The 83969-nt window shown below is 60.6% G+C and carries 81 protein-coding genes and 1 tRNA gene; 46 read left to right on the forward strand and 36 right to left on the reverse strand.

The features are described from left to right. The coding region (gene sucC / locus ACN0SW_RS14855) for an ADP-forming succinate--CoA ligase subunit beta (RefSeq protein ID WP_417728711.1) at positions 1-869 on the reverse strand (869 nt) is incomplete at its 3' end. A gap of 34 nt (positions 870-903) precedes the next feature. Further along, positions 904-1443, reverse strand: a complete 540-nt coding sequence (locus tag ACN0SW_RS14860) for a hydrolase (protein ID WP_417728712.1) — start codon at positions 1441-1443, stop codon at positions 904-906. 474 nt (positions 1444-1917) lie between these two features. On the opposite strand from ACN0SW_RS14860, the gene ACN0SW_RS14865 reads away from it, so the two are divergent. From ACN0SW_RS14865 to ACN0SW_RS14905, 9 genes are all read left to right on the forward strand, one after another. Beyond that, on the forward strand, positions 1918-2622 hold the full coding sequence (locus ACN0SW_RS14865; RefSeq protein ID WP_417728713.1) for a GntR family transcriptional regulator: 705 nt from the start codon (positions 1918-1920) through the stop codon (positions 2620-2622). A gap of 62 nt (positions 2623-2684) precedes the next feature. Next, complete coding sequence (gene oxc / locus ACN0SW_RS14870) at positions 2685-4457, forward strand: oxalyl-CoA decarboxylase (protein WP_417728714.1); 1773 nt, start codon at positions 2685-2687, stop codon at positions 4455-4457. A gap of 60 nt (positions 4458-4517) precedes the next feature. Then, positions 4518-5789 carry a formyl-CoA transferase gene (gene frc / locus ACN0SW_RS14875; protein WP_417728715.1) on the forward strand — a complete coding sequence of 424 codons (1272 nt, stop codon included), beginning with the start codon at positions 4518-4520 and terminating at the stop codon, positions 5787-5789. Between the two features lie 57 nt (positions 5790-5846). Further along, a complete protein-coding gene (locus ACN0SW_RS14880; RefSeq protein ID WP_417728716.1) occupies positions 5847-6764 on the forward strand; it encodes a methionyl-tRNA formyltransferase in 918 nt (305 codons plus the stop codon). A 29-nt stretch (positions 6765-6793) separates the two neighbouring features. Continuing rightward, a complete protein-coding gene (locus ACN0SW_RS14885) occupies positions 6794-8461 on the forward strand; it encodes a formate--tetrahydrofolate ligase (protein WP_417728717.1) in 1668 nt (555 codons plus the stop codon). Positions 8462-8463: 2 nt separating this feature from the next. Next, positions 8464-9327: a universal stress protein gene (locus ACN0SW_RS14890; protein ID WP_417728718.1), complete on the forward strand. Its 864-nt coding sequence runs from the start codon at positions 8464-8466 to the stop codon at positions 9325-9327. A 163-nt stretch (positions 9328-9490) separates the two neighbouring features. Then, entirely contained in the window at positions 9491-10447 is a 957-nt protein-coding gene (locus ACN0SW_RS14895) for a Bug family tripartite tricarboxylate transporter substrate binding protein (RefSeq protein WP_417728719.1), read from the forward strand. 36 nt (positions 10448-10483) lie between these two features. Continuing rightward, positions 10484-10987: a tripartite tricarboxylate transporter TctB family protein gene (locus ACN0SW_RS14900; RefSeq protein WP_417728720.1), complete on the forward strand. Its 504-nt coding sequence runs from the start codon at positions 10484-10486 to the stop codon at positions 10985-10987. A gap of 39 nt (positions 10988-11026) precedes the next feature. Beyond that, positions 11027-12538 (forward strand): tripartite tricarboxylate transporter permease, encoded by a 1512-nt coding sequence (locus ACN0SW_RS14905; protein WP_417728721.1) that lies wholly within the window; start codon positions 11027-11029, stop codon positions 12536-12538. Between the two features lie 50 nt (positions 12539-12588). Here the strand turns inward: ACN0SW_RS14905 and ACN0SW_RS14910 are convergent, their stop codons facing one another. Beyond that, positions 12589-13995 carry a helix-turn-helix domain-containing protein gene (locus ACN0SW_RS14910; protein WP_417728722.1) on the reverse strand — a complete coding sequence of 469 codons (1407 nt, stop codon included), beginning with the start codon at positions 13993-13995 and terminating at the stop codon, positions 12589-12591. Between the two features lie 143 nt (positions 13996-14138). On the opposite strand from ACN0SW_RS14910, the gene ACN0SW_RS14915 reads away from it, so the two are divergent. Continuing rightward, positions 14139-15191 carry a ketopantoate reductase family protein gene (locus ACN0SW_RS14915; protein ID WP_417728723.1) on the forward strand — a complete coding sequence of 351 codons (1053 nt, stop codon included), beginning with the start codon at positions 14139-14141 and terminating at the stop codon, positions 15189-15191. 28 nt (positions 15192-15219) lie between these two features. Here ACN0SW_RS14915 and ACN0SW_RS14920 read toward each other — a convergent pair whose 3' ends face one another. The 3 genes from ACN0SW_RS14920 to ACN0SW_RS14930 are packed head-to-tail and all read right to left on the reverse strand — an operon-like array spanning position 15220 to position 17453. Further along, positions 15220-16182, reverse strand: coding sequence for an acetyl-CoA carboxylase carboxyltransferase subunit alpha (locus ACN0SW_RS14920; RefSeq protein WP_417728724.1), 963 nt, complete (start codon positions 16180-16182; stop codon positions 15220-15222). Between the two features lie 60 nt (positions 16183-16242). Beyond that, a complete protein-coding gene (locus tag ACN0SW_RS14925; RefSeq protein WP_417728725.1) occupies positions 16243-16845 on the reverse strand; it encodes a hypothetical protein in 603 nt (200 codons plus the stop codon). A gap of 11 nt (positions 16846-16856) precedes the next feature. After that, positions 16857-17453 carry a LysE family translocator gene (locus ACN0SW_RS14930; RefSeq protein ID WP_417728726.1) on the reverse strand — a complete coding sequence of 199 codons (597 nt, stop codon included), beginning with the start codon at positions 17451-17453 and terminating at the stop codon, positions 16857-16859. 81 nt (positions 17454-17534) lie between these two features. On the opposite strand from ACN0SW_RS14930, the gene ACN0SW_RS14935 reads away from it, so the two are divergent. Next, complete coding sequence (locus ACN0SW_RS14935; protein ID WP_417728727.1) at positions 17535-17978, forward strand: Lrp/AsnC family transcriptional regulator; 444 nt, start codon at positions 17535-17537, stop codon at positions 17976-17978. A 230-nt stretch (positions 17979-18208) separates the two neighbouring features. On the opposite strand, the gene ACN0SW_RS14940 is transcribed toward ACN0SW_RS14935, so the two are convergent. From ACN0SW_RS14940 to ACN0SW_RS14950, 3 genes are all read right to left on the reverse strand, one after another. Further along, on the reverse strand, positions 18209-19483 hold the full coding sequence (locus ACN0SW_RS14940) for a bifunctional folylpolyglutamate synthase/dihydrofolate synthase (protein WP_417728728.1): 1275 nt from the start codon (positions 19481-19483) through the stop codon (positions 18209-18211). Then, positions 19480-20412, reverse strand: a complete 933-nt coding sequence (accD, locus tag ACN0SW_RS14945; RefSeq protein ID WP_417728729.1) for an acetyl-CoA carboxylase, carboxyltransferase subunit beta — start codon at positions 20410-20412, stop codon at positions 19480-19482. Before accD ends, ACN0SW_RS14940 begins: the two co-directional genes overlap by 4 nt. 62 nt (positions 20413-20474) lie before the next feature. Beyond that, complete coding sequence (locus tag ACN0SW_RS14950) at positions 20475-21362, reverse strand: CPBP family intramembrane glutamic endopeptidase (RefSeq protein WP_417728730.1); 888 nt, start codon at positions 21360-21362, stop codon at positions 20475-20477. A gap of 97 nt (positions 21363-21459) precedes the next feature. Between ACN0SW_RS14950 and ilvD the strand changes: the two genes are divergently transcribed. From ilvD to ACN0SW_RS14970, 4 genes are all read left to right on the forward strand, one after another. Continuing rightward, positions 21460-23217, forward strand: a complete 1758-nt coding sequence (ilvD, locus tag ACN0SW_RS14955; protein WP_417728731.1) for a dihydroxy-acid dehydratase — start codon at positions 21460-21462, stop codon at positions 23215-23217. A gap of 49 nt (positions 23218-23266) precedes the next feature. Beyond that, positions 23267-23863: a hypothetical protein gene (locus ACN0SW_RS14960; RefSeq protein ID WP_417728732.1), complete on the forward strand. Its 597-nt coding sequence runs from the start codon at positions 23267-23269 to the stop codon at positions 23861-23863. Between the two features lie 71 nt (positions 23864-23934). Next, positions 23935-24693 carry a DUF6478 family protein gene (locus ACN0SW_RS14965; RefSeq protein ID WP_417728733.1) on the forward strand — a complete coding sequence of 253 codons (759 nt, stop codon included), beginning with the start codon at positions 23935-23937 and terminating at the stop codon, positions 24691-24693. A gap of 13 nt (positions 24694-24706) precedes the next feature. Next, entirely contained in the window at positions 24707-25084 is a 378-nt protein-coding gene (locus ACN0SW_RS14970) for a hypothetical protein (RefSeq protein WP_417728734.1), read from the forward strand. Positions 25085-25202: 118 nt separating this feature from the next. Here the strand turns inward: ACN0SW_RS14970 and ACN0SW_RS14975 are convergent, their stop codons facing one another. From ACN0SW_RS14975 to hutG, 11 genes are all read right to left on the reverse strand, one after another. Next, entirely contained in the window at positions 25203-25910 is a 708-nt protein-coding gene (locus ACN0SW_RS14975) for a CDP-alcohol phosphatidyltransferase family protein (RefSeq protein WP_417728735.1), read from the reverse strand. Between the two features lie 86 nt (positions 25911-25996). Next, entirely contained in the window at positions 25997-26584 is a 588-nt protein-coding gene (locus tag ACN0SW_RS14980) for a cytochrome P460 family protein (RefSeq protein WP_417728736.1), read from the reverse strand. Positions 26585-26747: 163 nt separating this feature from the next. Next, complete coding sequence (locus ACN0SW_RS14985; RefSeq protein ID WP_417728737.1) at positions 26748-27668, reverse strand: tyrosine recombinase XerC; 921 nt, start codon at positions 27666-27668, stop codon at positions 26748-26750. Beyond that, on the reverse strand, positions 27665-28372 hold the full coding sequence (locus ACN0SW_RS14990; RefSeq protein WP_417728738.1) for a DUF484 family protein: 708 nt from the start codon (positions 28370-28372) through the stop codon (positions 27665-27667). Before ACN0SW_RS14990 ends, ACN0SW_RS14985 begins: the two co-directional genes overlap by 4 nt. Positions 28373-28447: 75 nt before the next feature. Next, positions 28448-29119 (reverse strand): class I SAM-dependent methyltransferase, encoded by a 672-nt coding sequence (locus tag ACN0SW_RS14995; RefSeq protein WP_417728739.1) that lies wholly within the window; start codon positions 29117-29119, stop codon positions 28448-28450. A gap of 7 nt (positions 29120-29126) precedes the next feature. Continuing rightward, positions 29127-31160, reverse strand: coding sequence for a TRAP transporter permease (locus ACN0SW_RS15000; protein WP_417728740.1), 2034 nt, complete (start codon positions 31158-31160; stop codon positions 29127-29129). 83 nt (positions 31161-31243) lie between these two features. Beyond that, positions 31244-32257, reverse strand: coding sequence for a TAXI family TRAP transporter solute-binding subunit (locus ACN0SW_RS15005; protein WP_417728741.1), 1014 nt, complete (start codon positions 32255-32257; stop codon positions 31244-31246). A 145-nt stretch (positions 32258-32402) separates the two neighbouring features. Continuing rightward, positions 32403-34619: a TRAP transporter permease gene (locus ACN0SW_RS15010; RefSeq protein WP_417728742.1), complete on the reverse strand. Its 2217-nt coding sequence runs from the start codon at positions 34617-34619 to the stop codon at positions 32403-32405. Positions 34620-34621: 2 nt separating this feature from the next. Next, positions 34622-35089: a DUF1850 domain-containing protein gene (locus ACN0SW_RS15015; RefSeq protein ID WP_417728743.1), complete on the reverse strand. Its 468-nt coding sequence runs from the start codon at positions 35087-35089 to the stop codon at positions 34622-34624. Beyond that, positions 35086-36054, reverse strand: coding sequence for a TAXI family TRAP transporter solute-binding subunit (locus ACN0SW_RS15020; protein WP_417728744.1), 969 nt, complete (start codon positions 36052-36054; stop codon positions 35086-35088). The genes ACN0SW_RS15015 and ACN0SW_RS15020 overlap by 4 nt, the downstream gene beginning before the upstream one ends. 19 nt (positions 36055-36073) lie before the next feature. After that, entirely contained in the window at positions 36074-36907 is an 834-nt protein-coding gene (gene hutG / locus ACN0SW_RS15025; RefSeq protein WP_417728745.1) for an N-formylglutamate deformylase, read from the reverse strand. A gap of 70 nt (positions 36908-36977) precedes the next feature. On the opposite strand from hutG, the gene ACN0SW_RS15030 reads away from it, so the two are divergent. The 4 genes from ACN0SW_RS15030 to ACN0SW_RS15045 all read left to right on the forward strand — a co-directional run bounded on the left by ACN0SW_RS15030 (position 36978) and on the right by ACN0SW_RS15045 (position 41813). Then, on the forward strand, positions 36978-38351 hold the full coding sequence (locus tag ACN0SW_RS15030; protein ID WP_417728746.1) for a formimidoylglutamate deiminase: 1374 nt from the start codon (positions 36978-36980) through the stop codon (positions 38349-38351). After that, entirely contained in the window at positions 38348-39052 is a 705-nt protein-coding gene (locus tag ACN0SW_RS15035) for a GntR family transcriptional regulator (RefSeq protein WP_417728747.1), read from the forward strand. The genes ACN0SW_RS15030 and ACN0SW_RS15035 overlap by 4 nt, the downstream gene beginning before the upstream one ends. Positions 39053-39143: 91 nt before the next feature. Continuing rightward, the gene (locus ACN0SW_RS15040) at positions 39144-40697 is read left to right on the forward strand and encodes a trimethylamine methyltransferase family protein (RefSeq protein WP_417728748.1); all 1554 of its coding nucleotides are present in this window, start codon (positions 39144-39146) and stop codon (positions 40695-40697) included. Between the two features lie 78 nt (positions 40698-40775). Continuing rightward, a complete protein-coding gene (locus tag ACN0SW_RS15045) occupies positions 40776-41813 on the forward strand; it encodes a hypothetical protein (RefSeq protein ID WP_417728749.1) in 1038 nt (345 codons plus the stop codon). On the opposite strand, the gene ACN0SW_RS15050 is transcribed toward ACN0SW_RS15045, so the two are convergent. Continuing rightward, on the reverse strand, positions 41814-42296 hold the full coding sequence (locus ACN0SW_RS15050; protein ID WP_417728750.1) for an ureidoglycolate lyase: 483 nt from the start codon (positions 42294-42296) through the stop codon (positions 41814-41816). Continuing rightward, the gene (puuE, locus tag ACN0SW_RS15055) at positions 42293-43711 is read right to left on the reverse strand and encodes an allantoinase PuuE (RefSeq protein WP_417728751.1); all 1419 of its coding nucleotides are present in this window, start codon (positions 43709-43711) and stop codon (positions 42293-42295) included. The genes ACN0SW_RS15050 and puuE overlap by 4 nt, the downstream gene beginning before the upstream one ends. 97 nt (positions 43712-43808) lie before the next feature. On the opposite strand from puuE, the gene uraH reads away from it, so the two are divergent. The 4 genes from uraH (at position 43809) to ACN0SW_RS15075 (ending at position 47779) form a co-directional block, all read left to right on the forward strand. Continuing rightward, on the forward strand, positions 43809-44153 hold the full coding sequence (gene uraH, locus ACN0SW_RS15060) for a hydroxyisourate hydrolase (RefSeq protein ID WP_417728752.1): 345 nt from the start codon (positions 43809-43811) through the stop codon (positions 44151-44153). A 54-nt stretch (positions 44154-44207) separates the two neighbouring features. After that, complete coding sequence (locus ACN0SW_RS15065) at positions 44208-45020, forward strand: TIGR00282 family metallophosphoesterase (protein ID WP_417728753.1); 813 nt, start codon at positions 44208-44210, stop codon at positions 45018-45020. A gap of 211 nt (positions 45021-45231) precedes the next feature. Further along, positions 45232-46947 carry an SLC13 family permease gene (locus tag ACN0SW_RS15070; RefSeq protein WP_417728791.1) on the forward strand — a complete coding sequence of 572 codons (1716 nt, stop codon included), beginning with the start codon at positions 45232-45234 and terminating at the stop codon, positions 46945-46947. A gap of 91 nt (positions 46948-47038) precedes the next feature. Next, the gene (locus ACN0SW_RS15075; RefSeq protein ID WP_417728754.1) at positions 47039-47779 is read left to right on the forward strand and encodes a YebC/PmpR family DNA-binding transcriptional regulator; all 741 of its coding nucleotides are present in this window, start codon (positions 47039-47041) and stop codon (positions 47777-47779) included. Between the two features lie 96 nt (positions 47780-47875). On the opposite strand, the gene ACN0SW_RS15080 is transcribed toward ACN0SW_RS15075, so the two are convergent. Together ACN0SW_RS15080 and uvrB are read right to left on the reverse strand one after the other, a co-directional pair. Beyond that, a complete protein-coding gene (locus ACN0SW_RS15080; protein ID WP_417728755.1) occupies positions 47876-48178 on the reverse strand; it encodes an aspartate aminotransferase in 303 nt (100 codons plus the stop codon). Between the two features lie 126 nt (positions 48179-48304). Further along, positions 48305-50503 (reverse strand): excinuclease ABC subunit UvrB, encoded by a 2199-nt coding sequence (gene uvrB, locus ACN0SW_RS15085; RefSeq protein WP_417728756.1) that lies wholly within the window; start codon positions 50501-50503, stop codon positions 48305-48307. A 442-nt stretch (positions 50504-50945) separates the two neighbouring features. On the opposite strand from uvrB, the gene acs reads away from it, so the two are divergent. The 10 genes from acs (at position 50946) to ACN0SW_RS15135 (ending at position 61694) form a co-directional block, all read left to right on the forward strand. After that, the gene (gene acs / locus ACN0SW_RS15090; protein WP_417728757.1) at positions 50946-52886 is read left to right on the forward strand and encodes an acetate--CoA ligase; all 1941 of its coding nucleotides are present in this window, start codon (positions 50946-50948) and stop codon (positions 52884-52886) included. 12 nt (positions 52887-52898) lie between these two features. Beyond that, positions 52899-53585: an adenylate kinase gene (locus ACN0SW_RS15095; protein WP_417728758.1), complete on the forward strand. Its 687-nt coding sequence runs from the start codon at positions 52899-52901 to the stop codon at positions 53583-53585. 68 nt (positions 53586-53653) lie between these two features. Further along, complete coding sequence (locus tag ACN0SW_RS15100) at positions 53654-53914, forward strand: DUF4212 domain-containing protein (protein ID WP_417728759.1); 261 nt, start codon at positions 53654-53656, stop codon at positions 53912-53914. Positions 53915-53929: 15 nt separating this feature from the next. Further along, positions 53930-55693, forward strand: a complete 1764-nt coding sequence (locus tag ACN0SW_RS15105) for a sodium:solute symporter family protein (protein WP_417728760.1) — start codon at positions 53930-53932, stop codon at positions 55691-55693. Between the two features lie 120 nt (positions 55694-55813). Next, complete coding sequence (locus ACN0SW_RS15110) at positions 55814-57652, forward strand: DUF294 nucleotidyltransferase-like domain-containing protein (RefSeq protein WP_417728761.1); 1839 nt, start codon at positions 55814-55816, stop codon at positions 57650-57652. A 3-nt stretch (positions 57653-57655) separates the two neighbouring features. Continuing rightward, positions 57656-58162 (forward strand): hypothetical protein, encoded by a 507-nt coding sequence (locus ACN0SW_RS15115; protein ID WP_417728762.1) that lies wholly within the window; start codon positions 57656-57658, stop codon positions 58160-58162. A gap of 31 nt (positions 58163-58193) precedes the next feature. Continuing rightward, positions 58194-58577, forward strand: coding sequence for a response regulator transcription factor (locus ACN0SW_RS15120; protein WP_417728763.1), 384 nt, complete (start codon positions 58194-58196; stop codon positions 58575-58577). After that, positions 58570-60636 (forward strand): exonuclease domain-containing protein, encoded by a 2067-nt coding sequence (locus tag ACN0SW_RS15125; RefSeq protein WP_417728764.1) that lies wholly within the window; start codon positions 58570-58572, stop codon positions 60634-60636. The genes ACN0SW_RS15120 and ACN0SW_RS15125 overlap by 8 nt, the downstream gene beginning before the upstream one ends. 81 nt (positions 60637-60717) lie before the next feature. Further along, on the forward strand, positions 60718-61017 hold the full coding sequence (locus ACN0SW_RS15130; RefSeq protein ID WP_417728765.1) for a hypothetical protein: 300 nt from the start codon (positions 60718-60720) through the stop codon (positions 61015-61017). A gap of 203 nt (positions 61018-61220) precedes the next feature. Further along, positions 61221-61694 (forward strand): CoA-binding protein, encoded by a 474-nt coding sequence (locus ACN0SW_RS15135; protein WP_417728766.1) that lies wholly within the window; start codon positions 61221-61223, stop codon positions 61692-61694. A gap of 55 nt (positions 61695-61749) precedes the next feature. Here ACN0SW_RS15135 and dacB read toward each other — a convergent pair whose 3' ends face one another. Together dacB and ACN0SW_RS15145 are read right to left on the reverse strand one after the other, a co-directional pair. Continuing rightward, a complete protein-coding gene (gene dacB / locus ACN0SW_RS15140; RefSeq protein WP_417728767.1) occupies positions 61750-63252 on the reverse strand; it encodes a D-alanyl-D-alanine carboxypeptidase/D-alanyl-D-alanine-endopeptidase in 1503 nt (500 codons plus the stop codon). Positions 63253-63310: 58 nt separating this feature from the next. Next, entirely contained in the window at positions 63311-63925 is a 615-nt protein-coding gene (locus ACN0SW_RS15145) for a nicotinate-nucleotide adenylyltransferase (RefSeq protein ID WP_417728768.1), read from the reverse strand. A gap of 171 nt (positions 63926-64096) precedes the next feature. On the opposite strand from ACN0SW_RS15145, the gene ettA reads away from it, so the two are divergent. The 5 genes from ettA (at position 64097) to arsB (ending at position 70076) form a co-directional block, all read left to right on the forward strand. Next, positions 64097-65752, forward strand: coding sequence for an energy-dependent translational throttle protein EttA (ettA, locus tag ACN0SW_RS15150; protein ID WP_417728769.1), 1656 nt, complete (start codon positions 64097-64099; stop codon positions 65750-65752). Between the two features lie 226 nt (positions 65753-65978). After that, positions 65979-66818, forward strand: coding sequence for a helix-turn-helix domain-containing protein (locus ACN0SW_RS15155; protein ID WP_417728770.1), 840 nt, complete (start codon positions 65979-65981; stop codon positions 66816-66818). Then, on the forward strand, positions 66815-67813 hold the full coding sequence (locus ACN0SW_RS15160) for an ArsJ-associated glyceraldehyde-3-phosphate dehydrogenase (RefSeq protein WP_417728771.1): 999 nt from the start codon (positions 66815-66817) through the stop codon (positions 67811-67813). Before ACN0SW_RS15155 ends, ACN0SW_RS15160 begins: the two co-directional genes overlap by 4 nt. Next, positions 67810-69072: an organoarsenical effux MFS transporter ArsJ gene (arsJ, locus tag ACN0SW_RS15165; RefSeq protein ID WP_417728772.1), complete on the forward strand. Its 1263-nt coding sequence runs from the start codon at positions 67810-67812 to the stop codon at positions 69070-69072. The genes ACN0SW_RS15160 and arsJ overlap by 4 nt, the downstream gene beginning before the upstream one ends. Further along, on the forward strand, positions 69069-70076 hold the full coding sequence (arsB, locus tag ACN0SW_RS15170; protein WP_417728773.1) for an ACR3 family arsenite efflux transporter: 1008 nt from the start codon (positions 69069-69071) through the stop codon (positions 70074-70076). The genes arsJ and arsB overlap by 4 nt, the downstream gene beginning before the upstream one ends. Positions 70077-70141: 65 nt before the next feature. Here arsB and ACN0SW_RS15175 read toward each other — a convergent pair whose 3' ends face one another. Together ACN0SW_RS15175 and lipB are read right to left on the reverse strand one after the other, a co-directional pair. Then, the gene (locus ACN0SW_RS15175; RefSeq protein WP_417728774.1) at positions 70142-70531 is read right to left on the reverse strand and encodes a c-type cytochrome; all 390 of its coding nucleotides are present in this window, start codon (positions 70529-70531) and stop codon (positions 70142-70144) included. A gap of 97 nt (positions 70532-70628) precedes the next feature. Beyond that, positions 70629-71312, reverse strand: coding sequence for a lipoyl(octanoyl) transferase LipB (lipB, locus tag ACN0SW_RS15180; RefSeq protein WP_417728775.1), 684 nt, complete (start codon positions 71310-71312; stop codon positions 70629-70631). 83 nt (positions 71313-71395) lie between these two features. Here lipB and ACN0SW_RS15185 point away from each other — a divergent pair, with 83 nt between their 5' ends. The 3 genes from ACN0SW_RS15185 (at position 71396) to ACN0SW_RS15195 (ending at position 73153) form a co-directional block, all read left to right on the forward strand. Next, on the forward strand, positions 71396-72727 hold the full coding sequence (locus ACN0SW_RS15185; RefSeq protein WP_417728776.1) for a peptidoglycan-binding domain-containing protein: 1332 nt from the start codon (positions 71396-71398) through the stop codon (positions 72725-72727). A 100-nt stretch (positions 72728-72827) separates the two neighbouring features. After that, a tRNA-Leu gene (locus tag ACN0SW_RS15190) sits at positions 72828-72914 on the forward strand. A gap of 53 nt (positions 72915-72967) precedes the next feature. Continuing rightward, entirely contained in the window at positions 72968-73153 is a 186-nt protein-coding gene (locus ACN0SW_RS15195) for a DUF6538 domain-containing protein (protein WP_417728777.1), read from the forward strand. A gap of 70 nt (positions 73154-73223) precedes the next feature. Here ACN0SW_RS15195 and ACN0SW_RS15200 read toward each other — a convergent pair whose 3' ends face one another. Together ACN0SW_RS15200 and ACN0SW_RS15205 are read right to left on the reverse strand one after the other, a co-directional pair. After that, positions 73224-74057, reverse strand: a complete 834-nt coding sequence (locus ACN0SW_RS15200) for a universal stress protein (RefSeq protein ID WP_417728778.1) — start codon at positions 74055-74057, stop codon at positions 73224-73226. Between the two features lie 222 nt (positions 74058-74279). Next, the gene (locus tag ACN0SW_RS15205; RefSeq protein ID WP_417728779.1) at positions 74280-75143 is read right to left on the reverse strand and encodes a Crp/Fnr family transcriptional regulator; all 864 of its coding nucleotides are present in this window, start codon (positions 75141-75143) and stop codon (positions 74280-74282) included. A gap of 165 nt (positions 75144-75308) precedes the next feature. On the opposite strand from ACN0SW_RS15205, the gene ACN0SW_RS15210 reads away from it, so the two are divergent. Beyond that, positions 75309-77249 (forward strand): response regulator, encoded by a 1941-nt coding sequence (locus ACN0SW_RS15210; RefSeq protein ID WP_417728780.1) that lies wholly within the window; start codon positions 75309-75311, stop codon positions 77247-77249. On the opposite strand, the gene ACN0SW_RS15215 is transcribed toward ACN0SW_RS15210, so the two are convergent. The 3 genes from ACN0SW_RS15215 to ACN0SW_RS15225 form a co-directional block, all read right to left on the reverse strand. Continuing rightward, positions 77233-77937 (reverse strand): response regulator transcription factor, encoded by a 705-nt coding sequence (locus ACN0SW_RS15215; protein ID WP_417728781.1) that lies wholly within the window; start codon positions 77935-77937, stop codon positions 77233-77235. The two genes, ACN0SW_RS15210 and ACN0SW_RS15215, sit on opposite strands and share 17 nt — an antisense overlap. Before the next feature lie 93 nt (positions 77938-78030). Beyond that, positions 78031-78645 (reverse strand): phosphoribosyltransferase, encoded by a 615-nt coding sequence (locus tag ACN0SW_RS15220; RefSeq protein ID WP_417728782.1) that lies wholly within the window; start codon positions 78643-78645, stop codon positions 78031-78033. A gap of 48 nt (positions 78646-78693) precedes the next feature. Beyond that, positions 78694-79203: an Hsp20/alpha crystallin family protein gene (locus tag ACN0SW_RS15225; RefSeq protein ID WP_417728783.1), complete on the reverse strand. Its 510-nt coding sequence runs from the start codon at positions 79201-79203 to the stop codon at positions 78694-78696. Positions 79204-79475: 272 nt separating this feature from the next. On the opposite strand from ACN0SW_RS15225, the gene ACN0SW_RS15230 reads away from it, so the two are divergent. Continuing rightward, positions 79476-79871, forward strand: coding sequence for a c-type cytochrome (locus ACN0SW_RS15230; RefSeq protein WP_417728784.1), 396 nt, complete (start codon positions 79476-79478; stop codon positions 79869-79871). Between the two features lie 287 nt (positions 79872-80158). Beyond that, complete coding sequence (locus tag ACN0SW_RS15235; protein WP_417728785.1) at positions 80159-80482, forward strand: type II toxin-antitoxin system MqsA family antitoxin; 324 nt, start codon at positions 80159-80161, stop codon at positions 80480-80482. Positions 80483-80655: 173 nt separating this feature from the next. Here the strand turns inward: ACN0SW_RS15235 and ACN0SW_RS15240 are convergent, their stop codons facing one another. Both ACN0SW_RS15240 and ACN0SW_RS15245 read right to left on the reverse strand, forming a co-directional pair. Then, positions 80656-81105 (reverse strand): host attachment protein, encoded by a 450-nt coding sequence (locus ACN0SW_RS15240; protein WP_417728786.1) that lies wholly within the window; start codon positions 81103-81105, stop codon positions 80656-80658. 10 nt (positions 81106-81115) lie between these two features. Then, positions 81116-81535: a CBS domain-containing protein gene (locus ACN0SW_RS15245; RefSeq protein WP_417728787.1), complete on the reverse strand. Its 420-nt coding sequence runs from the start codon at positions 81533-81535 to the stop codon at positions 81116-81118. A 146-nt stretch (positions 81536-81681) separates the two neighbouring features. On the opposite strand from ACN0SW_RS15245, the gene ACN0SW_RS15250 reads away from it, so the two are divergent. Both ACN0SW_RS15250 and ACN0SW_RS15255 read left to right on the forward strand, forming a co-directional pair. Then, a complete protein-coding gene (locus tag ACN0SW_RS15250; RefSeq protein ID WP_417728788.1) occupies positions 81682-82110 on the forward strand; it encodes a DUF2267 domain-containing protein in 429 nt (142 codons plus the stop codon). Between the two features lie 354 nt (positions 82111-82464). Further along, positions 82465-82896 (forward strand): DUF3775 domain-containing protein, encoded by a 432-nt coding sequence (locus tag ACN0SW_RS15255; RefSeq protein WP_417728789.1) that lies wholly within the window; start codon positions 82465-82467, stop codon positions 82894-82896. A 316-nt stretch (positions 82897-83212) separates the two neighbouring features. On the opposite strand, the gene ACN0SW_RS15260 is transcribed toward ACN0SW_RS15255, so the two are convergent. After that, complete coding sequence (locus ACN0SW_RS15260) at positions 83213-83848, reverse strand: L,D-transpeptidase family protein (protein WP_417728790.1); 636 nt, start codon at positions 83846-83848, stop codon at positions 83213-83215. Between the last annotated feature and the right edge of the window lie 121 nt (positions 83849-83969).

The following is an 83969-nucleotide window of genomic DNA, read 5'->3' on the forward strand; positions in this document are numbered from 1 at the left end:
CCGTAAAGCTTGATGATGTCCATCGTCGCCATCGCGAGGCCCGCGCCATTGACCATGCAGCCAATCTCGCCATCCAAGGCGATATAGTTGAGGTCGTATTTAGAGGCTTCGAGTTCCTTGGGGTCTTCTTCCGAGGTGTCGCGCAACTCGGCGATGTCAGGATGGCGGTAGACTGCGTTGCCATCAAATCCCAGCTTGGCGTCAAGCACCATCAGATTGCCGTCCGTGGTGACGATCAGCGGGTTGATCTCCAGCATCTCCATGTCTTTTTCGACAAAGGCGCGGTAGAGCGTGCCCATCAGGCTGACACATTGTTTGACCTGACCGCCGGTGAGGCCAAGCGCAAATGCGATGCGCCGTCCGTGATAGGGCATATAGCCTGTGGCCGGATCGACAGCGAAGCTGAGAATCTTCTCTGGCGTCGCGGCGGCGACCTCTTCGATGTCCATGCCGCCTTCGGTCGAGCAGACAAAGCTGATGCGGCTGGTCTGGCGGTCGATCAGGAGGGCAAGATAGAGCTCTCGGTCGATGTTGGAGCCGTCCTCGATATAGATGCGGTTGACCTGCTTGCCCTCTGGACCAGTCTGATGGGTAACGAGCGTGCGGCCCAGCATGCGTTTGGCCTCTTCGGCGGCCTCATTCACCGATTTGGCAATGCGCACACCGCCTTTTTCGCCGGCGCCAGCCTCTTTGAACTTGCCCTTGCCGCGCCCACCGGCATGGATCTGCGCCTTGACCACCCAGACGGGGCCGTCAAGCGCGCCTGCGGCGGTCTTGGCCTCTTCTCCGCGCAGAACGACGCGGCCTTCGCTGACCGGTGCGCCGTAACTGCGCAATAAGGCCTTTGCCTGATATTCGTGGATGTTCACGCTCTTCCTCCCTTGGGTAAAACGACCGGGGCCGTCATTTGATCAGTGGCAACAGTTTCTTGAAGGCCGGGGTTCCGGCCTGGCCCAGCCATTCGAAAACGACCATTTCCGTGGTGGCGATGCCTGCGCCAGCGGCACTCAACCGGGCGATGCAGGCGCGTTCGCTCTCAAGGGTGCGCGAGGCGGTGGCGTCAGAGACGACGAATACCTCAAAACCCTCTTCGATCAGGCTTGCGGCGGTTTGCAGGACGCACACATGCGCCTCCATCCCGGCGAGCACGGCCTGCTTGCGCCCAAGAGCGCGGAAATGCGCGGCAAAATCCGCGTCTTCCATGCAGGAGAAATGCATTTTGCTGAGCACGGTGGTCTCGGGGCCCGGTTTGAGGTCCGACACGGTATGCCCCAGTCCGGCGGGATACTGTTCGGTCATCACCACCGGGACGCCCATTTCCTGTGCGCAGGCCATCAGGGTGCGGGCATTGCGAATCGTGCGGGCGGGGGCCTGCATTGCGGGCACGAGCCGCTCTTGCATGTCGATGATCACGAGTGCGCTATCGGCGGCACGGATGAGCATGAATGTCCCCTCAAAAGATGTCCGCGGCTGTGGTGTAATATTCTGTGGTCTTCCAGATACCACAGTTGATTTTACCCATCAACCCGGCATTTGCAATCGGTGTAAAATCGCGGCGTATAAAGGGGTTGTCGGCAGGTCTGAGGGTGAGTTCCTAAATGCTGCGATGCAACAAGTTTTAAATGATTCGGAGAATCCTGTTTTGCGAATGCGGTTCTCGAAAATCAGAGTAAATAAAATAAAATCAGTAAGTTAAAGTAACGCCCTGCATCCCCGCCCTGACATCCCTTGTGGGTTCACTGGCTGTGAAAATTGTGTTGGATAAACAAGGCGGTTGGTGCCTTTGGGGTGTGGGTATGATGCAGGTGCGGCGACGAATTTTTAAAAAACGATTTGCCCGATCTGATATGCTGGTCTATGGTATACCACAGGAACAAGCATGGCCGCCGAAGGGCGAGGGCGCACTGGAGGGATTACATGAAGCTACGCCCGATCGCGTCGAAATTCACGCTCAAGGATCACGTCTATGACCGTCTGCGCGAGGCGATCCTGGAGATGGACATCTATGATCAGAATGCCGATCTGCGGCTGGATGAGCGGTCGCTGGCTGAGCAGTTGAATATTTCGCGCACGCCGCTTCGGGATGCTATTGCCCGGCTTGAGGCCGATGGTCTGGTGACCGTGGTGCCGCGCAAGGGGGTCTATGTTCAGCGCAAGAGCCTTGAGGAAATTCTGGAGATGATCGTTGCTTGGGCGGCGCTTGAGAGTATGGCGGCGCGGCTGGCGGCGGAGCATGCAACGGATGGCGAGATCGCCATGCTGCGCAAGATCGCCTCGAAATACAATGACGAGCTGTCCGCAACGCGGATTGCGGAATATTCCGACGACAACCTGAAGTTTCACCTCCATATGCTTGAGATTTCGCATTGTGCGCTGCTCAAGAGCATGGCGGAGGGTTTGTTTCTGCATATTCAGGCGGTGCGCCTGCGGTCGATGTGGGAGGGGGACCGCGTCAAGCGGTCGGTCGTCGATCACGCCGAAATCATCGAGGCGCTGGAGCGCCGCGATGCCGATGAGGCCGCCGAACGGGTGCGCGAGCACACGATGCAGCTACATCAGCATATTCGCAAGACATGGGGCAGGCTGGAGCTGACCCGGAACGCAACACTGAACACGGCCTAGCTATCACGCTCGCGTCCGGCATCAAAAGGCGGACGGGACAGATTTGAAACGGGAGGGAACACATGGCAGTCGCCAGCGCACACGCATCGCCCAACGCAGGGTCAGAGGTGGATATCAACAGCCTCACTGACGGCTTTCACCTGCTGATTGATGCGCTCAAACTCAACGGAATCGAGACGATCTATAACGTCCCCGGCATTCCGATTACCGATCTGGGGCGTTATGCGCAGGCACAGGGTATGCGGGTGATTTCGTTCCGGCATGAACAGCATGCGGGCTACGCGGCCTCGGTTGCGGGGTTCCTGACCAAGATGCCCGGCGTCTGCATGACCGTTTCCGCCCCCGGTTTCATGAATGGCCTTACGGCTCTGGCGAATGCGACCACGAATTGCTGGCCGATGATCCTGATTTCCGGCTCGTCCGAGCGTGAGATTGTGGACCTTGCCCAAGGCGATTACGAGGAGATGGATCAGCTGGCCATGGCGCGGCCGTTTTGCAAGGCGGCCTACCGGCTGACCTATGCGCAGGATATCGGCATCGCGGTGGCGCGGGCCATCCGTTCGGCTATTTCGGGACGGCCCGGTGGCGTCTACCTTGATATTCCTGGCGCGATGCTGGGGCAGGTGATGGATGCAGCAGAGGGTGCGCGGTCGCTGGTCAAGGTGATTGAGCCTGCGCAGCGTCAGATCCCGGCGCAATCGGCGATTGACCGCGCAATCGATGTCATGAAGGGCGCAAAGCGTCCGCTGATCGTGATCGGCAAGGGGGCGGCGTATGATCAATGTGACGATCTGATCCGCGAATTGGTGGAGAAATCCGGCTATCCCTTCCTGCCGATGTCGATGGCCAAGGGTCTTTTGCCCGACACGCACCCGCAATGTGCGGCGGCGGCGCGATCGATGGTGCTCAAGGACTCGGACGTCGTGATCATGATGGGCGCGCGGATCAACTGGTTGCTCAGCCACGGCAAGGGCAAGCAATGGGGCGAGCCGGGGGCCAAACGCTTTGTCCAGATGGATATCGAAGCCGAGGAGATGGATTCCAACGTCGAGATCGCGGCCCCGATCGTGGGCGATGTCGGATCGTGCTGCGAGGCGCTGATCAAGGCTATGGACGGGGCCGGGATCGCGCCGCCCAAGGACTGGCTTGATGCGGTGAATTCCAAGGCCACGGCCAATATGGAAAAGATGGATGCGCGGTTGCGCAACAACAACGACCCGATGGATTATCACGGCGCGCTCGGGGTGATCAAGGATGCGATCAACGACAATCCCGACACGATCCTCGTGAACGAGGGGGCCAACACGCTCGATATGTGCCGCTCGATCGTCAACATCCACAAGCCGCGTCACCGGATCGACGTGGGCACCTGGGGTGTGATGGGGATCGGCATGGGGTCGGCCATTGCGGCGGCCATTGAGACCGGCAAGCGCGTGCTGGCGGTCGAGGGCGACAGCGCCTTTGGCTTCTGCGGCATGGAGATCGAGACGGTCTGTCGTTACAACCTGCCGATCTGCACGGTCGTGTTCAACAATGACGGCATCTATCGCGGTGATGGTGAGAACTGGGGCGGCGGTGAAGATCCCGCGACCACGGTTTTTGTCAAAGGCTCGCGTTATGATCAGATGATCGAGGCCTTTGGTGGCGTGGGTGTCACCGCCCGCTCGCCGGATGAATTGCGCAAGGCGGTTTATGAGGCGCTCGACAGCGGAAAACCGACGCTGATCAACGCGATCATCGATCCGGCTGCTGGCAAGGAAAGCGGTAATATCGGCAATCTTAATCCGCAATCGGTTGTGGCCCAACGGCTGTATCCGCAAGCGCGTAAAGACTGAACGGAAACGAAACTGGGGCGTGGGCAAGGCGCCCACGCGACTCAGAAGATGGAGAACCCTATGAAAGCTCTTGAAGGCGTCAAGATCCTCGACTTCACCCATGTGCAATCGGGTCCGACCTGCACGCAGTTGCTGGCGTGGTTCGGCGCGGATGTGATCAAGGTGGAGCGTCCGGGTGTAGGTGACGCGACCCGCAAGCAATTGGTGGACGTGCCTGGCGCCGACAGCCTCTATTTCACCATGCTCAATCACAACAAGCGCTCGATCGAGCTTAACCCCAAGACCGAAGCGGGCAAGGAGGTGCTGACGCGCCTTGTCGAGACCTGCGATGTGCTGGTCGAGAATTTCGCACCGGGGGCGCTGGACCGGATGGGCTTTAGCTGGGAGCGGATTCAGGAAATCAATCCGCGCATCATCATGGCCTCGGTCAAGGGCTTTGGCCCCGGCAAGTACGAAGATTGCAAGGTCTATGAGAATGTCGCGCAATGCGCGGGCGGTGCGGCCTCGACCACTGGTTTTCTGGATGGTCCGCCACTCGTAACCGGCGCGCAGATTGGCGATAGCGGCACCGGCCTGCATCTGGCACTGGGCATCGTTACCGCGCTCTATCAGCGCGAGCATTCGGGCCGGGGGCAAAAGGTGCTGGCACCGATGCAGGACGGTGTGATCAACCTCTGCCGCGTCAAGCTGCGCGATCAGCAGCGTCTGGAAAAGGGGCCGCTGACCGAATATTCCCAGTACGGCGCGGGCATTCCGTTTGGCGACGCCACGCCGCGTGCGGGCAACGATTCCGGCGGCGGTCAGCCGGGTCGTATCCTGAAATGCAAGGGCTGGGAGACTGATCCCAACGCCTATACCTATTTCATCACGCAGGCTGCGGTCTGGGAAAAGGTCTGCGATGTCATTGGCGAGCCCGATTGGAAAGCCGCCCCCGGCTATGCCACCCCGGCTGAGCGTTTGGACAAGCTCGATGCGATTTTCGCGCGGATCGAGGAATGGACCATGACCAAGACCAAATTCGAGGTGATGGACATCTGTAATCCGCATGACATTCCGGTTGGTCCGATCCTGTCGACCAAGGAAATCATGGAGGATGAGGGCCTGCGCAAAACCGGGACCATCGTTGATGTCGATCATCCAAAGCGTGGTCGCTACACCTCGGTTGGCTGCCCGATCAAGCTCTCGGATAGCCCGGTTGAGGTGACGCGCTCGCCGCTGTTGGGAGAACACACCCAAGAGATCCTGCGCGATGTTCTGGGATACGGTGGTGAAGATTTGGCCCGGATCATGGACTCCGGCGCTGTCGGGAGTGCGAAACAGGCTGCCGAATAATGAATGGGTGACGGCAAGGCCGGCGCAGACCGGCCAACCGCACAACGGGAGGATAGAATGCGACTTATAGTAATGGGGCAGCAGGCCTTTGGCAAAGATGTGCTGGCCAAGCTGCTTGACGCCGGGACAGACGAGGTTGTCGCGGTCTATTGTGAACCTGACCGGGACGGCAAACCCGTCGATCCGATCAAGGAACTCGCGCTGGAAAAGGGCCTGCCGGTTCACCAGCCTGCAAATTTCGATGATCCCGCCTCGCTTGAGGTGCTGGCGGGGCATCAGGCCGATCTGATGGTCATGGCCTTTGTCAATGTGTTCGTGCCCGAGGCCGCGCGCGATACGCCGACCCATGGCTCGATCTGCTTTCACCCGTCCTTGTTGCCGCTGCACCGCGGACCCTCTGCGGTCAACTGGCCGATCATCATGGGGTCCACAAAATCGGGCTATTCATGGTTCTACCCGAGCGATGGGCTGGATGAGGGCGACAGTCTTTTGCAGTGGGACTGCGAGATCGGGCCGGATGACACGGTGATCGACCTCTATTTCAAGAAGATCTATCCGAATGCCGTCGATAGCGTGCTGACGGTTTGCGATCTGTTCCGGGCGGGCAACCCGCCGCGGATCGTCCCCAATGAGGATGAGGCCACCTATGAGCGTCGGTGCAATCGCAATCATTCGCGCATCGAATGGCACCGCCCGGTCAAGCAGGTCTATGACCTTATTCGGGGCACCAACCCTGCTCCGGGGGCGTGGACAACGCTGAACGGGGCCGAGGTTGATGTCTATGACTGTGCCCTCGTTCCGGGCGATGGCATATCGGGCCGCGTGCGTGAGGTGTCGGACGCGGGTGTTGCCGTGCAATGCGTGGGCGGGCGTATCCTGATCAAACGGGTGCGTCCGGCGGGTGGGGCCAAGATGCCCGCGAGCGAGTGGGCCAACTCTGTAGATCTTGCGCCGGGCGCAACCCTAGGGACCTGACTACAACACCAACTGATTGGGAGTTCACCATGTCTGACATCGAAATTGCCCGCGCGGCAAAGAAGAGACCCATTCAGGAGATTGGGGCCAAGCTCGGCATTCCGACAGATCACCTTTTGCCTTATGGGCATGACAAGGCCAAGGTGTCTGAGGCGTTCATCAAGTCATTGGCAGACCGCAAGGACGGCAACCTGATCCTTGTGACCGCGATCAACCCGACCCCCGCAGGTGAGGGCAAGACCACGACCACGGTGGGGTTGGGTGACGGTCTGAACGCCATCGGCAAGAAGGCGGCGATCTGTATCCGCGAGGCGTCGCTGGGTCCGTGTTTCGGTATGAAGGGCGGGGCCGCAGGCGGTGGCTATGCGCAGGTAGTGCCGATGGAAGACATGAACCTGCATTTCACCGGCGATTTCCATGCGATTACCAGCGCACACAATCTGCTGGCGGCGATGTTGGACAACCACATCTACTGGGGTAACGCCCAAGAAATCGACATTCGCCGCGTGGTGTTTCGCCGGGTGATCGATATGAACGACCGGGCGCTGCGGCAGATCGTGTGCAACCTTGGTGGGGTCGCCAACGGCTTTCCGCGTGAGAGTGGCTTTGACATCACCGTGGCCTCTGAGGTTATGGCGATCCTGTGTCTTGCCACTGATCTGGCGGATCTGGAAAAGCGGCTCGGCGATATCATCGTCGCCTACCGGCGGGATAAATCGCCCGTATTCTGCCGCGATATCAAGGCGGACGGTGCGATGACCGTGCTCTTGCAGCAGGCGATGCAGCCCAATCTGGTGCAGACGCTGGAGAACAACCCGGCCTTTGTGCATGGCGGACCGTTTGCCAATATCGCGCATGGCTGCAATTCGGTCGTGGCTACCACGACGGCGCTGAAGCTGGCGGGTTATGTGGTCACTGAGGCGGGCTTTGGGGCCGATCTGGGTGCCGAGAAGTTCATGAATATCAAATGCCGCAAGGCCGGTCTGAAGCCCAAGGCGGTGGTGATCGTGGCCACGGTGCGGGCGATGAAGATGAACGGCGGTGTGGCCAAGGCGGATCTGGGCCCCGAAAATGTCGACGCCGTGAAGGCAGGCTGTCCGAACCTCGGGCGGCACATCGCGAACCTCAAGCAATTCGGTGTGCCGGCGATTGTGGCGATCAACCATTTTGTCACCGATACCGACGCCGAAGTGCAGGCGGTCAAGGATTACGTCGCCAGCCAAGGCTCTGAGGCGATCCTGTGCAAACATTGGGCGCACGGGTCCAAGGGGATCGAGGATCTGGCGCATAAGGTGGTCGAGGTGGTTGAAAGCGGGGCTGCACAATACGCGCCGCTCTACCCCGATGAGATGCCGCTGTTTCAGAAGATCGAGACAATCGCCAAGCGCATTTATCGCGCTGACGATGTGTTGGCCGATGCCAGCATCCGCCGTCAGCTCAAGGAATGGGAGGATCAGGGATATGGGCATCTGCCGGTCTGTATGGCCAAGACGCAATACAGCTTTACCACCGATCCGAACCGGCGCGGTGCCCCCACGGGCCACAGCCTGCCAGTGCGCGAGGTCCGGCTGAGCGCCGGGGCCGGGTTCGTCGTAGTGATCTGCGGCGAGATCATGACAATGCCGGGCCTGCCAAGGGTGCCATCGGCTGAGTCTATCTGCATCAACGCCGATGGCGTAATCGACGGGTTGTTTTAATCATGGGCAAAAGCACACTTCACACTATCATGATGCCGGTTCGCGGAGACGGGCGGGGACCGATCCTGTTTGCGCATGCCGCAGCGCTTGCAAAACGCTACAACGCGCATGTGCGGGTGGTGCATTGCCACCCCAAGGCTGAGGATATGATGCCATACGGCGTGGTGATCCCCACCTTCTTGCGCAAGCAATTGGAAGAGGCGAGCCTCAAGCGGGCGGATTACGAACAGGGTTACCTGCGCGACAAGTTTATGGCCGATGCCGCTCTGCACGGGATCAGCGTTGAGCCACGCGCGGTGGGTAAACCGACAGCGGCGTTTCGGGAATATGAGGGCAAGCAGGTCGAAGTGGTCCGCCATTATGGCCGCCTTGCCGATCTCATTTGCGTGGCCAAGCCCAATCAGGATGAAAATCTTGGGTATAACACGCTGAAATCGGCGCTGTTCAGTTCGGGGCGTCCGGTTCTGGTTTGCCCGGATACCGATCAGGTGGCGGCGGATATTGGCAGCCATGTGGCTATCGGCTGGAATGGATCGCTTGAGGCGTCCCGCGCGGTCGCCATGGCGATGTCGCTGATCGAGGGGGCGGATCAGGTGACGATCCTGACGGCGGGGCGAATCGAACACACCGCCACGCCCGAAGAGTTCAGGCATTATCTGGCTCAGCGTGGCATCACATCGCAGATTCAAACCTTTGAACGCAGCGGTAATGTCGGGCGCTCGCTTTTGGAAAAATGTGCCGAAGTTGGGGCCAACATGCTGATTATGGGCGCTTATCACGAGAGTTATGAGCGTGAGTCGCTGCTTGGCGGAAATTCCGCGACAATTGTGGCCGAAGCAACGATTCCAGTGGTCATGGTGCATTGAGGGATCGAGCAAAATAAGCGGAAATTTGTGGACAGGGGGGGAAGGACGACAGCAAACTCAAGTCTGGTTCGGGTGCGCACCAACAAAGGGCCGAGGAGGGTCCAGGGCACATCAGAGCCGTTACTGAATCTGGCCGGATAGCGGTCATCAATGGGAGGAAGACATGAATATTCTGAAGACTTTAGCAATTGGCATTGCCGCGCTGGGGCTGACGGCTCCGGCGGCTATGGCCGAATGGCAACCGCGCAAGCCCATCGACTTTGTCATCATGGCGGGTCCGGGTGGTGGTGCTGACCAGATCGCCCGCTTCATCCAGTCGGTGGCCGAGAAGAAAGATCTCACCAACCGTCCGCTTATTCCCAACAACAAGGGTGGTGGTTCTGGTGCCGAAGCGCTGATCTGGCTCAACACTGCAAGTGACCCTGATCACACCATTCTGGTGACGCTGAACTCGTTCTTTTCGACACCGATCCGTCAGCCCGATCTGGGCATCGACATCCAGACCTTTACCCCGATTGCGATGATGGGCGTCGATCCCTTCGCGCTTTGGGTACACAAGGACAGCGGGATCGAGACGTTTGAGCAGTGGGTTGACGCAGTCAAGGCGGCGGATGGCGAATATGTCACCGGCGGCACAGGCACTGGCCAAGAAGACAGCATCGTCTTTGCCTATACGAATGGCGCGTTCGGTCTCAAGTCAAAGTACATCCCCTTTGATGGCGGCGGCGCGGTTGCGGCGGCTCTGGCCGGCAAGCAGATCATGGCCACTGTGAACAACCCGGCAGAGGCACGCGGTTTCTACCAGTCGGGCGATGTGCGCCCCTTGCTGGTGTTCTCGGACGAGCAGATGAACGCCTATCCGGGCATTCCGACGCTCAAGGAAAAAGGTCATGATTTCAGCTACTACAACCAGCGGGCCGTCGTTGGCGCGCCGGGAATGTCGGACGAGGCAGCTGACTATTACCGGAACCTGTTCACCGAGATCTTTAACTCGGAAGAATGGCAGGGGTATCTGGAGGCCGAGTCGCTCTCGCCGCTGTGGATGAACGCCGATGAGCAGCGCAAGTACTGGGAATTGCAAGTCGAGACCCACACCAAGCTGCTTGCGGGCATGAAGTGATCTGAAAGCTTAACTGAACAACAGGGAGGGCTAGCCATGCGGGTTGGCGAAATAGTGACGGCGGGCGTGCTGGCCCTCCTATCCATCTATCTGATGTACAAGGCATCGGCGAACGGTATCGGCTTTGTTGCCGGGACTGGTCCACAAGGCGGGTTCTGGCCGTTCTGGCTGTCGCTGGGCATGCTGATTTCGACGGGTTTCATCGCGTTAAACTGGGTGCGGGGGACGTCTCCGCAATCCCGCTCGGATGAACCGGTACTCGACTCATACGGGCTCAAGACGCTGTTGCTCGTGGGGGGTGGTATCATCGGTTTTGTTGCACTGGTTGATATCGTGTCGATGTATGGCGCGGTTGCAGTCTTCATGATCTACTATCTCAAAGTTCTCGGACGCCACGGCTGGTTTCTGACCAGCATGATGGTGGTGCTGTTCCCGCTTGGGCTGTTCTTCTTCTTTGAAGGGCTGATGCAAATCTCGATGCCGACCGGCATGGGATTCACCGAGCCGGTGTTCAATGTCCTCTACGAAATCATCTACTGAGCCGGTCACGGCCTAGCTGACAAAAGGGCGAACCAACCCATGGAAATTCTATCTCTACTTGGCGACGGCATACTTGTCGCAATCCAACCTCTTAACCTATTGCTTATCTTTGTTGGCGTGACGCTCGGGCTCTTTATCGGCGCTATGCCAGGTCTGGGATCGGTGAACGGTGTGGCAATTCTCTTGCCGATTACCTTTCTCGTCCCGCCGGGATCTGCGATCATCTTTCTCGCGGCGATCTATTATGGAGCGATGTACGGGGGGGCCATTTCGTCGATCACCTTGGGCATTCCCGGGGCTTCGACGGCGGTCGCCACAACTTTTGACGGTCGCCCTCTGGCGCTACAGGGCAAGGCACGCCTGGCACTTGTGGCAGCTGCGGTGGCGTCGTTCGTCGGGGGGACAGTGTCGGTCATGCTCTTTACCGGGCTTGCCCCGCTTCTGGCAACGGTGGCGCTCAGCTTTGGTCCGCCTGAGATCTTTGCTCTGATGCTGCTGGCATTTGCGACCTTTGTGGGTCTGGGTGGCGACGACATCGCCAAGACGGTATTCTCGATTTGCTTTGGTCTCGTGCTGGCTACAGTTGGATTTGACCAAATCTCGGGCGCACCGCGACTGGTTCTCTTGGACATGAATGGCTTTCTGGGCGGGATCAGTTTTCTTGTGCTGGCCATTGGCGTCTATGGCATCGGCGAGATGATCTGGACGATTGAATCGACACGCGGCGAAGTGACCAATACCGAAGCCAAGATTTCGGTGAAGGGGATCATCGAGGATACCGGGACGTCCTTCAAGAAAGGCTGGAAGGGCATGTCTATCGGCTCGTTCCTTGGGTTCTTTGTTGGCGTGCTTCCGGCTGCGGGGGCCACCCCGGCGTCGCTCATGTCCTATGGTGTGACCAAGATGATCTCGAAGCGGCCGGATGATTTCGGCAAGGGCCATGTCGGTGGCGTGGCTGCACCTGAAGCGGCTAACAATTCGGCCTCTACCGGCTCGATGTTGCCGATGTTGACGCTGGGCATTCCCGGTTCGCCCACAACGGCCATTCTGCTGGGGGGCATGGTGATCTGGGGTTTGACGCCCGGTCCACGCCTGTTCGTTGAGCAGTCGGATTTCGTCTGGGGTCTGATCGGATCGTTCTATGTCTCCAACTTCTTTGCCGTGGTCGTGAACCTTGCCTTCATCCCGCTCTTTATCTGGATGCTGCGCATGCCGTTTACGGTGCTTGCTCCGCTGATCTTTGTGCTGTCGGTTGTGGGTGGCTATGCGGCAATGCAGGATATGTTCGACATCTGGTTGCTGCTGATCTTCGGCTTTGGGGCGTTCTTCCTGCGCAAGTTCGACTATCCGGTGGCTCCTGCGGTTCTGGCCATCGTTCTGGGCCCGATTGCCGAGCCAACGCTGCGCCAATCTCTGCTGTTGTCGTCGGGCGATCCGTCGATCTTCTTTAGCCGGCCAATTTCGGCACCGATCATGGTTATCGCGATCATCCTGATCCTGATGCCTGCGTTCAAATATCTGCGTCCGCGGCGGGCCAAGCCTGCTGAATAAGGCAGGAGGCCAAAACCAAGACATGAAAGGGGGGCCAGTTGGCCCCCCTTTCAGCTTTCATAGCGGGTGCTGCCGCGCCGGTTCTCGTCAATCGGTAACTCCATCAACAAGGGCTGATGCGCGCGTTGCGAACAGGCTTGACGCGGGCAGAGGTTACAGTTGAGTCCGATCGGCGCATAAAGCTTGGGGTCGTCAAAGTTGTAACTGGAGGCATAGCGCAGGCGATGCGCATATTTTGCCTCGCACCCCAAGGCCAGCGTTAATCGTCTGTCTTGTGTTTCCTCACTGAAAACCGGGCGGTGGACTGTGCGGCTGACGGTGAAGTAGCGCGTGCCATCGGGCATTTCGACGAATTGTGGCATCATCACCCCCGGCTGATAGAACGCCGTGTGGATGTTCCAGACCGGGCAGGAGCCGCCGTATTCCGCGAGGTGGAACGAGGTGGAATTGAACCGTTTGGTTACATTTCCTGCCTTGTCGATCCGCAGGAAAAAGAACGGTACGCCGCGCGCACCTTCTCGTTGCAGGGTGGTCAGGCGTTGGCAGACCTGCTCGAATGAGGTGCTGAATACCGCTGCGATCCGGTCAATGTCATAGGCGGCGGCATTGGCCTCGCGCAGAAACGCGTCATAAGGCATGAGAAACGCCGCCGCGAAATAATTGGCCAGCTCCACCCGGAGCCGCGCCAGCGCATGCACCGAGTCGAGCCCGCTACGGTCGACAATACCCGACAGCACCTCTGGATAGGCCACGAGGCACAACACATGCGCAAGTTGAAAGGCGCGGTTCGACGTGTCGAGCGCTTGCGACAGGTGAACGACACCCGTCGCTTCGTCATAGTAACGCAGCGCGTCGCCCAGATCGCCAATCCGCCGGATGCGAACGGTGATGCCATGCCGTTCCTTGAGCCGTTGACGCAGATCGAAGTAACGGTCTTCGGGTGAGGTGAATTCACCTTCGCGCGCGCTCTCTGCGGCCTGTTCCAGTTCGGGAAAGTGGTTGCCGTGGTCACGAAAGAAGTTGTGAATCACGGTTTCGGGCGAGCTGCGCAGCAACTCATCGGCGGCATTGTCGCCGGCAAGGCTCAGGATCTTTTCCAGAGCGGTGCGATACGCGCCATGCAGTTCGAGAAAGAGGTCAACCATACGCGGTGCGTGATCCACAGCGCTGCGCAATTCCTGAAGATCGGGGAGGTCAGCGGCAAAGACCGGATCGCGCACCGCGAGGCGCAGGTCCGCCACCCGGCGCGCCGTCTCGTCGCGGGTCAGATCGCGCCAATCTACTGCATAGGCATCGGCAATCGACATCAGCATCTGCACGGACAGGCTGCGCTGATTGTTCTCAAGCAAGTTGATGTAGGATGGGCTGACGTCCAGCACGCGGGCCATATCGGCCTGCGTCTGACCACGCTCGCGCCGCAACTGGCGGAGCCGGGGACCAATGAGGGTTTTTGCCATGTGGAACCTTACAACATTACAAATATTTCATTCGTAATGTTTACTCTATACACATTGACATTAATTTCGTAGTGAAATCGGCTGTGTTCGCTATACTCAGGACAGCAAAAATTCAGCAAGATTCTCTGTGGAAAGGACCTGTCATGGCATATCGTATCGTAATCTTGGGGGCCTCTTATGGCTCCCTGCTTGGCACCAAGCTGTTGATGGCTGGGCAGGATGTGACGCTGGTGTGCCGTCAGTCCACCGCGGACCTGATCAATGCCGAGGGCACGGACGTGCGCATCAAACTGCGCGATGAGGCCGAGCACCGTTCGTTCCGCTCGCATGACCTGCCGGGCACGCTCAATGCTCTGACGCCTGAGGATGTGAACCCTGCCGATTATGACATGGTGGCGCTCGCTATGTCAGAGCCGCAGTATTGTGCCGATAATATTGTCGATCTTTTGGGTCGGATCGCGGCCGCGGGAACACCGTGTCTGTCAATCATGAACATGCCGCCGCTGCCGTATCTGCGCCGGGTTCCGGGCCTGGATACGTCCAAGCTTGAGGCGGCCTATACCTGCCCGCGCGCTTGGGCGGCGTTCACGCCCGGCACCGTGACCCTGTGCAGCCCCGACCCACAAGCCTATCGCGTGGCTGAGGATGGCGCGAATACGCTGCATGTCGGCCTGCCTACCAATTTCAAGGCCGCGATCTTTGAGGATGAGGCGCACAACCGTATCCTGCGCGATCTGGAAGCTGCAATCGACGCCGTGACGGTGGATGGCAAGGATGTGCCGGTCAAGCTCCGGGTGTTCGACTCGATCTATGTGCCGTTTGCCAAGTGGAGCATGTTGCTCACCGGCAATTACCGCTGTGTCCTGCCGGAGGGTGCGCGGCCCATCAAAGAGGCGGTGCATGGCGATGCGGCGCTGTCCGAAAAGATCTACAGCACCGTGGATGAGGTGGTGCGCCGTCTGGGGGCTGAGGCCGAAGATGCTGTGCCCTTTGCCAAATATGCCAGTGCCGCCAATGGCTTGCTCAAGCCATCCTCGGCTGCGCGTGCGATCGAAAGCGGGGCTGATCGGATCGAGCGTGTCGATATGCTGGTCAAGCTTATCGCTGAACAGCAGGGTGTCGACTCGGCTGAATTTTCTGGCATCGTCGAAACCGTCAATGCACGCCTCAAGGCAAATCGACGCGACGCGGCCTGACGTGAAAGAGCGAAGAGCGGCTCGCGGTTCAGGCCGCGAGCCCCTTGGCGCCCATGCGAAGAAATTTGTCGCGCCGGTCCTTGATGAGGGCAGCGCGATCTTTCTTGCCGAGTTCGCTGAGCATGGCCTCGATGGCCTTGCCCACGGCGGCGATGGTGTTGGAGGGGTCGCGATGCGCGCCGCCCAATGGTTCGTTGATCACACGATCCGCCACGCCAAGCCGGGTTAGATCCTGCGCTGTCAGGCGCAGCGCCTCGGCCGCTTCGCGCATCTTTTCGGCATCCTTCCACAGGATCGACGCGCAACCCTCGGGGGAAATCACTGAATAGACCGAATGTTCCAGCATTGCCACGCGGTTTGCAGACGCAAATGCCACGGCGCCGCCTGATCCCCCCTCTCCAATAATCACCGACACCAGCGGCACGCCGATGGTAAGGCAGGTCTCGGTGGCACGGGCGATGGCCTCGGATTGGCCGCGTTCTTCGGCCCCCTTGCCGGGGTAGGCGCCGGGCGTGTCCACCAGCGTGATCACCGGCAGACCAAAGCGGTCGGCCATCTGCATCAGGCGCACCGCCTTGCGATACCCCTCGGGGCGGGCCATGCCAAAGTTGCGGGCGATCCGGCTCTTGGTATCGTTGCCTTTTTCATGGCCGATGACCATGACAGGACGATCATTCAGGCGGGCCAACCCCCCCATCACGGCATTGTCCTCGCCAAAGGCGCGGTCCCCGGCGAGCGGCGTGTAATCGGAAAACAGCGCATCGATATAGTCGCGGCAGTGTGGGCGCTCGGGATGGCGGGCGACCTGACATTTCCGCCAAGGGCTGAGGGCCTTGTAGAGGTCACGCAGCATCTCTGCGGCCTTGGCATCAAGCGCTGCGGCCTCGGAATCGACATTCATCTCTGCATTGGCGCGGGCGAGCGCGCGCAATTCCTCGGCCTTGCCTTCAATCTCGGCGAGCGGCTTTTCGAAGTCGAGGTAGTTGGTCATCGCAATGCTGTCTCCACGTTTGCCGTTGCGTTATATGGCTTGAAGACGGGTGATTTGCAATCACAACCGGGCGATGGCGGCGCGCAAGGCGTGTTCTGGCGACGTCAGCACCGGCTGAGCGAGGCCCGCCAGATGCGCGGCGCCCCCCGCCATAGAGGCCTGAGCCAGAACAATCACCGCGATATCAGGGTGTTGGCTGAGGTAAGCCCGTGTCTCTGTGGCGATGGCGCGGGCAAATTCGTCTGTCTTGCCCCCGACGAAAAGCGGCCAGAGGTGCAGAAGCGGAAGGCTGCGCACGGGAGGAGGGGCCTTGGTTGTGTGCAGAGTGCGGATGAGCAGGGCAAGGCTGGGTGTGCGGGTGCTCTCAAGACAATAAACCAACAGAACCGGCCCGCCGATGTCTGCCGCCGCCTGCATCATGGGCGCGTCAATACGCAAGGCTCCGGCGGCCTCTGCGATCGGGCCGATGGTGGTGCAAGTGCAAAGCACGGGTGTCGGGAACCTCTGGATTTCTCGTGTTATTTCAGATACTAAGCTTTCTGTCATCGCGTCCTGTGCACGGCTCAGGAAATCCGGCCGCACGATATGCTGGAGAGTCAATCCCGGCGCAATTTGGTCACGCAGCGCGTCGAAGGTGGCTTGGTGACCCTTTGCGGTATGCAAAAGCGTGATCGTCACAGGGGCCATAGGACCGGGATAAGCGTGGCGATGAGCAGGGCGGCCATAAACCAGTTGAAGGCACGCAGGCGGGCTTGGTTCCTGAGCATCCGCCGGAGTTGTTGGCCGAGAAGGGTCCAGCTTGTGGTGCTGACGCCAGACATGACGATATAGACCCCCGCCACCCAGAGCACAGAGACCAGATCGCGACCCGTAGCATAGAGGGTGATGGCCGAGAGCGCCATGCTCCAAGCCTTGGGATTAACCCATTGGAACGCTGCAGATTGTAGGAACGTCAATGGCTTACCGGACGATTCTGCGTCGCGCGGGGGCGCGGCATTGGCAATTTTCCAAGCGAGATAAAGCAGATATGTGACAGAGCCGATTTTCAGCACGGTGTAGCTGAGCGGCCAGAGATCGAACACTTGCATCACGCCAAGGCCGACGCAGGCCACCATTAGGGGAAAACCCAGGCCGATCCCCAACATATGGGGGATTGAGCGGCTGAAACCGAAATTCGTCCCTGAGGCCATGAGCATCAGGTTGTTTGGTCCCGGAGTCATGACCGTGACAAAGGCGAATGTGGTGAGGGCGGTGAGTAAATCAGGTGTCATGGCACAATTATATGCGATCCTGAGTGACGTGGAATTGCGTTTTGTTGTTAATGGAGGATATATGTGCAATATAATTCAGATATGGATAAGATATGTGAACGTATATTGCAAGAGTTAAGCCGCGATGGGCGGATCAGCAATCTGGAGCTGGCCGAACGGGTGGGGCTGTCGCCATCGGCCTGCCTCCGGCGGGTGCAGGATCTGGAACGGCGCGGTGTGATTGCAGGCTACCGCGCGGTGCTGGATCGCAGCGCGCTTGGCATAGGGTTTCTGGCCTATATCACGGTCGGGCTGAACAGCCACACCAAGGCCAGTCAGGTGGCCTTTGAGCAGGCCATGAGCCGGGCGCCGGAGGTGGTGGAATGCCACAATATTACCGGCGCGGTGGAATATCTCTTGCGCGTCGAAGTGGCTGATCTGGCGGCCTATAAACGGTTTCACACCGATGTTTTGGGAACGTTGCCGCAGGTGAATGCGATCACGTCCTATGTGGTGATGGGATCGCCCAAGGACGGTCGCGGCTGACAGTCCGGGGCCTGAAAATGAAAGGGGACCGTTGGTTCGGCCCCTCAATCAGTCCTGCCATCGTAATCTGAAATTCCGGTTGTCCGGGCCGTGTGCCCGCTGCGTGCCATGCGTTCGGCGCAGTCATTACTTGTGTCCGACCATACGCGATGACGCGCGAATCGGTCAACAGGTGGATTGGTCCGTTTTTGCGAAACGTACGTTTGTGCGGTCAAACCGTACGCCCGGCCCTATCCGTTTTCCCGCAGGATGCCCCCGGCAAGGTAAAGCGAACCGCAGATCAGGATGCGCGCTTTGGGGCAATGGGTGGTGATGGCGGTTATGGCCTCAAGCGCGGTTTCGGCGGTGCTCGCGGCGAGGCCCGCCCTGCGCGCGGCCTCGGCTGTGACGTCTGCGGGCAGGGTATTGGCCTCGCCCGGGATCGACAGCGCGGTGAGCGAGGCGGCATGGGCCGCGAGCGGCGTCAGATAGCCGCCGATGTCCTTGGTGTTGAGCATGCCGCAGATCAGATGGGTGGGGCGCGGGGGCAGGGTGGCCAGATGTTTGGCCAAGGCCTCGCCTGCCGCCGGGTTGTGACCGCCATCAAGCCAGATCTCGGCATGGGGGGCGGCGTCGATCAGCGGACCGGTTTGCAGGCGCTGCATGCGCGCGGGCCAGAAGGCGCGGGTGACGGCGGCCTCATAGGCGGCGTCGCCCATGGTCAGGTGACGCAGGGCGGCGAGGGCAGCGCCTGCGTTCTCGATCTGATGAGCGCCGGGCAGGTTGGGCAAGGGCAGATCCAACAGGCCGGTTTCGTCCTGAAAGATCAGGCGTCCGCGTTCGGAAAAGGCGTGCCAGTGCTGACCATGCGCCAAGAGTGGTGCGCTGTGGCGCGCGGCAATGGCCTCGATCACATCCATGGCCTCGTCGGGTTGGGGGCCGACCACGCAGGGCACACGGCGCTTGATGATCCCGGCCTTTTCCCCGGCGATCTTGGCCAGTGTGTCACCGAGATATTGCTCGTGGTCGATGGAAATGGGCGTGATCACGGTAAGTGCCGGTTGTTCGATCACATTGGTGGCGTCAAGCCGTCCGCCGAGTCCCACCTCAAGCAAGGTGTAATCGGCGGGTGTCCGGGCCATGGCCAGAAGTGCCGCGCAGGTGGTGATTTCGAAATAGGTGATCGGGTCGCTGCCATTGGCGGCGTAGCATTCATCCAGAATGGCGGTCAGATGATCCTCTGAAATCAGCACTCCTGCCAGCCGGATGCGTTCGTGAAACCGTGCAAGATGTGGCGAGGTATAGGCGTGCACGGTTTTACCTGCCGCCTCAAGCCCGGCGCGGATCATCGCCTGTGTGCTGCCCTTGCCATTGGTGCCTGCGATATGGATCACCGGGGGCAGGTCGTTTTGCGGATTGCCGATCGCGTCGAGCAAACGCCAGACGCGATCGAGCGTGAGGTCGATGATCTTGGGGTGCAGCGCCATCATCCGGGCAAGGATGGCGTCGGATGTGGGGGTGGTCATTTCTTGGGGGCGTCCTTGGACTGTGTTCCGGCTTTGGCGGGCTCTGCCTCGGGGGCGGGCAAATCGCCCATGATCGCGGGCGGCAGGCCCATCAGCATGCGGGTGATCGAGACAAGCTCTTCGCGCAGTTGGGTGCGTGGTGTCACGCGGTCGAGCATGCCGTGGTCGAGCAGGTATTCGGCGCGCTGGAACCCTTCGGGCAGTTTCTCGCGGATGGTTTGTTCGATCACGCGCGGACCGGCAAAGCAGATGAGCGCGCCCGGTTCGGCAATCTGCACGTCGCCCAGCATTGCATAGGACGCGGTGACGCCGCCGGTGGTGGGATGGGTGAGCACGACGATGTAAGGAAGCCCTGCCTCTTTGAGCATCTGCACTGCGACGGTGGTGCGGGGCATTTGCATCAGGCTCAGGATGCCTTCTTGCATGCGCGCGCCCCCGGCTGCGGAAAACAGGATCAGCGGGCGCTTGAGCTTTACCGCTGTCTCTGCCGCTGCGATGATGGCATTGCCAACATACATGCCCATCGAGCCGGCCATGAAGTTGAAATCCTGTGCTACGGCCACAATCGGCGTGCGCCCCATATCGCCGGTGGCGACGAGCATCGCCTCTTTCTCGCCGGTGGATTTTTGCGCGGCGCGCAGGCGGTCAGGGTATTTTTTCTGATCGCGGAAATGCAGCGGGTCCGGGGTGGGGGCGGGCACGTCCACTTCCGAGAAGATACCGCCGTCAAACAGGGCCGTGAGCCGTGCGCGCGGCGTGATGGTCATATGGTGGCCGCAACTGGTGCAGACGTTCAGATTGTCGCTGAGTTCGCGATGAAACAGCATGGTGCCGCACGCATCGCATTTGGTCCAGAGGTTCTCGGGAATTTCACGGCGTGAGAAGATCGAGTTGATCCGCGGGCGCACATAGTTGGTGATCCAGTTCATCGGGTCCGGTCCCTCTGGTGACGGTTGCGCCCTGACATAAGGCGCGCGCGGTTGAAATGCAATCAGCGGCGCAAGCTGAGGCGGATGGCGAGCCAACCGCAGATCAGGATCAGCAGATCGACAGGCATCATCGCCCATAAAGCATCGGCATTGTCCGCCTGGAACGGGTAGGCATAGAGCGCCATCCCGTCAAATTGGCCACGCGGGGCGGCGATCAGGATGGCACTGAAATTGTTGATGAAATGCAGCGCGGTGGCCGGGCCGAGCGTGCCTGAGCGGGCTGTGAGATCGGCCGCGGCTAGGCCGAACGCGGCGGCCCATGCCACCACGATCCAAGAGTTGGAGCCAAAGCCGACCGGATCGAAATGCAGCGCGGCAAACATAAGCGAGGGCAGGGCCATCCAGATCAGGGGCGAAGAGAACCGCGCGGCAAGCTGGCTCTGGAGATAGCCGCGAAACACCAGCTCTTCGGCAAAGACCTGCAGGAAGAGCCCCAAGACGGCCAAGGGCAGCAGCATGAGCCATCGACCGGGGTCGAGGTTGGAGACCGGATCTAGCCCCTCTGGCATGGGCAGCAGGAGGATCGCGCCATAGAGCAGGATCATCACCCCCATGGCGCGGGTGAATTGATGCAGGGCCAGAGGGCGGGGGCCGACGACGCTCCAGAGGTCGCGCCTGTGCACGAGGCGCAGGGTAAGGCCAAGAGCCGCGATCAGCAGGCCAAAGATGAAGAGGTTGATCAGCACGCCCTCGGGGTTGGTCGCGGCCCCGACGCCCGGTGCGATGCGGGCCCATGCCTCGGGCCCAAAGAGCAGTGGCAGAACGGCGGCGTAGACGAAACTCAGCGCTACAAAGACCGGCACGCCAAGCGATATTCCCGCCAAAAGACGGGCGGGATGGGCCGTGGCGCGCGCCGGAGCAATGAGGATTTCATGGGCGTCATATCTCATGCGCGCAAGCTATAGGCGCGGGATGGGTGTTGCAATCAGCTTGCCCCCGCCGCGTCGCTGGCCTAGACCGATTTCAGCAAATTTTGGGAGGCCCCTCATGACCAAGTTCAACAAAGCCAAACTGCCCAGTCGCCATGTGACCGAAGGCCCCGAGCGCGCGCCGCATCGGTCCTACTATTACGCCATGGGCATGACCGAGGCCGAGATTCATCAGCCGCTGGTGGGTGTTGCCACATGTTGGAACGAGGCGGCGCCGTGCAACATCTCGTTGAACCGTCAGGCGCAGGCCGTCAAGGGCGGCGTGAAAGAGGCGCATGGCAGCCCGCGCGAGTTCACCACAATCACGGTGACGGACGGGATTGCCATGGGGCATGAGGGCATGCGCTCGTCGCTGGCGAGCCGTGAGGCGATTGCCGACACGGTGGAATTGACCATGCGCGGCCATTGTTATGATGCGCTTGTCGGGCTGGCGGGCTGTGACAAGTCCCTGCCGGGGATGATGATGGCCATGGTGCGGCTCAACGTGCCGTCGGTGTTCATCTATGGTGGATCGATCCTGCCGGGTAAAGCACCGCAGGTGAGCGAGATCCCCGAGGATTTCCGCAGCCGTGATCTGACCGTGCAGGATATGTTTGAAGCCGTGGGCCGGCATCAGAACGCCGAGATGTCCGACAAGGCGCTCGATATGCTGGAGCGGGTGGCCTGTCCGAGCGCCGGGGCCTGTGGTGGGCAGTTTACCGCCAACACCATGGCCTGTGTGTCCGAGGCGATTGGTCTGGCGCTGATGAACAGCTCCGGCATGCCCGCGCCTTATGAAAGCCGCGATCAATATGCCGAGGCGTCGGGCCGGGCGGTGATGCAGCTTTTGGAAAAGAACATCCGGGCGCGTGACGTGGTGACGCTCAAATCCTTGCAGAATGCCGCGCGGGTCGTGGCCTGCACCGGTGGCAGCACCAATGCCGGTCTGCACCTGCCTGCGATTGCGCATGAGGCGGGGATTGATTTCTTCCTTGAGGATGTGTGTGACATCTTCCGCGACACGCCCTATTTCGTCGATCTGAAGCCGGGCGGGGCCTATGTGGCCAAAGACCTTTATGACGCGGGCGGTATTCCGGTGGTGATGAAGGAATTGCGCAAGGCGGGGCTGATCCATGAGGATTGCATGACCGCAAGCGGGCGCAGCATTGGCGAGGAACTGGACCTGATCGAGCGTGAAGCCGACGGCAAAGTGATTTATCCCATTGAAACCCCCATCACCAAAACCGGTGGTGTGGTCGGTCTGAAGGGCAATCTGGCCCCGTCTGGCGCGATTGTGAAGGTCGCAGGCATCGCGCCTGAGCATCAGGTCTTTACCGGCCCGGCGCGGGTGTTCGAATGCGAAGAAGACGCGTTCGAGGCGGTGAAGGCGCGGCAATACAAGGAAGGCGAAGTGATCGTCATCCGCAACGAGGGCCCCGCAGGTGGACCCGGCATGCGCGAGATGCTGTCCACCACGGCGGCGCTCAGCGGTCAGGGCATGGGCAAGAAAGTGGCGCTGATCACCGATGGGCGCTTTTCCGGTGCGACGCGCGGGTTCTGTGTGGGGCATGTTGGCCCCGAGGCGGCGCATGGCGGGCCGATCGCGCTGATTGCCACAGGCGACATGATCACGATTGACGCGATCAAAGGGGAATTGTCGGTCGATCTGAGCGACGAGGAACTGGCCAAGCGCAAAGCCGCTTGGGCGGGCCCGCGCGAGACCATTTATGCCAGCGGCGCGCTGTGGAAATATGCGCAATTGGTGGGCGAGACCTATAAGGGTGCGGTCACTCATCCCGGCGCGGCATTCGAGCGGCATGTTTATATGGACCTCTGAGCGCGGACGGATTCGGACGATAGGGGTCCGAACCCTCTTGGGGCTGACGATGTTGATGATGCTCGCGGGCTGCCTTGAGGCACCTGCGAGCAAGTCCCAAGCGCTGAACAGGGTAGCGTTTTATGACGGTGACGTGGTTGTCGAGGGCCCACGCGGCTATTGCGTCGATGCTGCGAGTTTGCGGCGCGGGTTGACAGGCAGCTTTGCCCTGATTGCCAGTTGCGAGAGCCTGACAGGCCGCGCCGGTATTTATGTCGAGGCTGCTGTGATGACGGTGTCAGTGCTGCCGCGTGGGCAAAACGTGCAGCATCCTGATGCGCAGGCGATGGCGCGGGCGCTTGCCCCGGCAGAGGTGCGCGTCGCCGAGGATGGCGACGGCATATCTCTGGTACAGGTGATGCAGGGGGGCGAAAAGATGCTGCCCGGTGGCGACCCGGTGCACTGGCGCGCAGGTATGGTGATCAACGGGCATATGGTTGGGCTGGCGATTTACGGTCCTGCCGGGCGCGCTGTGGCGGGACAGGAGGGGCGGGTCTTGCTTCAGGATCTGGCCGAGATGCTGCGCGAGGCAAGCCCGGAGGACGTGGTGGCGCGGCAATCCATGCACCCTGACCTTATGAGTGGATTGTTTCCTGTTTCGAATTAATGCTATGCAAAGATCCGGGACATGAAATTCGGCTCTTTTTGCGTGCGAAGTTTGGCAAGGGTGCGCTCTGCATGAAATTACTGGACGTGTTGACGCATCGGCGCAGCCTGCGCAACTGGCGGCAAACCGCACGAAACGCACCGATGATGGGGCTGGCCGAGTTGCGGCGGGCGCGGGCACGGGCGCGCAAGCTGATTTATTCGCTCAATGAAGTGATCTCGATTGCCGATAATCGACTGGCGCTGCCGATGATCGGATCGAATTCCTTTTCGCGCCCCCATGGCACGGATTGGGCATGGCGGCCCGAGTTGTGGCGCGAGCCTTTGCCGGTGCCCGGCATGGCCTCGGTCAAGTCCAAGTCGATGCTGGGGCGCGAGGTGACTTTGTTTCATGATTGCGCGCGCTCGGAATTGTGCCTGCGGCAGTTGCGTAACAGCCGCGAGGCGGATCTTGCCCCTTATGGTCTGCGCATGGATGTGTTTGCCTTTGACGGATCGTTCCTGTCGGTTGTGCTGGATTTTCCGCAGCAGGCGGTGGACGGATTAACCAAGCGGCATCTTTTGCGGATGGACACGATTGTAGAGCTGGAAAAGCCGCTGGAGATTTTTGCCCGACTGAATATCAAGCATGGCCCCAATACCGAGCAGATCGTGCGGGAGTTGCCGCTGAATGCAGAGGAAATCATGGTCGAATTCGATCTGGCCTATTCCAACCTCAATGAAAAGCGGGTGGAGCGGGTGTGGATCGACCTGATTTTCGAGAATCCCCAGATGAGCCAGCTTGTCCTGCGGGATATAACATTCAGCCGTCGTCCGCGCGCGGATTTGTAGTGAGGGAGCAGTGATGAACGAGGTGACACTGACCAAGACGCGGCTCTTTGAAGGGGTCTGGGAAGGGGTTCTGACCCGGCAGGGAGAGGGCGATTTTACGCCTGACATCGAGGTGACGCATCATCAGGAGCCGGTGGCGGGTGTCGAGGTGACGCCGAGGCCAGAGGATCAGCTCTGGGTGGTGAGGGTGCCGGTGCCGCTGGAAAAAATCTCCGACGGGGTGCAGACATTCGTGATCCGTGACCGGCGGAGCGGTGAGGTTCTCGAAAGTTTCGCGCTTTTGGCGGGGGATGTGCTGAGCTACGATATCCGGGCTGAAATGGCGCTGTTGCGCGAAGAGCTGGATTTGCTCAAGCGGGCATTCCGGCGGCATTGTCTGGATACGATGTAGGGGCAGTTTCGCCTGAAGCAGACTTTGGGCCTGAGGGAGGTGCCGCCCGGTGCCTATGGCACCATGAGGCCGCGCATTGGGGATTGGGGCGATGGCGGCTCTGAGCCAAACCAGCCGCTCAAAGCCGGTCGAGATCGCCTTTGAGCGGGAAGAGTTGCTGCGCGATGCCGGCAAAGAGCAGGTAGACGCTGGTCACGACCAGGCCCCAATGCGCCCAGCTTTGCGGATCGAAATGCACCCAGGCCGCCCAGCCCGCGAAGAAGGTCCACGCCAGCGCCATCGGCAGCGACAGCCAGCGCCAGCGTTCTGTACGCACGGGGTGGATGAATTTGAGCGGCAGGAACATCGCCACTGCGAGCACAACCACCAGTCCGAGGATAATCCAGAAATTCGGCGCGAGCGCAAAGAGCACAAGCACCAGCATGTTCCAGCAGCCGGGAAATCCGGAAAAGGAATTGTCCTTGGTTTTCATTCGGGTATCAGCAAAATACATCGCGCTGGCAAAGGTGATCACGATGATCGCCACCCATCCGGTCCAGCCCGGAAGAAGGTCGGATTTGAAGAGCGCGAAGGCGGGAATGAAAACATAGGTCAGATAGTCGATGATCAGATCGAGCAGCACGCCGTCGAACTCGGGGGCGTATTTCTTCACATGGTATTTACGCGCCAGCGGCCCGTCGATGCCATCCACCGCAAAGGCTACCACGAGCCAGAGAAACATCAGTTCCCATTTCTGCTCGACTGCGGCCAGCATGGCCAGCATGGCGAACACGGCCCCGGTGGCGGTGAAAAGATGAACTATGAGCGCTTGTATCTGAGGTGTCATGGGCGTGTAATGGCGCAGAGATCAAAGATTTGCAAAGAAAAATCCCGGCCCCGCGCAGGGACCGGGATGGTTTTTCGGCAAGGTGCTCAGTTTGCGAGCCGGAACTCTTCGAGCGGATAGGCCAACATGTCCTGTGCTTCCCATGCAATATGACAATCATGGCAGAAGCTCTGCTTGAATTTCATCGGCTTACCATTGGGTTGGATGCCGCCATAGACCCAGTCATTGGTTTCGGGCACGCTGCCTGCCTCGCCCTTGGTCATGATAAAGAGCGGACCGGGAACAGCGGCTTTTTTCTTGGCGCTGATGGTGATGCTTTCTTTGGCCAGCACAGAGCCCACCGGCATGGTGACGCCCTCATCGGCATATTTGAGATATTGCTCGGCGGCGATGTCATTGGCAAAGGTGTAGAGCAGGCGGTTGCCATGCGCTCCGGCCACGGCGGGGCGGGTCGAGCTTACAGTCCAGTCACGATAGGCACTGGCGACGGCGTCGCCCTCTGTGGCGTAACCTGCGGCCAAGTCATCCTTGATGCAGGCATAGATTTCTTCGATTGCAGCCGCCTCAAGTGCGAAGGGATCCTCGACATCTACCGCGCAGTCTGCGGCAAATGCGGTTTGCCCAAGTGTCATGCTGGCCAAAAGGGTTGCTGCGGCGAAAAGCTGAGGTTTCATTATCTACATTCTCCATTTCATTCACGAGACAAGGGTGTCATCCGCGCGGAGCGTTGCACGTTTCCGCTGTAATTGAACTTAACTATTGCGTGAGGCGTTGAAGGGGGCCGGGGAGAGGGGAGCGGCCGCTTCAGGCCAATCCGCCAGCCAACCAGACCTGATCCTAGCCGCGCCCCTGTGGATGGGTGCGGGCGTAGACCTCCATCAGGCGGGCGGTGTCGACGCCCGTGTAGGCCTGCGTTGTCGAGAGCGAGGCATGGCCCAAGAGTTCCTGTATCGCGCGCAGGTCGCCGCCAGCCGTCAACAGATGCGTGGCAAAGCTGTGGCGCATGGCATGGGGCGTCGCGGTGGCGGGCAAGCCAAGCTGAGCGCGGGCCTGTTCCATCACCTTTTGAATGAGTCGCGGGCTGAGTGCGCCGCCGCGCGCCCCCAGAAAGAGCGGGCCGTTGCGGGTAATGTCATAGGGGCAGAGGCGGGCGTAGTGCGCCACCGCCGCGCGGGCGGGCTCGATCACCGGCACCAGCCGTTCCTTGCCGCCCTTGCCGATGATGCGCAGTACCGGGCCAAGCGGCAGGTCAGCGCCGGTGAGGCCAAGCGCCTCGGAGATGCGCAACCCGCAACCATAAAGCAGGGTCACGACCGCCTGATCACGGGCGGCGATCCAGGGGGTCAGGCTCTGTGCGTCGAGCGTGTCAATCATCTCGGAGGCGGCTTCGGGCGTGAGGGGGCGGGGCAGTTTGCGCAGGAATTTCGGCGACCGGGTTGAGAGGACCGCCGTAGGCTCGAACCCTTCGCGTTCGGAGAGCCATCGGTAGAAACTCTTGACTGCCGAGAGTTTGCGCGCGAGCGAGCGGGGGCCGACGTCGCCGCCACGGGTATGGGCCATCCACGCGCGCATGTCGGCGGTGGTGATGCGGCCAAGGGCCCCGAGACCTTGAGCCTCGCCATGATGCAGGGTCATGAAGCGCAGAAAGTCACCGACATCGCGGGCATAGGCGTCGATCGTGTTGGCAGAGGCGCCCTTGAGCGCCTTTTGTGCGGCAAGCCAACCCTCGAGCGCATCGCGGGCGGCCGGGCTGATCATGACAGCCAGCGGCGCATGGTGCGCTCGAATACCCCTGCGAAAAAGGCCAAGAGATCGGTGCCCTGTTGCGGGCTGAACTGATGCGGGTCTTCGGCCCCCATGGCCAGCATGCCGGGCAGGCGGTCCGCGCCGAAATCGAGCAGAAGGCAGGCTTCGGAGCGCAGATAGGGCGCCTCGCGGCCATAGACGCGCATGTCGCCTTCGTCGATCTGGCGCAGGGTCACTTGGCGCGCGGGCACGTCTCGGGTGCCGGTGAGATAGGATTTGATGAAGCCGGGTTCCGCCACCGAGAGCACATCGCCCAAGCGGCGCACCGCCGGATCATTGTCGTTCTGCACCGACTCGAGCACGAGGCGCACGGCGTCAACGCGCAGGATATGCGCCACCTCGCCACCGAGATCGCGCAGGAAGATTTCAAACTCAACCGGGTCGAGCATGCGCAGAATGGCGCGGTGCACCTGATTGGTGCCCGCGAGATTTTCATAGGCCGCCGCGATCACCGAGCGGTGGGTATCCTCAAGCCGGTCAAGCCGCGCCTCAAGCCGGTCCATCGCGATGCCGCGCAGGTCCACGATGTTGCCGCCCATCGCGCGCTCATTGGCGGCAATGAGTGCGCGCATAAGGTCTTGATCCTCAAGGATAAGATCTGGTTGCGCGATAATATGCTCGCGCAGCGCATCGTTCATTTCGGGCTTGCTGCTCATTCTGGCCTCTTACGGGTTTGCCACAGTCTAGCAGATGCAAATCCAATATGCCGCAAGAAAATGCAGGGCCGCACGTCAGCCGATGGGCCGGGCGGTGAAGAGAACCTGACCGCGCGGCAGGCGCATCGGGCTGCGCGCGGCCTGCCAGCCGGTTACGCGCGCCATATGGTCCACATCTTCTGGGAGAATGTGATAGGGCGGGCGGATGTCATGGGTGACAACCCCGTCAGGTTGGCGATAGGCGGTGGCGGCCTGAGTGGCGTCGGGGGCAAGGAATACGGTGAAGAGACAGCATTCGAGTTGCTCAAAACGGCGCAGGTTGGTGAGCGCGCGGCGCAGATACGCCATGGGCAGATGCGGAAAGACCGCAAAGGCGATGGCGTGGGTGATGCAACCCGGCACGCCGGGATACTCAAAGCGGGCATCCTCGATCAGGTGATCAGGGCTGAGGTGTGATGGATCGGCCAGTTCTGTTTCATGCCCCGCCAGCAAGAGCGCGCGCGAGGCATCTGTTGCCCAGTAATGCCCCGGATCGAGATAGGGCACTGCCTTGCATCCCAGCCGCAGCGATCCCGCGCCGATATCCAAGAGGTGATGATGCGGCAAGAGGCCCGCGTCGTGCAGGATGCTCATCTGCACCCGTCCGGTTTCTTCCCAACGCCCCCCCACCACATCGCGGTGGCGTCCGGCCGCTATCGCTTCGGCATGAAAGCCGTCTACGTCATAGGGGTTCTGGGGTCTTTTCACGGGTGGGTCAGCCTTGGGCCGTGCGTGCGAGACGGGACTTGCGAAGTTGCAGCAGAACGATCGGCAGCCAGAGCAGGAGGCCAATCGCCATGGTCTTGAGACCGGGTGCGATGAACAGCAGCGAGGTCAGCCCTACCGCCCAGCGTTCCCAGTCGCGCATCGGGGCCAGCAGATAGCCCGAGAAGGCCGCGCCCAAGCCGCCGATGCCCAGCATTGCGCCGGTCAGGGTGATGGTGAAGGCGGACCAAGTGAAGCCGTCCGTCACCAGCAAGAGGGCCGGGGAGTAGACAAAGACAAAGGGCACCAGCGCCTTGGCGATACCGAGGCGAAAGGCGGTGTTGCCGGTGCGGAACGGGTTGGCCCCGGCGATACCGGCGGCGGCATAGGCCGCGAGCGCCACGGGGGGCGTAATATCCGCGAGCACGCCGTAGTAGAACACAAAGAAATGCGCGACCAGCGGTTCGACCTGCAACTGTGCGAGGGCCGGTGCCGCGACCGCGACGAGGATGATATAGGTGGCGGTCGTGGGGATGCCCGCCCCCATGATGATGCAAGAGACCGCGATCAGGATCAGCGAGACAAAGAGCGCCCATTGTTGCAGGGTGAAATAGCTGAGCAGCCAGAGTTCGCTGAGCGTGGCCCCCATGTCGGTAGCGGTTTGCACCACCACATAGCCCAGACGAAAGCCCACCCCGGTCAGGGTGACGACGCCGACCACCACGCCCACGGTGGCGGCCGCCGCCCCCACGGCCAGCGTGTTGCGGGCACCGTCGGCCAGCGCCTGCCACAGATCGCGCAAGGTCAGGCGGTTGATCGGGTTGAGAAAGCCCACCACAACGCAGGCGATGATGCCATAGACCGCGGCATAGTCGGGTGTTTTGCCGCTAAGGATCAGGTAGACGAGGATGAAAAGCGGAATGAGGGACAGCCAGTTCTGGCGCAGCACCAGCCCTGCCTTGGGCAGTTCATCCGCTCTGAGGCCGCGCAGGCCCAGTTTGCGTGCCTCCAGATGCACCATGATGAAGATGCCGAAATAATGCAGCATTGCCGGAAAGAGCGCCGCCGCGAGGATGTCGCGAAGCGGGATTTCCAGATATTCCACCATGATGAAGGCCGCCGCCCCGAGGATTGGCGGGGTGATCTGGCCGCCGGTTGAGGCGGTCGCCTCGACCGCACCGGCGAAATGGGCAGGGTAGCCCACGCGCTTCATCGCCGGGATGGTGAGCGCGCCGGTGGTCACGGTATTGGCGATGGAAGAGCCCGAAATTGTCCCCATGAAGGCCGAGGAAAAGATCGCCACCTTGGCCGGGCCGCCCGCGTAGCGCCCGGCGATGACCATGGCGAGGTCGATGAAAAGCTGGCCCAAGCCAATGCGGGTGGCCAGCACCCCAAAGAGGATGAAGAGAAACACATATTGCGCCATGACGCCGATGGCGATGCCGTAGATGCCTTGGTTGGTCATGTAGAGGTGGTTGATCAGCCCCTCCCAACTGGCGCCGCCATGTTTGAGCGCGCCGGGGGCATAGGGGCCGAAAATGGCGAAGGCGACAAAAACGAGGGCGATGATCGGCAGGGTGGGTCCGACCGAGCGGCGTGTTGCCTCAAGCGTCAGCACAAACAGCGCAGAGCCCATCAGCACATCAAAATCGGAAGGGTTGCCAACCCGCACCGAGACCGCCGCAGGCGGCAGCAGCGGCAGATACATCGCCGCCGCGACAGCCATAAGCGCAAAGACCAGATCGAGGATCGGCACGCCCGAAATCCGATACCACGCCGCCGGGGGCAGGGTGGTGCTGGTGCTGCGCCGCCATGAAAACAGCAGGAACACAAGCCCCAACACAAAGGACAAGTGAATCCCGCGGTGCAACAGTTCCCGCACAAGACCAAAGCCAGAGGCGTAGAAATGATAGGCCGACATCGCCACAAGCAACACCGAGACCAGAACGGCAATACTGCGCCCGGTGGGACGAAAGGCCAGTTCGGGATCGTATTTGCGTTCGATCTCGTGCAGCTCTTCAGCGGTGAGTTCGGGATCGGCCATGGCGTCTGTCCTGATCTGGAAAAGGGAAAAGGAAAACCCGGCCACCGCAGAGGCAGCCGGGTTATTATCTCAGGCGGGCAGGATCACTTGATCAGCCCGGCTTCCTTGTAGAAGCGTTCTGCGCCTTCATGCAGCGGCACGCCGACGCCACTGAGCGCTGACTCGAGGGTGATGGTCACGCCCTTGGCATGGCCCACGTCGAGCAGTTTGCGGGAATTGTCGTTCCAGAGCGCTTTGGTGATCTGGTAGATCAGTTCGGCGTCCTCATCGGCGGAGGTGTACCATTGTGCGCCCACAGAGACAGTTTCGGTTGCGCCAATCCCCTCATAGGTGCCTTCGGGGATCGCGCTTTGCGAAAAGAAGCCATAGGTCGAGGTCAGTTCCGCAGCCCCTTCGCCTGCGATCGGCACGAGTTTGATATCAGCCGCTGACGCCAGTTCCACCAGCGAACCTGCCGGATAGCCCGCGACCACAAAGAAGGCGTCGATCTTGCCATTGCGCAGCGCCTCGGAGGCGGCGTCGCCCTTGAGCGCCTCGGCGGTCACGTCATCAACCGACAGGCCATTGGCCTCAAGAATGAGACCCGCATCGACATAGGTGCCCGAGCCCGGCTCGTCCAGCGAGACGCGCTTGCCGGCCAGATCCTTGACGCTCTCGATACCGCTGTCGGCGAGGGCGACAAGGTGGATATGTTCCTCAAAGAGCGCCGCGATGGTACGCAGCTTTTCGGCGGGCGGCTGGCCCGCCATGGTGCCGGTGCCGGTATAGGCCCAATAGGCCACGTCCGACTGGGCAAAGCCGGAATTGCGCAGGCCCGACATGATGGCATTGACGTTGTCCACCGAGCCGCGCGACGATACGGCCGAGGCAATCAGCCCCTCGACGCCGCAGCTTCCACCCTCTGCGCAGGGGCGCGACCCGGGCGGGTTGGAGATGGCGTTGGCGATGACCCCGCCGACCGGATAATAGGTGTAGGCGGTGCCGCCGGTGCCAATGGTAAAGAACTTGAGGTCCTGCGCGAGCGCGCCCGTGGCCAATCCGACCACCAGCGTTGCCCCGACCACGAGGCCGCGCGCCCCCTTGAGTAGGTTTTTCATTCGTGTCTCCCTGTGTTGACAGATCACAATTCTAAGAGTGACCTGTTTTTGATGCAGAATCCGTTTGGATTACCTGCGGCGAGGCTATGCAAACCGATCCGCCAAGGCAAGGCCATGCTGCGGACCGGCCAGAGGGGGCATCACGTCAGGTGGTGGCCAGTTGTCGAGCCTTTTGCGTGTTGGTCCAGAGGATGGCCAGAACGATGGTCGAACCGATGGCGATCACCGTGACGTCATGCGCTACCAGCATCAGCCCCGCGATGCTGAGCACCCATTTCTGCCAACGGGCGATGTTGGTCTTGAAAAAGCCGATATAGGCCACCGACAGCGCCACGATCGAGAGCACCCCCGAAGAGAGCGCCAGCGAGAAATCCCACCATGTAAAGTCGATGAAAAGCAGCGAGGGCGCATAGATGAACATCATCGGAACCAGCGCCTTGCCCATAGAGAGGCGGAACGCGGTCATGCCTGTTCGCATCGGGTCCGATCCCGCAATGCCCGCCCCGGCATAGGCCGCAAGCGCCACAGGTGGGGTGATATCCGCAAGAACGCCGTAATAGAACACAAAGAAATGTGTGGCCAAGAGCGGAATGCCCAATTCCTGAAGCGCAGGCGCTGCGATGGCCGCGAGGATGATATAGGTGGGGGTTGTGGGGATGCCCGCCCCCATGATGATGCAGGCAACCGCCACAAAGATCAGGGCAAAGAACAGGGTGGCTCCGTTCTCGGACAGCACGCCCACCGGATCGAAGGCGGCGATGGTCATGCCGAGCCAGGTCGCCGCATCAAGCACCGCGCCCGAGAACTTGAACCCCATCCCGGTGAGCGTCGTTACCCCGAGGATAAATCCCACGCAGGCGCAGGCCGCCGTGATGGCGATGGATTGCTGGGCGCCGCTTTCGAGCGACTCCTTGAGCTTGCGCGGGGTGAGGGCGCTGCTGGCATCCATGCGTTTACCCAGACCTACGGTTTGCAGGATGACCGGAATGAACGAGCAGCCTACGGTCAGGACAATCCCCCAAAACGCCGCGAGGAACGGGGTGAATTTCATCAACAGGAGTGTGACCATCGTCACCAGCGGGATGAAGAGGTGCCAAGAGCGCACCAGCACATCGAGAAACTGGGGCAGCTTGTCAGGTTCGATGCCCGTAAGGTTCAGCCGCTTGGCCTCAAGATGCACCATCAAAAGCGTGGAGAGATAGTGAAAGCAGGCTGGAATGATCGCGATCAGGATCAGTTCGTTATAAGGCACCCCCAGCATTTCCGTCATCACAAAGGCCGCCGCCCCCATGATCGGCGGTGTCACCTGTCCGCCGCAACTGGCCGAGGCCTCGGTTGCGGCGGCGAATTGCGGGGAGAACCCCTTGGATTTCATCATCGGGATGGTAAAGGCCCCGGTTGTCACGGTGTTGGCGATGGGCGAGCCAGAGATCATGCCGAAAAAGCCCGAAGACACCACCGCCACCTTGGCCGGACCGCCGGAATAGCGCCCGGCCACGATCGAGGCGAGATCGATGAAAAGCTGCCCCAGCCCCGATTTCTGCGCCAGCACGCCGAAAAGCACGAAGTGAAAGACAAAGGTCGCAACCACCCCGATGGCAATGCCGTAGATACCTTCGGTGCCGAGATAGAGGTGATTGACCAGACGGATGATGTTATAGCCGCGATGCGCCAGATCCCCCGGCAGATAGGGGCCAAAGACCGCATAGAGCAGCGCCAGCGTGCCGATCACAGGCAGCACCTCGCCCATGGTGCGCCGCGCCGCCTCAAGCACGATGATGATGGCGAACAGCCCAAGGATATAGTCGAGCGGTTGCGGAAAGCCGACGTTCTGAATGAAGATCGTGTCGAAGAACACAATGAGATAGAGCGAAGAGGCGCAACCGATGATGGCCAGCGGCCAATCCACGATAGAAAGCCGGTCGCCATGTCCGCCCAGCCGCTCGATGGGCAGGGCCGTGAGGCCAAGCAAGAGGCTGAGACCGATCAGACCCCAGCGGGCGGCGTCGGGGATGTCGCCTGAGAGGGCATTGGCGAGTTGCAGGCCGAGAAAGACGTAGAAGGCCGCAAAGGCCAGCCCGAACCCCCATGCGCGCAAGGGCCGCTCGGGGCGCATGCGCGGGAACAGCAAAAACACCAGCGGCATGATAAAGCTCATATGCACCGAGCGGTGCATCACCTCGTTCAAAAGGCCAAAGCCCGAGGTGTAGATGTGAAACAGGCTGAGCACGATACAGGCGAGCGACGCCACCTGTCCTGTGATCCCGCCGAGACGGCGAAAGTTGGTCTCGTTGTCATATTTGCGAACCAGCGCCTCCATCTCTTCTTGCGAGAGGCCGGTGTCGTGCGCGGGATTGGTCATGGTCAGTCTTTCTTGCAGTCTGGCGACAGGATTTCGAGAGGGGTGGCAGGCCAGAGGGTCAGGTCAATCACTTCTTCGCCCACGATCAGGCGATTGTCATAGTCGGGTGCGGTGCGCAGGATCAGCCGGGGCACGGGGCGGTGCAGCGGCAGGACCATGGTTCCGTCGGCCTGTGTTTGCCGGTGGCCGGAATGCGCCATGCCGGGGCCATGCGCGACAAAGCGTTCCTCGGTCTGCACGATCTGGCCGTCTGGAGTTACGATGTAATCCGCCTCGACCGGGGTCAGGCTGACGGAATGCCGCCATGTGAGGGTAAAGGCGTGGCCGGGCCGTTCTAGGCGGGTCACGCCATCGCGTACCCCGACCACCGCAAGCGTATCCGCAGAACAGGCGCGGGGGGCTGGTGCCCCCCCCGCACAGAGCGCGACCGCGGCCAGCGCGGTCAGTCCGCGCTGGCCGGTCCGTGTCACTTGATGAGGCCTTGTTCGCGGTAGTAGCGCTCGGCACCCGGGTGCAGTGGGATCGAAACCGATTCCAATGCCGTTTTCAGCGAGACCTGACCGCCCATCACATGCACCTTGGCCAGCGTTTCGGTGTTCTCATAGAGCGCCTTGACCATGGCATAGGCGATGTCGTCGTCGAGATCGGCATGGGTCGCCCAGATTGCGCGCACAGCGAGGGTTTCGACATCGGCGTCAACGCCACGATACGAACCTGCGGGCAGGATCGCGGAGGCGTAATAGGGCTGAACCTCTTGCAGTTTGGCAATCGAGGGGCCGGTCAGCGGCACGATCGCGATGTCATGGCCATTGGCCAGTTCGGTGATCGACGAGGTGGGCGTGCCTGCGGTGATCAGCGATGCGTCGAGATTGCCGTCCTTAATCTTGTCCGCCGACTGGGCAAAGGAGGAGAAATCCTCGGACACCGACTCGCGCGTCATGTCATGCGCGGCCAGCAGGTCACCCAAAAGCTGCCATTGGCCAGAGCCCGGCGAGCCAGAGGATACGGACTTGCCCGCCAGATCGGCAAAGCTGGCGATATTGGCCTCTTTGCGGGCCACAAGCTGCACGGTTTCGGGATAGAGCGACCCCAGAGCGCGCAGATTTTCGGCGGCGTTGCCTTCAAACTGGTTGGTGCCTTTGTAGGCGGCGTCGAGGATGTCGGCGGCGACAAAGGCTGTTTCGATTTCAGCCTTGGCCAACAGGCCCGCGTTGGCGACCGAAGCATTGCCGGTTTCGGCGGTGGCCGAGATGCGGCGGCCTTCCAGCTCTGCGGTGTTGGAGATCAGCTGCGCCAGCATGCCGCCCAGCGGATAATATGTGCCGCCGGTGCCGCCGGTGGCGATGCCGACAAAGACGCGCTCTTGGGCATGGGCCGGAGCCGCGAGGGCCACAGCCGACAGCGCCAGCGCGCAAAGGGATTTCGTGAGTTTCATTCGGATCACTCCTTGTTGATTATTCGGTCGTGAGGGTCGTGTCGGTGAGATCGAGCGCTGCGATATCGCGCAGCATCGGTCCCAGCACGGCGCGCAGCCGCGTGGCCCGCTCCGTGTCATAGGTCCAGGGGGGCGTCTCAAGCATATAGCATGCTTGCGCCAACTCCATCTGGATGGCGTGGAATCCGGCCTCAGGGCGGCCGTAATGCCGCGTGGTCCAGCCGCCGCGGAACCGCCCGTTGGTAACGGTTCTGTATTCTGTAGCGGTGGTGCAGTGGTGCTGCACCAGATCCGCGAGGGCCGGCGCACAGGTGGTGCCGCCATTGGTGCCAATATTGAAATCCGGCAGGCGCCCATCGAAAAGAAAGGGAATTTCCGATCTGATTGAGTGACAATCGTAGAGGATGACAAATCCATGGCGTGCGTGCACGCGCGCCAATTCGGCGCTGAGGGCCAAATGATAGGGGGCATGATAGCCCGCAAGACGGGCGGCGGTCTCTGTCTCGGTCGGGGGGGTGGTCCAGATCGGACGGCCGTCAAAATCGGTCAAGGGCACCAGCGTTGTTGTGTTCTGGCCGGGATAGAGGCTGACGCCTGAGGGATCGCGGTTGGCGTCGATGACATACCGGTGAAAGCAGGCCGAGACCATTGTCGCGTCGGGCACCAAATCGTCATAGAGCCGATCAATATGCCAGTCTGTATCGGACAATGCGCGGCCGGTGTCATTGAGTGTGGCCTCAACTTCGGGCGGCAGGAACGTGCCGGTGTGGGGGAACGCCAAAACCAGCGGGCTGTCGCCCTGACGGACCCTGACGTTGTCGTCCTGTGCTGTGCTGGCGGCAAGGTTTTGCACTTGGTTCTTTCCTTTTTGAACGACGCGTGGCAAAAATATGATTAAGCATAATAACAGAGTCAAGTCGAAGATGAACAAAGAACAGATCATTTGGGCGCGCCAAGCCCTATTGCCGGATGGTTGGGCAAATGACGTATGCGTGACGCTGGACGCACAGGGGCGGATCGCGACGGTCACGCCGCAATCGGCCCCGCAAGGGCACAGGGTGGATACGCTCTTGCCTGCGCCGGTCAATCTTCACTCGCACGCTTTTCAGCGGGCCATGGCAGGGATGACCGAGGCGCGCGGACCCGATCCGCGCGACACGTTCTGGACGTGGCGGCGGTTGATGTTTCGGTTTCTGGAGCATCTGACACCGGACCATGCGCGCGCGATTGCCGCGATGGTCCAGATGGAAATGCTGGAAGCTGGATACGCCGCCATCGCAGAGTTCCATTATCTGCACCATCAGCCGGACGGCACACCCTATGATGATCTGGCGGAAATGGCGCAGGGGCATTGTGCAGCAGCGGAAGAAACCGGCATTGGCCTCACCCTCTTGCCGGTACTCTATCGCTATGGCGGCCTTGATCGGCGTGCCCTGGCGCCGGGGCAACGGCGGTTTGGCAATGGCCTAGACCAGTTTTCTGCGCTCTTTGATGGCGCGGCCAAGGCGGTGGCGGGCTTGGGATCGGACAGCGGCATTGGGGTCGCACCCCATTCCTTGCGCGCAGTGCAGCCTGAGGATCTGGCGTTTTGCATGGAATTGGCGGGCGACCGGGTGATCCATATGCATCTTGCCGAACAGGACGCAGAAGTGACAGAGGTCGAGGCCGCGCTTGGCGCGCGCCCGGTCACATGGCTCTTGGACAACGCGCCGGTGTCCGAGCGGTGGTGTCTGATCCACTGCACGCAGATGACACCTGATGAGACGCTGAGACTGGCGCGCAGCGGGGCTGTGGCGGGTCTCTGCCCGATCACCGAGGCCAGTTTGGGCGATGGCATCTTTGATGGCGCTCGGTATCTGGCGCAAGGCGGGCGATTCGGTGTGGGCAGCGATTCCAACATCCGTATTTCGCTGGTCGAAGAACTGCGGGGGTTTGAATATTCGCAGCGGTTGCGGGATCGTGGTCGCGCGGTTTTGGCCACGCCCACACATTCTACGGGGCGAGTGCTGTGGGATGGGGCGGTGGCCGGGGGCGCGCAGGCCGCCGCGCGTGAGACCGGGGCGATTGCACCGGGGTTGTGGGCAGATATGCTGGCGTTGGACAGCCAGCAGCCGGATCTTGAGGGACGTTGCGGTGATATGACACTTGATACGCTTGTTTTTGCGGGGGATCATCGCGCCATCGGCCATGTCTGGGCCGCCGGACGACATGTCGTCAAGGACGGTGCGCATGTCAATCGCGACAGGATCATCGCGCAATTCCGGCATGTGCAACACCAGTTGCAGGCGGTGGTATGAGCGATGCTCCGCCCCGCTTGGAATGGACAGAGATCCGGCGCGATCTCTTGGAACGCATTCAAAGTGGTATCTGGAAGCCCGGCGATAGCATCCCGCGGGAGGTGGAATTGGCGGTGCAGTATGGCTGCACCCGTTCGACCGTGGGGCGGGCGCTGCGCGATCTTGCCACTGCGGGTTTTCTAGAACGGCGGCGCAAGGGGGGCACCACGGTATCGGCCAATCCGGTACGCAAGGCCCCGCTTGAAGTGCCAATCATCGCGGATGCGATCCGAAAAAGTGGCAAACTGGCAGGTTACCGGCTGCTGCAATGTCACATTGACGTGCCGCCGCGCGAGATAAGCACCCGTCTGGGGCTGGGCGCTGAGGCCGCGGTTATGTTCGTTGCGGCGCTCTATCTTGCCGATGGTGTGCCGCACCAGTTGGAGCATCGCTGGCTTGTGCCTGCGGCGGTGCCGGGGCTGAATGCTGAGGTTCTGCAACAGACCCCGGTCGATGAATGGCTGTTGCAGAATGCGCCTTTGACGCGGGCGACGATCGAGATCGAGGCAATAGGCGCGCCAGAGCCGGTGGCCGCTGCGTTGCAGATGCCGGTTGGAGAGGCGGTGCTTTTGGTCACGCGCCAAAGCTGGAAACAGGCGCGCGCCATCGGACTGCTGCACCTCTATCATGCGGCGGGGGCCAAGCTCTGCACGGCTATCTGAGGGCGGATGTCGCTTTCTGCAAAAGGGTTTCGCAAAGCTGCAGGCGGGGCCGATGCGAATGACCGACGCTCTTTGAAAAAGGAGATCGCAGATGCTTGCAGAGACAGCCCCCCGCACACGGTCTGGCGGACGCACCGCCCGACGCGCCCTTCGTCGTGCCCCGAAATTGGACATGCTGCCCGGCCTGACCCGGCAAATCCCCCTGTGTGAGGTGATGAACGGGGCGCAGGTCGAACGGATCGACGCCGCCTCGATGGATATCCTGGAGAATGTCGGCGTGCAGTTCCGCGATCCTATCGCGCTGGAGGATTGGCGTAAGATTGGGACCAAAGTGGTGGGCGAGATGGTCTATCCTGACAGGGATCTGATCCGCGATCTGATTGCCACGATCCCGTCGGATTTCACCTATCAGGCGCGTGATCCGGGTAAGAATGTGCGCCTTGGTGGACCGCATTCGATCTTTGTGCCCATGACCGGCGCGCCCTATCTGCGTGATCTCGACGATGTGCGGCGCAATCCAACGCTGGCAGACCTCGCGATGTTCCACAAGCTGAGCCATATGATGCCTGCGCTGCATTCAAGCGCGCATCATATCGTCGAGCCCTATGATCACCCGATCAGCCAGCGGCATCTGCGGATCACCTATTCATCGATGAAATACTCGGACAAGACCTTTATGGGGATGACCACAAGCCCCCGAAACGCCGAAGATGTGATGGAAATGTGCGCCATTCTCTTTGGCGAGGCATTTATGGAGCAGAACCCGGTGACGACCGGCAATTGCAACGGCAATTCGCCACTGGTCTGGGATGAGACCATGCTGGGGGCGATGCGGGCGTTTTGCCGTCGCAATCAGCCGGTGCTCTGCTCGCCTTTTGTGCTGGGCGGGGCCAATACCCCTGCGAGCGTGCCCGCCACCGTGGCACAACTCAATGCCGAGGCGCTGAGCGCGTTGGCCTATACCCAGATCATCCGGCGCGGATGCCCGGCGATCTATGGGCATTATCTGTCCACGGTGTCGATGAAATCCGGTGCGCCGATGGCGGGGACGCCAGAGATTTCCCTGATGAATTTCATGATCGGTCAGATGGCGCGGTTCTACGGCGTGCCGTGGCGCAGCTCGAACACGCTGGGCGGGGCCAAGACGCTGGATGCGCAGGCAGGCTATGAGAGCGCCACAACCCTGTCGGCGGTGATCCATGCCGGGGCCAATTACATCTGGCATTCAGCGGGCTGGAACGAGGCGGGCATGCATTGTTCGGTTGCGAAATTCATGGTCGATGCCGAACAATGCGCCATGGCCTATCGCATGGCAGAGGGGCCGCAATGGGGTGATTTCGATCAGGCATTGGCGGCGATCCCCGATGTTGGGCCGGGCGGGCATTATCTGGGCCATCCGCACACGCAGGAGAATTTCCAGACGGCGTTTTTCATGCCAGAGCTTTTCGACAACAATTCGATCGAGCAATGGGTGGCGGACGGGTCCAAGGATACGACAGAGCGGGCGCTGATCCATGCGCGCCGCATGTTGGACGGTTATATCGAGCCGCGGCTTGATCCCGGCGTGAACGAGGCGTTGCTGGAGTATATCGCCCGACGCGAGCGAGAGATTCCGGCTGCCGACGCGCTCAATCAAGAGTATTGACCACGCACTCTTGCGATTGCCCGCCTTGGTCCCGGCGTGCTAGTTTGCTGCAAATCGAGGCAGGCAGCCCCCCGGACCATGAAAAAGACGGCACTTACCAAATATGAGCGGCTTGAGGCGGCGGGCCTGTGGCGGCCCAACCCGGACGCACAGCGGCTGGATGTGGTCGTGTCGGTGGGCGAGGCGACGCTGACCATCACCGATATGCGCGACCGGGTGCAGGCCCATTGGTCGATTGCGGCGGTGGCGCGGGCCAATCCGGGGCAGCGGCCAGCGATCTATCATCCCGATGGGGATCCCGGCGAGACGCTGGAACTGGCCGACAACGAGACTGAGATGATCGCGGCGATTGAAAAGCTGCGCGGTGTTGTGGCGCGTCAGCGGCCAAGGCCCGGACGGTTGCGGCTGGTGGGGGTGCTTACCAGCATCGCGGCGGTGGCGGCGCTGGTGCTTTTCTGGCTGCCTGGTGCTGCGCGGCAGCATGCGCTGGGCGTCGTGCCCATGGTCAAGAGGGTCGAGATCGGGCAGGTCCTGCTGGGGCATTTGCAGCGGGTGACGGGGCCGGTTTGCGATGGGCCGGGCGGGGCTGCGGCGCTGGGACAACTGGCGCGGCGTCTGCCGCTGCGGTCCGGTGGCGTGGCGCAGTTTCGGGTGGTGCGGGGGGGGATCGAAGGGGCCTTGCGTTTGCCCGGTGGGGTTATCCTGATCAATACCAATCTGGTCGAGGATCACACTGAACCGGATGTGGTGGCAGGCCACATCATTGCCGCCTATTTGCGCGCCGAGGCGCATGATCCGTTGTCGCATCTCTTGGAGGAGGGCGGGCTGTCGGCGTCGCTGCGGCTTTTGGCGACGGGCGTGCTGCCGGATGAGGTGTTGCGCGCCCATGCCGAGCGGCTGATGACCGATCCACCGGAACAAGTGCCCCCCGAGGCGATGCTGGCGGGGTTTGCCCATTGGCAGGTGCGGGCGCGGCCCTATGCCTATGCCGTTGATATCACAGGTGAAAGCACAGTTGAGTTGATTGAGGCTGATCCCTTTGCCGGAACGGCCCCACCACCGCCGTTGCTCAGCGATGCCGATTGGTTGCGCCTGCAGGAGATTTGCGGCGGCTGATCAGGCGGTCACCGTATAGGGCACGTCGAACCAATGTTCCTCAAGATTGTCGCCCGCCCCAATCCGGTCCAGAACGGCAAAGAGGCCCGGCGCAGAGAGGGGGGTCAGCACCCCGTGCCATGTGCCACGATGCAGATTGATCGCCTGACCCGGTGCGGTGAGAAACGCGCGCGGTGTTCCGGGCAGGCCTTTTGTGTCGGGGGCCACGATCACCAGAAAGGCGCTCAGGCTCATTGGGATGAACGCCTGACTGCCCAGCGGATGACGTTCGACCATTTCCAGCAGGTAGGGCAGGTGCCGGGGTTCTGCATCAAACAGGCTGAGGCCGGGGCGTCCATCGTCGAAATCGAGCCGCGCACGGTCATGGAAGCGCCCGCAAAGCCCTTGGTTGATGAGCCGGTCCGGGGGGCCCGCCACCTCTAGAACATCGCCAAAGGGCGCGAATGCCGCCTCTGTCAGCGGCTCAGCCGTGATCCGCGTCATGGCAGGATGTCCCGCAGGCGCCAGAGGGCGATGCGTTCGACCTGACGACAGGCTTCGGCCTGTTCGGTGGCGTTGTCCTGATCTATTCGCCGGGCAAAAGCCGCCTTGATCCCGGCTTTGTCATGGTCGCGCACTGCGATGATGAAGGGAAAGCCGTGGCGCGCGGTATAGGCGGTATTGAGGCGCTCAAACTCGGCGCGCTCGGCATCGCTCAGCGCATCGAGCCCTGCGCCCGCCTGTTCACGGGTGGACGATGCCGTGAGCCGTCGCGCCTGCGCCAGTTTTCCCGCCAGATCAGGATGAGCGCGCAGAACGTCCGCACGCTCGGCCTCGGTCGCGCTGCGAAAGGCGCGGCAGAGGGCGCTGTGAAGGCCCGGCGCGCTGTCATGGGCCGGGCCAAGTTCGAGAGCATAGGCGCGTTCGGCCACCCATGGGGAATGCTCGAACACGCCGCCAAAGCGGGCGACAAAATCCGCGCGCCCCATCTGCGAGGGGCGTTCGCAGGTCACGGGCGGATGAGTGGCGCACCAGTGCCGGGCAATATCAATGCGCCGGGTGATCCAGACGTCGGGCTGACGGGTGACATGGTCAAGAAACCGCCTGAGCGCCATGATCCGCCCCGGTCGCCCGACAAGGCGGCAGTGCAATCCGACCGACATCATCTTGGGCGCACCCGTGCGGCCTTCGGCCAGAAGCGCGTCAAAGCTGTCGCGCAGGTAGGCAAAGAACTGATCGCCTGCGTTGAACCCCTGAGGCGTGGCAAAGCGCATGTCGTTGCAATCGAGCGTGTAGGGCACGATCAGCTGATCCCGACCATGGGCATGGTGCCAATAGGGCAGATCATCGGCGTAGCTGTCGGCCACATAGGCAAAGCTACCCTGCGCGGTCGCCAAGTCCACGGTATGGATTGAGCAACGCCCGGTGTACCAGCCTTGCGGTGCTGAGCCTGTCGCCTCGGTATGCAGGCGGATGGCCTCTTGCATATGGGCGCGCTCGTCCTCTGGCGTGGCATCGCGGTAGTCGATCCACTTCAGCCCATGGCTTGCAATCTCCCAATTGGCCGCTTGCATCGCCGCCACCTGTTCGGGGCTGCGTGCCAAGGCGGTCGCCACGCCAAAGACCGTGGCGGGCAGATCATACTCGGTGAACAGGCGGGAGAGCCGCCAGAACCCGGCGCGCGCGCCATACTCGTAGAGTGACTCCATGTTCCAGTGGCGTTGTCCGGGCCAAGGGGCCGCTCCCACGATTTCGCTCAGGAATGCCTCTGAGGCAGCATCACCATGCAGCAGGCAGTTCTCGCCGCCCTCTTCGTAGTTGATGACAAATTGCAGCGCGAGATGCGCGCCGTCCGGCCAGAGCGGATCAACAGGCCTGGGTCCATGGCCGCGCATGTCGCGGGGGTAGCGGTCTGGCATGGGCGATCCTCCTTGATGTCATTCGGGGCTTGATCCCAGACCCGTTTCCCTAGGAGATACAGAAAACGCGATCACTGTCACGAGGGGAGGGCCAACTATGTCCGGCTATCTGACGACACATGTGCTGGATACCGCGCGCGGCTGTCCTGCGGCGGGGCTGATGATTCACCTCAGCCGGATCAGTGGCGAGAGGGTGGAGCCGCTGCGCCAGATGCGCACCAACGCGGACGGTCGCACCGATACCCCCATTCTGCCCGAGGCCGAATTCGCACCCGGCACCTACGAGTTGCTGTTTCACGCCGGAGATTACCTGCGGGCGGCAGGGGCTGAAGCCGCGTTTCTCGATCTTATCCCGATCCGGTTTACCATGACAGAGGCGTCGCATTACCATGTGCCGCTGTTGCTCTCGCCCTATGGCTATGCGACCTATCGCGGCAGTTGAGAGCTGCGCATTGGGTCTTGCCCTTGGCGTGGCAGGGGCCTAACACCGACACCCATGAAAATACTCTTTCTTGGTGATGTGATGGGGCGCGCGGGGCGGGCGGCGGTGGCGGAACGGCTGCCCAAGCTGCGCGAGGCGTGGAAACTCGATTTCGTTGTGGTGAATGGCGAGAATGCCTCGGGCGGGATGGGGCTGACGGCGGCACATGCCAAAGGGCTGTTTGACGCGGGCGCAGATTGCGTGACGCTGGGCGATCATGCCTTTGACCAGAAGGACATGTTGCAGGCGGCAGAGCGTGAGGGCCGGATCATCCGTCCGCTCAACTATGCCAAGGCCGCACCGGGACGTGGCCACCGCGTGTTTACTGACGGGCGCGGACGCAAGGTGCTGGTGGCCCAGGTGTTGGGCAATGTGTTCATGCGCCGCGCCTATGACGATCCCTTTTCAGCTATTGATGCCGTGTTGCGGGTGCATCCGCTTGGCGGGGCAGTGCAGGCCGCAGTGGTCGATATGCATTGCGAGGCGACGTCTGAGAAAATGGCGATGGGGCATTTCTGTGATGGGCGCGCCAGCCTTGTGGTTGGCACACATACCCATATTCCGACGGCGGACGCGCAAATCCTGCCCGGCGGCACCGCGTTTCAGGGGGATGCGGGCATGTGCGGCGATTACCTGAGCGTGATCGGCATGGACAAGGCCGAACCGATGCGCCGCTTTGTCACCGGGATGACCAAGGAGCGCTTTACCCCCGCGATTGGCGCGGTCACGGTGTCGGGCGTCTATATTGAAACCGATGATGCCACAGGCCGGGCCACGCGGATCGAAATGGTGCGTCAAGGCGGACGGCTGGAACAATCCGGCCCCTGAACCGGTCTGTCGCGCAACAAATCCGTGCAATTTGTCGGCGTCACCGGTCAAGGTGTCCTTTGCGTTCCGTGTGCTGACAGATGGTGCTTGCCGCGTCATTCGGGATCAGGGAAACTGGTGCGGCACCAGAAGAGGGCACAGGTAGGTGATTGAGATTCTAGGGGTGTCCCAGACAGGGCAGGCAATTTTGACGCTGGCCGTCGTGATTGCGATGTTCGTGCTCTTTGTGCGTGAGGTCTATCCTACCGAAGTGGTCGCGATTGCCGGGGTGGCGGTCCTGCTGGTGCTGGGCGTTTTGCCCTATGACATGGCTCTGGCGGTGTTTTCCAACCCGGCGCCCTGGACGATTGCGGCGATGTTCATCGTTATGGGGGCACTGGTGCGGACCGGTGCGCTTGATGCCTTTACCTCGCTCGCCGAACGACAGGCCAAGGACAGGCCGCGGATGGCGATTGCCATGCTGCTGATCTCGGTGGTGATCGGCTCTGCCTTTATGAACAACACGCCGGTGGTGGTTGTGATGATCCCTGTCTTTGTGCAGCTTGCGCGGACCTTGCACATTCCGGCGTCCAAACTGCTCATTCCGCTCAGCTATGCTGCGATCCTCGGCGGGACGACCACGCTCATTGGCACCTCGACCAATCTGTTGGTCGATGGTGTGGCGCGGGCGCAGGGGATGCAGCCTTTTACCATCTTTGAGGTGACGCCGCTCGGTATTGTGCTGGTGATTTGGGGGGCGATTTATCTGCGCTTTTTGGGTCCTTTCCTCTTGCCCGCGCGCGACAGCATGGCCGATCTTTTATCCGACCGCTCCAAGATGAAGTTCTTTACCGAGGCGGTCATTCCGCCCGAAAGCAACCTGATTGGTCGCGAAGTGACCGGCGTGCAGCTCTTTAAACGTGAGGGTGTGCGGCTGATCGACGTGATCCGGGGCGATCAATCGCTGCGTCGCAATCTGGCGGAGGTCACGTTGCAATTGGGGGACCGGGTGGTTCTGCGCACCCAGATGACCGAGCTGTTGAGCCTGCAGCGCAACAAGAGCCTTAAACGGGTCGATCAGGTTTCGGCGGTCGAGACGACCACGGTTGAGGTGCTGATCACGCCGGGCTGCAAGATGGTGGGGCGCAGTCTTGGGGCGCTGCGCTTGCGGCGGCGCTACGGTGTCTATCCGCTAGCGGTGCACCGCCGCAATCAGAACATTGGCCGACAGCTTGATGAACTGGTGGTGCGGGTGGGCGACACGCTGCTGCTCGAAGGGGCGCCCGAGGACATTCAGCGCCTCTCGCGCGAGATGGAGATGGTCGATGTCTCGCACCCCTCGGCGCGGGCATTCCGGCGCGGGCATGCGCCGCTGGCGGTGCTGGCGCTGATGGGGATTGTGGTGTTGGCGGCGCTCGGTGTTGCGCCGATTCTGGCGCTGGCGGTGATCGCGGTCGCCATGGTGCTCTTGGCGCGTTGCATTGATGCGGATGAGGCTTTTTCCTTTATTGACGGCCAGTTGCTGGCGCTGATCTTTGCCATGTTGGCGATTGGCGCGGCCTTGCAGGCCTCGGGGGCGGTGGAATTGCTGGTGGGTGGCATAGCGCCCGCGCTCTCGGTGCTGCCGGGGTTCATGGTGGTTTGGGCGATGTATCTATTGACCTCATTCCTGACTGAGCTGATCAGTAACAATGCGGTGGCGGTGGTGGTCACACCGATTGCAATCGGATTGGCGGATGCGATGGGGGTCGACGCGCGGCCCCTTGTGGTGGCCGTCATGGTGGCCGCAAGCGCCAGTTTCGCCACGCCGATCGGGTATCAGACCAACACGCTGGTTTACGGCCCGGGTGGATATAAATTCACCGATTTTCTGCGGGTGGGTATTCCGCTCAACCTCAGCATCGGTCTGCTGGCGAGCGCGCTCATCCCGTTTATCTGGCCGCTCTGAGGGCGAAAGGGCCAGATGCAGAGGGGCGTTGCCCTGTCGGCGTCAAACGGATAAAAGGCCCCAGATTTCCGGAAATGCAGGAGAAGGCACCATGGCCGGCCATTCCAAATGGGCGAATATTCAACACCGCAAGGGGCGGCAGGATGCCGTTCGGGCAAAACTTTTTTCTAAGTTTTCCAAAGAGATAACCGTTGCGGCCAAGATGGGTGATCCGGACCCGGACAAAAACCCGCGTTTGCGACTGGCGATCAAGGAAGCCAAGGCGCAATCTATGCCCAAGGACAATATCGAACGAGCCATCAAAAAGGCGATGGGGGGCGATGCGGAAGATTATGAAGAAATCCGCTATGAAGGCTATGGGCCCAATGGCGTGGCGATCATTGTCGAGGCAATGACGGACAACCGGAATCGCACCGCGAGCAATGTCCGCTCTACCTTTACCAAGAACGGTGGTAATCTGGGCGAGACCGGCAGCGTTGCATTCATGTTTGAGCGCAAGGGCGAGGTGACCTATCCCGAGAACGTCGGCGATGCCGATACGGTGATGATGGCCGCGCTGGAAGCGGGGGCAGAAGATGTGGAATCGTCCGAGGATGGCCACACCATCTGGTGTGCCGACACGGACCTGAGCGAGGTTGCCACGGCACTGGAAGAGGCCTTGGGCGAGAGCAGCTCGACCAAGCTGGTGTGGAAACCCGCCACCACCACCGAGATGGACCTTGAGGGCATGCAGAAGCTGATGAAGCTGGTCGAGGCGCTGGAGGATGACGACGATGTGCAGCGCGTCACCACCAATTTCGAAGCCTCGGATGCAGTGATGGAGCAGCTCTGATCGGTGGACAAAGCGTCCACCCTGTACGCAGTTTGTGGACGCAAGACCAACGTCAGGGAAAGAGGGCCAGCTGGCCCTCTTTTTTGTTGGTGCGGGTCAGCGCAGGGCGGGTGCGCCGAAATCTTGAAAAGATTTCGGGCCGATTTCTTTTGAAGAAATCGGGTCTGGGCCGGCGAGCCAGCGGATCGGGGCACGGTTACAGAAAATCACGATCTGCCCGGCGTTCTCGATGACCTGATATCCGCGCCGGTCGATTTCGCGCAGAAAACGGTCCATGCCTGCGAAGCGTTCAACATCGCGCGCCTTGCGACGGATCACGGCCCCCTCCTGCACCGCCTTTGAGGTGAAAAGGTCATGCAGCCAGACCTCGGGTGAGAGGGGGGAGTTGCGGTTGTGCATAATCTGACCATGCGGCACGGATGGTTAAGGCGGGGTTAAGGGGCGTAGAATGCGCGCCCTCCGCTGGCTTCTCTCGCGAGTTGGTGGGGTGACACCCACCCTACAGGGTGTTTGACGAATATTGTCTCACCGCCCCTTCCGCTTGACGTTTCCGCCCCTTTGTCCCGGCCTGCCCGCTGTAGAGCGTCCCCGCCCCTTGATCGCCTCGGCACTTGCCGCTTCGACGGCGGATTGGCGCGCCAGAGGGTCGTCGGAGATCACCAGATCCACCGCTTCCAGCCGCTTGACCTCGTCGCGCAGGCGGGCGGCCTCTTCAAACTCCAGATTCTCGGCGGCCTTGCGCATGTCGGCGCGCAGCCCGTCCAGTACGGCGGCAAGATTGGCCCCGGCGAGAGGTTTGTCGACCTTGGCGGTGACGCGGGCCATGTCGACGTCGCCCTTGTAGAGCCCTTGCAGGATGTCATCGACATTTTTCTTGATCGTGGCCGGGGTGATGCCGTGTTCTAGGTTATAGGCGATCTGTTTGTCGCGGCGGCGGTTGGTCTCGGCCAGCGCCCGCTCCATCGAGCCGGTGATGCGGTCGGCATACATGATCACGCGACCTTCGGCGTTGCGCGCGGCCCTCCCGATGGTCTGGATCAGCGAGGTTTCCGAGCGCAAAAACCCCTCTTTGTCGGCGTCGAGAATGGCGACGAGGCCACATTCGGGAATATCCAGCCCCTCACGCAAGAGGTTGATGCCGACCAGCACGTCGAACGCGCCAAGGCGCAGATCGCGCAGGATTTCGATGCGTTCAATCGTGTCGATGTCGGAATGCATGTAGCGCACACGGATGCCCTGTTCGTGCATGTATTCGGTAAGGTCTTCGGCCATGCGTTTGGTCAGGGTGGTGACAAGAATGCGATAGCCATCGGCGGCGACGCGGCGCACCTCGTCCAGCAAGTCATCGACCTGCATGTCTACGGGGCGAATTTCCACCTGCGGGTCCAAGAGGCCGGTGGGGCGGATCACCTGCTCGGTAAAAACGCCGCCGGTCTGTTCGATTTCCCAGGATGCAGGTGTGGCGGAGACGAACACGCTTTGGGGTCGCATCGCGTCCCATTCCTCGAATTTGAGCGGGCGGTTGTCCATGCAGGAGGGCAGGCGAAATCCGTGCTCGGCCAAGGTGAATTTGCGCCGGTAGTCGCCCTTGTACATGCCACCGATCTGAGGGACCGAGACGTGGGATTCATCGGCAAAGACGATGGCATTGTCGGGGATGAATTCGAAAAGCGTCGGCGGCGGTTCTCCGGGCGCGCGGCCGGTGAGATAGCGCGAATAATTCTCGATCCCGTTGCAGACGCCCGTCGCTTCGAGCATTTCGAGGTCAAAGTTGGTGCGCTGTTCAAGGCGCTGCGCCTCCAAGAGCTTGCCCTCGTTGACCAATTGATCGAGCCGGGTGCGCAGTTCCTTTTTGATGCCGATGATGGCCTGCTGCATCGTCGGTTTCGGTGTCACATAGTGGGAATTGGCGTAGATGCGGATCTTGTCGAAACTATCGGTTTTTTCGCCGGTGAGGGGATCGAATTCGGTGATTGCCTCCAACTCATCGCCAAAGAAGGAGAGGCGCCAGGCACGATCCTCAAGGTGGGCGGGGAAGATCTCGAGACTGTCGCCGCGCACCCGGAACGAGCCGCGCTGGAACGCGGAATCGTTGCGGCGGTATTGCTGCGCCACCAGATCGGCCATGATAGCGCGCTGATCATAGTTTTCGCCAAGTTTGAGGTCCTGTGTCATCGCGCCGTAGGTTTCGACCGAGCCGATACCGTAGATGCAAGAGACCGAGGCCACGATGATCACGTCGTCGCGTTCCAGAAGCGCGCGGGTGGCCGAGTGGCGCATCCGGTCGATCTGTTCGTTGATCTGGGATTCTTTCTCGATGTAGGTGTCGGAGCGGGCGACATAGGCCTCGGGCTGATAGTAGTCGTAGTAGCTGACAAAATATTCCACCGCGTTGTCGGGGAAAAATCCCTTGAATTCCCCGTAAAGCTGCGCCGCGAGTGTCTTGTTCGGGGCGAGGATGATGGCGGGGCGCTGCGTCGCCTCGATGATTTTCGCCATGGTGAAGGTTTTGCCGGTGCCGGTGGCGCCCAAGAGCACCTGATTGCGCTCGCCGTCGAGAATGCCTTGGCTCAACTCCGCAATGGCGGTGGGCTGATCGCCTGCGGGCTCGAATGTGGTGGCCAGAGTAAAGCGCTTGCCGCCTTCGAGTTTCTCGCGGGTTTTCACATCCGGGGCGGGATGGGTCAGAACCGGCGGGGTCTTGTCAGAATGGGCATAGGGCATCGGGGGTTCCTTTGGCTCGATGTCCACATTTGTTCTCTTTGACGTGGGGTTCAAGCCCCAATGCGCGCAGGCTCTGGAGGGGGTGCCTGCTGATGCTGCTGCCAGAATCGGAGCGAATCACCAATGTGATTCGTGACGCCGCGTAACGGGCCGTGGGGCCGGGTCATAGTGCCGCAGCCGTTGTGACCCGGCCCGGTTCGGGTGAGGGCGTGTCGTAAATTTGTGCGATGCGTCGTTTAAGACCTCGCAAAACGCCAGCAAAACATCGCTTGAAAATTTTTTTACAAAAAAAACGCGAGGTGAATGCAAGAAATTCACTGATCTTATGGGAGTTTGTCAGGATTTTGTTAATTTCCGCGCATTTTCCGGTAGGGTATGCCAAGGAATGCGACATCACCTGGTTTGGATGGCAGGTGGTCGTTGGGATGGAGGATTTCAAGTCATGAACGAGACAAAGACTGGTGCAGCAGCAACGGGAACCGGATTTCATATCGATTCGGAGACTTATGAGCGGATGTATGCCGCCTCGATAAGCGATCCGGTGGCTTTCTGGGGGGAACACGGAAAGCGTCTGGATTGGATCAAGCCATATACGATGGTCAAGAACACCTCGTTTGCTTATGACAATGTCTCGATTAAATGGTTTGAAGACGGCACGCTGAATGTTGCGGCCAATTGTATCGACCGGCATCTGGCGGCGCGCGGCGATCAGACCGCGATCATCTGGGAGCCGGATGATCCCACCGACACGCCGCAGCACATCACCTACAAGGAATTGCACGCGCAGACCTGCAAGATGGCCAATGTGCTCAAGTCCATGGGCGTGGGCAAAGGCGACCGGGTGGTGATCTATCTGCCGATGATCCCCGAGGCTGCCTATGCAATGCTGGCCTGCGCGCGGATCGGCGCCATTCATTCGATCGTTTTCGCCGGGTTCAGCCCGGATGCGCTGGGTGCGCGGATCAATGGGTGTGACGCCAAGGTGGTGATCACCGCCGATCACGCGCCGCGCGGTGGCCGCAAGACCAAGCTCAAGGACAATGTGAACCAAGCGCTGTTGCATGACACCTCGGATGTGAAATGCCTCGTGGTGCAGCGCACCGGCGATCAGGTGGCATGGCGGCGCGATCTGGATTTCTGGTGGCATGAAGAGGCCGAGAAGGTCAGCGCCGATTGCCCGCCCGAAGAGATGAATGCAGAAGATCCGCTGTTCATCCTCTACACCTCTGGTTCCACGGGCATGCCCAAGGGTGTGGTGCATACCACCGGCGGCTATCTGACCTATGCGTCGATGACACATGAATATATTTTCGATTATCACGAGGGCGACATCTATTGGTGCACCGCCGATGTGGGCTGGGTCACCGGGCACAGCTATATCGTGTACGGCCCGCTGGCCAATGGCGCGACGACGCTGATGTTCGAAGGCGTGCCCACTTGGCCGGATGCCGGGCGTTTCTGGCAGGTGTGCGAGCGCCACAAGGTCACGCAGTTCTATACCGCCCCCACCGCCATTCGCGCCCTGATGGGCAAGGGCACCGGGCCGGTTGAAGGTAGCGATCTGTCGAGCCTGCGCATTCTTGGCTCGGTTGGTGAGCCGATCAATCCCGAGGCGTGGAACTGGTACAATGAGAATGTCGGCAAGGGTAAATGCCCGATCGTCGATACCTGGTGGCAGACCGAAACCGGCGGCATCCTGATCACGCCGCTGCCCGGTGTGATCGACACGCCCAAGCCCGGATCGGCCACCAAGCCATTCTTTGGTGTGCTGCCCGTTGTGCTGGATGATCAGGGCAATGAGCTTGACGGAGAGACCTCGGGTGTTCTGGCGCTCAAGGATAGCTGGCCGGGGCAGATGCGCACCGTCTGGGGCGATCACAGCCGCTTTGTCTCGACCTATTTCGAGATGTTCAAAGGCTATTATTTCTCGGGTGATGGGTGCCGCCGGGATGAGGATGGCGATTACTGGATCACTGGCCGGGTCGATGACGTGATCAACGTCTCGGGCCACCGGATGGGCACCGCCGAGGTGGAATCGGCGCTGGTGGCGCATGCCACCGTCAGCGAGGCCGCCGTTGTGGGCTATCCGCATGATATCAAGGGGCAGGGCATCTATTGCTATGTCACGCTGATGGACGGGGTCGAAGCGACCGAGGCGCTGCGCACGGAACTGGGCAACTGGGTGCGTCAGGAAATCGGGCCGATTGCCAAGCCCGATGTGATCCAATGGGCACCGGGCCTGCCCAAGACCCGTTCGGGCAAGATCATGCGCCGCATTCTGCGCAAGATCGCCGAGAACGACTTTGACAGCCTTGGGGATACCTCGACGCTGGCCGATCCGTCGGTCGTGGACGAGCTTATTGCCAATCGCACCAAGGCCTGAGAGGGGATCGTTATGGACGGAACCGACACGCCCCGGAACGCCGCCAATCTGATCCTGCTCGGGCCGCCCGGGGCTGGCAAGGGCACGCAGGCCCGCATGCTGGAGGAGCAATTCGGGCTTGTGCAGCTCTCAACCGGCGATCTGTTGCGCGCCGCCGTGGCGGCCGGCACCGAGGCGGGAAAGCAGGCCAAGGCGGTGATGGAGGCGGGGGATCTGGTCTCTGACGAGATCGTCATCGCCATTCTGCGCGACCGTCTGTCCGATGCAGATTGCGCGACCGGCGTGATCCTTGACGGGTTTCCGCGCACCACGGTGCAGGCTGAGGCGCTGGATGGATTGCTGACCGAAATCGGGCAGGGTATCCGCGCCGCGATCAGCCTTGAGGTGGATGATGCGGCGATGGTGATGCGGATTTCGGGCCGCTACACCTGCGGGGGCTGCGGTGAGGGCTATCACGACAATTTCAAGATGCCTGCGGTCGCGGGCACTTGTGACAAATGCGGCAGCGACGAGATGAAGCGGCGCGCCGATGACAATGCGGAAACGGTGGAACAGCGGCTGCGTGCCTATCACGCGCAGACCGCACCGCTGATTTCCTATTACGAATCGCGCGGCGTTCTGGCCCGTGTCGATGCAATGGCCGAGATTGAGGCTGTCGCAAGAGAGCTGAACGCAATCGTCGCGAAGGCGATTGTGTAAAGGAGTGCCCGTGCCGGGATGGTCCCGGCCCGGGTTGGAGGAAGCCGTTTATAAAGGGAGGGCACGCCTTGTCCGATAAAGAAAGAGCAAACGCCTACTGGAAGGCTAATTTGCGGCTCATCAAGTGGAGCCTGGCAATCTGGTTCATGGCCTCGTTTGGATTTGGCATTCTGCTACGCCCCATGCTGTCGGGGATCGCCGTTGGCGGCACCGATCTGGGGTTCTGGTTCGCGCAGCAAGGTTCGATCATCGTCTTTTTGGTGCTGATCTTCTTCTACGCTTGGCGGATGAACAAACTCGATGCCGAATTCGGCGTTGATGAAGAATAAATAGGGGGAGGGACAATGGATCAGACAACACTCAATATCATCGTCGTCGGCCTCAGCTTCGTGCTCTACTTCGGTATCGCGATCTGGGCCAAGGCGGGATCAACGGCTGAGTTCTACGCAGCAGGTCGCGGCGTGAACCCGGTCATCAACGGGATGGCAACGGCGGCGGACTGGATGTCGGCGGCCTCGTTCATCTCGATGGCGGGTCTCATCGCCTTTGTGGGCTATAACAACTCGACCTTCCTCATGGGGTGGACCGGTGGTTATGTTCTCATGGCCATGCTGCTTGCGCCCTATCTGCGCAAGTTCGGCAAATACACGGTTCCTGAGTTCGTGGGCGACCGGTTCTATAGCCCGACCGCACGGGTCGTGGCGGTTGTCGCACTGATCACCATGTCGGTGACCTATGTGATCGGTCAGATGGCGGGTGCCGGTGTGGCGTTCTCGCGCTTTCTGGAAGTGGATAACACGACCGGCCTTCTGATTGCTTCGGGCGTGGTCTTTGTCTACGCGGTTCTGGGCGGCATGAAGGGCATCACCTACACGCAGGTGGCGCAGTATTGCGTTTTGATCATCGCCTATACCATTCCGGCGATCTTTATCTCGCTGCAACTGACCGGCAAGATCCTGCCGCAGCTTGGCCTGTTCTCGGAGCATACCGCATCGGGTCAGTATCTGCTGGTTACGCTGGACGGCCTGCTCAACGATCTGGGCTTTAACCAGTATACCTCGGGCTCCAGCCCTTGGCTGATGGCGCTGTTCACCCTGTCGCTGATGATCGGTACTGCCGGTCTGCCGCATGTTATCATCCGCTTCTTTACCGTTCCCAAGGTGGCTGATGCGCGTTGGTCTGCGGGTTGGGCGCTGGTCTTCATTGCGCTGCTGTATCTCACCGCTCCGGCTGTGGGTGCGATGGCGCGTCTGAACATCATGACCACCATGTGGCCGAATGGTGTGCAGGGCGAAGCTGTGGCGGTTGATGATCTGCCGGACTGGTTCCGCACCTGGTCGACCACTGGTCTCTTGGCTGTGGAAGACAAGAACGGCGACGGCAAGATCCAGTACTACAACGAGAAATCCGAAGCGATGACCGCATTGGCCGCCGAGCGTGGCTGGCAGGGCAACGAGCTTGTGACGTTCAACCGTGACATCCTCGTGCTGGCCAACCCCGAAATCGCCGGTCTGCCGGGTTGGGTTATTGCCCTCATCGCTGCGGGTGGTATTGCTGCGGCTCTGTCCACTGCGGCGGGTCTGTTGCTGGCGATCTCTTCGGCTGTCAGCCACGACCTGATCAAATCGACGATCAATCCGAACATCTCGGAAAAAGGCGAGCTTTTGGCTGCTCGTGTGTCGATGGCTGTGGCGATCGTGGTGGCAACCTATCTGGGTCTCAACCCTCCGGGCTTTGCCGCGCAGGTTGTGGCTCTGGCGTTCGGTCTGGCGGCAGCGTCGCTGTTCCCGACGCTGATGATGGGCATCTTCTCCAAGCGGATGAACTCTGCGGGTGCGACCGCTGGCATGCTGGCCGGTCTGCTCTCGACCACGCTCTACCTGTTCCTCTATCTGGGCTGGTTCTTTATCCCCGGTACGAACGTGTTCACCGCAGATCAGTACCTGTTCGGTATTCCGCCGACACACTTTGGTCCGATTGGCGCGCTGTTGAACTTTGGCGTGGCCTTCCTGGTGGCAAGCATGACGGCAGAACCTCCGCAGGAGATTCAGGATCTGGTTGAAAGCGTGCGTGTTCCGCGCGGTGCCAGCGCAGCCGTGAACCACTAAACACCTGTTGGACGGGGGCGGCGTAAACCGCCCCCGTTTCCTCTGACGCCTGCCGATATTTCCGGATGCCGGGTGCTTTTAGGTTCATTTCCTGTCATACTCTGAGGAGAGTTGCGCCCGATGAGCGACATCAAGCCCGATCCCATTGACAGTCTGGTACGCCATGCGCCCTTTTCCGGGTTGCCGCATGTCATGCGCGCTGATCTTGCCCACAAGCTGACGCGGTTGGTGCTGGATACAGGCGCGCTGCTGTTTGAAAAGGGTGCGCCGCTGGCGGGGCTCTATGTGGTGGAAAAGGGTGGGCTTGATATCGAGACAGGCCATGCCGATCTGGTGTCGCACCGCGTGCCGGGCGATATCATGGGCGAGCGCGGTCTCTTGCGCGATGGCAATGCGCTCTTGACGGCGCGGGCGTCTGAGCCCTCAGAATTGATCGTCATCCCAAAAGAAACATTTCTCGATCTGATCGAGCGCTCGGACGTGATTGCCCAATGGTTTGCCCGCGCGCGCCCCAGTGCGCTGGGCGACGAGGGACCCTATGCCACCGGCCTTACCGCGCTTCAGGTTTCGGATCTGATGACGGCCACGCCGATCACCTGCAGCCCGGAAGCCACGATCAAGGATGTGGCCCAGCTGATGCGGGATCATGTGATTTCGTCGGTTGTGGTGATGGACGAGGCACGGTTGACGGGGATCATCACTGTGCGGGATTTGGCCAACAAGGTGCTGGCCGAGGGGTTGGGGGGCGACATCCGCGTGGCGCAGGTGATGACATCGGACCCGGTGACGATCGAGCCGGGGCGGCTGGGTCTGGATGCGCTGATGCTGTTGTCTGACCTCAAGGTCAATCATCTGCCGGTGGCGCAGGCGGGGCGCGTGGTCGGGATGATCGGCAAGACCGATCTTTTCCGCCAACAGGCCGCCACGGCGAGCCACATGGTCGCCGATATCGCCAGCGCCGATACCGCCGAGGAAATGGCGTATGTGATGGAACGTGTGCCCATGCTCCTGGTGCAACTGGTGCAGGCGGGGGTGCGGCCACAGTCGATCACCCGGCGGATCACCGATATCACCGACGCCATCACCCGACGGCTGTTACGGCTGGCCGAAGCGCAGCTGGGCCCCGCACCCGTGCCCTATCTCTGGGCCGCCTGCGGATCACAGGGGCGGCGTGAGCAGACGGGCGTCAGCGATCAGGACAACTGCCTCATTCTTGATGACAGTGTCCAACCCGAACATGACACTTATTTCGCGGCGCTGGCCAAGTTTGTGAGTGATGGGCTGAACACCTGCGGTTTTTTCTACTGCCCCGGTGATATGATGGCGACCAATCCACGCTGGCGGCAGCCGCGCCGGGTGTGGCGCAATTATTTTACGGGCTGGATCGCACAGCCCGATACCGAGGCGCAGATGCTGGCCTCGGTCATGTTCGACCTGCGCGCAATTGAAGGCGAAACGGCCCTGTTTGATGACCTGCAGGCCGAGGTGCTGGCAAGCGCACGCAAGAATTCGATCTTTGTGGCGCATATGGTGTCGAATTCGCTCAAGCATACGGTGCCTTTGGGCCTCTTGCGTGGATTTGCCCTGATCCGGTCGGGCGAGCACAAGAATACCATCGACCTCAAGCTTTCGGGCGTGGTGCCGGTGGTCGATCTGGGGCGGATCTATGCGCTGCTTGGATCGCTTGAGGTGGCTGGCACCCGTGAGCGGATCGAGGCGGCGCGCGGCGTCGGGGTCGTGTCCGAGAGTGGCGCGCGCGATCTGCTGGACGCCTATGACCTCATCGCTGAAACCCGGTTGCGGCATCAGGCCGCCAAGATCCGGGCCGGGCGCAAGCCGGACAATTTCATGGCTCCTGCCGAGCTTTCGGATCTGGAGCGTAACCATCTGCGCGATGCGTTCATGGTGGTCAAAACCATGCAATCGGCCATTGCACAATCCAGAGGAGCACTGGGATAACTTATGTTTTTTGAATTGATCGCCACTTTTGCCGTGGGCATTGGCGCTGCTGGCATGGCCCTTGTTTTGGGGCATCTGAGCCGGGGACGCCTGCCGCGCTATGCCGCGCCAATCGCGGCGGGCATCGCGATGATCATCTATGCGATCTGGTCGGAATACACTTGGGCCAACCGCACCACGGCCACTCTGCACGAGAGTTTAGAGGTTCTGGTTTCGGTCGAAGAGTCCAAGGTTTGGCGGCCATGGAGCTATGTCGTGCCGCAAGTGACCCGGCTGATGGTGCTGGACCGCGCCGGGGTGCAGACCAACCCGGCGGCGCCGTCGATTCTGTTGGCGGATGTCTATCTCTTTGGTCGTTGGGCCCCGGTGATCAAGCACCCGCAACTGGTGGATTGCGCCAATGCAGCGCGGGCCGATGTGACCGAGGCGGCGCTGGCCGATCCGTCGCAGGCAGCATGGATGACTGTGGGCGCGGAGGATCCGCTGATCGCGGCGCTGTGCAAGTCATAACGTCAGACGTTATCGGGAGAGGAGGCCCGTCATGTCCGAAAAGACCGTTTTGCTGGTGGAGGATGAGGACAACATCGCGCTGGCGCTTGAGCATCTGATCGGGCGCGCAGGCTATCGGCTGCGCCGGGTTGCCACGGGCAATGCGGCACTCAGCGCGCTGGCTGAAGACCGGCCCGACCTTGTTGTGCTCGATGTGATGCTGCCCGAATGCTCGGGGTATGAGATCTGTCAGATGATCCGCAGCGATGCCAGACTCAAGGACATCAAGGTGCTGATGATGACCGCCGGTGGCGGAGAGGTTGAGCGCCGCAAGGGGCTGGCGGTTGGGGCGGATGCCTTTATGACCAAACCCTTTGCCACCGCCGACCTGACAGCGCAGATTGGCGAATTGCTGGCCGGGGTGGAGCATGATTGAGCGCCTGACTGCGCGATTGGGTCTCAGGCTACGGTTTGCGCTGTTTTTTGCGGTTATCGGGCTGGGGGGTGCGCTGATCATTCTGGGCGCGCTCTGGCTCGGGTATCGCCGGGCGGGCGGGCCGCTGGATGGGTATGTTCTCTCGGGTGTGATTGCGGCCCTTGGCATGCTGGGGCTGGCGGCATGGATCGGGCTGTTGTTCGACGAGAACGTCGCCAAGCCCATTCTGGCGCTGGCCTCTGATCTGACCACGCGGGCGCGCGCCGATGTGGATTTGCAGATCAATGAGGCACAGGCCAAGCATCTGAGCACACTGGCACCAGCCGCCAATGCGATCAATGCCGCCCTGAGCGAGGCCCGCGCCGCCCGCGCCCGCGCGGTCGAGCGGGAAACCGCACGCATCGCCCGTGAAAAGGCGCTGTTCGAGGCGCTGTTTCGCGATCTGGGCGAGGGGGCCGTGGTGGCCACGCCCGACAACCGGGTGATGCTCTATAACCGCATGGCGCAGGACCTCTTGGGCGATATTGGTCTGGATCGCCCCCTGTCCATGGTGTTGCGCCCGGAACCTGTAATGAATGCGCTCTCTCGGATGCAGGCGGCGCGGGTGCGCGGGCATATCGGGGCTGAGACATTTCTTGCCGCTTCGGCCGATGGCAAACGGTTTCTCTTGGGGCGCGTCAGCCCGATCCTGTCGGATGAAGAGCTGTCAGGTCACGTCCTGATCTTTCGCGACGCCACCGAGGACCTGAGCGCGCATGCGCAGCACGATCATATGTTCAACACCCTGCTTGAAGGGGTGCGCCGCCCTGCCGCCACCATTGGTGCATTGCTGGATGTGCTGCAATCCAGTGACGATCTGCCGCCCGAGGCCCGCGCGCAATTCCGCAAGGGGATCGAGGAAGAGGTGGCACGGCTGTTTGAGTGCGTCCGAGAGATGGGCGCGCAGCATGCGAATGTCAAATCGCGGCGCTGGCCGATGTCGCCTGTTGCCGTGGCGCATGTGTTTGACGGGCTGAGTGTGCAGGCCGCCTTGCCGCTCTCGGTGGCGCCCAGCGAGGCGATGCTGAGCTGCGATGGCTTTGCCGTGACCACGCTTTTGGCGGGGGTCATCGCGCATCTGTCCGAGGATGGTACCCGCGACGCCTTCACGCTGAGCGCAGAGCAGGAGGGGGACGAGACCCGGCTGATCGTCGGCTGGCAGGGCGAGGCGGTGACGGACGGGCAATTGACCGGCTGGCTCAAGGAGCCGCTCTCGACCGCCTATGGCGATTATTCCGGCCGTGATGCGCTGAGAGCGCATCAGACCGATCTCTGGGCCGAGGCCGGGGCAGGGACGCAGCGGATCGTGCTGCCGCTGGCCACGGCTGCGCCGCCGCTCGAACCGGGCGATGCGCGGCCCGAGTTCTATGATTTCAATCTGCCGGATGCGGTCAGCGGTGCGTTGGCGGACCGGCCGCTGTCGGATCTCAGTTTCGTGGTGTTTGACACCGAGACCACCGGCCTCTCGCCGCGTGGCGGTGACGAGATCGTGCAGATCGCGGGCCTGCGGATCGTCAATGGCCGGATTCTGCGGGGCGAAAGCTTTGACATGCTGGTCAATCCGGGCCGCCCGATTCCGCCCGCCTCGACGCGGGTGCATCACATCAGCGACGATATGGTGCTGGGCGCCCCCGATATTGCCGAGGCCGGGCGGCGGTTTCACGATTTTTGTCAGGGAGCGGTGCTGGTCGCGCATAATGCGCCGTTTGATCTGGCCTTTCTGCGGCTCAAGGAAAAGCTCATCGGGCGACGGTTCAATAATCCGGTGCTGTGCACGGTCCTGATGTCGGCGGGGCTGTTTGATCACAGTGGACAGCATACGCTGGATGCGCTTTGTGATCGGTTCGGGATCACCATCCCGCCCGAGGCGCGGCACACCGCGATGGGGGACACGGTGGCCACCGCAGAGGTGTTCGTGCGTATGCTCGGGCTCTTGCAGGCCAAGGGCGTCACTACGCTGGGCGGGGCGATTGCCGAAGAAGGGCGGATGACGAAAATCCGCAAGGCGCAGAATTACTGACAGGCGTGCGCGGGTGCTCTGATCCGGGACATTTTGCCCTTGGGGCTTGGCAATCATGGATCACTGACCGATATGGGGGACATGGGACACAAGATTGCGACTTGTTCATATTGTGGGGCGCGGACGGTTCTGGTGCTGGACCGGGGGCGGCACGAATTGACCTGTGCCAATTGCGGCGCGCCGTTGCATGAGATGAAGGCGATGCCAAAGCGCGATGACGCGCCTCCGCGCCCCAAGGCGCGCCCGATGCCGATTCCCCGACCGGAGTATGAGGCAGACCGTCCCACCCCGCGCCCGCGATGCAAGAGCAAGCGGCGCAAGGGGTTTGCGCAACGCATGCTTGAGGAAATCTGGGACAGGGTCGAGGATATTTTCGACTGAGATTACAGGCTGTGACAGGCTGTCGAGCTGTAGTCACAGGTATATTACAATCCCTTTTTATTCTCAGAATCGGACCTACATATGTTCCAGAGGCGCCGAACGGAACATCGGTGTTTCCAATCACTGTCCCTCGTTCCGCGACTGGCGCCCAAGTTTTAACTTGGGCGCTTTTTTCTTGGTGCGGTTTGTGTATCAGTGTGCCCATGTGTGAACCTTATAGTGATTCCCATCTGCGCGAGATCCTGACCCGCACCCGGCGTGTGGCGGTCGTCGGCGTGTCTATGAACCCTGTGCGTCCCAGCTATTATGTGGCGCGGTATCTGAGCCTCAAGAAATACGAAGTGGTGCCGGTCAATCCTGGCCATGCCGGAGAGGTCTTGTTTGGTCAACGGGTCGTGGCGGGGTTGGCCGACATCGAAGGTGAGGTCGATATGATCGACATCTTTCGCCGCTCGGAGCATGTTGGCCCGATTGTCGAGGAGGCGCTTGAGGTCTTGCCGGGCCTGCGCACAGTGTGGATGCAGATCGGGGTGGAAAATGGCAGCGCCGCCGCGATGGCGCAGGCGCGTGGGGTCGATGTGGTGATGAACCGTTGTCCCAAGATCGAATATCAGCGTCTCTTTGGCGAGTTGCGGATGGGTGGGTTCAACACGGGCGTCATTTCCTCGAAGCTGTGAGCCCAGCCGCGTCTGTTGCATTTGAGTATTTTTGGAACAGTGAACGCGCGGTGGATCAGCCGCCGTAAACCGTGGCCCAGCGTTCGATGAGGGCCTGCTGCAAGCGTTTGGAGCGTTGGTTCCAGCCGCGCGCGCCGGGAGGGCTGTCATCCTGTGACGGGTCGATATGGGCGCGCAAGCTGTCGCTTGCGGTGAAAATGGCAAAGGCGAGGTCTGTTCCGGCGGGTGTGGTCACATAGCCCGCCAGCGCGCTGACAAAATACAGCGTGCCGGTTTTGGCCGCCACTTTGAGCGGGTGGTTGCGATTGGGGCGGCCTTGGGTGTCGCGCAGTTCAATCTGACGCAGCAACGGGCGCAACAGGCCAGCGCGATTGGCGCGCGCCAGCGCTTGGGCCATGGCCGCAGCCGAAAGCCGCGATTGATCGCTGAGGCCGGAGTGATCCTTTAACCCTGCCGCCGACATGCCCAAGGCCCCGACGGCCCATGCGTTCATGTCCTTGGCCGATTGCGACAGGTCCACCACCGCGCCGCGTCGTTTGGCCGAGGCGGCAAGCCCGACCATTTCAGCGGTAAGGTTGGTGGAGAATTTCAGCATGTCGCGCAGGATCGTGGACAAGGGCGCACTGGTATGGGTGACAAGGACCGTGCCGCCGGGCAGGTTGGCTATGGGGCGCGGCGCGCCAGTCTGGATGCCATGCGAACGGGCGAAGGTGGCAAAAACCTCGCCTGCGTAAAGCTCGGGTTTGCGCACCGGAAGCCAGCGCGCGCCGCCGTTGCCGAGGGCACCGCTTGCCACGGTCCAGTTGTCATGGCCGTCTGCGTCCTTGTAGGTGTAGACCGGAGCACTGCGGTCTGCGATGCGCATGCGGGCCATGGTCACATCGGGGCGGTAGCGGTTCGAGCGGGCATCCATGGTGATGGCATATTTGCCATTCGCGCGCTTCCATTCGAAATGCACGCGGTTGTAATTGAGGTTGAGCCCCGAAAGGGCGGGGTTGTAGCTTGCGTGTTCGGGTTGGGTTTCGTCGATCACGCGCAGAAAGGGCGCGGCCCCGCCCCAGACGTGGAATTTGCCACGAATTTCCCGCAGGCCGGTTTGGGCGAGCTTGGCCGCAAGGCTGGCCAGAGCATCGGTGTCCAGCGTGGGGTCGCCGCCGCCTGCCAGGATCAGATCGCCGTTGAGCACACCGCCTGAAACCGGGCCGGTGGCGATCAGCCGGGTGGCAAAGCGGTGATCGGTCCCGAGTGTGTCGAGCGCATAGAGGGCGGTTATCGCCTTGGTCACGCTGGCGGGAGGAAGGCCCGTTTCGCCCTCGCCCGCCTCAAGCATCTGGCCGGTGCGCGCATCGGCCACGGCATAGCCCACCTTGCCCGACAGATTGGCCTCGGAGATCAGCGCCTCAGCGCTTGGGGCGCGCTCTGCGGCTGAGCGGGGCCCGGTTCCGGGGCGCGCAACCGGGCGCAAAGACACCGCAGGCGCCCCCGCAACGGCACCGCCCGCAGAGAGCGCCGCAAGGGCGGACCCCAGAAAGAAGCGTCGGGAAAGCCGGTGTGTCATGGTGCAAAGTTAACCGCAGCCAGAGGCCGCACGCAATCGCGATTTGCGAGGTACCGGGTTAGTTCTGCGCGGGGCGGACCCAAGCGCCTCTTGCCCGCAACCGGGTTGAGGAGATGTCCATCATCGGCACATTGAGAAAGCACCATGCGGGGGCGGTGGCCCGGCCAAGGGCCTTGCTGTCGCGGGCGGACAGGCGGGCCTTTGCATAGATCCGCGCGGCAGGCGAAAGCCGCGCCGAAATGCGCTGACCGGGGCGCGCTAAAATCCCCACTGGCACGGTGTCGAGGATTTCGCGCCAGTCCTGCCAGAGGTGAAACTGTGCCAGATTATCCGCGCCCATGAGCCAGACAAAACGCACGCCCGGGCAAAGGCTGCGCAGCGCGCGCAGGGTGGCTGCGGTGTGGCGGGTGCCGGTCTGCGCCTCGATGTCGGTGACGGTGATGCGCGGGTGATCCACCAGCGCGCGGGCGGCGGCTAGGCGGTGGTCGAGCGGGGCAGGGCCATGGGCCTTGAGCGGGTTTCCGGGGCTCACCAGCCACCACAGCCGGTCCAGACCAAAGCGCTTGAGCGCCTCGCGGCTGATGTGCAAATGGCCTGCGTGCGGCGGATCGAATGATCCGCCCAAGAGGCCGATCACCTGACCGGGGCGGGCATGGGGCAGGGTATATTTCATACCCTTTCATTGCCACCGGCGGGCGCGGTGTAAAGCGAAAACACTGGCCAGCACCGCCCCCAATCGCTATCAACGGATCAGCAGGGCGTGCAGCCCATTGCCCCCGCGCGCCCATCCGGGTATCAGGCGGGCTGAATTATCCATCACCCAATCGGAACGGAGCGGCACAACATGGCAGCCTATCAATATGTTTATCACATGCAGGGCGTCTCTAAGGCCTATCCCGGCGGCAAGAAATGCTTTGAGAATATCCACCTCAACTTTTTGCCGGGGGTGAAGATCGGCGTGGTCGGCGTGAACGGCTCGGGGAAATCCACCCTGATGCGGATCATGGCGGGGATGGACAAGGATTTCTCGGGCGAAGCCTGGGCCGCTGAGGGCGCGCGGGTAGGCTATCTGCCGCAGGAGCCGCATCTGGATGACAGCCTCGACGTGCGCGGCAATGTCATGCTGGGCGTGGCCGCGAAAAAGGCCAAGCTCGACCGGTTCAACGAACTGGCGATGAACTATAGCGACGAGACCGCCGATGAGATGGCGCAGTTGCAGGACGAGATCGACAGCCAGAACCTCTGGGATCTGGACAGTCAGGTCGATATTTCGATGGAGGCGCTGCGCTGTCCGCCCGATGATGCCGCTGTCGCCTCTCTCTCGGGGGGGGAACGCCGCCGCGTCGCGCTCTGCAAGCTTTTGCTGGAAGCGCCCGACATGCTGCTCCTCGACGAGCCGACCAACCACCTCGATGCCGAAACCATCGCTTGGCTGCAACAGCATCTCATCGCCTATAAGGGCACGATCCTGATCGTGACCCACGACCGCTATTTCCTCGACGATATCACCAGCTGGATTCTGGAGTTGGACCGTGGTCGCGGCATCCCTTATGAGGGTAACTATTCCGCATGGCTCGAACAAAAGGCCAAGCGCCTGCTGCAAGAGGCGCGAGAGGATAAATCCAAGCAAAAGACGCTGGAACGCGAACTGGAATGGATGCGGCAGGGCGCCAAGGCGCGGCAAGCCAAGCAAAAGGCCCGGATCAACGCCTATAACGAACTGGCCGGTCAGTCCGAGCGCGAGCGTATCAGCCGCGCCCAGATCGTCATCCCCAATGGCCAGCGTCTTGGCAACAAGGTGATCGAGGTTGAGGGTCTCAAGAAGCACATGGGCGACAAGCTCTTGATCGAAGACCTGAGCTTTTCTCTGCCGCCCGGCGGGATTGTCGGTGTGATTGGTCCGAACGGGGCGGGTAAATCGACGCTCTTCAAGATGCTGACCGGGCAGGAACAGCCCGATTCCGGCACGATTGAGTTGGGCGACACGGTGCAGCTGTCTTATGTCGATCAGTCGCGCGATGATCTCAAACCCGACGATAACGTCTGGGAGGCGATTTCTGGTGGGGCCGAGGTGATTGTGCTGGGCGATGCCCAGATCAATTCCCGCGCCTATTGCGGGGCGTTCAATTTCAAGGGCGGCGACCAGCAGAAGAAGGTCTCGCTCCTCTCGGGCGGCGAGCGCAACCGGGTGCATATGGCGCGGCTGTTGAAAGAGGGCGGCAACGTGCTGCTCCTTGACGAGCCGACCAACGACCTTGACGTCGAAACTCTGCGCGCGCTCGAAGATGCGCTGATGGATTTCGCAGGCTGCGCCGTGGTCATCAGCCACGACCGCTTTTTCCTCGACCGGATTTGCACGCATATTCTGGCCTTTGAGGGCGACGCGCATGTGGAATGGTTCGAGGGCGATTTCTCGGCCTATGAAGAAGACAAGAAGCGCCGCCTAGGCCCGGACGCGCTCGAGCCGAAGCGGGTGAAGTACAAGAAGTTCGTGAGGTAACGCGCCCGCCCCGGGCGTTATCCGGGCCTGCTCGCCGCCTGTCAAACCCCGTGGGGTGTGCAATCAATGCGCACTCTACGGAGGTCTTTGGCCGGGTGCCAACCCACCGTTCCTGCCAATTCCGCCCGCCCCGCGCGCCTGCCGACGCGAAATTCGGGGCCGTTTTCGGCGTCCCCGTCACAAAACCTTCACTTGAGTTTCTCTATATTTCCGATATTCACGAAATATGGAAACACTGGCCCCCACCCGCCTCGCAACCCTTGGTCACCCGCAGCGGCTGGCGATCTTCCGGCTGCTCATGCGCCGCTACCCGGACCGTATCCCGGCGGGGGAGGTGGCGGAGGTGCTGGGCCTCAAGCCTTCGACGCTCTCTGCCTATCTCGCAGCCTTGATGCAGGCGGGGCTGGTGGTGCAGGAGCGGTCCGGCACATCCCTTCGATATTCCATCGACATGACAGAGGTGCGACGCACCTTCGATTACCTGTTCAACGACTGTTGTCGCGGGCGCCCGGATATCTGCGCGCCGTTCCCCACTCTGACAGGAGGCCCCGATATGGCCCACCGGAAATACACCGTGCTCTTCATCTGCGTCGGCAATTCGGCGCGCTCGATCTTTGCTGAGACCATCCTGCGCGACATGGCCGGGGATCGGTTTACGGTTTATTCGGCCGGAACGCGGCCCTCGTCCGAATTGAACCCCTTTGCGCTCGACGTGCTGCGCGCCAAGGGGCATGACGTGAGCCCGCTGCGCGCCAAGAACGTGTCAGAGTTCACCTGCCCTGGTGCCCCGGCGCTCGATTTCGTCTTTACCGTCTGCGACACAGCGGCAAACGAAGAATGCCCCGCATGGGAAGGACAGCCGGTCAGCGCCCATTGGGGCATGCCGGACCCGGTCAAAGCCGAGGGTACGGCGGCACAGAAAAGTCTTGCGTTTCAAGAAGCTTATGGCGCGCTCCGCAACCGGATCACGGCCTTTGCCGCGCTGCCGATCGAGACCCTCGATCGCGTGAGCCTGCAAGCCGCAGTCGATGACATCGCGCGGCAATCCGAGGGGCTGGGCGCATGACGGTCTATGCGATCAACGGTCTGGGCCGCATCGGCAAGCTGATCCTCAAGCCGCTCTTGGAGCGCGGCGCCAAGGTGGCATGGATCAACGATGCGGTGGGCGATGCGGAGATGCATGCGCATCTGCTGGAATTTGACACTGTGCATGGGCGGTGGGACGCGGAGTTTGGCCATGACGCGGGCGCGGTGATCATTGACGGTCTGCGTCTGCCGTTCATCGGCACGCGGGATCTGGACGCGTTGCCGCTTGACGGTGTGGACGTGGTGATCGACTGCACCGGCGTCTTCAAGACCGAGGCGAAACTGGCCCCCTATTTCGACGCCGGGGTGCAGAAGGTTGTCGTCTCCGCCCCGGTCAAGGACGGGGATGCCGCCAATATCATCTATGGCGTCAATCACGGGATTTATGAGCCCGCGCGACACCGGATCGTGACGGCGGCAAGCTGCACCACCAATTGCCTCGCCCCGGTGGTCAAGGTTCTGCATGAGGCGATTGGCATCAAGCATGGCTCGATCACCACGATCCATGACGTGACCAACACGCAGACCATCGTGGACCGGCCCGCCAAGGATCTGCGCCGCGCGCGCTCGGCGCTCAATTCGCTGATCCCGACCACCACGGGGAGCGCCACAGCGATCACGCTGATTTATCCCGAGTTGAAAGGCCGCCTGAATGGCCATGCCGTGCGCGTGCCGCTGCTGAATGCGTCGATCACCGATTGTGTGTTCGAGATGGAGCGCGAGACCAGCGTCGAGGAGGTGAACGCGCTCTTTCAAGCCGCCGCCGAAGGGCCGCTTGCGGGTATTCTGGGCTATGAGACCCGGCCCCTCGTCAGTGCCGATTACACCAATGACACGCGGTCGGGCATCGTCGATGCCCCGTCGACCATGGTGGTCAACGGCACGCAGGTAAAGGTCTATGTCTGGTATGACAACGAGATGGGTTATGCGCATCGGTTGGTCGATGTCGCCTGCATGGTCGGGGACAGTCTGTGACCACAAGACCCGAAGGGCTGAGCGCCTATATCGCCGTCACGGCGGCCTATTGGGCCTTTATGCTCAGCGATGGTGCGCTCAGGATGCTGGTGTTGTTGCATTTCCACACGCTGGGGTTCAGCCCGGTGCAACTGGCCTATCTCTTTGTGCTCTATGAGGTCGCGGGGATGGTGACCAATCTCTCGGCGGGCTGGATCGCGGCGCGGTTTGGCCTGACGGCGACGCTCTATCTCGGGCTCGGCCTGCAAGTGGTGGCGCTGATCGCGCTGGCGCAGTTGGACCCGGCGTGGAGTCTGGCGGTTTCGGTGACCTTTGTGATGGCGGTGCAGGGGGCCTCGGGCGTGGCCAAGGATCTGGCCAAGATGTCGTCAAAATCCGCCGTCAAGCTGTTGGCCCCGTCGGAGGAGGGGGGCCTTTTCCGTTGGGTCGCGGTGCTCACGGGGTCCAAGAACGCGGTCAAGGGGCTGGGGTTCCTCATCGGGGCGGCGCTCTTGGCTGGCATCGGCTTTGTTGGCGCGGTCTGGGCCATGGCGGGGGTGCTGGCGGTGATCCTGATGGCTGTGGCCCTTGCCATGCCGCCGGGCCTGCCGCGCGGGCGCAAGGGAGCGAAATTCTCGGAAGTCTTATCGAAATCCGCCAATGTGAACTGGTTGAGTGCGGCGCGGGTGTTTTTGTTTGGCGCGCGCGATGTGTGGTTCGTGGTGGGCATCCCGATCTATTTCTACGGCGTGTTGTCGGATGGGACCGAGGCGGGCAATCGCGCGGCCTTTTTCATGATCGGCAGTTTCATGGCGGGTTGGATCATCCTCTATGGAATTGTGCAGGCGGCGGCCCCCAAAATCCTGCGCGCCAAGTCGCGGCCTGAGGCGGCGCTCATTGCCGCCGCACGGGGCTGGGCGGTGGCGCTCTGCGTGGTGCCTGCGGTGTTGACGGGGCTGGCACTGGTCGCAGGGGGGCCGCAACCTTGGCTCACGGTCGCATTGGTGGCGGGATTGTTCGCGTTTGGCGGGATATTCGCGGTCAATTCGGCGCTGCATTCCTATCTGATCCTCGCCTTTTCCAAGGTGGAGCGGGTGACACTGGATGTGGGGTTCTATTACATGGCCAATGCCGGGGGGCGGCTCTTGGGCACGGTTCTGTCGGGGCTGACCTATCAGGGCGGCGGTCTTGCGCTGATGCTGGGGGTGGCCACAGGCATGGTGGCGCTGTCAGCGCTGGCGGCGGGGCGGCTTCGCCCACAGGAAAGGGAAAAGGCATGAGCGTATTTGAGCGCTATCTGACGGTATGGGTCGGGCTGGCGATGGCGGCAGGGGTGATCCTTGGCCTGGTGGCGCCCGGCATGGTCGCGGCAATTGCGGCGGCTGAACTGGCGCGGGTCAATCTGGTGGTGGCGGTGCTGATCTGGGCGATGGTCTATCCGATGATGGTTGGTGTCGATCCGTCAAGCCTCAGTCAGGTGGCGCGTCAACCCCGAGGGCTGGCGATCACGCTGGTGGTCAACTGGCTGATCAAGCCGTTCAGTATGGCGGCGCTGGCGGTGCTGTTCTTTGAGGGCGTGTTTGCCGATCTGATCGCGCCCGCCGATGCGCAGCAATATATTGCGGGGCTGATCCTGTTGGGCGCGGCCCCCTGCACCGCGATGGTGTTTGTGTGGTCGCAACTGACCAAGGGCGACGAAAGCTATACGCTGTTGCAAGTGTCGGTCAATGACGTGGTGATGGTCTTTGCCTTCGCGCCTATCGTGGCCTTTCTGCTGGGGGTTACGGATATCGTCGTGCCGTGGGAAACGCTGGTGCTGTCAGTGCTGCTCTTTGTGGCGTTGCCGCTGGCGGCGGGGCTGCTGACGCGGCGCAGGCTGGGGTCTGAGACACGGATTGCGGCGTTTCAGGCGCGCATCAAACCGTGGTCGATCCTTGGGCTGATTGCGACGGTGATGATCCTCTTTGGTCTGCAAGGCCGGGTGATCGTCGATCGCCCGATGGTCATTGGTCTGATCGCAGTTCCAATCATCCTGCAAAGCTATGGAATTTTCGTGCTGGCCTATGCGGCGGCGTGGCTGCTCAGGGTGCCGCACAAGATTGCCGCGCCCTGCGCCTTGATCGGCACGTCGAATTTCTTTGAGCTTGCTGTTGCGGTGGCGATTTCGCTCTTTGGGCTACATTCCGGGGCGGCGCTGGCCACAGTGGTGGGCGTTCTGGTCGAAGTGCCGGTGATGCTGTCGCTGGTGGCGCTGGCCAACCGGACGCGGGCACGATTTGCCTGAGTGAGCCCATGAAAAAGCCCCGCGCGGGTGGCGCGGGGCTGCAAACCTTGCGGCCTTGCTCTTGCTTACTGCGAGAAGGTGGCGAGATAGGCGGACACATCCTCGGCACCCTTGGCCAGTTTGAACGTCATCTTGGATTTGCTCCCCAGATAATCGTTGGGGTTCTTCACGAAGGCCGCGAGCTCAGCCTCATCCCAGACCATACCTTCGGCAGCTTTTGCGGCCAGACCGTCGGAATACTTGAAACCCTCGACACTGCCTGCCACGCGACCAATCACGCCATATAGGTTCGGGCCGGTTTTGCCGCCCTTGACGATCGTTTCGCTATCCGATGCGATCATGTGGCAGGCTTTGCATTTGTTGAATTCTTTTTCACCCTTTGTGGCGTCACCTTCGGCAAAGGCGGGCAGGGAAAGGGCCACGAGAGTGGCCGAAGCGGCGATAAGGGTCTTCATGAGCTACCTCATTAGTGTTTGGTTGCGTTCCGGGTGTAACCATAACCCGACTGCCCCGGCTTGCAACCTCCAACTTAGGGGCAGGCGACGGTTTGCCTCAGTTGAATACCTGTGAAAAGGTCCGGCGCAGCGCCACGTCAAGATCATCCATCGTGACCGGCAGACCCAGGTCGACAAGGCTGGTCACGCCGTGTTCGGTGATGCCGCAGGGCACGATGCCGGTGAAATGCCCGAGGTCGGGTTCGACATTGATGGAAATGCCATGAAAGCTGATCCATTTGCGCAGCCGGATACCGATGGCAGCGATCTTGTCCTCGGGCTGTTGGCCTGTGGCTGTGAGCGGCTTGTCAGGGCGCGTGACCCAGACCCCGACGCGGCCTGCGCGGATTTCGCCGGTGACATTGAATTCGGCCAGCGTGGCGATGACCCATTGCTCTAATTGACGCACAAAGCAGCGGACATCGCGACCCCGCTTGCCCACATCAAGCATGACGTAGACAACGCGCTGACCGGGGCCGTGATAGGTATATTGCCCGCCGCGTTTCGCCTCGAACACGGGAAAGCGGTCCGGGTCGGTCAGATCAGCCGGTTTTGCCGAGGTCCCAGCGGTATAAAGCGGCGGGTGCTCCAAGAGCCAGATGGCCTCGGGTGCCGTGCCCGCCGCGATTCGCTCAACCCGGTCCTCCATTGCCGCCACGGCCTCTGAATAGGGTACGAGATCGGCGGATAAGTGCCATTCCACGCCGGATTGGTCGATTGCAGTGGGGGTATTCAGCGGCAAGGTTTGACTCTGCTAACGTGTGAGAGGAAACTCATAGTATAATATCTTATCGAGTTTTGCACCGGATTAAGGGGAGATTAAAGATGCTTTCCAAGCGAATTATGATGACAGTTTTGGCCGCTTCTGTGGCGTTGCCGGCTGGTATGGCGCAGGCGGATTTCAAAGACGGGCTGGTTGGCGGACTTGTTGGGGGCGCGGTGAGCGGTATCATCGTGAACGAAAGCGCCAAGGCGCGGGAACGCAAACAACAGACGACCACCACAACGCGGCGGGTCTATCAGGCCCCTGTGAACAGCGTCGAGCGTCAGCAAGTGCGCGAAGAACAGACCGCGCTCAACTATTTCGGCTTTCCGGCCGGATCGCCTGACGGGGTGCGCGGACGCAACACCCGCGATGCGGCGGCGCAGTTTCAAGCGCATATGGGCTATCCGGCGACCGGTTATCTGGCGGATTACGAGCGTCAGTTCTTGATCAGTTCGTATTACCGCGCGCAGAGCAGCGGGGCCGCGACGTCGCAGTTGATTGCGCAACGCGGGCAGGGCACGCGCGGACTGTTGCACGCCTATCGCGACGAGGCGGTCGGTGTGCCGACCTATGCGGCGGCCCCGGTGCCTGTACCTGCGGCCCCTTCGCCGGTGATGGCTGCTATTCCAGAGGCGGCTCAGGTGCCGGCGGCAACCACTGTCCCGGCTGCGACCGGCTTCGCAGCGCTGCCCAATCTCATGGCCTCAGGGGGCGAGGGCCCGTCGCTGGCATCGCATTGCAATCAGGTCAGCCTGATCACCAATTCAAACGGTGGTTTTGTGACCGCGGCGTCGCTCACCGATTCGCGCGTAGCATTGAACGAGCAGTTCTGCCTTGCTCGCACCTATGCGATTGCCGAAGGGGAGACGATGGCGGCCTCTCTCAAGGGGGTGACGCCGGCACAACTCGAAGAGCAGTGCCGTGCCTTTGAGCCTGCGATGCGGGATCATGTGGCCGCGCTCTCGCTCAGTCCGCGGGAGGAGGTGGTGCAAAACGTGCGTGGCTTCGTGCTCCAATCGGGGCAATCCCCGGCGCAACTGTCGGGAACGGCCAAAATCTGTCTCTCGGTGGGGTACCGGATCGACAACATGAACGTGGCGCTCGGCTCTGCCCTGTTGCTCACGGCCTTGGGCGAGGAACCCTATGGCGAGTTGATGGGTCATCATCTTAGCGAAGGTTTTGGTACAACGCGGCGGCCTGATCTGGCCTTGGCGTGGTATCAAGGGGCGGTCGAGGCGGTTGAACGCGGCGCAGAGCCGGTTTTCGCCCCCGGCAACACCGAGCGCACCGGGCTTTTGCGCAAGGCAGCCTTCAAGACGCAAGGCGCGCAGGCAGGTGGCGGCGAGGCCGTGCAGCCGGTTGCGACCCTGCCGACGTTCAAACTGGAATAGGTTGTTTGCCTCCTCTTTGAAAAACCGGAGGGGCAATGTGTTTTGCCCCTTCACAAGCCCGATGAGTTTGCATATACGGCCCGCACCTACCTGATCACGTGCGGTCGTGGCGGAATTGGTAGACGCGCAGCGTTGAGGTCGCTGTGGGGTAACTCCCGTGGAGGTTCGAGTCCTCTCGACCGCACCATTTTCCAATAAAATCAAGGGCTTAATCTCTCATCTGTACGGGAGAAAAGACCCGTGACCCATACACTTCCCAAAGCAATCTTTAAGCGTAACGAAGTCTGGGCTGTGAGATTCTCAGTTCCGACTGAGGTTCAATTCGTAGTCGGAAAGAAAGAAATCATTCGCTCGCGCTATACGAAGGATTTGGGTGGGGCCTTAAGCAAACGCAGTGAGGTCTTGGAGCAGATCAGGGACGCCTAACTTGGGTCTACCAGCCTCCGGCAAACCCGACGCGGTTCAGCTCTTGTCCGCGCAGGACGAAGACTGAGTATCAGTGCGACAGGAGTACTGGAAGCTTGGCGTTCTTCAGAAGGCGGGTTGTAACTGAGCCAATCATGAAATCGTAGACCTGCGAATGTCCGAAGGCACCTGCGACCAGCAGGTCTGCATGAGACTCTGCAGCAACGCGGAGCAATTCATCTCCCCTGTTTTCGACGGTTGCCATCCTGTCGGTCGTCGTAGCTTTGAAACCGCGACGGTCAAGTGCTGCCGCGAAATCATCCCGGCTATCCAAGCCGGGCTTTTCATCACTTGCTCGGGCGGTCAGTGCAATAAGATCGATACTCGCTCCAGGTTTCGCCAGCTCGATCGCATCATGTGCTGCCCGTGTGGCCTCTCTTGTTTCACTCCAGGCTATCGTGATCGTGTCAAAAGACGCCGAGGTGTCAGATTCAGGCGAGACAACCAATACCGGTCGTCCAAGATTGCGGATCAACCGTTCTGCCATGGACTGATCATCAGGTGCGCGCGTGCCCGAACCGTTGCTACCCATGACGACGAGATCTGCGCCGCGCGCGCCAGCCAGAAGGAAAGCCTCGTTCCCATAAAGGGCGTCCTGTCTTCGAAATTCAGCCCGCAGGCCATTTTTTCGTGCCATCTCGTCAAATAGAGCATTGATTTTGTCGGACTCCTCTTTTTCCCAGTTCTGGATTGTTTCCGAGATCATGGGGGCTTCGCCCATGCCTTCGTAAAAGACAAATCGCGAAAATGAGTGCAGGCCGATCACATGTGCATCAAGTGATTGCGCGAGGGAACAGCCCTTATTTATGAGCCATTCGGCCTCTGCAGAGTCGAAAATGACCAAAGCTATGGTTTTTACCGGCATTTATTGACGTCCTTTTGGATGCTGGCAATCTGACCAGAAGATGCTGCCTCGCATGGAGCAGGGCAGCACCCTTGTCACTCGGACCCGACCTTCTGTTCGATCACGGGTTTCGCCGGCTTGGGTTTCGATTTTGGATCCATTATCAATGACTCCATTTCTGATCGGGCATTCACCCGTGATTACGAAACCATGGAACCGAAGGGCCGTCATTGATAGCCGTCATCAAACGCAGCGCATCCCCGTGCCAGACAAGTCGTTCTGACGGGAATTCGCTGTTTTCGGTAACGGGTGGCTACGTTTCGGGGGGCGCGAAATGCAGAATGGATTTTCCTTGCCGTCCGCACGGGAATTCAAAACCTCGCTGGCGCGCCTTTCTCCACAACGAGCGAAGAACCTGAGTTTGGTGGGGTTTAGCACTTTGATCTCGTCCGGGGCCAACAGGGCGATCGCGTCGCGATCGGCCAATTGGTGCAGGCTCCGGCAAAGGGTTTCCACGGTCATGTCAAGCAAGGAGGCCAGATCACGCCGACTCAATTCGATCTGAATGATTTCGGCGCTACCCTCCGCGACGGGCGACAGCTGTTGAACAACCCAGAATGCGGTGCGCTGAAGTGTATTGCGACCCCGCATGGCTGCAGCCCATAGCCTGTGGTCCTCCAACTGTCGCGCTGTGACAGAAAGATAGGCCTGATGCACCTGCAGGTGATCGTGCATCAGCTTTTCAAGTGTCTGCCGATTGATCCAGCATATCTCGGTGGAAATCACAGCCTCCCATGAAAACGCGTTTTCGGGCCTGTAGGGGTCGCCCACGATTTGTCCGGGTTTGAGGAGTTGAAGCAGATGGTGCTCACCGTCCTCGGTCATCAGGACAACTCTGACCAGACCAGTCGAGATGATGCCGATTCGATCCGATCGTTCTCCCTGCAACGCAATCTCATCGCCACTCTTGTAACGGACGTGTTGACTTCGCACCGATAGCACCGCCAAAGAAGTACTGTCGAGCAATCCACAAAGCCCAAGGCGGCGGGGCGTGCATGTAACGCAGGCATCAGGTGAAGAGTGCCACGTGTTTTCAAAAGATGTCATTTATTCGCCTCCTTCAATGTCTGTGGTCACGTCCAACGCTAGTTTGGCCGGTTCACTTTCAATGGGTTATGTCTAATAAATTGTAGTCGCGACGTGTTGATGAAAATTGTGTAGAATTGTATCTCCGGCCCTTTCGCCGATGCTATGGGCATAGAAAGAATCACCATGCATGACCATCGGAAGACAGACGACCAGCCGGGTCCCGGCTTCATTAACAGCAGTCTTCTGAGGTTCATTTCGGGTTCCCCGGTCGCTGTCGCGATGGTCGATCGCGACATGCGATATATCGCTTGGTCTAAACCGTGGAGCGCGCACAACGGAACCGGAGAGCGCGACCTCAAGGGCGTGAGCCTCTATGATCTTTCACCAACGCTTTCCGAACAATTTTGGGCGGTGCAGCAGCGAGCGCTTGCGGGTGAGTGTGCGGCCTTCGACGCGGCTTGTGTCGAAGCTGCCGAAGGGACGTTAAGTTGGAAACGCTGGCACGTCCAACCTGTGAGAGAGGAGGACGGCTCTATCTTCGGGATTGTCCTCTACAATGAGAGCATAAACGAACCGAAAAAAGCCGAAGACGAACTTCAGGATGATGAAACGAGTTTGCGAAGTATGATCGATGCATTGGGCGTCGGCATCATCGAAAAGGATTACGCAACCGAAAGAACGACCGTCAGTCCGGCTGTCTTGCGATTGACCGGTTTGGATGAAATCAACCTGCCCACGGATTTCGATGGCTGGATGGAAGTTTTGCAGCCCTCGGATTTGGAAACATTTCGCGAGGCAAGAGCGCATGCACTTGATCCGGACAATCAGAGCGTTGTCATGGCTGATATGCATCCGCTTGTCGATGGCAAGACGCGTGCGGTGCAACTGCTCGGACGGGTGCTGTTTTCAAATGATGGCGACCTCAAGACGCCCTCGCGCTTTATCGGAATCCTTGTCGATGAAACAGAACGGCGCGACGTGCGCGCGTCGGTAGCGCAATCAATGCGGCTTGAAGCTGTTGGACAGCTCACCGGCGTAATAGCGCATGATTTCAACAACCTGCTGTCCGTGATCCTGGCCAATCTTGAACTGGCCGCCATGCGGCTCACCGACCCTGGCACCATTGAGCTATTGAAATGCGCCATAGACGCTGCTGAAACTGGGGGAAGCTTCAACAAGAAGCTTCTTGCGCTGTCGAGCAACAAGGTCCCGCAACTGCAATCTGTCGATCTGGATCAGCATCTCCTCAAGATTTGGGACATGCTCGAACGTCTGCTTCACGAGCAGATTTCGCTGCACTTTGTGCCAGGGGCCAATAATCGTTTTGTCTGTATCGATCCAACCGAGTTGGATGGTGCGATCCTGAACCTGGTGCTGAATGCCCGAGATGCTCAGCCCCATGGTGGCAAGATCGTGATTGCAACACGCGAAGTTGAGATCGACGAGAAGGCAGCGGCTGCTTACCAGGACGGGAAAACGGGCTGGTTTCTTGAACTCAGCGTGTCGGACCAGGGTATCGGTATGTCAAAGTCGGAAGTTGCGCGAGCGCGGGAGCCATTCTTTACCAGCAAAGCACCGGCTTTGGGCACCGGTCTTGGACTCACCAGCGTTTCGAATTCGATGACCCACGCAGATGGCTTTATGGACATACAGTCGGAACCGGGGCAGGGGACCACGGTGTCACTGTTCCTGCCGCTCATGATACCAACTCATCAGCCTTGCGCGCCAAAAGAGGAAATGCCGCTCGGAGACGGTGCGCTCGTTCTTGTTGTCGAAGATGATGAGAGGGTACGCGAAGCTACTCTGAAACGTCTCGAAGCCCTGGGGTATGCCGTCATTGAGGCGTCTGATGGACAGTCCGCTTTAAGAATGCTGGAAGAAGGCGAGCCGGTTGATCTGGTCTTTTCAGATGTGGTGATGCCAGGTGAATTCTCAGGATACGATTTGTTACGTGAAGTCCAGAACCGTTTTCCGAATATGGCCACGCTGCTCACTTCAGGACATGTTTCAGTGCATAGTCTAATGAAAGATTCGACCGTCGAACTCCTTACCAAGCCATATTCCCTGCCAGTTCTGGCGCAAGCCGTGGAACGCGCACTTAAGCCTGTCAGGCAACCAGGGTAACATCTGCGCTGAAAACATAACCCACACCGCGGACCGAGCGTATCAATTGGGGTGCTTCACCTGGCGTTTCGATCTTGCGCCGAAGGCGCGCCACATGACCGTCAATGGTTCTGTCATAGGGGGACCAGTCCCGTCCATTCAGCGCATTCGAAATTTCGTCTCGGCTGAGCACGCGACCAGCGTGGCGAACGAAAAGTTCCAGCAGCTGCATCTCTATGCCAGTCAGTTCCAAAGGTGAGCCATCCAGATGCCTGGCCACCTTGCGTTTCAGATCCAGCTCGCTGTGGTCGAACAGCACCTTTGACGGCGACTCGACCGTTTCCTTATATCGCTCCAGCGTTCTCTTGATCCGAAGGATGACCTCGTTGAGGTGGAATGGTTTGACAATATAATCATCCGCGCCGCATTCCAAACCCTGAACGCGATCAAAGGGCTCGGTCCTGCCGGAAATCATGATTACCGGGATATTCCGATGGCCGCGTAATTCGCGGGCCAGGTCCAGGCCGTCCTCGTCACCGAGATTGAGGTCCAAGGTGATGAGAGATATGTCGTGATCTTGCAAACAAGCAAACGCCGACGTGCGATCCCAAGCTTCGAAAACCTGATACCCTTCGGAAGACAACCCGTACGTCAAAGGCTTCCTGATTTCGGGTTCGTCATCAATGATAAGGATGGAAGGTCTTGTCATGGCACATGAAATCCTACTGCGATGCTCAGCCTATCAGACTAAAGCCGCAAAACAAAGTAATGGTCGAAGATTTGTCAAATCTAACTATTTTTGTCAGAGTTTTTCGTGTCGGGATGTTGAAAGAAGATCAGTGACCTGCTGATCCGTGATCTGTGGGAAATCCCGGTACGCACTACCAACCGAAGCCAAGTTCCTGGCGTGGTGCAAGCAGACAATCCGTACATCCGCCGCGTCAAAGTGGTCCAGTGCACCCGACAGCGCGACGGGGAGGGCCACGACGATTGAATCGACGCCTTGATGTCTGGCCGCGACCACAGCCGCTTCAAGCGTGGTGCCCGTTGCTGCGCCATCGTCGACGATCAAGACATCGCGCCCCCGCAATTCTGGCGCATTACGCGATCGCGCCCACATGTGCCGACGCGCCTCGACGTCTTGCACGGGGCGGACCGCCAGCTTGCGAATGTCCGCGTCAGTCAAACTGTAAAGGCGTTGCACCGTATTGTTGATGATAATTTGATCATCGCCGGGTCCCGTAACTGCAGCGACGGCGAGTTCCGGGTTCCCCGGCGCCCCCACCTTGCGCACGATCAGAAGATCGAGCGTCGCCCCGAGATGACGTGCGATTTCCGCAGCGACAGGCACGCCGCCGCGTGGCAGCCCCAGCACAAGCCAGGCGCTGTCGATGTCGGACGGAAGCGCCGCGATCAATTGATTTGCGGCGTCCGCCCGGTCTTGAAAAAGGTATGTCTGCACGGCTCAGGCGGCCTTGACCTTGATCGTTTTTTCCGAGGCGAGCGCCGCCTTGGATTTCGGCATGTGGATCGTCAGCACGCCCTTCGAAAACTGCGCGTCGATCTTGTCCTGTTCGACGTTTTCCGGCATTCGGATCGTGCGCTGGAAGCTGCCCCAGCGACGCTCGCTGAGGTGATAGCTGGCGTCGCCTTCGGTCTTTTCCTCGGATTTTTCGCCGCTGATTGTCAATGTGCCATTGCTGATCTTTACGTGGATCGCGTCGGGCTCCAGTCCCGGTAGTTCCGCCGTGATGGCATAGCCCTTTTCGCTCTCAGTCAGGTCGATCGCCGGGCATAGCGGAAAGATCTGTCCGCTTTCTGCAAGGGGTCGGTCGAACCAGAGACGGGGCTCGAAATTGTCGAACAGCCTTTCCATTTCATCCCGCAGGCTACCGAAGCCGGTCCAAGGACTGAGTGAGCGTGACGGCGTGCTGCTCTCTCGGGTTACGGGCACGTTGGTGGATTTTCCAAACATAAATCTCTCCTTTGGCATGGTGTCGTTGGCTGCCCTCTAGAATTGAACAGGACAGCCAGCCGAGGTTTCCGCAACCTCCAGAGAAGGAGGAAGTTTCGCGCCGTTTGACGTGTGGCGCGGTCGCGAACAGCAACAAGGATTACGCAACCGCAAAAGATTGGCATTGATGGTCGTCAACTCTGCAAGCGCCCAGAAACCACGGAACCGTTGACGGTCGTCAATGAGAAAACTTCCACGCGGCGCACCCTTAGAGCGCAAAGGAGGAACACCACATGAAAAGACTAGTTCTGCTATTGCCTTTGATTTTGGCAAACACCGCATTTGCGCAAGAGCGTAATTGGGGTGAAGTTTTCTATTCCGAAAATTGCGCCTCGTGCCACGGCGACCTTGGAATGGGTGACGGGGAGCTTGCCGGCATTCTGACAGTCGAAGTCCCGAATCTGACAAAGCTCAGCGCACAAAATGACGGCACGTTCCCGATGCTGTATGTGATACAGGTCGTCGACGGACGCAGTGGTTTGCGCGCTCATGGCAATCCCATGCCGCCCTATGGGGCGATGTTTCGCGAAGAGCTACAGCCGCCGTCGGCAAGAGCAGGGGCAGTTGAGCCACTGATCCGCGGACGCATATTGATGATCGCGGAATATATACAGTCCATCCAGCAGTAATGCCTTGCGGCGGTTTCCTGTCGCCCGGAAAACCGAAAGGATCCAACATGGGAACCGAGACACGAAGTTCGCAAAGGGAGTTGTCCCGTTGCGGATTCATGCCGATCGCCGGCATCGCAGGAGTTGCGGACAGCCTTGCAGGCACCGTGGCTCGGGCAGGTGGTCGGATCGGCTATTCCGCCATGGGCCTGCGCGACGCGCCGCCGCCAGATTAACTGGAGATGTTCAACTGGCTGCGGCCAAATGCTGATCGCATCTTGGCCGCAGCCGAAGGGATAGTGTGAGCAATGAAATCAAGTGTTTTTGCCAATGATGACGCCGCGCCCGAGTATCTTTCGGCTGCTTCCTCAGCAGCCCTATGCGGAAAATGCAAATTGGGAGAGTTGCAGCACAAACGCATCGAAACCGCTTTTTGGCGCAATGGTGGCCTTGTGGTGATCAGAAACATCCCTGCAATGGTCTGTCCAACCTGTGGTGAGGAATATGTCGGAAATGAAACCGCCGTCGGTCTCGACCGCATGCACGGGAACGGGTTCACGTCGCATGCCACGTCAGATCAGATGATCGTTCCGGTCTTTGAGTATTCCGAGCAGGAGGGAAAGGTCGGATGATGTGCGCAAGCTTGGCCATACCGGCCTGACTGATCCCCGTAACACTGGCCCTGGCCAATCCTGTCACTCGCTTTCAGCCGTGACCTTATGCATCGCAGGGATCGCGCCGGATGGTCAGCCATTCCGGCGGGGGCTGCGGACATCTCGGTTCACCTAGCTAAATCGGGGACGGGTCAAGGCTCGATCAGTGCGCGAAGGGCGGCGACCAATTCGCGCGCCGAGAATGATACGAGATTCAGGACGAATTCCTTTTTGACACGGCTTTTCAGGTCCGGTGGAATCTGTGCGCGCCACATGCCCATTGCGTCCGGCGACGCGACGACGACAAGCCAATCAAACGAACTTGTTGCCGCTGCTCTCGTCAAAAAGTCCTGCAGGTCGTGCAGGAATGCGCGCGAATCCTCCTCAAGCGGATTCGATCCGGGTTCGACGGCCGACCGTCGGCCTCCGCCAGCGGAGGCGAAGCTGCGGGTCGGCCGATCCTCGATGATGTCGGCCATGCTGGCGCGCCGACCTTGCATCGTGATCTCGGCAGGGAGAGGATCATGCGTGCCGGGTAGATCGCGTAGAATCCGCGCCCGGTTCGAGTTCATGACAACATACCATGTCTGAGCGGCTTTCATCGCTTCAATCCTATTTGTGATGATCCGCCACGGCGCGTGTCAACTCTCCTGCGAGTTGTAGCCCCGCGGCATGCGCCACATCGCCCAAGCTGAGCATTCCGGTCAGACGCATCTTGTCATCGAGAACGGGCAGCCGACGGATCTTCTTCTGGTCCATGAGATGAACGGCATCCTCGACCGTTTCTTCGGTACGGCAGTAAACGATACCCTTGGTCATCACCTCTTCGGCCGTTGTCTTTTTTGCGTTCAGCCCTTTTGCCACGACCCGCGTCGCAAGATCGCGATCGGTAATCATGCCAATCAGCTTGTCGTTCTTGCCGATCGGGACGGCTCCGATATCATCCTTTGCCATGCGTGCGGCGATTTCGCTGACCGGCGTGTCGGCCTCGACCCATTCTGCAGGGCCATGCATTGCTTCGCTCACTTTCATCACATCCTCCATGGGAAAGTATGACCGAAGCGTCGCTCCAATCTGCGTCTCACGCATTGATAGCCGTCAAGCCTCGGGAATGATGGCGGTCAATGCGGCACGTACACTCTCCTGCTTGGTAGTGGACATACAGACAGGGGGGCGCGATGATGAAACTGACTGGACATGCTGCAATCGACGAGGCTCCGCAGGTTGTTGCGGAGTGGATCAATCTCATTTGCGAAGATCTGGAGTGGACCGAGAAGGGCAGAGCCTACCTGCTTTTGGCGGAAACGCTGCAGGCGGTCCGGGATTATCTTGGTGTTGATGAGGCCGCCGATCTCGCTGCGCAACTGCCTCTAATCCTTCGTGGGGTCTACTATACTGGCTGGAACCCCTCCAAGACGCCAATGCATCCGCGGAACAAGACGGCTTTCCTGAACAGAGTATCAGAAAAATTCAGCAAGCGGCCGCTTGAAGATCCTGAACGTGCCGTTGTCGCCGTATTCGACCTGCTACGCCAAAAGGTGTCGATGGGCGAGATCGAGCAGGTCAGCAATGCCATGCGCAAGCCGCTGGGGGACCTCTGGCGATGAGTCCGGCGCTTGAAAGGTCCGGTTTGAATGCGGTCGATGGCCTCAGTGCGAAATGGCCAAGTAGGCGTGATCCAGCGCAGGATTCTCTGCAAATCTTGATCTACCATCCGACGACGCCTTCGCGGAGCGGCAAGACTGGCGTTATCAGTTTCTGCCCGTCGCGCCGAAATCAGACGTGGGCCGTCCGGCCCGGAAGAGTGGTTCTGAAAAAACCGCAGGTCCCGCGCAAGGCACCGCCGACTGAACTTTCTGATCCTGTTGAAGAAGCAAGCCAGATGCCCTTTCCATATTCGGACCCCCTGCCTGGACGGGCATACAGGGGGCCGTCATCAGACAATCGGAGCACTCCACCGGATGACACATGATATTTCAAAGAAACCCGATGTCACAGAAGCCACGGTCGAAATAGCCGTTCCTCTGCAAACCGTTTGCTACATCGCGGAACGCGCTCACGATCTGATGGGAAAGACAGCCAGCACCGAAGCAGAGGACTCTTTGGATGATGAAGATCCCGAAGCGGATATTCTCGAAGACCGGGGGCATGATCCGGTCGAGGAGGAATTGAGAAGCGTGATCGAAGACCTCGATGAAGACGCGCAGGTCGACCTTGTTGCCCTCATGTGGCTCGGTCGTGAGGACGAGGACTGGAGCACGTTGCGGGAACTGGCCTGGCAGGAGCGGACATCGTCCCCGGCCTCATACCTTCTGGGAACACCGCTGCTTGCGGATTACCTGTTGTCCGGACTAGACCGGTTGGGTTTTGATTGCGCGCATATGGAGCTATGAAGGCCGGGTGGAAGAGCTGGAAGCGATGCTCGCCAGCCCGAAGATGAAGGTTCCCGGCCTTGGTCCGCGCCGTCGCCGGGCCCGCACAATCGTAACGCAGCAGCACGGTGCATTTGCAGGTCGGCGTGTTGTTCGGGGTCGAGAAGAAGAGTGCGCCCGCTACTACGAAGACGATGTCGAAGTAGCGGTTTCTTCTGTCTGATTCCTCTGCAAAACGCGAACAGCGCAGCGATTTGGTCAACGACTGCGTAACATTCAATCGGGTGGCGATTGCCAATACCGCTTCGCTGAAATTTCATCCTTGCGGATGGTGTTCTCAGGTCTCGGGTGCGCAAAGGCCGCCCGCGCGGGAAACGGAAGGGGCCTGACTGACTCTGTCTCCGATGCCATAGATGTCTTCATACCGGATCAGCCGCCCGCTCGGGTCAGGAAAGGACAGATAGTATCCCAGCTCGACGGGAGTAGGATCAGCCGCAGCATCGAAGGTCCGATTGCCCCCGGCATATGCGTGCACAGCTTCCACATTCACGTCCAGCACGAAGGCGACCAACTCATCCCATAGCTCCACCCGAATACACCCATGCGACAGCGCGCGCTGCTGCAGTTCGAAAAGGCCCGGCTTGTTTGTTCCGTGCAAGTAGACGAGCAAGCCAGGCTCCAGCCGCACCGCTGCGAGGCCAAGTGGGTTATTCGGACCGGGTGGTCGGACATAGTCCTTGTATTCACCGCTTGCTACCATTGATGGCGTGGGCCGCCAGGATGGCCGGAACCTGACGGCACTTACAAAAGTCGTGATCAGAGGGGTGCGGGTCCACGGTGTGCCAACAATGACCCGGCTTCGCAGGACAGGCTCGCCGTTATGAAAGGCCACGACTTCGAAAGCAGGTATGTTCACGAGGATGAACTTGCCTTCGGCCGGTATCTCCAACGGTATGTCGTAACGGTCCAGCAACTGCTGGAACCTTGGCTCGGATGACTGTGCTGCCGGAGGGGGGGGTGAATCGCCCCGAGTTTGTCGGAGACCATCAACTTAAGTAAGGATGATGGTTATGACAAAAAGCAAAATGGCAAAT

Source organism: Roseovarius sp., from assembly GCF_048262375.1.
Classification (GTDB): Bacteria; Pseudomonadota; Alphaproteobacteria; order Rhodobacterales; family Rhodobacteraceae; genus Roseovarius.

Excerpts from the sequence above, each read along its gene's own strand:
- ACN0SW_RS14915 (WP_417728723.1), top strand. The coding sequence starts at position 14,139 with ATGGCATATCGTATCGTAATCTTGGGGGCCTCTTATGGCTCCCTGCTT.
- ACN0SW_RS15075 (WP_417728754.1), top strand. The coding sequence starts at position 47,039 with ATGGCCGGCCATTCCAAATGGGCGAATATTCAACACCGCAAGGGGCGG.
- ACN0SW_RS15135 (WP_417728766.1), top strand. The coding sequence starts at position 61,221 with ATGTGTGAACCTTATAGTGATTCCCATCTGCGCGAGATCCTGACCCGC.
- ACN0SW_RS14900 (WP_417728720.1), top strand. The coding sequence starts at position 10,484 with ATGCGGGTTGGCGAAATAGTGACGGCGGGCGTGCTGGCCCTCCTATCC.
- ACN0SW_RS14935 (WP_417728727.1), top strand. The coding sequence starts at position 17,535 with ATGGATAAGATATGTGAACGTATATTGCAAGAGTTAAGCCGCGATGGG.
- ACN0SW_RS14865 (WP_417728713.1), top strand. The coding sequence starts at position 1,918 with ATGAAGCTACGCCCGATCGCGTCGAAATTCACGCTCAAGGATCACGTC.
- ACN0SW_RS14860 (WP_417728712.1), bottom strand. The coding sequence starts at position 1,443 with ATGCTCATCCGTGCCGCCGATAGCGCACTCGTGATCATCGACATGCAA.
- uraH (WP_417728752.1), top strand. The coding sequence starts at position 43,809 with ATGTCCGGCTATCTGACGACACATGTGCTGGATACCGCGCGCGGCTGT.
- ACN0SW_RS15095 (WP_417728758.1), top strand. The coding sequence starts at position 52,899 with ATGGACGGAACCGACACGCCCCGGAACGCCGCCAATCTGATCCTGCTC.
- ACN0SW_RS14895 (WP_417728719.1), top strand. The coding sequence starts at position 9,491 with ATGAATATTCTGAAGACTTTAGCAATTGGCATTGCCGCGCTGGGGCTG.
- ACN0SW_RS15050 (WP_417728750.1), bottom strand. The coding sequence starts at position 42,296 with ATGACGCGGATCACGGCTGAGCCGCTGACAGAGGCGGCATTCGCGCCC.
- ACN0SW_RS15120 (WP_417728763.1), top strand. The coding sequence starts at position 58,194 with ATGTCCGAAAAGACCGTTTTGCTGGTGGAGGATGAGGACAACATCGCG.
- ACN0SW_RS15020 (WP_417728744.1), bottom strand. The coding sequence starts at position 36,054 with ATGAAACTCACGAAATCCCTTTGCGCGCTGGCGCTGTCGGCTGTGGCC.
- ACN0SW_RS15210 (WP_417728780.1), top strand. The coding sequence starts at position 75,309 with ATGCATGACCATCGGAAGACAGACGACCAGCCGGGTCCCGGCTTCATT.
- frc (WP_417728715.1), top strand. The coding sequence starts at position 4,518 with ATGAAAGCTCTTGAAGGCGTCAAGATCCTCGACTTCACCCATGTGCAA.
- ACN0SW_RS14930 (WP_417728726.1), bottom strand. The coding sequence starts at position 17,453 with ATGACACCTGATTTACTCACCGCCCTCACCACATTCGCCTTTGTCACG.
- ACN0SW_RS14920 (WP_417728724.1), bottom strand. The coding sequence starts at position 16,182 with ATGACCAACTACCTCGACTTCGAAAAGCCGCTCGCCGAGATTGAAGGC.
- ACN0SW_RS15145 (WP_417728768.1), bottom strand. The coding sequence starts at position 63,925 with ATGAAATATACCCTGCCCCATGCCCGCCCCGGTCAGGTGATCGGCCTC.
- ACN0SW_RS15240 (WP_417728786.1), bottom strand. The coding sequence starts at position 81,105 with ATGAAAGCCGCTCAGACATGGTATGTTGTCATGAACTCGAACCGGGCG.
- ACN0SW_RS14890 (WP_417728718.1), top strand. The coding sequence starts at position 8,464 with ATGGGCAAAAGCACACTTCACACTATCATGATGCCGGTTCGCGGAGAC.
- acs (WP_417728757.1), top strand. The coding sequence starts at position 50,946 with ATGAACGAGACAAAGACTGGTGCAGCAGCAACGGGAACCGGATTTCAT.
- uvrB (WP_417728756.1), bottom strand. The coding sequence starts at position 50,503 with ATGCCCTATGCCCATTCTGACAAGACCCCGCCGGTTCTGACCCATCCC.
- ACN0SW_RS14985 (WP_417728737.1), bottom strand. The coding sequence starts at position 27,668 with ATGATCAGCCCGGCCGCCCGCGATGCGCTCGAGGGTTGGCTTGCCGCA.
- ACN0SW_RS15215 (WP_417728781.1), bottom strand. The coding sequence starts at position 77,937 with ATGACAAGACCTTCCATCCTTATCATTGATGACGAACCCGAAATCAGG.
- ACN0SW_RS15045 (WP_417728749.1), top strand. The coding sequence starts at position 40,776 with ATGAAAAAGACGGCACTTACCAAATATGAGCGGCTTGAGGCGGCGGGC.
- ettA (WP_417728769.1), top strand. The coding sequence starts at position 64,097 with ATGGCAGCCTATCAATATGTTTATCACATGCAGGGCGTCTCTAAGGCC.
- ACN0SW_RS15235 (WP_417728785.1), top strand. The coding sequence starts at position 80,159 with ATGAAATCAAGTGTTTTTGCCAATGATGACGCCGCGCCCGAGTATCTT.
- ACN0SW_RS14950 (WP_417728730.1), bottom strand. The coding sequence starts at position 21,362 with ATGAGATATGACGCCCATGAAATCCTCATTGCTCCGGCGCGCGCCACG.
- ACN0SW_RS14910 (WP_417728722.1), bottom strand. The coding sequence starts at position 13,995 with ATGGCAAAAACCCTCATTGGTCCCCGGCTCCGCCAGTTGCGGCGCGAG.
- ACN0SW_RS15205 (WP_417728779.1), bottom strand. The coding sequence starts at position 75,143 with ATGACATCTTTTGAAAACACGTGGCACTCTTCACCTGATGCCTGCGTT.
- ACN0SW_RS15250 (WP_417728788.1), top strand. The coding sequence starts at position 81,682 with ATGATGAAACTGACTGGACATGCTGCAATCGACGAGGCTCCGCAGGTT.
- ACN0SW_RS14885 (WP_417728717.1), top strand. The coding sequence starts at position 6,794 with ATGTCTGACATCGAAATTGCCCGCGCGGCAAAGAAGAGACCCATTCAG.
- ACN0SW_RS15110 (WP_417728761.1), top strand. The coding sequence starts at position 55,814 with ATGAGCGACATCAAGCCCGATCCCATTGACAGTCTGGTACGCCATGCG.
- ACN0SW_RS15000 (WP_417728740.1), bottom strand. The coding sequence starts at position 31,160 with ATGGCCGATCCCGAACTCACCGCTGAAGAGCTGCACGAGATCGAACGC.
- ACN0SW_RS14940 (WP_417728728.1), bottom strand. The coding sequence starts at position 19,483 with ATGACCACCCCCACATCCGACGCCATCCTTGCCCGGATGATGGCGCTG.
- ACN0SW_RS14905 (WP_417728721.1), top strand. The coding sequence starts at position 11,027 with ATGGAAATTCTATCTCTACTTGGCGACGGCATACTTGTCGCAATCCAA.
- arsB (WP_417728773.1), top strand. The coding sequence starts at position 69,069 with ATGAGCGTATTTGAGCGCTATCTGACGGTATGGGTCGGGCTGGCGATG.
- ACN0SW_RS15130 (WP_417728765.1), top strand. The coding sequence starts at position 60,718 with ATGGGACACAAGATTGCGACTTGTTCATATTGTGGGGCGCGGACGGTT.
- ACN0SW_RS15230 (WP_417728784.1), top strand. The coding sequence starts at position 79,476 with ATGAAAAGACTAGTTCTGCTATTGCCTTTGATTTTGGCAAACACCGCA.
- ACN0SW_RS14960 (WP_417728732.1), top strand. The coding sequence starts at position 23,267 with ATGTTGATGATGCTCGCGGGCTGCCTTGAGGCACCTGCGAGCAAGTCC.
- ACN0SW_RS15040 (WP_417728748.1), top strand. The coding sequence starts at position 39,144 with ATGCTTGCAGAGACAGCCCCCCGCACACGGTCTGGCGGACGCACCGCC.
- ACN0SW_RS15245 (WP_417728787.1), bottom strand. The coding sequence starts at position 81,535 with ATGAAAGTGAGCGAAGCAATGCATGGCCCTGCAGAATGGGTCGAGGCC.
- ACN0SW_RS15115 (WP_417728762.1), top strand. The coding sequence starts at position 57,656 with ATGTTTTTTGAATTGATCGCCACTTTTGCCGTGGGCATTGGCGCTGCT.
- ACN0SW_RS15080 (WP_417728755.1), bottom strand. The coding sequence starts at position 48,178 with ATGCACAACCGCAACTCCCCCCTCTCACCCGAGGTCTGGCTGCATGAC.
- ilvD (WP_417728731.1), top strand. The coding sequence starts at position 21,460 with ATGACCAAGTTCAACAAAGCCAAACTGCCCAGTCGCCATGTGACCGAA.
- ACN0SW_RS14975 (WP_417728735.1), bottom strand. The coding sequence starts at position 25,910 with ATGACACCTCAGATACAAGCGCTCATAGTTCATCTTTTCACCGCCACC.
- ACN0SW_RS15030 (WP_417728746.1), top strand. The coding sequence starts at position 36,978 with ATGAACAAAGAACAGATCATTTGGGCGCGCCAAGCCCTATTGCCGGAT.
- ACN0SW_RS15160 (WP_417728771.1), top strand. The coding sequence starts at position 66,815 with ATGACGGTCTATGCGATCAACGGTCTGGGCCGCATCGGCAAGCTGATC.
- ACN0SW_RS15010 (WP_417728742.1), bottom strand. The coding sequence starts at position 34,619 with ATGACCAATCCCGCGCACGACACCGGCCTCTCGCAAGAAGAGATGGAG.
- ACN0SW_RS15125 (WP_417728764.1), top strand. The coding sequence starts at position 58,570 with ATGATTGAGCGCCTGACTGCGCGATTGGGTCTCAGGCTACGGTTTGCG.
- ACN0SW_RS14990 (WP_417728738.1), bottom strand. The coding sequence starts at position 28,372 with ATGAGCAGCAAGCCCGAAATGAACGATGCGCTGCGCGAGCATATTATC.
- ACN0SW_RS14970 (WP_417728734.1), top strand. The coding sequence starts at position 24,707 with ATGAACGAGGTGACACTGACCAAGACGCGGCTCTTTGAAGGGGTCTGG.
- dacB (WP_417728767.1), bottom strand. The coding sequence starts at position 63,252 with ATGACACACCGGCTTTCCCGACGCTTCTTTCTGGGGTCCGCCCTTGCG.
- ACN0SW_RS15070 (WP_417728791.1), top strand. The coding sequence starts at position 45,232 with ATGTTCGTGCTCTTTGTGCGTGAGGTCTATCCTACCGAAGTGGTCGCG.
- ACN0SW_RS15200 (WP_417728778.1), bottom strand. The coding sequence starts at position 74,057 with ATGCCGGTAAAAACCATAGCTTTGGTCATTTTCGACTCTGCAGAGGCC.
- ACN0SW_RS15105 (WP_417728760.1), top strand. The coding sequence starts at position 53,930 with ATGGATCAGACAACACTCAATATCATCGTCGTCGGCCTCAGCTTCGTG.
- ACN0SW_RS15065 (WP_417728753.1), top strand. The coding sequence starts at position 44,208 with ATGAAAATACTCTTTCTTGGTGATGTGATGGGGCGCGCGGGGCGGGCG.
- ACN0SW_RS14965 (WP_417728733.1), top strand. The coding sequence starts at position 23,935 with ATGAAATTACTGGACGTGTTGACGCATCGGCGCAGCCTGCGCAACTGG.
- ACN0SW_RS14980 (WP_417728736.1), bottom strand. The coding sequence starts at position 26,584 with ATGAAACCTCAGCTTTTCGCCGCAGCAACCCTTTTGGCCAGCATGACA.
- ACN0SW_RS15035 (WP_417728747.1), top strand. The coding sequence starts at position 38,348 with ATGAGCGATGCTCCGCCCCGCTTGGAATGGACAGAGATCCGGCGCGAT.
- ACN0SW_RS15155 (WP_417728770.1), top strand. The coding sequence starts at position 65,979 with ATGGAAACACTGGCCCCCACCCGCCTCGCAACCCTTGGTCACCCGCAG.
- puuE (WP_417728751.1), bottom strand. The coding sequence starts at position 43,711 with ATGCCAGACCGCTACCCCCGCGACATGCGCGGCCATGGACCCAGGCCT.
- ACN0SW_RS15185 (WP_417728776.1), top strand. The coding sequence starts at position 71,396 with ATGCTTTCCAAGCGAATTATGATGACAGTTTTGGCCGCTTCTGTGGCG.
- ACN0SW_RS14880 (WP_417728716.1), top strand. The coding sequence starts at position 5,847 with ATGCGACTTATAGTAATGGGGCAGCAGGCCTTTGGCAAAGATGTGCTG.
- accD (WP_417728729.1), bottom strand. The coding sequence starts at position 20,412 with ATGAACTGGATCACCAACTATGTGCGCCCGCGGATCAACTCGATCTTC.
- ACN0SW_RS15255 (WP_417728789.1), top strand. The coding sequence starts at position 82,465 with ATGACACATGATATTTCAAAGAAACCCGATGTCACAGAAGCCACGGTC.
- ACN0SW_RS15175 (WP_417728774.1), bottom strand. The coding sequence starts at position 70,531 with ATGAAGACCCTTATCGCCGCTTCGGCCACTCTCGTGGCCCTTTCCCTG.
- ACN0SW_RS15225 (WP_417728783.1), bottom strand. The coding sequence starts at position 79,203 with ATGTTTGGAAAATCCACCAACGTGCCCGTAACCCGAGAGAGCAGCACG.
- oxc (WP_417728714.1), top strand. The coding sequence starts at position 2,685 with ATGGCAGTCGCCAGCGCACACGCATCGCCCAACGCAGGGTCAGAGGTG.
- ACN0SW_RS15005 (WP_417728741.1), bottom strand. The coding sequence starts at position 32,257 with ATGAAAAACCTACTCAAGGGGGCGCGCGGCCTCGTGGTCGGGGCAACG.